Here is a 96,260-nt window from a genome sequence, read left to right as displayed (position 1 = left end):
CAATTATAAATATTTTGTTCTTTGGCATGAACTTTGCATTAATAAATAATTCAAAATAGTAATTAGCTGCAATAGTTATTTTCAATATTATGGACACAGCATGCGACGATATATTACGGCCTGTAATTTTAAGGGAGGTGTAATTTGATGCCCAGTATAGAGGAGCTCATACAGGATTTATATTCTGAAGATGAGAAAACGCGAGCTTTTGCTGCTGAGGATATAGCCTATGATGGTCTTGTTGAGGGAATTGGCCCGATGCTGCAGCGTCTCGAAGTAGAAGAGTCCCGGTATGTACGTGAAGTAATCGTTAATAGTCTTAAGACTATGAGCGGTCCTGAATTAGTAGCTCAGGTAATTCCACACCTAAAAAGCGATGATGCTTTTGTGCGCAACGCCGGAATTGATATCCTGGCTTTACAGGGGGAAGAAACCCTTAAGGCACTGAGTAAAATTCTGCACGACAATGACAAGGATATAAGAAAATTCGCCCTGGATATATTACTGCAAATAGCCAGCGAGCAAAGCGGTGATTTAATTGCCGAAGGATTAAAGGACAGCGACATTAATAATGTAATAACGGCGGTCGAATATCTAGGACGACTTGAGAACAGAAACCATATAGCTGAAATCAATTCACTCTTTATGCGTACTGACAATGTTTTGTTAAGATGCACCTGTCTGGAATCCCTGGCGGTAATTGGTGATGATACCTCGGTTGAATACATTAACAAACGTTATCCTAATTACCAGGCAATTAGTTTCCTGGAACAGTATTCATTCCTGAAGTTTGTGGCTAAAAAGGGTTCTGACCTGCATATCCCGTTAATTATTGCTCTGATGCAGGAAAAGGGACAGGTAATGCACAAAGAAATAATTAATGCTATCGAAGGGATTCTCAAACGTAATGCCCGCGACTATCTTCCCGATGAATTATCTTCAATTTTGCCTGATTACCTTGAATCTGATATCAAAGACATCAATAAATACGAACTGCTGTTACTAATGGGGCGGTTTAAAAACAGTGATATTTTCCCGGTTTTAATCAAATATGCCCGCTCAGACAATCACCTGCTTTGTCTGGCTGCAGTAGAGGCTTTAGGTATGTATAAGAACAAAGAGGCTCTCCCGGTTCTTGAGAAACTGCAGCAGGAAACTACTGATGAGGAGATGCTGGAAGTAATCGGGAAAGCCATAAATCAGCTTTAGCAAATGAGGTGATTGTGAATTGGATCTGCCTCTGGAGTATTTTATTAAACTACGGAACCTTATTTATGAACGTACAGGAATCAATTATGAAGAGAACAAGATTTACTACATAAAAAAACGCTTGCAGCAAAGAATGCAGGCTTGCGAAATCGATGATGTCGAACAGTACATAAAACATTTAAAGCTCTTTGACCGCGGCGGCAAAGAGTTTCAAGAACTGATCAACCTGCTTACGGTTAATGAAACTTATTTTTTCCGGGAGTTTTCTCAGCTGCAGGTTTTTGCCGAATCCTGCCTGGATGAGGTGGTTAATGCCAAAAAATCCGGTGGAGCCAATACTCTTAAAGTATTATGCGCCGGATGTTCTACCGGCGAGGAAGCCTATACCCTGGCTATTATTCTCCGGGAAATGATCGATGACTATAAACGGTGGAATTTACTAGTAAAAGCCATTGATATTGATGAAAATGTTCTGGCTCGTGCCCGCCGGGGCATTTATGATAAAAGATCCGTAAAGGATGTGCCGGAGAGTTATCTTAATCGCTATTTTAAGAAACCTGTGCCGGGAGAGTATCATGTAGTTCCTGAGATAAAAGAAATGGTGCTCTTTGAACATGTGAACCTTATGGACCGCCGGGCGCTGCGCGCGGAAGATGGCTATGATTTCGTATTCTGCCGAAATGTCTTAATCTATTTTGATGATGTTTCACGTAAACAGGTGGTTGATAAATTTTACGGGGTATTAAACCGGGGTGGCTTTATATTTTTGGGACATGCCGAATCGCTTAGCCGTATGAGCACATCATTCAAAATTAAAAGGATTCAGGATCATATAGTCTATCAAAAGTAGAGCTATCAGTGCTTTTGGGGAGAAAGGAGGTAACCTATGGGAGGAAAAGTCCTTATTGTTGATGATTCGGAAATGATTCGCAATTTTCACAGCTACATCATTAAGAGTCTTGGTCTGGAGATTATTTCTGCTGTAGATGGGGCTGACGCGTTAGAGAAAATATATGGCTCGGACCAGGAACTCTTAATCTGTATAACCGATATCAATATGCCCAATATGGACGGATATACTTTAATCGAAAGGCTGCGGGAGGACCCTGTCTATGAAGACATCCCCATAATTATTGTCTCAACCGAGGATGAACTTAAAGACAAGCAGCGGGGCTTTGAAGCCGGGGCCAATATGTATTTAGTCAAACCCACTGACCCTGAGGACCTGCTGATGAACATCCGTATGCTGCTAGGCAGATAACGAAAGGTGGCCTGAAAGAATTGATTTTCAATTTCCAGGCGGACGATCTCGACATATTACAGGGGATCGTAGAAGAATCAAGCGAACACCTGAATGGAATTGAAGAAGGCATTTTAAGGCTGGAAAACGACTTTAATCCAGAACTGCTTGATTCGATATTTCGAGCCATGCATTCAGTTAAAGGTGTGGCCAGTTTTGTGGATTTTATACCTATAAAAGACACGGCCCATGTATTAGAGTCTTTTATGACTGATATGAAGAAGGGGCTCTACGCCTGTAACACAGAATTGACTGATATACTGCTGCGTGGAGTGGACATACTGAATGTTTTGATCGGGCAGCTGGCATTAAGCATTCAGAACCTGGATCTGGGACCAGGCCAGGAGAATTTCGAAATTGTCGTCGATGAAGGTGGTTTTCAAAGCTTTATAAATGAAGCTGAAACCCTGCGGCATTTAATGGAACAGGGAGAACCGCCCCTGGCTGCGTCTGCAGATGAACCGGAAATTGGAACAGGTCAAGAGGCCGAAGCTGCAAAAACTGTCAGTAATCTTATGAAGATGGAATTATCACCTTTATATGAACAAATGATAGGTGATTTTATAGAAGAAAGCAGTGAACACCTGGAAACGATTGAACAAAAGTGCGTTGAACTGGAAAAAAACTCCTCCGATCCTGAAATACTCAACTCCATTCTGCGTGGTTTCCATAGTATTAAAGGCGGGGCCGGTGTTATTGCCAGCATGCAGGAATCAGATCAAGCGGCTGAACCTATATTGGCGGTTAAAAAATTGACCCATGCAGTAGAATCCCTTCTGCAATCATACCGTAACGAGTCTATTGCTCCTCCGACCAATGTTATCGATTTAATCCTTAATGTAGTTGATAAAGTGGCGTACATCGTTAAAAGCCTTGACACTATGGAGGAAATCGATTTATCAATCGATCAGTTAATGGAGCGCGTGAATGCCATGTCTATTCGCAGCCAGGAGGAAATAAACCAGCAACAGGCACAAACTGCGGATAAACAGGTTCCGCAGCAATTTACCGCCTTTATCAATATCAGCACTCAAGCCCTGGAATCAATGGCGCATATCGTGGAAACGGTTCGTCAAAACAAACCGGGTTAACCGTAAAAGGGTTAAACAATACAGCCGTGCCCTAAAAAGCATCATATCCACGGCCAGTTATCTGAATTATGATGAACTGGTAGCGGAAGCACAAGAGGTTATGAACCATTTGGATAAACTGAGTCCTGAACAGGACCTGGTCAGTGAGGAACTTATTGATATTCTTAAAAGAAATTTTCAGCGTGTTAAAGAAATGCTTGATTTAAAAATCAGCACTATTCATTCATTGCTGGAAGAGGTACCGCCCAGTTATGCTGACAAAAAGCTGGGAGAAATTCTAGTTGAGGAGAAAAAGGTAACTCCCGATCAATTAAATTGGGCCTTAAACCAGCAAAAGAAAATCGGGGACATACTTGTTGACGGCGGAGTCATAAAACCGGCTGAATTGGATATGGTTTTAGCCAAACAGGCAGTAGCCCGGGAGAAAACCAGGGAGACCGATCAAACCAAAGCACCAGCCGATACGGGCGGTCAGTCTATCCGAGTCAGTCAGGAGAAACTGGATCGCTTAATGAACATGATAGGCGAACTTCTGATATCAAAAAACCGCATATTCCACCTGGCCAATACCATCAATATAACCTATGACATGCCCCCCCTGGCCAGAGAGGTCAAATCTGTCGCGGCTGAACTGGCCAGAATATCAGATGAATTACAGAACTCTATAATGTCGGCACGGATGGTTCCCCTAAAGGTACTTTTTCAGCGTTTTCCCAGAACCATACGCGATACGGCTAGAAAAGCCGGTAAACAAGTGGATCTGATTATTGAAGGGGAAGATACTGAATTAGATAAAACGGTTATAGAAGCCATTAACGACCCCCTGGTACATATGCTGCGCAATGCGGTTGACCACGGGTTGGAGTCGCCTGCTGACAGAAGGGCTGCAGGCAAAGATGAAACCGGGCAAGTTCGCTTAAGAGCTTATTATCAGGGTATCCACGCTATTATTGAGATTAGTGATGACGGCCGGGGCATGAATCCTGATGAAATCAAATATAAGGCGGTTAAAAAGGGTTTGATTAAAACCGAACAAATTGAAAATATGAGCAATGAAGATGCTTATCAATTGATTTTCGCTCCTGGCTTTAGTACCAGAGACGAGGTAAGCGAACTATCCGGCCGGGGAGTAGGGATGGATGTGGTGAAAACCAATGTCGAAAAAATCGGCGGTTCGGTTAATATGAACAGCCGATTGGGGCAAGGCACTACCTTTACTCTGAAAATACCGCTTTCTATGTCTATTATTCGCGGACTTATGGTTGAAACTGCCGGCCAACGTTTTGTTATCCCCCTGGATGCTATAGAAGAAACGGTTAAATTGCCGCGTAAGGCCATCAGAAAATATAAGCATAAAATGGTAGCTGATATTAGGGAGGAGATTCTTCCTATTGTTGATCTAAAAGATATCTTGGGACTTGACGCCGCAGGTGCGTTTAACAACCATAAAAAACTTTCCGCCAATGATCTCATTTCTATAGTGGTACTTAATATTGACGGCCTAAAAATGGGATTAATTATTGACGCTTTTCAAAAAGAACAGGAATTTGTAGTAAAGGCTCTGGGAGAGGACCTGGCCAACCTGAAGATATATACCGGTGCCAGCATTTTAGGTGATGGCAGCGTGGTGTTAATCCTAAACTGCGCCCAGTTGTTATAGGAATTTGCCACAGATGAAAACAGATAATTTATCTATGAATAATTAGCAATGTATTTCCGATATGACAAGTTTGTTTTAGGTCAAAAATAGGGCTGTTTACACTAATCCTAAAATCTATATGTATATAAATCTGTGTTAATCTGTGGCTGAAAATTCTGTATTTTATCCTGGTTTGGGGGTTCGGTGGTGGCGACGATCATTGTAGTGGCCAATAGAAAAGGCGGCAGCGGAAAAACCACCAGCAGCATCAATATTGCTGATGGTCTGGCCCGTGATGGAAAAAGAGTTCTGTTGGTAGATGCTGATTCCCAGGCCCAAGCCACAATAGGCTGCGGTATTATTCCATATCAATTGGAATCAAGCATATATGAACTTCTGCACCTCATAGCCGCAGGGCTTTCGGTCAAGGAAGAACTCAAATCGACTATTATAAAAGGCCAAAAACATTTTGATCTTTTACCTGCCCGAGCCGACCTGTCAGCTTTGGAAATAGAAGTTGCAGAGATCGACAATCGACATGTTTTAATGAAAGACCTTTTGATGGAACTAGATTATCTCTATGATTATATCCTCATAGATCTGCCGCCTGCTTTAGGTTTGATAAGCGTAAACAGTTTGGTAGCGGCGCGCTGGTTGATTATTCCTGTGGAACCTACCTTTCTTTCCATGGATGGACTGGCGCAAATGGTACAGATATTGTACCGTGTTAATGCCGAACTGAACCCCGATTTAAGACTGCTCGGCATACTGCCTGTAAAATGTGATCTCAGGACCAACCTGGCCAAAAGTGTACTGGATGAAATAAAGCAGAATTTTGGAGAGGATAAGTTATTGCCGCCTATAAGAAACGATATTAAGCTGGCCGAAGCTCCCAGCTTTGGTCAGAGTATTTTTGAATATTCCGCCGGGTGCCGCGGAGCTATGGATTACGGGACGCTGGTAACATCGATATTAACCAGGAGTGGTGAATAAATTGGCAGCAAAAAAAAACCTGGGTATGGGACTTGACCTATTATTATCAGCAGCTGAAACCAAGAAGCAGCTAGAAAGCATAGAAGAGGCTCAGCGGTTGTTTGCCATGGCTATTGATTTCGATGAAGAAGGCAACTGCCTGGAAGCATATTACTATTATCGCAAGATGATTGATGATTTTAGTCATCTTGAAAACCAGGCGAAATAGCCATGATGCTTTCCCAGCCTTCAATAACGCGGCAATCATCCTCTATGATAATGGCTGTACCAAAATGGCTATGGAGTACCTGCAGCAGGCGTTAGCCATTTCACCGCACAATCCGGTGGCAGAGGAAAATCTGGAACTGATACGCCAAGAAAATATTTAGCCAAATCGCGTAAACATTACAGGGTGGTGAGAATCTGCATGATTATTGGTATCGATCTGGGTACAACAAACTCACTGGCAGCCTTCATCAACCGCGAAGGCAAACCGGAGATTATTATCAATGAACGGGGCAGCCGCCTTACACCATCTGTAGTTCATTTCAAAAATGACATAGAAGTAATAGTTGGTGAAATGGCAAGGTCTCAGCTTATACTTAAGAGCGACCAAAGCGTGAGCTGCATTAAACGATATATGGGAACGGATTATCAGGTTAATATCATGGGAAGGAACTATAACCCCACCGAAATTTCAGGTTTGATTTTACGAAAGCTTCTTAAATACGCCCGCGAATACCTGGGACAGGATATAGAAGGAGCCGTTGTGACAGTTCCAGCCTACTTTAACGACAACCAGCGGCAGGCTACTTTGATGGCGGGAGAAATAGCCGGGGTAAAAATCCTTAAACTTTTAAATGAACCTACGGCAGCCGCTCTGGCATACGGTATTAATCTTGACACCAGACAGCATGTATTGGTCCTGGATATCGGCGGCGGAACCTTTGATATAACCTTAATGGAATATGAAGAGGGTTCCTGCCGGGTAATTGGCAGCGGCGGCTCAACCAGCTGGGAGGAATTGATTTTGATCAGAGGATAATTCAATCAATTTTGGAAACATTCAAGGAAACCCATGGCATAGATCTGAGCCATGATCCTATCGCCCTGCAGCAGGTGCAGATAAACGCGGAAAAGGCTAAGATTGACCTGTCCAGTGTTAATGAGTGTTCAATACTGATTCCATACATAACTATGGGCAAGACTGGTCCAATACACTTAAACCAGCTTATAAGACGAGAGGAATTTAACTTTCTCTGCCAGGATCTCTTCTCAGAAATACGAACCTTGATAGAACAGACCATAAACAGAGCCGGGGTAAATCGTTCCTGGGTGGATGTGGTGGTTCTGGCAGGGGGATCGTCACGTATGAGTGGTTTTCGAGAAATGGTGAATGAGTTATTCCCCGAAGTAGAAATAAAAACCGATATCAACCCTGATGAAGTAGTAGCCCTGGGGGCTGCCCTTGAAGGAGGGATGTTTTCAGGCGATATTCTCAGCGTTGAGCTGCATGATATAACCAGCCATACGCTGGGTATTCAGGATGACCAGGGTGAATTTATAACCCTGCTGCCAGCCGGTACTCCTTACCCGGCAGTGCAATCGTTATTATTTACGACCGTAGAGGATGACCAGGAGGAGGTGATAATACATATCCTGCAGCGGGATGAGATGGATGAATCCAGTCTTAACAACTACGTATCACTGGGCAAGTTTCACCTCGAAGGCATTCGTAAAGGACGAGCCGGAGAACCCAGCATTGATGTTACTTTTGAAATTGACAGCAACGGCATATTGAACGTATCGGCTCTCGATATAGATACGGGCACGCAAAACCAGGTTCAGATTACAGAACTTGGCTATGCGGGAGCCAATATGCTCCTGGCCCGCAGGGGCAGAGAACTAACGGTGATATAGATAAATAAATGTTTTATGAGGGGAATCAAAATCTAATCAATATATAAAGAAAAAAAAAGAGGGAGTGATTTTATGGCCAGGAAACTCGAAAGGCCCAGCAGCATGGAAGCTGCAGAAAAAACCGGGATTACGGTAAAAAAGGAAAATGATGAAGATATTGCGCGTAAAAGAGAAATGGCGAGAAAAATGGCTCAAGAAAAGGCACGCGCCCGTACCATGGCCAAGCAGCAGGCCATGGCTGAACGTATTGCCTCTGCCTCGGAGGAGTTATTAGCCGGCATCGAGGAATCAAATGCGGCCGCGCAGGAGTTTTCAAAACTTATGGACCGTCTGGCCTCAAACGGTCAGCAGGTAGGCAGCAGCAGCGAGGAAATGCGGGCTGCCGCTGTTCAGGTCAACCGTTCTGCTATTGAGCTGGAAAAAAGCTTTAGTCTATTAGTTAAATACGCCCAAAATGGTACTGGAACCAGTCAGGATTCCATCGAAGCCATGAACCTCATGATGGGACAGTTGAAAGAAGCCGCAGACAAAAATAGGCAGTCTGGAGCACGCATTGAAGAGTTAGAGGTTCAATCCAGAAAAATAGGAGATATAGTGCAGGCGGTGGTTATGATAGCTGATCAGACTAACCTGCTGGCATTAAATGCTGCTATTGAGGCTGCCCGCGCCGGGGAACATGGCCGCGGTTTTGCGGTAGTGGCTGATGAAGTCCGCAACCTGGCAGAGATATCAGAAAGGTCAGCGCGTGATATCAGAGGCGTGGTTGATGAAATCAGAACCGGGGTTGAAGAAGTAGTAAAAGACATTAACCGTGATGTTGAGATATTTACAACCATGCAGTCTGATTTAGAACATACCAACCAGGACTTTGGAAGAATGGGCGAAATGTTCAAGCATTATTCTGAAGTGGTTACACAATGTGCTGCCTTGTCCAGCGAACTGCAAAAACTGTCGGATGAGTTTTTAGGTATAAGCGAATCCATTGCTTCTGCTTCCGAACAGATATTATCGGGAACTGAGGAATCATCCAAAGCCGTTACCGAACAAGGCAAAGCCCTGTCTGAGGTAAATGTCGCGGCCCAGGAACTGAGTGAAATGGCCGAGGAACTTAAAACCTCCACCAATATTAATAAATCAGCGGAAGAAGTAGCAGCTACTGCTGAAGAACTATCAGCCAATATCGAAGAATTGAGCACTTCGGCTGCGCAGGTGGCCAGCGCCCTGGTACAGATGGCCGAGGGGGCCAAACTGGTGTTGAATGAATCGGAGAAGGCAGCTTCAATTGCCGAATCTTGTGCTTCTAAATGTGAACAGATGGTGGAGATTGCCGGCGGGGCTGCTGAAACTAAGAAAAAACTGGACGAATTGCTGGTGGAGTGCAGGAGCAGTGCTCGTGATGTATGGCAGAGGCTGCAGGATTGTATTAAATCCTACGAACATACCAACAATTCAGTTGAAGCCCTGCAGGACAAGATCCGCAGGATTGAAAAAATCGTTGATACTATTGAAAATGTATCCATCCAGACCAATATGCTGGCCGTAAACGGTTTTGTGGAAGCGGCTACCGCCGGCGAACATGGGCGCGGTTTCTCGGTTGTTGCAGGAGACATTCGCAACCTGGCCACTGAATCGGCTGAAAACGCAGATAAGATCAAAGATCTTGTAAGAGATATTCAATTACAAATGTCCAAGGTTGCGGTAGAGATATCGCAGTCCGAAGTTGTTTCCCGCAAAGCAGATGAACAGGCCGTGACGGCAGCGCAGAAGAATGCGGCGGTACAACGTGAACTGGAGGCTATTCAAAAGGTCCGCGAGGAAATCTGGAAACACATTCAAGAAAGTCAAAAAGCCATCACGGAAGACGAAAAGGAAGCCAAACGGGTTCTGGAAATAGTAAATGCTGCCGAACAGCAAGTAGAAGAGGCTTCACGGGTTGCCCAGGAACAGGCCAAAGCCATAGAGGAATTGGCCAATTCTATTGAGGAAATCGCTTCCATAGCAGATGAGATGCAGATCAACTAATCAGGAGGAAGAACGCAAGGACAAAGGGAGGGATTTGAATGAGTGCTGAAAGCATGTTCTCCTCTGATGAGATGCAGCTCGTAACCTTTGTGCTCGGTGACGAACATTTTGGTATAGATATCATGAACGTACAGGAAATCATCCGTACACCCTCAATAACTATTATTCCCCAGGCGCTTCATTTGTCGAAGGGGTAACCAACCTGCGGGGTGAAATTCTGCCGGTGGTTGATACGCGCATGCGGTTTGCCATGAACAAAGTGGAAAGGGATATTTCCAGCCGGGTAATAGTTGTTGATGTCAGAGGGACAAAAATTGGCTTGAGTGTTGATGCCGTTTCAGAAGTTTTGAGGGTTGAAAGTGAACGCATTGAAGCTGCTCCGGCCTTAGTATCGGGAATGGATGCAAGTTCTCTGGCCGGGGTGGTCAAAGTTAACGAAGGTAAAAAACTGGTCATGATTCTCGATGCTTCGAGCCTGTGCAGTATCGGTTCAGGCAAAGCCGGCGGCGAATCTGCTTTGCAGCGTGGGGCCAGGGAACAAAATACCCGGGATAATGACAGAAAAATTGAAGAGGTGCAGCTGGTTTCTTTCCTGTTGGGCAATGAAGAATTTGCATTGGAAATAGAAAATGTAAGAGAGATAATCCGTTATCCTGAGGTGGTAAAGGTTCCCAACATGCCTCACTATGTAAAAGGGGTTATCTCCCTGCGCGATAATCTTATGCCCATAATAGATATGCGTTTGAAGCTTAATACCGGTTCGGATGAAATAACGGACAGCACCCGCGTAATAGTCATCGATGTTGATAATACCCGGATAGGTTTAGTGGTGGACCGGGTCTATGAGGTGGCTCGCATACCGAAAGACACTATCTTTCCCCCGCCTCAAGCTTTAAACGTTGATACCAGCGAGCGTTTACAGGGCATTGCCCGGGTAGATGGCGGCAAACGTATAATCATGTTGATTGATCCCATGAGCATTATGACCAGGGAAGAATTACAGGATATAGGAAGCCTTGATAGTGCAGACAGTTCTGTCATTGATGAAGAAAATGATTATACAGATCAAATCGATGAAGAACAAATGGTAGTATTTAAACTGGCCGGAGAACAATTCGGAGTTCGGATTATCCAAGTGCAGGAAATCAATCGCCTGTCAAAAATAACCAAAGTTCCGCGCGCGCCTCGTTTTGTTGAAGGGGTTATAAATCTTAGAGGAGACGTTATTCCTTTAATTGACCTCAGAAAACGATTTGAAATAGAATCAAAGGAGCATAACGAGTTTACCCGCGTAATTGTCAGTGATATTAATAATAAAAAGATTGGTATAATTGTGGATGAAGTTCTGGAAGTATTGAGGATACCTGCCAATTTGCTTGAGCAAGCCCCCGATATTGTTCAGGAAAACGAGATGCAGAGCTTTATGGATGGCATTGCCAAACTTGAAAAACGTATGATCATGCTTCTAAATCTGGAGAACGTACTGGTAGAAAAAGAATGGCAAAAACTAGAATCGCTCAGCATGGGTCAGACCAGCCAGGATGAAACGCCTAAAAACCAGGTTAAGTCCAAAGAGGAAAAACCCAAATTAAAAAAACAGGGTAGGAGCGAACGAGTTTGATAAGAGTATTGATTGCTGATGATTCGGCACTCATGCGGAAAATGCTGAAACGAATACTGGAGACGGACCCGGATATCGAGATAGCGGGGATTGCCCGCGATGGGATAGATGTGGTGGAAAAAGCACGGGAAATTCGTCCTGATGTTATTACTATGGATGTCAATATGCCTGGTATGGACGGGATTACCGCTCTCCAGTACATAGTTAATGAAAAAATCTGCCCGGTTATCATGGTATCCTCTCTGACTCAGGAGGGCGCCATGACCACATTCGAATCCCTGGAACTGGGGGCGTTCGATTATGTAGGTAAACCGGGGGGAACTGTCTCCAGTAATATGGATGTCATTACTGATGAGTTGATAAGCAAAGTAAAAGCAGCTGCCGGTTTGAAAAAAAGACGGGGGATTGAAAAGCTGACCCGCTCGCCAGGGGAAAAACGGCAGGTGGTTAAAAATCCGCCCGTTTCTAATAAACCGGTTAAAGCAGTAGCCATGGGGATTTCTACCGGTGGCCCCAAGATGATATACGAAGTTCTTCCATTAATTCCCGCCAACATAAACGCCATTTTGTTTTTAGTTCAGCATATGCCGCCTAATTTTACATCAACTTATGTAAAACGTTTAAATGATTCATGCCAGTTAGAAGTTGTCGAAGCCCAGGCGGGAATGAAAGTAAGACCGGGCGTTGTCTATGTCGGCAGCGGAGGGCGGCATCTAAACCTGGTGAAGAATGCGTCTGGCGAAGTGATGATGCGGCTGCCCAGCAAACCGGACCATCTTTTTATCCCTTCAGTGGGTGTAATGATGGAATCGGTATTGAGTGTATATGGCAGCAAAACTATCGGAGTAATGATGACGGGGATGGGTAACGATGGTGCTGACGCTATGGTTAAGATTAAGAACGCCGGGGGCATTACTATTGCTGAAGCTGAAGAGAGCGCTATTGTGTGGGGCATGCCCGGCGAAGTGGTAAAAAAGGGCGGAGCCAGCATAGTAACTCCTATCTGGAATATTGCCAGCGAAATCATGAAAGCGGTCAATAAGTAGAGTATAGGGGAACAATAGAAGAACGATGCAGCACAGATTCACGCAGAGTAACATTTGGGTTCATCTGTGGTTAATACAGTGTTTTGGGGGGATTGTTGATGAAGGGCTTGAAAGCTGATGGAACTCCGATCAGGGTTATGGCGGTGGATGATTCGCCTATAACCAGAAAGATGATACGCAAGGCTTTGGAGCCGGAGGGCTTTGAAATAGTTGCTGAAGCCGGGAATGGCAAAGAAGCCCTGGAGGTATATTCCAAAGTGCAGCCGGATGTTATCACTATGGATGTAACTATGCCGATAATGGACGGGTTGGATGCTGCCGGGGCAATAAAAAAGCTGAATCCGTCTCAACGCATTGTAATGTTAAGCGCGATGGGGGATGCCGATATCATTGCCGATGCCCAGTCGCGCGGGATTACTGATTTTTGTACCAAACCGTTTAAACCGCAGGAAATGGTAGATAAGGTTCTGGAGCTAATGAGCAGGTGAGGTGTAATTAAATGGACAGCAGTACGCAAATAGCCCCTTTTATAGTGGCCGCTGCCGGGGTTTTCAAAGATTTGTTTGATATGGAAATTCGCAATGGCCAGCCCCAACAGGAAGGAGACTCATTTATCTCGCAAGGTTTTACTGTTATGGTAGGTTTAACGGATGGCTGGGAGGGATGGTTTCTGCTTGATATGAGCCAGGAAACCACCATGAATTTGGCCGGTATTATGACTGGTGAAACGTATTCGTCTCTGGAAGATGAAGAGGTGTTACTGGCGGGAGCAGAAATTGGCAATATCATCAGCGGCAATGCTATTACGGAAATAAACAACAAGCAGAAAGGTCTGAATATAAGATTGGCTCCGCCCAGCGTTTTTGCCGGAGACGGGTTAAATATGTTCAATGTTAGACTGAATTCCTGGTCGGTACTTTTGGACAGTGACGCCGGACCTATAAAAATCAATGTCGTGGCCAGGGAGGGAAAATAATATGGATGTTAAATACGTCAATTCATTTATAACTGGTCTCATGGACATTTTTGGCATGCTGGGCATGAACAGCGTCCAAAGGACAGGGCTTGCCAAACGGGCAAAGCTTCGCACCGATAATGATGTGAATGTAATTATTGGCCTGGTAGGCAGCATTAAAGGCAATGTGGTTTTGTCCATGCCTGAATCTACGGCAAAAAACATTGCTTCCACCATGATGGGGGGCATGGCGGTAGAACAATTTGATATGATGCCGAAAAGTGCCATCTGTGAGCTAACCAATATGGTTGCGGGTTCCAGCATGAGCAAATTGGAACAGATGGGTACTGTGGTGAACATTACCCCGCCTATGCTTATTAACGGTAAAAATATGATATCCATGATCAGCCAGGTTGAGACCCTGGTTATCAGTTTTAATACCAATGAGGGGCCTTTGGAAATGAATGTGGCTACAGAAGATTAGTGAGAAAATGGCCACAGATTATGGCTGCGGTTATGTTAGGTCAGCAAGATAATATCGTGTTTTAAGTATGGACGCCCATAACTACTTAATCGTTATAGTCCATGTTTCTTAAACGGTAATAGAGGGCACTGCGGGATATACCCAGGTTTCTGGCGGTGGCGGCTTTGTTGCCGTTATTTATTTTTAGAGCCCTTAAAATAACGGAATTCGAGATCTGATCCAGAGGTATTCCGTCAATGGCGATTGCTCCTTCATCCATAGGGCTGGCAGGGTTAGACTTAATTGGACTGCATATGGCAGACAGATGCTCAGCTCTCAGCATATTGTCATCTTCGGTTAATACTATCCATTCGATAATATTTCTTAATTCGCGGATATTGCCGGGCCAGTCATATTGCATCAGAATCCGGGCCGCCTGCGGGCTGATTTCTTTGAAATGCTTATTATGATTTTTGGAATATGTTTGCATCAGGTATTTAACCAGATTCAGCAGCCCGTCTTTTCGCAGGCGCAGAGGAGGAAGATAAATATGACCGACTTTTAAACGGTAGTAGAGGTCCTGGCGAAATTCTCCCCTTAATACCGCTTCCTTGAGATTACGGTTGCTGGCCCCAATAATTCTGGTATTGCTTTTGATCAGCTGCAGACCACCCACACGGTAAAACTCACGTTCTTGAATCAAACGCAGCAATTTGGCCTGTAAATCCAGAGGAATCTCGGAGATTTCATCCAGAAACAGACTTCCTCCCTGTGCCAGGTCAAGCTTACCCTCCTTGCCTTTGGTCAGGCCGCCGGAAAAACTTCCGCTTTCATAACCAAAAAGCTCGCTTTCAAAGAGTGAGGCCGAAATAGCCGCACAGTTGATAGCGATAAATGGACTTGATGAACCTTCATTGCCGAAGTGGACAAAACGGGCAATTAATTCTTTGCCTGTGCCGGTTTCACCTTCTATTAACACAGGAATAGATGGATTCTGATGAAGCTTTATAGCTACATTCATAATTTCTCGCATCGATTTTGAACAAACCGCTATTTCTTCGTCAGGACCCATAGTAAGCGGCGCAGGTGTCGCTTCCATAGGCAAAGGCTCATTAAGGGCATCGGGTTGCTTATTAGCAGGATTGGTTTTGAGTTCGGCTGCTTTATCGATAACTTTAATAAGTTCTTCTATGTTTAGAGGTTTTAGCAGGTAATCCATGGCTCCCGCCCGCATAGCTTCAATACTGCTCTCCATATCCCCATAGGCGGTAAACAGCACCATGGGCAGAGCCTGCCGGTTTGGCATATGCCGAACCTGGTGCATCAGATCCACACCCGAATTTCCCGGCATGCGCAAATCGGTAAGCAGTAAATCAACATTCTGCCGGGCCAGTGTCTCCAGGGCTTCGCTGGTGCTATGTTTATCCAGTACCTGGTGACCCAATTTACGTAAGAAATCAGCCAAATGTATACGGCTTCTTTCTTCGTCATCCACCAGCATGATTTTCACAGCAATCACCTCATATTCTTTCGCTAACGACTATTGGCAGCTGCAATACGAATGTGGCTCCTCCGGTTTGATTATTAAATACCTGAATATTGCCGTTTAAACGGTTCATAATGGAGTGAACCACGGATAAACCCAGCCCCATACCCTGGGGACTCGGTTTGGTGGTTACAAAAGGCTCAAATATTTTATCTATTAATTCCAGCGGAATTCCGCCAGCATTATCGCTTATTTCTAATATGCTGTGTTTGTCAGACCAGCGGGTACGGCACAGTATTTCTTTATGGTCTCCTTTAGACAAATCCAGGGCCTGCATGGAGTTCACCAGCAGGTTGATAATAACCTCGTCAAGACGGTTGGAATTTCCCCACATCATGGGGAGTTCTTGCTCAAATTCCAGTTTTATCTCAATGCCGTGAGCGGCCAGCTGCCGTCCCAGAATCCGCAGCGAATTGCATATAATATCATTCCAACTACAAGGTTCAATGACCAGTTCGTCATTAAGGTTGGCAAAAGAACGCATATGACGAATTATTTCTTCTATCCTTCCGAGTTCAAATGAAATGTCATTAATATGCGCAAAAATCTCTTCAAGTGTAAGGGGATAATTATTATTACGGCAGTACAGCATACCTTCAACCATTACTTTTATAGAGTTTAGCGGTTGGGCGATTTCATGCACCAGTCCTGCCGACATGGCACTGAGTGAACTGAGACGCTGCAGGGTCATGGTCTGTTCTTTCAGACGTTCTTTTTCCTGGTTAAGCTGCATTTGTTCACTAATATCGGCAAAAACCACGCAGTACCTGTTTATATTATGGTTATTGCTGATACTGCTGACCAGAACCAAAGAAGGGAAGGTCGCTTTATCCTTTCGGGTAACTTCAATTATTCCCTGCCAGGAACCATGTTTTCTCAAGCTTTGACGTATTTCTGTCCTTAAAGCCTGACTGATGGTTTTTACAACGGTTTCAGACGGCTTTTTACCCATCACATCGTTTAATTCATATAATGTTAGGAATGTAAAAGCTCGATTAGCCCAGGAAACAACTCCTTCTTCAATAACCACCAAGCCTTCAGAGATATTGTTAATCAGTTTCATAGCTACCCGTAAATCATAACGAGCTGCTTGATTGTCCAGGCTGTGATATATTATTTCCGCTACGGTAATCAATATGGTTATTTCATAAGGAGACCAGACACGTTCGTATCTAACCTGGTCAAATCCCACAAAACCTTGCAGTTTATTATGTTGAGATAAAGGCACTATAAGCAAAGATTTTATATCCTCGGCAAGCAGTTGTGCCTTTTCATACGCAGCTTCCAAAGGCATATCATTTACGCAGGGAATGTAGATATAGTCATTATTAACTAATTGAGTCAAACCCCACTGGTATTCATTAACGGGCACATTATTCAAGTTGTGTTTTTGTGGTCTGATGCCTTCTCTGCACCATTCATGGGTATTGGTTGCGGTTTGTTCCAAAGGGTCAATTTTAAAAACGTAGGCTCGGTCCGCATCAACAAATTCACCTATTATTTTAAGCGCTGATTCTATTTCTTCATCAATTTCAAGAGAATTCACATTTGCAAAACGTGCAGATATGGCGTTTAAAATCTGCTGTAATTCGAGCTGATATTTTAGAGTCTGTTCAAACAACTTGCGATCAGAAATGTCACTGATGAAAGCAATCCAGATAGGAAGCTCTTCGCCGGGGAATTGCATAGACTGAAGCCGCATATTTATTGGTACCCGCGTGCCGTCTTTGCAAATTATCTCGGTTTCCTTTAAACGGTGTAATGTACTGGCTTCCTCGGCGCTGGAAGGATATAGAAGATCGTTTTGTCTCTCGCGGTGGGTGAGAAAATGAATATTCAAATTCAATAACTCGTGTTGAGCAAAACCAGTCAGCCTTTCAAAGGCCTGGTTAAATGCTATAATACTGCCATCCATCCGCCCGGCTACAAATGGATTAAAAGAATTTTCCACGACATCGGCTAAAAAACCCAGGATTTCAAGGTTCTGTTTATCAAACAAGCGATTGAAAAACATATATTCTATCTCCTGGTAAAATAAATAAAATAACCCCAGCAAAAGGCGAAGTTTTATTTCTCTAAAAAAATTCTCTCATTCGACATGCTTTTCCTGCTTTTCTTAAAATTTTCCTAGGAGTTAAGCAAGGCGTTAAAGTTGGACTATGGCAAATGGTTAACATTAGAGGATTGAGAAAGGTAAATCAGGCCTGTCTCCAGTATTTGCGATCCAGACTACGGTATTGCAGGGCTTCGGCCAGGTGATGCACTTTAATATTTTCACAGCCTTCGAGGTCGGCAATGGTGCGAGACACTTTCAATATCCGGTCATAAGCCCGGGCGCTCATTTTTAATTTGTCAAAGGCATTCTTTAACAGAAATTCCGATTCTTCATCCAGACGGCAGTATTTTTTCACATCAGCCGGGCGCATTTGGGAGTTAAGTCTTATCTTATGCCTGGAAAACCGCTTTTTCTGAATATCTCTGGCTCTGATCACTTTCTCACGTATAGCCGCGGAACTCTCGCCATTTCCGCGGTCCCTTAACTGCTCATAATTTACCCTGGGCACCTCCACATGCAAATCCATCCTATCTAAGAGAGGACCGCTGATGCGGCTCAAGTATTTTTGAATCTGCAGGGGTGTACAGGCGCATTCCAGGTCGGATCCGAAGAAGCCGCACGGGCATGGGTTCATTGAACCGATGAGCGCGAAGTCTGCCGGGTAGGTATGGGTTGCCTGGGCGCGCGCTACTGTTACTACTTTATCTTCCAGGGGCTGACGCAGCGCTTCCAGTACATCGCGGCTAAACTCAGGGAATTCATCTAAAAAGAGCACTCCGTTTTGAGCCAGGGTTATTTCGCCGGGACGAGGGATGCGTCCTCCGCCGATAATACTGGCAGCTGAAGCATTTTTATGAGGAGCGCGGAAAGGACGGTTTTCTATGAGTGGGTGATCAGGATTGAGCAAACCGGCTACTGAATAAATGCGGGTAGTTTCCAGTACTTCTTCCCGAGTCATATCCGGCATGATGCCAGGCATTCGTCTGGCTAACATGGTTTTACCTCCCCCGGGCGGACCAATCAAGAGTATATTATGAGAACCGGCTGCGGCTATCTGCATACCCCGTTTGGCAGTTTCCTGGCCTTTTACATCGGCAAAATCAGGCAGGTTATTAGGAGATATTATATCATTATCTTTTTTGCTTACCTTAAGAAGTTCGGCGTTATTTTCAAGGTATCTGCAGACCTCCTGCAGATTGTTGGCAGCCATTGATTGAATTTCGCTTACCAGGCAGCTTCCTGACTGTTGCCGGGGGGAATGATAAAAATACTGTCTGGTTTTGATTGAAGTAATTCCAAACACATGGGCAGAATTCCGGGGACAGTACGCAGGCTGCCATCCAGGGATAGTTCCCCAGCCCAAAACATATCAGGGTTAGGAGTGTTAGGCAGTTGTTCAGAGGCCAGCAAAATACCCAGGGCAATGGCCAGGTCGAAATGACTGCCTTCTTTTTTTAGATCAGCCGGGGCCAGGTTGACTATGATCTTCCGGTTGGGAAATTCATAGCCCGAGTTCTTAATGGCTGATTTAACACGTTCGCGAGCCTCTTTTAAGGCTGCTTGCGCCAGGCCGACTAATTCAAAGGCTGGCAACCCTGTCTGCAGGTCGACTTCAACCTTAACGGGCTGGGCATATATTCCGTTAATTACCAGAGTATTCAAAGAAGCCAGCATGAAATCATCACCAAAAAAGTAATATAGCAAAGTAATTCTACAATAAAAAACAAAATCCTTTGTGTATGGTTATCAGAGTAAAAATCAACTTAAATGCTATTAGAAAACAAAATTGGGACTGGTCTAAAGGCGGGAAAAGATAGAAAATATAATATAGGTCTTTTTTTCTAAATTGTAACCATTCCTTGTCATGGGAGGGTATTTCATGTATGAAACTGCGCCATGGATTGCATTAATTCATGGTTTTGCCACGGGTTTTATCTGTACCTGGCTGGGACTTATTCTCGTTAATATTAGACCTAGCCTGATAAAAATTGGATTATTAGCGGTATGTTTTGCTATCGTAAATACCCTGGTTAGAAGTTTAAATATGCCTTTTGGTATAGATTTCTTTATTATGACTGCTTTTCAAGTTATTCTGGTCATGTTTTACTGGAATTTAAATCTGCTCCGATCTTTTGTAAGCGTTGTATTAGGGGTTCTGATCCTGCTTGTAGGTGAAGCCTTAAATCTTTCTTTAATGTTTAATGTGTTTGATATAAACATGCAAGCCTTAACCTATAATCGTTTAATCCTTCTTATCTTTCCGTTGCCACAGATTGCGGCCGCATTGATAATTATAGCCATAATTTACAAGTATGATTTTCACCTGTTTGATTTTCACGACCAGGTTTTGCATGAATCCTTTTATTCCAATGAAAAACGGGTTAAAAACATTATGGTACTGGCAGCGGTTATGTTTTTCTTAATAATTGTGCAAATCGTATTTAATGTAAGCATATTTAATTTATATCCCCATCCCTTCCTAAAAAATCTTCCTGCCAGGGATATCGGACTCATAACCAGTACGGCTATGGCTACAGCCTTTATTGTGCTGGTGATCATTATCGAGCAATTATTTGTTCTGCTTCAAACCGAATCAGATTATATTAATCAGTCAGCCTATATGCAAACCCTGGATGAACTATATACGGCCAGCCGAGCCGAAGCCCACGACCGCATTAATCACCTCCAGACATTATACGGTTTTGTACAATTGGGATACCTGGACGAGACCCGCAGCTATTTGGAGGAATTAATGGGCGACATGGTAATTTCCCAAAATTATTATGCAACCGGGCATCAGGCTTTGTCAGCATTGTTTTACATTAAATCCGGTCTGGCGATATCCAAAGGCATCCAACTGGAAATATCTACTGACACCAGGATTGAACATATGGATATTCCGGCTCATGAAATTAACCGTATAATCGGCAATCTTATTAATAATGCTCTGGATTTCGTGTCATCTCTCGAAAAAAACCTAAGAAAAGTCATAATTTATATAACCGCTGATGACAGATTTTTTATCTTTAAAATCAGCAATCATGGTAATCTTGATGCAAATATGTTCCAAAAAATTTTTGAAAAGAACTTTACTACCAAGTCTGGTCAGCATCAGGGATTAGGACTGTATATCGTTAAGAAGTTAGTAGACAAGCATAATGGAACTATACAGGTAAACAACCAGGATAATATGGTGGTTTTTACGGTTCAGATTCCTAAATCGTCTGGCGGAGGCGATAACTATGAATACCATAGCCAGGACTATAGCGCACCGCTTGGCGGCAGGTGCGACAGGGCGAATTGATGAAGAATATATCCGTTACGGCCTAGAAGTGTTCTTAGGTGCTTTTTTTCAGATATCTATCATTCTGTTACTCGCCTGGCCATTAGGAATCTTTAGACAAACACTGGCCATTGTTTGTGCCGCAGCGTTATATCGCCGCTTTGCGGGAGGGGCTCACTGCGGCGCTTATTATCGCTGTACCATCATGGGCTGGTTTAGTTTCCTAGGCCTTTCTTATATCTGCCGTTTTATAGATTTAACTTATTATCCGTATTATTTTAGTATTACATTATTATCATGTTTTCTAGTTATTTATCTTAAGGCGCCTGTAGATACAGAAGAAAAACCGGTAAGTAATCCGCGGCACCGAAGTCAGCTGAGAATTAAATCTTTTCTTATTGTGACGGCTTTTTTGCTCTTATCGCTTCTTGCTAAAGCAAATGGCTTAGATCTGCTGGCAGTCGGTTTTTTATTAGGTTTGTTGTGGCAGACATTCACTATGACTCCCTGGGGCGCTTTATATATGCACCTTTGGGATAGATTATTAGGTGGTTTTACCAATCAATATGTGGGGAAGGAGGGAGTATGATGTTAACAAAAGTTAAAAATCTTATTTGTACTTCTCTGGCTCTGGTATTCGCTGTAGTGGCTGCAGGTAATATGCAGGCTTGCTGTCCGTTGGTGGGTTATCAGCCTGAAATACCCCAAAAAAATAACTAAAAAAATCAAAGATATAATAAGGTATAAATTTAAACAGGCACATGAGGCCTGTTTTTTTGTTTTAAATTTGTATAGATTTTAACCTGACAAGGCATGATAAGGGTGAAAACGTCTTCTTAAGAAAGGAGTTAATAGTATGATTGGTACCATTGTACGTTTTGTTGTATCTGCCCTGGTTCTAATGCTGGTTGGTTACCTGCTTCCTGGAATTACCGTATCCGGTTTTGTAGGTGCTCTTATTGCGGCAGTTGTTATCGCCATTCTGGGTTATGTGGTAGAATTAATCCTTGGCAATCGTATTTCACCACGGTCAAGGGGTATAGTAGGCTTTGTTGTCGCCGCTATTGTAATCTATCTGGCCCAGTTTATTGTTCCCACCTACCTGTCAGTCTCAATACTGGGCAGCCTCTTGGCGGCTTTTGTAATTGGCCTGGTAGACGCTTTTGTACCGACTGAACTCCGCTAGAGATATCCTGATACGTAAGATTAGGAAACGATATTAGACCAGTTTTAGGACTGGTCTATAGTTTTTTGTTCAAATGAAAGCGAACCGGGGAAAATCATTGCCATTCTCAACAAAGAAAAGTAAAATGTAACGTGATGGTCTAATGTTAAATGTTCCGGAAGGGAGGAACACGATGTTTGGAAATATCGGTCCCTGGGAACTGGTTTTTATTCTGGCTATTGCTTTGATGGTGGTTGGACCGGGCAAACTTCCCGAAGTAGCTCGTTCAATCGGCAAGGCTACCAATGAATTCAAAAAAGTTACTACCGGTATGAAAAGAGAATTTGAGACTGCTATTCGGGATGCTGAAGAAACCCCGCATAGGAAGCCTTCTTCAATATCTGACAAAGAAGTTAATTCTAGCGAGACTAACGATGATGTCCCGGTAAATAACAGCGAACCAGCCCAGCCCGAAAAGGTGACGGAGGCTGGAAACCCGGAAGAAACATGCCCGGATAATGAACCCCAAAATTTAAACTAAATTTAATGATACTCTTATCGCGAGTGGTGGAGGGACTGGCCCGATGAAACCCGGCAACCGCCTGTTTCAGGTAAGGTGCCAATTCCTGCAGGAGCATCCTGGCAGATGAGAGGGATAGGTATAAAGCCCTTCTCATTTGAGAGGGGTTTTTCTTAATTCCATTCATGCTAATATATTCTTGGGCAGAGGAGTGATAATAAGATGACAGTTGACATTGTGAACTTATTAAAGGAAAGGGTACTCATTCTTGACGGGGCTATGGGCACTATGCTGCAGCAAAAAGGCATGACCGCCGGTGAGTGTCCTGAACTTTTTGGAATAAACCATCCCGGCGTGCTGGAGGACATTCACCGTCAATATATAGAAGCCGGAGCGGATATTATTGAAACCAATACATTTGGGGCTAACGCATTTAAGCTGGCCGAATACGGTCTGCAAAACAGAACAGCGGAAATTAATGCTGAAACGGTACGTATAGCCAAAAAAACAGCGGGAAATAAGGCGCTGGTAGCCGCTTCTATCGGGCCTACCGGAAAGCTGCTTAAACCGATGGGTGAAATGGTTTTTGATGATCTCTACCAGGCTTTTCAGGAACAGGTGATTGCCTGTGAAAAGGCCGGCGCCGATCTTATTTCTATTGAAACTATGATTGATATCGGGGAAATGAGGATTGCTTTGATTGCTGCCCGGGACAACACCCGTTTGCCGGTAATAGCCCATATGACATTTGAAAACGGCCGCACTATGACTGGTACGGATCCCTTTACTGCAGCGCTTATTTTAGAGGCCCTGCGGCCTCTGGCTATTGGTGCTAATTGTTCAGGCGGAGCCAGGGAACTAATACCGGTTATAGAAATGATGAGCCGTGCTACCGGGACCTATATCTCGGTTGAACCTAATGCCGGTCTTCCTAAACTGGTGAATGGGGAGACAGTGTTTCCGGACAGCCCCGAAGAAATGGCGGAATATGCCCTGCGTCTCCGGGAAGCGGGAGCGAATATAATTGGGGGCTGTTGCGGTTCTACCCCATCACATATTGCAGCCATGGCATCGGTGCTGAAAGGGATATCTCCTCGGCGCAGAAGCGTTAAGGCTTACCGGGCATTGGCGGCCCGCAGCCGCCATGTTCTTATCGGCCCGGAATATCCGCTGGCTTTTATTGGAGAAAGGATCAACCCCACCGCACGTAAAAAACTGGCGCAGGATATCAGAGATGGCAGAATGCAGATGGTGGTTGAGGAAGCACGCCAGCAGGCCCAGGCTTTGGCCCCGATATTAGATGTCAACATGGGGGTGCCGGGCATTGATGAAGCCGCGGCTATGGGCAGTGCCATCCTTGAGATTCAGACGGCGGTAGATTTACCGCTTTCTATAGATTCCACTAACCCGGCGGCGGTTGAGGAAGGGTTGAAGTCCTTTGTAGGGCGTGCGCTAATAAACTCAACCACCGGTGAAGAAAAACAAATGCAGCTTATCATGCCTCTGGCGAAAAAGTACGGGGCCGCGGTCCTGGGACTTTGCTTGATGAAAAAGGGATTCCTGAACGGGCTGTAGACCGCCTGGAAGTGGCCCGTAAGATATACCGTCAGGCCCGCGAATTTGGTTTGCGCAGTGAAGATCTATATATTGACTGCCTGGTTAAAACGGCCAGTGCCGAGCAGGCCCAGGTAATGGAAACCATAAAAGCCCTGCAGATGATAAAGACTGAAATGGGTTTGGGAACGGTCCTGGGGGTCAGCAACGTTTCGCATGGCCTGCCAGCCCGAGAAATACTTAATTCCACATTTTTAGCCATGGCCTGGTCAGCAGGGCTGGATTTACCAATTATGAACCCGTTTGACGAACGCATGATGGAAGTTTTGCGAGCGTCTGCGGTTCTGATGAACCGGGATCCTGATTGTTCCGGCTTTATAGAACGCTATAAGGGCTACAAACCTGGCACCCCAGGCAACACAAGTTCAACCCGTCATAAAATATGTATGCAATGTAACATACCTGATCTGGTTGGAGGAGCTTTAATTGAATCAAGCCAAGAAACAGTCAGATCTACAAAAGAAACAAAAACAGTTGAGGACTCACTATTTATTATGCTGCAGAACATGGTCCTGGAAGGAAAGAGAGACGAAATAGAAAACCATATAATGGAAGCTCTGGACCAAAAGCATATTGATCCCTTGGAAATTATCAACCGGGGTTTAATTCCCGGTATCGAAAAAGCGGGGGAATTATATGACCGCAAAGAATACTTCCTGCCCCAGCTGATGCGGTCGGCTGAGACTATGAAAAATGCCTTCGCTGTAGTTAAACCGCGCCTGGGGGATAACAGCAGCGCAAACCGGGGAGTAATCATTATGGCCACGGTTGCGGGAGATATTCATGATATTGGCAAAAATATCGTTGCAGTGATGTTGGAGAACTATGGTTTCAAGGTAATTGATTTAGGTAAGGATGTTAAAACTGAAGTAATCATTGAGGCAGCGGTAAAGGAAAAGGCAGACATTATCGGCCTGAGTGCTCTGATGACCACTACCATGCCAGTAATGAAAGAGGTTATTAATTGCGCTAAAGAACGGGGGTTGGCCTGCAAAATAATGGTGGGAGGGGCCGTGTTGACGCCCGAATATGCAGAGAGCATAGGCGCGGACGCATATTCTCGCGATGCACGCGAAGCGGTAGTGGTAGCACAAGGATTATTGAATTAATGGACGAGTTTCACAGCTTTGGAAAGGGGAAGAAAAATGGCATCATTAAAAACCTACGAGGAAATTAACGAAAAGATTCGTAAAGGACAGGCAGTGGTTGTAACAGCTGAAGAGGTTATAGGCATTGTTGAGAAAAAGGGTTTTGAAGCCGCAGCCCGTGAAATAGATGTAGTTACCACCGGTACTTTTGGCCCCATGTGTTCATCAGGCGCATTCATCAATTTTGGACATTCTAACCCGCGCATAAAAATGAGCAAGGTATGGTTAAACGGGGTTGAGGCATATGCCGGGGTGGCTGCGGTGGACGCCTATATCGGAGCGGCGCAGCTGCCGGAAAACGATCCCGAGAATAAAGTTCATCCCGGCCGCTTTTCTTACGGCGGCGGTCATGTGATTCATGATCTGGTGGCAGGCCGTGAGATAAGATTAGAGGCCATAGCGTATGGTACCGATTGCTATCCTAATAAGAAGGTCGATACCATAATCACAATTAATGATGTAAACGAAGCTTTTATGTTTAATCCCCGCAACGCTTATCAGAACTATAATTGCGCGGTAAATCTAAGTGACCGGACTTTATACACTTATATGGGTATATTAAAGCCCAGGCTTGGTAATGCCAGCTATTCAACTTCGGGTCAGTTAAGTCCTTTGCTTAATGATCCTCATTATAAGACTATCGGCATAGGTACCAGGATATTTCTGGGCGGTGGGGTCGGTTATGTGGCCTGGAACGGAACCCAGCATCATCCTAATGTAGTGCGAGGCGATAACGGGGTGCCTATGGTGCCTTCCGGAACCTGGCCGTGGTGGGGGATTTGAAACAGATGGATCCTAATTGGCTGGTGGGTTTAAGTTATATTGGTTACGGTGCGACTATGGCAGTGGGGATAGGTATACCGATTCCTATTTTAGATGAAGAAATTTTGCGCTTTACTCTGGTAAAGGACGAGGATATTTACTGCCCTATAGTTGATTACGCGGAAGGTTATCCTTACAAGAAGGATATAGATCTGGGATATGCAAATTTCAAAGAATTAAAGAGCGGCAAAATTGTTATTAATGGTAGGGAAGTAGTTACGACTCCGCAGTCCAGTTATCCCCGCGCGCGGCAGATCGCGAATATCATGAAAGAATGGATTCAAGCGGGGCGGTTTGAAATCACCAGGCCGGTAGCGCAGCTGCCTGCGGCGGATTGTGAAATTGAATTTAAAGCCATTCCTGAACGTAATGTTAATGGGGCTGTATTAAACGGCAGGAACAGGAGGGGTTAGTAATGAAAAACCGTGTGGTTTGTTATTTCTCGGCATCACAATCGGAACAGCCCATAGTATACCAGCTTATAAAAAACTATGACCTGGTGGTTAATATCTTAAAGGCTAATATTAATCCGCAAAAAGAAGGTTACCTGGTGGTAGAACTCGAAGGAAGCAAAAAGAACTACGAAGACGGAATCGGGTATTTGAAAAACTTGGGGATAGAGCTGGAGCCATTGAGCGAAACGGTCGTATGGGAGGAAGATATTTGTATTCAATGCGGTGCCTGTGCTTCATTTTGCCCTACTCAGGCTTTATCCATCGAACGTGAGAGCATGATGGTCAGTTTTGATAATTGCAAGTGCGTGGTTTGCGGTATGTGCTTGGATTGCTGTCCCACCCGGGCAATAAAACTATATTTTGAAGTTCCCGAAGCGGTTTAAGCTCAGAGAGTGATGAGCACAGAATAACTCAGATTGTACGCTGATATTTGTGCTTTACTAATCCCGATGGGGGCGAAGATGAATATTAACAATTACGTTGACCGTGATTACCGGCTTTTACACGGATCTAAAGACCTCAAATATTTTAACATTAAGGTTAAAGAGAGCGACCTGGCTATCGGGGTGGATGCTGACGCCTGTAACGATAGCCTGGTTTCTTTATGCCTCCGTGAACTTAAGCGCTTGCGCAGTGAATTGGAATATTATATCGAAATGCATCCGGAGTTCAAGACATCTTTTGTTCCGATTGAATTATTTCCCACTGCTCCGGAAATCGCACGTATAATGGGCACGGCCGCCCTGCTTGCAGGAGTAGGTCCAATGGCTGCTGTTGCGGGAGCCATTGCTCAACAAATCGGCCAGATGCTTACTCAGTATTCTCGGGAAGTAATTGTAGAAAACGGCGGAGATATCTACCTGCGTTCATATCATGAACGAGTGATTGCTGTTTTTGCCGGGCAATCAAAATTCTCCAACCATATCGGCATTAAGGTAAACCCTGGGGGACAGGCTCTGGGCATTTGCACTTCCTCAGGTACGGTAGGACCCAGTATCAGCTTGGGCACGGCTGATGCTGTTTTGATTAAAGCCGGTTCAGCGGCTCTGGCCGATGCTGCAGCCTCCAGGGCCGGAAATCAGGTAAAAACCGGAAAAGATTTACTCAAGGCAATTGAAGCTGCGCAAGAAATAGCTGGTATCATGGGAATACTAGTTATCAAAGATGAACAAATGGCGGCCTGGGGAGATATTGAGATCGTTCCCATCGTAGTTAAATAAAAGCAAACTTTCTGGTCATTTAACCCACAACCAATGAAAAAGCATTAGACCGTTTTTGTTTTCTTAGTAGACAAGAGAAAAGGGGATTGGGTTTGCCGCTTTCGGAATTTAGCAGAATTGATAAGAATATAACACAAAATTCCGCTAACCGGGCAGGATTTATGTCATTCTTGTTGAATATTAAATTGGTTAATCTTAATCATCAGGTGCTACATTTTTAACAAATCACCTGCCGATTCCATAAAATCCCCCCATTTCAATAAGGCAGGCTGTTTCTGACTCAAAAATGACCAGGGTATATAAAGAGAAATCCTGGCCTAATGCTGAAGGGTAAAATATAAAAGCCTTTATTTATTTTTTTCATGCAAGGAAGTATTCTTACCGGCTTATAAGTAAGGAGGAGGACCCATAAGTGAATTCAGAGGCAGTAGTTCAGCACCTTGTCGCGTGGCTGCAGGAAAGGGTGGCTGAAGCCGGAGCTTCAGGCTTGGTTTTAGGCGTAAGCGGAGGAATTGATTCCGCAGTAACAGCAGCCCTTGTCAAAAGAGCTTTTCCAGATAATTGCCTGGCGTTAATCCTTCCTTGCGAAAGTCATCTCAACGACCTTATTCATGCCCAGTTAGTTCTGGACAGGCTTGGGATATCTTATCGCATTGTTGAACTGGATAATGCCTACCATCTTTTATTGACAAAATATGAATCTTATCTCAAACTTGACGGCAAAAAAGGTCAGCTGCTTCGCGCTAATTTAAAGCCCAGGCTTAGGATGATGACCCTGTATTATTCTGCTCAAGCCCGCAACTACCTGGTGGCAGGGACCAGTAATAAGAGTGAAATCAGTGTGGGTTATGCCACAAAATACGGAGATACCGGGGTTGATCTTCAACCCTGGGAGATTTATTAAAAAAAGAGGTTTATGAACTGGCTCGGTATCTTAATATTCCTTCAGTAATAATTAATAAAGCACCCTCGGGCGGACTCTGGGAAGGACAAACTGATGAAGCGGAAATGGGTATAAGTTATGAGGATTTGGACAATTATCTGGATAAAGGCAAGGCAGTACCCGAAGTAGAAGATAGAATAAAACACTTGCAGGCCGTCAGCCAGCACAAACGGGTCATGCCTCCGGTGGCTTATATTCCTGGGGAATTAAAATAGTCCATATAATTCGGAGGTGATGATTTGGAACCGAGATTACGCAATGTACTAATCAGAATGTTTATTTCCGTGGCAGTGTTTATATATATTGGTTACCTGGCCTGGCAAAGGCTGTCGCCTTTTGACTTTTGGGTAATCATGGCCTTTTTTGGGGTGTATTTAACCTGGTCTATCATTGAGACTATAATCTATAAATCCCCCGATACCCTTGCTAAAGAAGATGATGATAGAAAATCATATATTTACTTGCAGTTTTCTTCCATGGCGGCTTTATTTTATGCTCTGGTAGATTTTATTGAGTATCATTTCACCCGCAATCCGGCTTTTGAACCTGCGGTAACAGTTATTGGCTTTGTGGTATTTTTAGTTTCGTGCGTTATACGTTACCAGGCCATTATTACCCTGGGTAAATATTATAATCCCCGTGTATCCGTTTATGAGGAACATAGTTTGATAACCCGTGGTATTTACCGGAATATCCGCCATCCCATTTATGTGTCCGCCATATTGAATGTAGCTGCTATAGCTATGATATTTAATTCTTGGGGAGCATTGATTTTAGCCGCCGCCGCAGTGGTACCGGCAGTTATCTACCGGATAAATGTTGAAGAAGAATTCCTGTTAAAGCATTTTGACAACGATTATAAATGTTATATGGAGCAAAGCAAAAAACTCATACCAAAAATATGGTAATAATCATGAGGAGGGTTAAACTGTGTCCGGTCATTCCAAATGGGCTAATATCAAGCACAAGAAAGCTCGCACAGATGAAAAAAAAGGCAAAGAGTTTACCAAAATCGCCAAAGATATAGTTATTGCTGTCAGAACCGGCGGGGGCAGCGATCCGGAGGCTAATTCCCGTTTGAAGCTGGCTATACAAAAAGCCCGGGCAATTAATATGCCCAATGAAAATATTAACCGGGCTATAAAAAAGGGCAGTGGTGATATAGAAGGTGACACTTTTGAAGAGATAGTATATGAAGGCTATGCGCCGGGAGGGGTAGCGGTAATGCTGGAGATTGCCACCGACAACCGCAATCGTACCGCTTCCGAAATCAGACACCTGTTTTCCAAGTACGGCGGAAATTTAGGTGAGAACGGCTGTGTGGCGTGGATGTTTAAACGATGCGGAGTCATTATTATTAATAAAGAGAAATTGAAAATGGATGAAGAGGAATTCCTTTTACAGGCTCTGGATTGCGGAAGTGAGGACGTCAAGGATGAAGGTGATTATTATGAACTGATCACTTTACCGGAAAACCTTATGGAAGTTAAAGAAAACCTGGAAAAAGAGGGCTTTATATTGGAAGAAGCCGATATTGTATTGCTGCCCGAAAACATGGTGGAAATAACTGATGAGGAAATGGCTCTTAAAGTTATAAAACTTGTCGATCTTCTGGAAGACCACGATGACGTGCAAAAAGCCTATACCAATATGTCAATCAACGATAGTGTTCTGGAAAAGCTTTCATAGAAAAAACAGCGGGGCATGCCCCGCTATTTTTTATTGAGCTTTTTTATGATTGCCGGGAACTACTAAACGCAGCTCCTGGTCTTCCAAACTGGCGTGAAAGTGTTTGCCTTTAATAGAACGGGGCAGCTTGGCTATGGTTTTAGAAAAAGCCCGAGACGACCGAAGTTTATGCGGGTCGCTGATGCCCACTGAAGCTAAATCTAAACGAAATACCATATCGCCATGTTCAAAAGTCAAACGCAAAGGAATTTCATATTCCATTTTAGCAGATGATGTTTCATAGGCCTCATTAAACGCAAAAATATCAAAATTATCCGGCTGCTTATCCAGCTTATTAAATACTGTTTTCAGATTAACATCCGGGTTTTTGCCTTTAACCAGGCTTACACCATTGCGTAACAGGTTGTCTTTTGCTGTCGGCTGAATATCCGCTGCATTATCTTCAAATATATTATGTGAAGCGTGCAGCTCAATTTCGTCAATAATTTTATTCCACCCTGTCTTGGTATTATCAACTATAACTACATCCTGGATTGGAAAACTAACGTTATCAAAAGAATCAATATCCTCAGGATTGGTTAATTGATTCATAAACTGACGTTTAATTATACCGGCAGGCAGATATTCGGCACCCCAGAAATCAACAGGGTTAATATCTTTATACCACAGTTCATTAAATTCTAATGCTGGAATAAATACATTGGACAATAAACTGATATTGTCGAAAGCATCAATATCTCTGTGATTCTGCGATTCAGCATAATAAGATTTGAACGGTGTTTGGTTGGTCATAACCAATCTGGATACATCTAGAAAATCATCAATACTGTCCGCGATACGTTCACATTCAAAAACAAAACCAGATAAATCCGCCTGGGGAAATTTGATACTCACAGTGTCAAAGGCTTCTACATCGACAGGTAATCCCATGGGTGGAATTTTCATTTCCAAAACCATTTCATTAACCTCTTGAAAGCTCAATTCGATGTCCAATAGATTTTGACTTGCCCACATTTTCTCTTCAATTTTAAACACATTGATCGCCCCCATTTAATTTTTTCCCTTTTCAGCCGCTGTTTTAAAGCAAAATTATAGGTTTATAAAGGCTGTAAAGGGGTAATATCAGTTTTGAATTTTATTTTATCTGAAAATTCAAAATCAATTTGACTTTAACTTGACTATTGTTTTCTTATTATATACCGCAGCAATAAAAAAAATGCAAGTATTTCTTAAATAATTTGTATAGCTTAAGGACAAATAATCAAAAATTCTTATTGTACCATTAATAAGCACAATTAAACCCCGTATAAAAGGGCGTATATTAGGGAAAAATTAACAACAGAGGTGAAGATCTTATGAAAAAAAGTGGTATAACACTGGGGTTGTTAATTGTTGCCGGCTTGGCTTTAGGTTACTATTTCCACAATGGAGCAGGACAAAACGGGTTCATGGAGAAAACACAGAAGCCGGTTTTGGAACAAAGTTATGAAGCGGAATGTGTAAAGCCCTCAACCCAGATAATATGCGAAAAAGAATATACCAAATGTAATCACACCATTATAAGCAAATATGATTATGAAAGGCTGCTGCGTGGTAAAAACCTGGCTGAGCTGAGAAAGATGTATCCGTCAAATGAAGGCTATTCGTTATCGCTGCTAAATGATACCTTGCTGATTCACCAGGTCATAAACGATTTTTGTCCTAAAGACCAAAAAGTTTTTAGATTAAAGGAATATAAGGGCTTTATTGCTGTGTACTCTGGGCCGGTTGATGATGAAGCTCTTATCAGAGTAACGGCTATACGTATTGAGACCTTGCCACAAGAAGTACAACAGGCTTTACAACATGGCAAATATGAATTTAGATCAGAAGCAGCCTTAAATGATACCTTGGAAAACCTGGATGAATACCTGTAAAAACGGGAAGCAGGAGATTGCTTCCCGTTTTTATAATAGCGGATGCCCTTCAGAAAGCCCCTCATACCCCAAGCTATAAAACAACCCATACTGTGATTTGTTTTTATTCGTCGCTGCCCTGTCATTTTGCGAACGCAGCGAGGCAGTCAAAAAGCCAAAGTGATTGCCCGAACGGCGAATATTTTTTTGCTTATATCGTAAGTGTTCTTATGTTGTTGCTTTAACATGGCAAGAGATGAAATAATGCAGTAATATAAATGATGAAGATTGAGCCGGAAGGACGAATTACAGATGAAGGTTCTGGGTATTGACCCCGGTACGGCTACCACCGGTTATGGCGTCCTGGAACAGGTTGCGGGAAAAGCTCAATTATTAGAATATGGAACTATAAACACCAGTGCCAAAACCAGTATGCCGCAGAGGCTGTGGCATATACATCAAGAAGTGAATGGCCTTCTGACAGTACATAAGCCGGATGTGGTAGTGGTAGAGGAAATCTTCTACTTTAAAAATGCCAAAACTATTGTCACCGTGGCTCAGGGCAGAGGAGTAATATTATTAGCAGCCGCCGCGGCCGGGGTGGCTGTGGCTGAATATACACCGTTGCAGGTGAAACAAGCGGTGGTTGGTTATGGACAGGCTGATAAACGCCAGGTGCAGTTAATGGTGCAGAAATTGCTGAATATGAAAGAGATGCCGCGGCCGGATGATGCCGCTGACGCGCTGGCCATAGCGATTTGTCATTTACACTTCTATCGCATGCAAAGCTATAGCAATTAAAAGAAAGCGTATTATGCAACCACTTTTATGGAAATGGCTGCGGATTTATCTATAATGGTGGGGAATCTATTTTGTCTTGCCCCCAAAAAGTGTATAAATTGAGGTGATTTGATGATAGCCTATATACGGGGTATTTTGCTAGAAAAGCAGGAATCTAGGGTTATTATAGATGTCCAGGGCCTAGGTTATGAAGTTGTGGTTCACAGTCGCAACGCCGCATCTTTACCGCAGCTAGGTTCCATTGTAGTTTTACATACCCACTTTCAAGTTCTGGAAAACGAATGTAAAATATACGGTTTCAGCAAACGTGAAGAACTGTCCCTGTTTAAAACCCTGTTAGGAGTCAGCGGCATGGGAGCCAAAGGGGCTATGAATATTTTGGATTTTATGGACCCGGATCAGTTCTTCCAGGCTGTTGCCAGCCAGGATCTCAAACTGCTCACCAAGATTCCGGGGATTGGGAAAAAAAGCGCGGAACGTTTGCTTTTTGAATTAAAGGATAAAGTAGAGGCATTGCTTCCCGGAGTTCAGGAGAGTGGTAACGAAGTCTGGTTGAATGATGTTTTGGAAGCCCTGGAATCCCTGGGCTACCAGCGGGCTGAGGTTTTCCCGCTGGTCTTGCATCTCAAGTCTGAGGGGTGTTTGACTGATAATGCCGCTGATAATATCAAGCTGGTCTTACAGGCTCGCGCTCAGCAGATTAAGAAATAGGAAGGAGGCAGTCCTATGCAGGATGAGCGGTTGCTTTCTCCTCACCTAACAGGCGAGGACGACAGTAATGAATCGTCTCTTCGCCCCTTACGCCTTCAGGATTACATAGGTCAGGGCAAAGTAAAGGAAAACATAGCAATTTCGATTGAGGCTGCCCGGGAAAGAGCAGAAAGCCTGGACCATGTGCTTTTGAGCGGTCCGCCCGGATTGGGTAAAACCACCCTGGCGACGATTATTGCGGGTGAAACCGGACGCCCCATTCGCAAAACGTCGGGGCCGGCTATAGAGAGACCTGGCGATCTGGCTGCTATATTGACTAACCTGGAGCCGGGAGAAGTCTTGTTTATTGATGAAATTCATCGTTTGAACCGAAGCGTTGAGGAAATAATGTACCCGGCCATGGAGGACTTTGTTATAGATATTATAATCGGCAAAGGCCCAGGCGCGCGCACCCTGCGTATTGATCTGCCCCCCTTTACCCTAATTGGAGCTACTACCCGTCCAGGCTTGTTAAGTTCTCCCTTGCGGGACCGTTTTGGCATTAACTGCCGCCTTGATTTTTATGAAGTGGAAGATTTGGAAAGAATAATATTAAGAGCATCACGGATATTAAAACTTGACATAAATAACGATGGAGCTTATGAAATAGCCCGGCGTTCCCGCGGCACCCCGCGGGTAGCCAATAGACTTCTAAAACGGGTGCGCGATTTTGCTCTGGTAAAGGGTGAGGGAAATATCGACCGTGATATGGCCCGGCGGGCCCTTGATATGCTGGAAATTGATGAGCAGGGTCTGGATAACGTAGACCGCATGATCCTGGAAGCTATTATCAATAAATTTAATGGAGGCCCGGTAGGGTTGGAGACTTTATCTGCGTGTGTTTCCGAGGAAAGTGATACGGTAACCGACGTATACGAGCCTTTCCTATTAAAACTGGGTTTCATCCAAAAGACCCCGCGGGGACGAATCGCTACCGAACTGGCCTATCGTCACCTGGGAATAAAGTTTAAAGGTAGTTTTCAAGAACCACAGTTATTCGAGGATGAAAGTAACGATTAACCACAGATGAACACAGATGATTTCTTGTCATTGCTAGTGCAGCGAAGCAATCTTTCCCTTCGCCTTAACCTTTTAGATCGCCGCATCGCTAACGCTCCTTCTAATGACAAGAACGTTAGTATTCATAACAATGACAATTAAATTGTGTCGCAGTAAATATCAACTGCGAAAGGTGGGCTATTAATAAACAATCTGTGTTAGTCTGATGAAACATCAGTGTGTATCTGTGTTAAATTGTTCTCTATTATCCAGGAGGTATTATGAGCAAAATTCTTCTGCATATTTGCTGCGGTCCTTGCGCAACATATCCCGTGCCGGAATTGCGCCAACAGGGCTATGAAATTATGGGATATTTCTATAATCCCAATATTCACCCCTACAGTGAATATATAAAACGACGCGAAGCCCTGCAGCAATACGCCGGCCAGGTGGATTTGAAGGTAATTTATGACGAGGATTACAATCCTGTCGAGTATTTCCAGGGGATTACTTACCGGGAAAACCGGCGTTGTCTGTTCTGTTACCGGATGCGTTTGGAGAAAGCCGCGCACATAGCCAAGGAAGGCAAATTTGATGCCTTCAGCAGTACTTTGCTGGTCAGCAAATATCAGAAGCACGATTTAATAAAAGAAATAGGACATGATATCGGAGAAAAACACGGGGTGCCGTTTTTATACCAGGATTTTAGGCCAGGTTTTAAAACTACGGGGGAACGTTCCCGGGCGATCGGGCTTTATCGCCAGCAATACTGCGGTTGTTTGTACAGTGAAATGGAACGCTATGCTCCCAAAGAGCTGACCAGAAACATTTTTAAAATGGGAGGAGCACAATGAATCTGGCGGGTCTGGCTAAAATAATAATGGGGGTTGGGATTTCGCTGCTTTTGGCAGGCTTTTTGATGCTGGTAATAACCCGCATTAGTCCGCAGGGTATGCATATACCAGGGGATATATATATTAAACGCGAGAATTTCAGCTTTTATTTCCCGTTAGGCGCCTGTATTATTATAAGTTTGATATTAACGCTGGTTTTTTCATTACTGGGGAGAAGATGAGGAACCAGATCATGAATGAATTTATAAAACAAGAATTATATAAGCTGGAGAGTTACAACTTTGAACTGCCACCAGATTTAATTGCCCAATATCCGGCTCGGGATCGTGACAGATCGCGTCTATTGGTGGTTGAACGCCAGACCGGATCTATGCATGACAGGGTGTTTCGGGATATTACTGAGTATTTGCGGCCCGGAGACACACTGGTACTGAACGAAACTAAAGTTATACCGGCCAGGCTTTTTGCCTTTAAAGACACCGGCGCCAGAGTAGAAATCCTTTTGCTGAAGAAGCATACCGATGCATGGGAGGCTCTAGTCCGTCCGGCAAAAAGGTTAACCCCTGGAACTATCGTTAATTTTCCGGCTCCTTATGATGAAAAGATTGAGATTTTGGGTTTTAGCGAGACTCCTGGCGGAAGGATGATTGCCTTTCGTAATTGCATTGATGAAATAGCATTTATAGAGGAGATGGGGAAAATGCCCCTGCCTCCTTATATAAAAAGAGAAGCCAATGATGATGACCGGGAAAGATATCAAACAGTTTATGCTTCCAAGGCCGGTTCGGCGGCTGCGCCTACAGCGGGTCTGCATTTTACCAGGCCTTTGCTGGACGAGATTGCCCAAATGGGTGTTAATATTACCCGGGTTTTACTGCATGTTGGTTTGGGAACCTTTAGACCCGTTGATAGCTCTGATATCAGGCAGCACCAGATGCACCTTGAATACTGCCGTCTGGACAGCGATACGGCTCAGCTTTTAAATGATACTAGAAAAGAAGGCTATCGCATAATCGCGGTCGGAACCACATCGGTTAGAACCCTGGAGTCCTTTTTCGATGCGAAGCGACAAGGTTTTACCAGTGGTGAAAAGGAAACAGGCTGTTTCATTTATCCGGGCTATAAATTTAGGGCTATTGATGGGCTGGTAACTAATTTTCACCTGCCGCAGTCATCGCTCTTGATGCTGGTAGCTGCTTTTGCCGGCTATAATAATACCATGAATGCTTATCACCACGCTATTAGGGAAGGATACCGCTTTTTCAGCTACGGTGACGCCATGCTGGTGGTGTAGAAGAAGTATCAGCCACGTATGAACACAGATTAAACACTTATCTACACAGATGATTATTTGTAATTGTCCCGGAAGTTATCGTATCAATAACTCAACTTACGTAGTCGACTTATTATGCGCAGCAAACGGCATATTATTGCTATCGCAGCGCGGCATGCGTCTCTTTCCATAATATTTTAGAATGCTTCGCTGCGCTCGCAAAAAAATAATATGTTAATTTAATAAGGATTTATTTAGAGGGATAGAATGTTTAAGTTTGAGATACTGCGAAAAGATAATCAGAGCAAAGCCCGGTTGGGGCGAATAGAGACCGCGCACGGGGTAATAAACACCCCGGTTTTTATGCCGGTAGGAACCCAGGCTACGGTTAAGACCCTGGCTCCGGAAGAGTTATACGAGATGGGTGTCGAAATTATTCTATCCAATACCTATCACCTGTATTTGCGTCCGGGAGATGATTTGGTAGAAGAAGCCGGGGGATTACACCGTTTTATGAACTGGAAACGCAATATACTAACCGACAGCGGAGGATTCCAGGTATTCAGTTTAAGCAAGCTGCGCAAGATAAGTGATGAAGGGGTCTATTTTAATTCACATATTGACGGTTCCACCCATTTCTTAACTCCCGAGAGGGTAATGGAAATAGAACAGCACTTGGGGGCGGATATAGCTATGTGTTTTGATGAATGCGCGCCCTATCCGTGCACATTTGCTGAAGCCGAAAAAGCGGTTGCCCGTACTACAATGTGGGCTAAAAGGTGTAAAGCCGTTCACAGCCGGGAAGACCAAGTTCTTTTCGGCATAATTCAAGGCAGCGTTTACCCTGAATTAAGGCATAGAAGTGCCTGTGAACTGTTGGAGTTGGATTTTCCTGGTTATGCTATAGGGGGGGTAAGCGTGGGCGAACCCAAACAGGAAATGTATGAGGTCCTGGCTCAAACCAGCCCGCTGCTGCCAGAGGAAAAACCCCGTTATCTGATGGGAGTGGGAGAACCCGAGGACTTAATCGAAGGGGTGCGTCAGGGAATAGATATGTTTGACTGTGTTGTCCCCACCCGGCTGGCCAGGCACGGGACCGCTTATACGAGGAATGGCAAAATTACGGTGCGCAACGCAGTTTTTGCCCGTGATTTTACCCCGCTGGATCCTGATTGTGACTGCGCGGTGTGCCGCAGCTATAGCCGCGCCTATATACGTCATCTTATAAAAGCCGAAGAAATCCTGGCTTTAAGACTTTTAAGTTATCATAACGTTTACTTTCTGGTTAAATTAATGGAGAATATAAGGGATGCTGTTCGCCAAGGGGAATTTTTGAGATTTTCCCATAATTTTTTTGGTCATTATTCGGTTAAATAGCAGGATTTGACCAAGTTATGGCGAATTGATTTAAAGTTTGCGTGAGGTGATTTGGTTTGGAGAAGTACCAGGGATGGATAACCATTGCCATCTATTTTCTGCTTTTTGTGGGGATTTTTTATTTCTTCGCGGTGAGACCTCGCAAGAGCCAGGAAAAACAACACAAGGCACTGCTGGAAAGCCTTAAAAAGGGCGACAAAGCAGTAACTATCGGTGGAATTAAAGGAACCATCACACGTATTAAAGAAGATACGGTTGTGATGAAGGTGGCCGACAACACTGAAATTGAGTTTTTAAAACGAGCCATAGCCTACAAAACCGAGGACGAATAAATGCTCAGTCTGCAGGATCTGGCCAGTAATTCTTTAATTAACGCTTTTATTAAGAAAGGCAATGAGCACCTCGGGGTTATGGGCTATACTGATCATGGGCCGCTGCATATTGCCATCGTAAGCCGCGTAAGCCGCGAAATCCTGCTTAGATTGGGCTATGATGAACGGCGCGCGGAATTAGCTGGAATGGCGGCTTATCTGCATGATTTGGGTAATGTGGTAAACCGTAACGGTCACAGTCAAAGCGGAGCTTTGATGGCTTTCAGGATTTTGCATGATTTGAACATGGATCCCGAAGAAATTGCGGTTATTACAGCGGCCATTGGTAACCATGATGAGGGCAGCGGCCATCCTGTCAGCGAAGTGGCAGCAGCATTAATACTGGCCGACAAATCGCATGTGCATCGTAATCGGGTTAGAAATCCTGATATAGCTAATTTTGATATTCATGACCGGGTTAATTACGCGGTAAATCACTCAATTATAAATATTGACGAGCAGGCCCGCATAATCAGCATGGAATTGTCTATCGACACCAAAGTATGCCCGGTAATGGAGTATTTTGAGATATTTCTCAGCCGCATGCTGTTATGTCGGCGGGCGGCGGGTTTCTTAGGGTGTGAATTCGAACTGCTTATAAACGAAGTTCGCCTGTTGTAGATTAATAAACAAGGATAAAACAATGCAAAGCGCCATGGGAAAGGTTTTATTATTCATTATATAGTGATTCCCAACAGAAACGGAACTCACATTATATAGATGAAGTTTGTTGGAAGGAGGAAAAGTAGTGCAGAAGAACACCAGTATTTTTATCATTTCTCTTATTGTTTTAGCTCTGGCAGCCCTTACTTATTTTACTTATCAACCCATTGCCAATGCCATTAACCTTGGACTTGACTTGCGCGGCGGCTTGAGGGTAGTATTACAGGCTCAGGAAAAACCGGGACAAAAGGTTACTGCAGATACGATTCAAAAAGCGGTAGGTATCCTGCGCGACCGCGTAGATAAACTGGGAGTTAAAGAAACCGCTCTCTATCCTCAGGGAAATGACCGGGTGGTAATAGAAATCGCCGGAGAAAAAGATCCGGAGGCAGCGGTCGATATTTTGAAGAACACGGCCCAGTTGGAATTCTGGGATGAAAAGGGCAATGTTCTCCTTACCGGAAAACACCTGAAAGATGCTCAGGCCAGAAAAGCCAGTAACAGTACCGACTTCGAAGTCGTGCTGGAGTTTGATAAACAAGGCGCTAAATTGTTCGGAGAGGCTACTGCAGCTAATGTGGGTAAACCTCTGGTTATTGTAATTGATAACAAACCAATTAGTTCACCTACGGTAAAACAGGCCATTACTGAGGGGAGTGCTGTTATTGAAGGCACATTTACCGCCAAAGAAGCTAACGACCTGGCAGTGCTCTTGCGTTCAGGCGCCCTGCCTGTCAGCTTCAAGGTAATCGAAAAACGTTCCATTGGCCCTACCTTGGGTGCGGATTCACTGCAAAAGAGTATTCAGGGCGGGTTGGTTGCCATGATTGCTATTTTGGTGTTCATGTTGGGTTATTACCGTTTGCCGGGATTAGTGGCAGACATTTCGCTGGCTTTATATGCGGTAGTGGTTTTGGGGGTGATGGCTTTACTGGGATCGGTCTTGACCTTGCCCGGTATAGCCGGTTTTGTCCTGTCGGTTGGAATGGCGGTGGATGCTAATGTTATTATCTATGAACGGCTTAAGGAAGAACTGCGCCTGGGCAAAACACTGCAGGCCGCTATTGATGCGGGCTATAAACGGGCTTTCTGGACTATTTTCGACTCCAATGTTACCACCCTTATTACGGCACTGATTTTAATGTACCTGGGAACAGGTCCGGTTAAGGGCTTTGCAGTGACCTTGACCATCGGTATTATAGCCAGTGTGCTTATAGCTATCTACTTTACCAAGTGGATGCTGATGCTGATTGCCAACTTTGCTCGTAACAACCGGCTGTATGGAATATAGGGAGGAGGGATAAACATGAAGTTTTTGCAAATGAGAAAGTATTTCTATATTTTATCCCTGATAATCATTATTCCCGGCCTTGTTTCCCTTTTCTCTCAGGGTTTGAATCTGGGTATAGATTTTAAGGGAGGTTCGATTTTACAGGTTAAAATGGATTCAGACGTTACGGCTGGTGAAGTGCGCAGCGCACTAAAAGAACTTAAACTTGAGAAAGCTGAAGTAACCAGGAGCGGTGATGAATTTTTCATTCGCACGGTTGAACTGGACCAGGCCCAGACTCGCGAACTGTTAAACACTTTAAAAACCAAATTTAAAAATGTGGAGTTTTTAAGTGCGGAGAGCGTAGGAGCAACCATCGGGCGTGAATTGACCAATAAGGCTTTATTAGCTGTACTGGCGGCGGCGATTGCCATGCTGATCTATATTACTATTCGTTTTGAATGGACTTTCGGGGTGGCGGCAGTAATAGCAGAACTGCACGATATTCTGTTTGTGTTGGGTTTATTCTCCTTATTCCAGTGGGAAGTCAATACCCCGTTTATTGCGGCGATGTTGACCATTGTTGGTTATTCTATCAACGATACGATCGTTATTTTTGACCGTATCAGGGAAAACCTGCGCATGAAGAAAAAGGAAGACTATATGAGTCTGGTTAACCGCAGCATAACCCAATCCTTAAACCGGTCCATAAACACCGTCCTGACCTGCGTATTTGCCTTGGTTGCCCTGCTGGTCTTCGGAGGAACAACCATTAAAATCTTTGTTTTAACCATGTTGATCGGTTTTATTATAGGCTGTTATTCATCGATTTTTGTAGCCAGCCCTTTATGGTACGATATTAAAAATAAAGCCTAATATATAATGACAATATACTATTTCTGTGCTATATTAATGTTTAATCTAATTTTATATTGCCTAATGGTCAGGCTATAATCGCCGGGCTCTAAGAGCAGCGGAAGAATCCGTGGGACTTCATGACAAATGAAGTCCCTTTTTTAACCTAAAAGGGGAGTGAATGATGGACTTAAACAATAAAGCCGCTTGGTTTTCAGTATTGAGTAATGTTCTTTTAACCCTGTTAAAACTGATCATAGGTCTGGTAATTGGGTCAGTAAGTGTTATTTCTGAAGCTATTCATTCCGGAGTGGACCTGCTTGCGTCTATCATTGCTCTTTTTGCGGTTAAATCATCTTCCAAACCCCCGGATCACAGACATCCTTACGGACATGGCAAAATTGAAAATGTTTCCGGTACCGTAGAGGCATTATTGATTTTCCTTGCGGCGGTAATGATTATTAAGGAAGCCGTGGATAAAATCAGACACGGATCGGAAATGATGGATTTAAGCTGGGGTATAGCGGTTATGGGTTTTTCTGCTCTGGTAAATCTGATAGTGGCAGTTTATGAACTGCGCATAGGCAGAAAAATGATTCGATTGCCCTGGAAGCTGACGGGATGCACCACCTGACGGATGTCTATACATCCCTGGGTGTGTTTGCCGGATTAATTCTTATAAAAGTTACCGGTTATCAAATAATTGACCCCATTGCGGCGATAATGGTTGCCCTGCTGATATTTAAGGCAGCCTGGGATTTAACCGTTAAGGCCTTTGGACCTTTATTGGATGCATCGCTGGATTCTGATAGTGTCAAGTTAATTGCATCCATTTTGGATGAATACCAGGATGTATTCTTAGAGTATCATGAACTGCGCACCAGGAAAGCCGGCCGGGAGTGTTATATAGATTTGCATATGGTTTTGCATCCTCAGGTTTCTATTCAGGAGGCTCATGACCTTTGTGATGCCATTGAAGCGAGAATTGAAAGTGCGATTTCGTTTTCACACGTTTTAATACATGTAGAACCGGCAGATATCTCATATGAAACTGAAGGGCAGGAAGCTTGATTTTGAAAAAACTGTCTTGAAAGGATTTGACATCCCGGCTAGAATATATTTGCATAAATATATGGGGGTGTAGATCTTGCAGGCATACTTAATAATTGCCCTATTGTTTTTTCTTGGTATAGCGGCTTTTGTATTTCAAAATCCTACCCTGGTGGAAGTAAAGTTTTTAAACTGGACCTCGCCCGAGGTGTCACTGGCGGTGGTAGCGCTCATTGCGGCCTGTGCCGGAGCCTTGGTAATTTTTATGGTTGATAGTTTCCGTTATTTTAAATTGGCTAAACAGGTTAAGGATTATAAAACCGATAATAAAAAACTGCAAAAGGAATTAAAAATCCTCCAGTCTGAAAAAGAAAAACGAAACAGCCGTGAAAACAAGAAATCAAGCCAATCATCCGAATCTGTTGTTAATCCCGAACCAGCCGCAAACAGCAACGGTAATGACTCCAGCGATGCTTAGCTGTAGTATTTATCCGATATAGTAATCATAAAGTCTACCGGGTCGTCACAGGCCCGGTTTTATTTTTGTATCATGTATATTAAAATAGGCATAATTGAATTTCTTCAGCGCAAAATGATAAAATAGCCCTAATTTACGTGTCTTTAATAGGGAGAGTGAAATTTTGCAGCTAACAGGAACCTTGAAAATCAATAATTCAGGACATTTGGAAATTGGGGGAGTAGACTGCATCGATCTGGTTAAAGATTTTGGAACTCCTCTCTGGGTACTGGATGAAGAAGGTTTCCGTCAAAATTGCAGAGGGTTCAGCCAGGCATTTAAAGCTTTGGGTGATTCATTGGTGATATATGCCAGCAAAACCCTGTGTAATTTGGCTGTTTACCGTATGGTAGATGAAGAAGGCCTGGGCCTGGATGTGGTTTCAGGCGGAGAATTATATTCGGCGCTGCAGGCTGGTTTTCCGTTTAGTAAAATATATTTTCACGGTAATAATAAAAGCCGTGAAGAACTGCTGCTGGGCATTCAAAACGGAGTTGGGCGTATTGTTGTAGATAATTATTATGAACTGGAGCTATTGAATCAAATATGTGCCCAAAACCATAAAACCCAGGATATTATGCTGCGCATTACACCGGGTGTTGAAGCACATACCCATGATTATATCAAAACCGGACAAATAGATTCCAAGTTTGGGTTCTCCCTTCCGGACGGGCAGGCCATAGGTGGCGTCAAGGCCGCTTTGGATGCGGAAAACCTGCGGTTAGTCGGTCTGCATTGTCACATTGGTTCGCAAATCTTTGCTATGGACTCGTATGCTGATGCTGCAGGCTTGATGATGGATTTTATGAGCAGGGTCAAAACGGAATTAGGATATGAATTTGATGAACTCGATATGGGAGGCGGTTTCGGTATTTATTATTATTATGGTGATGAACCGCGCAGCCCTGAGGATTGGGCCGAAGCGGTTATGCTGACCGTACAAGCCTGCGAACTGAATTTAAAGGTACCCCGGGTAATTGTTGAACCGGGCCGGTCTATTGCCGGACCTGCTGGGATCACCCTCTACACCATAGGTTCAACCAAAGAAGTAAAAGGCATCCGCAAATATGTGGCGGTTGACGGAGGTATGGGGGATAATCCCCGGCCCGCTTTATATGGTTCCAAGTACCTGGCACTCCTGGCTAACAGGGCAGGAGAAGAGGGCATTGAAAAAGTAACTATTGCCGGTAAGTGCTGTGAATCCGGGGATATCGTTGTTAGAGACGCTGTACTGCCAAAGGTGAAATCAGGGGATATCCTGGCGGTGTTTGCTACCGGAGCTTATAACTACACCATGTCCAGTAATTATAATCGTCTGCCCCGCCCAGCTATGGTTCTGGTCAACAAAGGTTCAGCGGATTTAATCTTAAAACGAGAAACTTATGATGATTTGAAAAGAAACGACATCATTCCAGAAAGACTAAAACCATAGTTGAATTAACAGCCACGGCTTAACACTGATTTCATCAATGCTAAACATAGGTTATTAATATTGAGGTGAAGACTTGGACAAACTGGCTGCTATTGTAGGGCCTACCGCTGTTGGCAAAAGCAATATAGCTATCCGGGTTGCCCAAAGAATAAGGGGCGAAATTATTTCCTGCGATTCTATGCAGATTTACCGGGACATGGATATTGGCACCGCTAAAGTAAATCCAGAGGAAAGGAAAGCGGTTCCTCATCATATGATAGATATCATTGATCCTGGAGAAGACTACAGCGTAGCCCGTTTCCAGGAGGAGTGCAAAAAAATCATTCGAGATATCAACCATCGGGGAAAAATACCTATCCTGGTGGGAGGAACAGGGCTATATTATCAGGCGGTAGTGGATGACTATACATTTATTCCTATGGAATCACGTTTTGCGGTCCGAGCTAAATGGGAAGAAATTATCAGTAAAAAAGGATTAGCTTTTGCATATAATTACCTGCAAACCATTGATCCAGATTATGCAGCCATTATAGCTTCTGAAGACCAAAAACGGATCATTAGAGCTTTAGAAGTCTACGAGTTGAGTGGTCAACCTTTTTCGTTAACCCAAAACAAGCGAGCCGGTCTCTACAAATTATGTGTGGTGGGTCTATATCTTGACCGCAGTGAACTATACCGGCGAATTAACATCCGCGTTGATGAAATGATAGCCGGAGGGCTGGTTGATGAGGTTTTAGCTTTATATAAACGAGGTCATGATCTCTCGCTGAATTCCATGCAAGCCCTGGGTTATCGACAGGTTATTCATTACCTGGATGGCTTAAGCACCTGGGGCGAAATGGTAGATTCAATAAAGAAAGAGAGCCGCAACTATGCTAAAAGACAGCTTACCTGGTTCAGACGCGATCAACGTATTAAATGGTTTGATACGGGTGATTATAGCAGTGAAATAGAATTGAGTGAAAAAATTTCGAAGCTAATTGAAGTGGACCTGTGCGTAGTGTAAAATCTAATTTAACGGTCTATATATTTTTTGAAATGGGGGTCACCACAAGATGAGCAAGAGTCAGCTGAATTTATAAGATGCGTTTTTAAATCAATGCAGAAAAGAAAAGACACCCGTTACGGTATTCCTGGTAAACGGTTTTCAAATAAAAGGTATGGTCAGAGGTTTCGATAACTTTACCGTTATCATAGAACAGGATCAAAAACAACAATTGATTTATAAACACGCCATTTCTACTGTAGCACCCCTCAAGCCCATCGGAATGTTGGCCCTGGAACCCAAAACAGAAGACGAATAACCCTTTTCACAGAATATCTAACATAAGTATCACCACTTTTGTCTGCTGTTCATATGCTAGAGCAGAGCAGATAGGAGTGGTGATATTCTGTGCAGATTTCTATGAAATTTAGCGAGCCCGAACCATCAGCGCCTGTTGTCGGCAGCCAGTCTATTCCCCAGGATTTTGCGCAAAAGACTCTTTCCGTGAATTGGAAAAGCTGATTGGACTTCAGGAAGTTAAACGCGTTTTGGCGGAAGTAAGCGCCTTCGCTCTAATACAAACTAAACGCAAACAGCAGCAATTAAAAGCAGATAATACAGCCCTGCATATGGTTTTCAAAGGCAATCCCGGTACGGGCAAAACTACGGTGGCCCGAATCCTGGGCCGTATCCTTAACGATATCGGCATCCTCAGCAAGGGTCACCTGATTGAAGTTGAGAGGGCCGATATTGTAGGCGAATATATCGGTCATACCGCTCAGAAGACACGGGAAATGATTAAAAAGGCTATGGGCGGCATATTGTTTGTGGATGAGGCCTACAGCCTGGCTCAGGGCGGGGAAAAGGATTTCGGCAGGGAAAGTATCGGAACCATTGTGAAGGCTATGGAAGACTATCGCGACAATCTCATCATAATTCTGGCCGGTTATTCTGATGAAATGGAACGTTTCCTACGTAGCAACCCGGGACTCAGATCGCGTTTTCCCATTCACATTAATTTTAATGATTACGATACTGACGAGTTGTTTCAGATTGCCCTGCAGATGTATTCAGAACGTGATTATGAATTAACCAGCCGCTGCCGCTGGAAATTGAAACAACATCTGAGCGATTTTACACGCACCCGCCATCCGCACAGCGGTAATGCCCGCTATGTCCGCAATTTAACAGAAAAATCCATACGTCTCCAAGCCTTGCGCATAGTTGACCGGCAGGTTTTAAATCGTAAAGAACTTATGACCATTGAGGATGTCGATTTGCCTGAGATAGGGACGATACAGGCTTAGACGGTCTATGTAAAGTCTTGCGCTTAATGACTGAAATTTAGCGTTGATTTTTAGTAATGGCAAAGAAGATTATGTCATTGCTCAACGAGTGAAGCAATCCAGGATATAAATTTTACCAGGCTTAATTAAAACCATCTGATTTTATATAATAGCTGCATATAGAAAATCAAATTGCTGCGCTGCGTTAGCAATGATATTATAACTGCCGTATGTAGCGTATCATAAATCAGCTGCGAAAGTTGAGTTTATAGTTCTTCAGATTAATTTTATTATCACCGTGCGGGTGCGCGGACCATCGAATTCAGCCAGGAAAATGCCCTGCCAGGTACCCAGGACCAGCTGACTGTTTTCAAGTGGAACCATGACTGAGGAACCAAGCAGGCTGGCCTTGATATGCGCGTCAGAATTGCCTTCACTATGGCGGAAATCCTGATCCATCGGAATCATACGATTCAGTCCGCTAATAATGTCAGCTTTTACATCCGGGTCAGCGTTTTCATTAATTGTCACCCCGGCTGTAGTATGGGGTATAAAAACCATACAGGCTGAGGCTTCTGATTTATCTGAACGCAGCGCTTCTCTTACTATACCGGTAATATCCACCAACTCTTCACGAGTATGTGTTTTAACCTGCCGTTTAAACATCCATACTTCCTCCTAGCTATCTTTTTTATAAAACTTATGTAGGGATAAAAATTTTCCAAAAGCTGATAACCGGCTTCGCTTAATATAGATTCAGGATGAAACTGAACACCATGCAATGGATATTGACGATGGCTTATGCCCATAATTTCACCTTCTTCAGTTCGCGCCGTGACTATAAGCGAAGTAGGCAAGCTATCTTCGTTAACGACCAGTGAATGATATCGGACTACACTCAGAGGGTTGGGGAGAGAGCGAAAAACCCCTTCGTAATTATGATTAACCAGTGATGTTTTGCCGTGCATTTGACGCCAGTTAACAACAATTTCCGCTCCAAATGCCCGGGCAATGGCTTGGTGTCCCAGACATACGCCAAGAATGGGAAGTATGCCGGAAAATTGTTTGATGAGATCGAGGCAAATGCCTGCTTGATCTGGAGTGCCGGGTCCAGGTGAAATACAGATATATTGGGGATCAAGGACCTGAATATCTGTGAGAGAAATCTCATCATTTCGATATACTACTACTTCTTGACCTAATTGCTGAAAGTACTGAACCAGGTTATAGGTGAAGGAGTCATAATTATCAATTACCAACAGCATTAAATATCCTCCGGGCTTCCCATATTTTATGGATATGTTTATAATAATAACATATATTAACAAGATATTGCCCAATAGACGCTACAGGCTGGGATGCGGACCAGCACATACTCTGGTATGTGCTGGTTTTTATTTGAGGAGAAAAATGTATTGTATTTTGATTAACAGAAATATGGATTTGTGGACAGTATTTCGCCAGTTGAACAAAATCGAGGGCCCCAAGTTCTTCCTGGATAGCAGTCTTAACAATCCGGATACCGGGCGTTATTCATATATTGGAATCAGGCCAAACGCATTGCTCCGAAGCAGAGGAGAGATTATTGAATATCAGGAAGGTGGTCGATGGAGCAGTTGGAAAGGAGATCCCTTAGCAGCTCTGCAAAAGGTATTAAATAAAGGCAAATCCCGACGGTTACAGACTAAAATACCCGCTCCTTTTTGTGGCGGACTGGTCGGATATATGGGCTATGATATGGGAAGAAACTTGGAAAAAATACCGCATATTGCAACAAATGACCTGATGATGTATGAACAATACTGGGGAATTTATGATTGCATCCTGGTGATGGATCATTTTCAAAGGCAATTATGGATAACAGCAAATGACTTACAAAAGGCTAAAGAACTGCAGCAGACGATTGAGGCAAGTATTAATGCATGCCATGATAAAGAAGATGAAGATACCTGGATTGGTGAACTATCATCAAATTTCTCACGTGAAACATATACCCAAACTGTTAAAAATATAAAAGAAAGGATTCGCCAGGGTGATGTTTACCAGGTGAATTTAAGCCAGCGTTTCACTTTTCCTTTAGAGGGTTCATCTCTTGGGATATATAAAATATTAAGAAGAATAAATCCTGCTCCATTTGCAGCCGTTCTCTCTTTTGATGAATATGAGATACTATCAATGTCTCCTGAACGGTTTTTACGCATTGAAGACAGAAAAATTGAAACCCGGCCTATCAAGGTACCAGACCCCGAGGAATAAATAAAAGACAAGACCGCATAATGATCGAGGAATTATTGCGCAGTGAAAAAGAACGAGCTGAATTACTGATGATTGTAGATCTGCAGCGCAATGATCTTGGGCGTTTGTGTAACCCAGGAAGCATAATGGTTAGTAAATTATTTGCTATCAAGAAATACGCCACGGTCATACACCAGGAAGCCAATGTTTGTGGCATACTTAGAGAAAATACAAGTATGGATGAAATACTGCGTTGCACTTTTCCTGGTGGTTCAATAACTGGAGCGCCTAAGATTATGGCCATGAAAATAATAGAAGAATCAGAACCGCATAGGCGCGGAGTTTATACCGGGTCTATAGGTTATATAGATTTTACAGGTAATTGTGACCTGAACATAGCTATACGGACTATAGTAGTTAAGGATAAAAACGCTTATTACCATGCTGGCGGGGGGATAGTGGCAGATTCTGATCCAGCATTAGAATACCAGGAAACTCTCGATAAAACTAAAGTTCTATTCCTGGCCCGGGAGGAGTTGTTGCGTTATAAAAGTTTATTATGATTCTTATGGTAACCAAGATGTCTTTAGCCTTATGAACAGTAATGCCTTTAAATATGGAGAAGGATTTTTTACTACTACACGTGTACAGGAATCGATCGCTTTGTGGCTGGAAGACCACATTAATAGGCTGGCCAATAGCTTGCAAGTTTTTAATCTTGGACAATTGGATACAGCAGAATTACAAGAGGCGGTTTATGAATTAATTGATGCTAAGGCTATTTCCTCAGGATATTTAAGACTTCAGGTATGGTGTGAAAAGAATGAGGTAACAGTTTATATCAAAGGCGAAAATCAGGATTTTAACACCGAAAAGCCCTTCTCACTTGCGAAATCCCCTTACTTCCGGCTAAGCAGTGATCCTCTGGTATCACATAAAAGCTGTAATTACCTGAGTAATATACTTGCTTATCGTCAGGCCAGGCAGCGCGGATGTGATGAAACTCTCTTTTTAAATGAGAGAGGCGAAATATGTGAAGGCAGTCGCAGTAATATTTTTTGGTTTCGTGAAGGGTCTTTGTATACCCCTGCTTTGGAATGCGGTTTATTGCCTGGCCTTTGCCGATCCCGGGTGTTAACAATTGCATATGAGATGGGGATGGATATTAGACAAGGAAAATATGATGAAGAAGATTTGTATAAAGCGGATGAAATATTTCTCACTAATAGTTTAAAAGGGATCATACCGGTAAAATCTTATGAAGACCATAGATGTTATATAAATTCTAATGGTCTTTGTTATAAAATATTTCGCTTATATAATGAGGAGGTCTCTAATTATATTAGAAAAAATTTATAGCGACAAACCCTAATGCCGGGTAATGCCCAGTTTATGCCTAATCGGTTATTTGAAAAATCTTTAACTCTCCTGAAACAATTCTGTTGACAGGTATCTCTCTCCAGAGTCTGGCAGCAAGACTACTATAATCTTATTTTTATTTTCAGGTCTTTTAGCTATTTGTGTTGCTGCAAAGGTAGCTGCTCCGGAAGAAATGCCCACCAGCAATCCCTCATACTGAACCAGCAAACGTGAAGTTAAAAAGGCGTCTTCGTTTTTAACCGTGTATATTTCATCAATTAAATTTGGGTCATACACATCTGGGATAAAGCCGGCGCCTATACCCTGCAGCTTATGAGCGCCGGGACTGCCTCCGGAAAGAACCGGGGAACTATAAGGCTCTACTGCCACAATCTGAACAGATGCTTTTTTGGTCTTCAGACCCTGGGCTGTACCGGTTATGGTTCCACCAGTTCCAACACCGGCCACAAAAATATCGACATTGCCATCAGTATCGCGCCAAATCTCTTCTGCGGTAGTTTGGCGATGTATGGCTGTGTTGGCGGGGTTTTTAAACTGCTGGGGCATATAAGCGTTTGGTATGGCAGCAGCTAATTCTTCCGCACGTCGAATCGCACCGGGTATACCTTCAGTTCCCGGTGTCAGAACCAGTTCGGCACCCAAAGCCTTTAGAAGCTGACGACGTTCGATGCTGAAGGAATCTGGCATAGTTATTACTAGACGGTAACCCAGAGCAGCGGCGACAAAGGCTAAACCAATGCCGGTATTACCGCTGGTAGGCTCTATAATAACACTTTGTTTGTTAATCAAGCCTTTTTCTTCAGCATCTTTAATCATGGCATAACCCAGGCGGTCTTTTACACTGCCTGCGGGATTAAAATACTCCAGCTTCGCGACCAGCCGGGCTTCTAATCGAGAAGCACGATTATAATTTGCTAGCTCCAGCAATGGAGTGTTGCCTATCAATTCCGTAAGATTCCCTGCGATCTTCTGCAAATAAAATCTCCTCCTATTTTGAGAATAATAACCATTGATACAGAATCTTTGTTGTATAATACCAGACCAGGTAATCTTATATGAGTAATCATAAATCATCGTATTCTGAGCATCAATATTTTCCCAATAATACGCAATTGTCATTCAAAAAGCAAAATAAATTCTGCCGTCTGAACATACGTCTCAAAAGAACAAAAAAACCAATTATGAACTATAAACATAAGTTATTTTTAATATAATAAAAAATTGAAGACAAACACATTTATATCTTGAATATTGTCTCTATCCCTAAAAAGGACTGGAAATATCGGAGCACCTGATAATGCTTCGTTACCACATGACTTTATTTTAAAGGTCAACCAGGACACGATCCTGTTGACCTTTAAAATATAAATTACCGATCCAATAAATCTCTAACCACTTTACCAGCCATGAGCAGTCCCGCTACAGAAGGTACGAATGATATACTGCCTGGCAGTTGTCGGCGGGGAGTGTTGATACCGATGGAATCCGGCGTACAGACGCAGCCGGAATTACAGTCAGAGTCCCTGCTGGTAGGCATCACCAGGGGTTCTTCCCGGGAATAGACTACCGTTAGTGCTCCAACCCCTCTTTTTTTTAACTCGCGGCGCATTACTCTGGCCAGAGGGCATACTGAAGTCTCGTAGATATCAGCTATCTCCAGACGGGAAGGGTCTAGTTTATTACCAGTACCCATACTGCTGACAATAGGAATGTTTTTATTCTGTGCATGTATAATTAATTCTATTTTGGAACTGACGGTATCTATAGCGTCAATTATATAATTATAATCGGTACGGATAAGTTCATCCGCACATTCGCGGGAAAAAAAGGTTTGAAATACTTCGACCTGTGCTTGTGGATTTATTTCAGCTATCCTGGCTTGCATTACGGTTACTTTTGGTTGTCCTACAGTTTTATGGGTTGCGTGAATCTGCCGGTTAATATTGGTCAAACAAATAGAATCATGGTCAACCAGGACAAGATGCCCCACCCCGGTACGGGCCAGGGCTTCCGCGGCATAGCTGCCTACCCCGCCCAGACCAAAAACTGCTACCCGGCTGTCAGCCAACACCTGCATATTTTTTTGCCCCAGAAGTGATTCCGTTCTGGAAAATTCGATTGTCATTGAAACCCTCTATTAAATCTTTTGCTTCTAATCAGTTTAGGGTAATTATCTGTCATATTCAAGTTTCAAGCCTTTATTAGTTGTATAATCACGTTGTTTTTCTAATGAATAATATAAAGCAGGCGTTAAAACGGCAGACTTAATACGAATAAGCTGGCTGGTTACAATAGTTAGTGGGTTCATCTTTTGCTTCCTGGCTGATGATAGGTTATGATATTTGCATAAATGTGCAAAAATTATGGGAGGCAGAACAAATGCTGCAAGGTGAAGTTTTAGCAGTAAATATTTCTGAAAAACGCGGGATTAAGAAGCATGATATAGGCGAAGCTTTTCTTAAGGCTGACTACGGCATAGATTTGGACGCCCACAGCGGCTCGTGGCATCGCCAGGTTAGCCTTTTATCATTATCCAGCTTTGAAAAAATGCGCAATATGGGCGCTGATGTGAACTATGGCGATTTTGCCGAAAATATAGCCGTAGGGGGCATGGATGTAGTAAATTTACCCGTAGGCACAAAACTCAGGTTGGGCGAAGCACTGCTGGAGGTAACACAAATTGGCAAGGAGTGTCATAACCATGCCTGCGCCATTAAAAAACAAGTAGGTTCATGTGTTATGCCAGTTGAAGGCATCTTTGCCCGGGTTCTGGAGTCAGGCCGGGTTAAAACCGGCGACGCGGTAATAATTGAGGAATAGATTATTAATAACAAAGTTGCGTTTTCTGCCACAGATACACATTGATTGTTACCGATTGACACAGATTTTATTTTATAAAACTACATAGATAATCCAGTACCATAATTTGACAGTTATCTGTGCAACACCATTCTAAAATATGTGTTCATTTGGGGTTAATTCTGTTTTGAAAGTGGTGCTTATATTTGAATGCTGTGGATGTTATACGCTGGGCTGAGGAAAAGTTGGCCGGGCGTTTTCGTGAATTGGAGGAAATCGCCTATAACAATCAGGTTAGAATCCTGCAGGCTTTTCAGGCGGAGAAGATCCGAGACACTCATTTTGCTCCTTCTACCGGATACGGTTATGGAGATCAGGGGCGCGAGGCCCTGGAATCAGTGTATGCCCGGGTATTCGGCAGTGAGGATGCTATGGTCAGAGGTCAGATCGCTTCAGGGACCCATGCCATTTCTGCCTGTTTGTTCGCCTTACTGAGGCCTGGCGATCGTTTGGTATCTGTCACTGGCAGTCCTTATGATACCTTGAGAAGAGTAATAGGACAGAATAATAATATAGGGGGAACCCTGGTCGAAAGGGGAATAATATATGATGAGATCCCCTTTGCTGAAAATGGAGAACTCGATTGGCAAGCTATAGCCCGAGAAGCTGTGCTCGGAACCAGGATGATGCTTATCCAAAGGTCAAGAGGATACAGCCTCAGACCGCCGCTGAATATGAGAGCGATTAAGGAAGCTGTACGCGTAATAAAGCAGAACAATCCGAAAACCCTGATAATGCTTGACAACTGTTACGGTGAATTTGTGGAAGATGAGGAACCGGGCAATTATGTCGATATAATGGCCGGTTCATTGATAAAAAACCCTGGCGGGGGTCTGGCGCCTGCGGGCGGTTACATATGCGGCCAAAAGGAATTGGTGGAACAGGTCTCATACCAACTCACTGCTCCCGGACTGGGTAAAGAACTGGGAGCTTCTTTGATAAGCAATCGTCCTCTTTTCCAGGGGCTATTTTTGGCGCCGCATGTTGTGCTGCAGGCTTTAAAAGGAGCCGTTCTGCTGGCATACGTCTTTTCCGAAGCTGGCTATCAAGTTCATCCTGACTGGGATGAACACAGGGCCGACATAGTCCAGGCGATTGAACTGAAAAATGAAGATGAGGTGTTAAAATTCTGCCAATTAGTGCAGTCCAGTTCGCCGGTAGACAGCGACCTGCGCCTGGAATATGCTCCAATGGCTGGCTATCAAGATAAGATTGTGATGGCGGCAGGAACCTTTGTACAGGGCTCGTCAATAGAATTATCATGTGATGCCCCCATGAGGAAACCCTATTGCGCTTACCTTCAAGGCGGGCTCAGTTATGAGCACTGTCGCTATGTTGTCAGCAGGCTGATCGAAGAACTAATCTAAATAAATGTGGGGGGAATAATATGAATGTTGATACACTGGTTTTGGTACTTGCAATCATATTAATGCTGGTCGGGGTAGCAGGTACGGTTCTGCCTGCTTTGCCCGGAGTGGTCCTGGTATTTTTAACCGCGGCGGCTTACGGCTGGTACGAGGGTTTTCACCAGATCAAAGCCAATTACTTAATGATCCTGGCCGGCTTAACCCTGTTATCCGTGCTGGTATCTTACGCTTCAGCCGTATGGGGAGCCAAGTATTTCGGTTCCAGCAAGGCAGGTACATGGGGAGCGGTAATTGGCGTGATTGCAGGTATTTTCTTCTTTCCCCCCCTGTATATTTATTGGTTCCTTTTTAGGGGCAGTGATAGGTGAGTATTTAGAATTACGTAACCTGGAAAAGGCCGTAAAAGCAGGGCTGGGCACCATCTTAGGGTTGTTCTCCGGTATGGTATTCAACCTTATACTGGCCCTGGGTATATTGATTTCATTTTTGGTGGTGGTTTTTTAATTGCCAATATATCAGGAATATGATAAATTTATTAGGTTAAATTTACACGTCTAACGGAGGGGTATGTATAATGAATAAAGAATACATTATGCAAAAGGTTAAAGAGGAAAACGTAAAATTTATACGCCTGCAGTTTACAGATATTATGGGCGTGTTGAAGGCAATATCAATTACCGATGACCAGCTTGAAAAGGCATTGGATGGAGAGCTGATGTTTGACGGCTCATCAATAGAAGGTTTTGTGCGTATCGAAGAATCGGATATGTACCTGAAACCTGACCCGTCCACATTTCTGATCCTACCCTGGATTTCTCCCGGTTCATCTGCCCGTACCGCCCGTATTATCTGTGATATTTTTGATGATAAAGGACAGCCTTTTATGGGATGTCCTCGTTACTGCCTGAAGCGTGCGTGTGAGGAAGCCGCGTCAATGGGCTACAGCATGCAAGTTGGGCCGGAACCCGAGTTCTTCTTGTTTGAGTTGGATGAAAACGGGATGCCAACCCTGAAAACACAGGATAAAGCCAGCTATTTTGATCTGCCCCCGGTGGATAAAGGCGAGGAAGCCCGCCGCGATATGGTGGAAGTCCTGCAGACTTTGGGATTTGAAATTGAAGCCGCTCATCATGAGGTAGCTCCAGGACAGCATGAAATTGATTTTAAATACAATGATGCCTTGCGTACTGCCGATAGCATTGTAACCTTCCGTATTGCCGTGCGGATTGTGGCGCAGAGGCATGGCCTGCATGCTACATTCATGCCCAAGCCGGTTTTCGGTATTAACGGTTCGGGGATGCATATGCATGTATCACTATTTTCCAAAGGGGAAAACGTATTTTATGACCCCAGTACGCCTGATGGCCTTAGTGAAACCTGTAAGTATTTCATCGGCGGGGTGATGAAACATGCCCGTGCCAATGCAGCCATAACCAATCCCTCAGTTAATTCATACAAGCGTTTGGTGCCTGGTTATGAGGCACCGGTCTATATAGCCTGGTCGTACCGCAACCGCAGTCCGTTGATAAGGATACCAGCCAAGCGTGGCATCAGCACCAGAATCGAAGTGCGTAACCCTGATCCCAGCTGCAACCCGTATTTGGGATTAGCGGTAATACTGAAGGCGGGTTTGGATGGTATAAAAAATAAGATTATGCCTCCGGAACCAGTTGATCAAAACATCTTTGAAATGGATTTGCCGGAACGCAAAAAACAGGGTATTGAGTCCTTGCCGGAAAATCTGTACGAAGCTGTTGATGAATTACGCCAGGATAAATTGATCCAGGAGGCTTTAGGACCTCATATATTTGACCGTTTTGTACTGGCCAAAATGAAAGAATGGGAAAACTACAGCTCACGTGTTTACGACTGGGAGATCCAAGAATACCTGGAGAAGTTTTAACCAAGATGCTGAATATGCAGATTAAGTAAGAAAAACGCTGAATGTTTTGGAAGGAAAATAAAACATTCAGCGTTTTTATATATTAAAGAAGTTTTAACTACTTGCTCTTAAGTTGATTATAAATCTGCGTTAGTCCGCGTTTAATGCTAACATGATTACATCCTGCGCAGGAGGCCGGTTACGCGGCCCAGGACCTGAACGTGGTCGCTGATTATGGGCTGCATGGCAGAATTTTCAGGTACTAGTTCCACATATTTATCGCGGCGATAGAAGCGTTTGACGGTGGCCTCTTCATCATCCACCAGGGCTACAACAATTTCTCCATTACTGGCTACCGCCTGTTCACGGACGATCAGATAATCACCGTCCATTATACCGGCTTCAATCATACTCTCACCCTGCACCCTGAGCATAAAGTGGGTTCCGCTGCCTACAAAACTGGCCGGAACAGGAATATAATCATCTATGTTTTGATGGGCGGTAATGGGGGTACCGGCGGCTACACGGCCAACAACGGGAAGGGTTATGGTTTCATTAAGTATTTCCGGGGCGGACATTTCCACAGGAATAATCGCGCGGGGTTTGGCAGGATCGCGGCGCAGGAACCCTTTTTCTTCTAAATGCAAAAGGTGAGCATGTACGGTAGAACTTGATTTCAACCCTACGGCATCACCGATTTCCCGTACTGAAGGGGGATAACCGCTGCTTTTTATTTTCTGCCTTATATATTCGATTATCATCTCTTGTCTATTTGTGAGAGACTGGTTTTTGGACACAAACATACCTCCCACTTTTGTTTTTCATTATAACATAGGTGGGGAAGAATAAAACAGGTGTTCGTTAATAATTCCAAAAAGAACCAGGATCTATATTTTCCATACTCGCAATTATTTTTCGCCTGGCGCCAGGATGGGTTTTCTCCATTTGATCTATTAAATCGGCTACTTCGCTTCTTTTACTAATGCCGTCAGCCGGACAGTTGTTCTTGACAGGAATAATGCCAATGCTTTCACAGTAACGGACTATATCCCTTTCTTCAACATAAACCAAAGGACGTATAACGGTTATATCGCTGCGATCCATATAGGTAGAAGGTTTAAAAAGATGTAAACGTCTTTCGTAAAGCATAGAAAGAAATAAAGTATTAACCGCATCATCCAGGTGGTGGCCCAGAGCCAGCTTATTGCAGTTTAGTTCTTTGGAGACACGTACCAAAGCTCCGCGCCGAAGGTTTGCGCAAAGCGCGCAGGGGTTTTTTTCCTGGCGGGTATCAAAAACAACCTTCCCAATATTGCTGAACTCGACCCTCAATTCCAGATTTATATCACGGCAGAAACCCTGAATAGGCGTTATATCATTATTCCAGCCAGATCCAAATACACCGGCAGCAGTTCAAAACGCAGCGGGGTATGTTTTATTAAGAGCTGTAGAAAATGCAGCATGGTGTAACTGTCTTTGCCTCCGGACATGGCAACGGCAATACGATCGCCGTCTTCCGCCATATGGTAACGGAGGTTAGCGTCTCTGACCTGACGAAATATCTTTTTTACTAACCGGCTGCTCATTTGGGCTATCCTCTCAATTTGACCTGATATCAACATAGCCATTTTATCACGAAATTATAAGTTTCCTGCCCATATACATTATGTAGAACGCACTTTTATAAGGCACAATGAAAACTATCATAAAAAAGCGTCCTTCATAAACCGAAGGTTCTCTGAAGGACGCCTTAGAGTGATTTTATTGTCCATACTAAGGTGTCAGCGCAAATGGCAGTACCGCAGCTCTGTCGTTGATAAGAAAACGGGAAAAGATTGCTTTGCTGTGTTGCCAATGGCATAACAAAGGCTTACCTTCCGAAACAACCGTGCTGTCATTACGAGGAGGTCAGCGACGCGGCTATCTAAATGTATAACGCTTGTGGTCCGCCGGACGTTTTGTTTATATCCTGGCCCGGGTTTTGTAATTCCAAAGAGGTCATTCATCATTATTTGCCGATGAAGAATCTGCGGCAGGTTTTTCTTCCTGCAGTTCAATCTGGCTGGCCAGTTTTATTAGTTCATTGACGTCAACACTAGATTTTATGGTTAACTGATAAAGGGTATTGTTAAATGACAAATTACGGATAACTGTATTTTCTGCTGCCCCGGTGGCGGTTTGTACATGCGCCTTTGCGCCTCCATCTTCTAAAATCTGTTCCGACTTAAGCGCCCGGCTGGTACTGTGAGAAATTGCGGACTCACTGGCAAGAGCCAGGCTGATACGCATGGTTTCTTTACTTCCGGCAATTGAATAAACCAAAATCCGGGCTCCGTTTTCCCATGTACTCTCGAGCAATTGATAAGAGTCTGGCAAATTACCCACATCAGGTAGCACAAATTGCTTTTTGCTGTCATATACCGGATTATTCTCATCAGACGAACTGGCCGTCATAACACCATCTTCGCTTGGTTTAGCGGCAGGCGCTGCGTATTTAGTACCTTCCGGTATACTAAGTTGAGGTTTGGGCTCTTCTTGGCGGGCAGCTTTTAAAACCGTACTGTCAGATGATATAGACTTATTTAAATTTACTTCCGGACCGGCAAAATTGTCAGCGAGTCCACCAACCTAGTTTGCTTTTGTCAGGAGTCTGTTTTGCAGATTTACTGGCAGCCGCATCTGGTTTTATTACTTGCTTACCAGGTCTATTTTCTGTGATGTTATCCATAGCAATCTGATTGTGCTGTAAATCAGGCCAGAAGCTAAAACACATCAGCAGCAATGCGGCTATGGCGCCAATCAAGGAGAAAGGTCCGAAGGCAAATTTACGGCGACTACTTGACACAGAAAACGGATATACCGCTGCCTGGCTACCGGGTGAAGCGATAGTCAACATGAGCTGAGAGGTAAAATTATCACTTACAACCATATCGGGCAGGGTTTTAATAGCTTCATTTTCCAGGCTGGTTAACCTGGTTAGTTCGTTGCAGGCATTACATTCATTCAGATGGGTTTCAAATTCGGCTCTGGATTCAGGAGAAAGCAAACCATCGCAATAATCCCAGATAAGATTATTTACTTGCTGGCAGTTCATAAGGCATCCCCCTTTCATTCCAGCGCTGAACCAAAACCTTGCGCAGGGCCTTGCGAGCCCGGTGAACTTTGACTTCTACGTTTTCTTTACTAATGCCTAACACATCAGCTATTTCCTGGTTGTTTAAATCAAGTTGAAAACGCATGATAATAACAGATCGGTAAGCTTCAGGTAATTCCATTATAGCGGCATCTATTTCCCTTCTCAGTTCCTCGTGTTCATAGTGTGATAAGATCATAGTCGGCAGCGATATTTTGATTATCGTAAGCGGTTGAATGTACATCATCCAGTTCCAACCAGACGATACGTTTCTTTTTACGTAGTTCGGTGATACTGGTATTGCAGGCAATGCGATAAACCCATGGACTAAATTTCTTATCACGATCAAACTGGTACAGCTTTTGGTAGAGATGGATAAAAACTTCCTGAGTAATATCTTCGGCTTCCTGGTACTGACCCACCATTCTATAAACAACAGAAAAAATACGGTTTTTATAGCGGTCAACCAATTCCTCAAAAGCCGCCAAATCACCCTCAAGAGCCTGAACTGCCAGGGATTCGTCGCTGGTCAAGTCTATCAGCTCCTTGATTCTTAATAAATATACGTTAGAGTCCTGTGATTTCTTACAATATGACTGCTAAAGACAATATACCAGATTTCTTTAGCAGCGTGTAGAGTGCATGGCGTTGTTTTATTACAGGTGACAAATATGGTTGCGAGCGGGATGCGAATTTGTATGAACCTCGAAACTTGTGTGATAGACTAAAAAAATAAATTTCAGGAGGCTGAAAGGTGATATACCGTTCTGGAACCATAGGGAGAATATTCAACGCTAAAATGGAACACGGCGATGACCTTATGGCATGTTTAAAAAACCTTATTGAAACTGAAAAACTTGAAGCTGCGGTTTTCTTTTTACTTGGAGCCATCAAACAAGGCCAGGTGGTGGTGGGACCCAGGGAAGCCGTAATCCCTCCCGACCCGGTGATCCGCGTCTTTAATGATGGCCGAGAAATAATAGCTTTGGGAACATCATTTCGTGATGAAAACGGTGAAGCAATACTGCACATACATGGTTCTCTAGGGCGCGCAGATACAGTTATAACCGGCTGTCTGCGTGAAAAAAACCAGGTTTACCTGGTAGTAGAGGCTGTAATTATGGAGATCTGCGGCAGCGGCAGTCAAAGAATACTTGATGAAAAGCTGGGGATTAAAACTCTTTCCTTTAAACAAACTAATGAATAGTATCCCTCAAGGGCACGGACCACAAACATACATAAAGGAAAATAGTGCATAAGCAATTAGCTGCAAAAAACACCTCCAAATCTGTGATGATCTGTCGCTGTTTTCTGGTTAAAATCGTATAGAATCTGTTACTTGGCGAAATGTCGAGGTATAATGTTGACTAGATTAATGACCTCAAAGGGCAAAAAATGGAAAGGAGACTTAATATGTCGGATAATTGTAATAGCTGTCCATCACAGGGAAGTTGTTCAACTGATCCAAGTCAGTGCGGAACTGAAATAGAAAAGGCTTTGCATGGGGCTTTGAATGATGTTAAAAACGTAATCGTTATAATGAGCGGTAAGGGCGGAGTCGGCAAATCTTCAGTAACGGGACTCCTGGCGGCTAACCTGGCGAAAAAAGGTTTGAAAGTAGGCGTATTGGATGCTGATATAACCGGTCCCAGCCAACCTAAAGCATTTGGCATCAGCCAGCCCCATATGCAGGCCAGTGAGTTCGGAATTATGCCGCCGACAACTAAATTGGGAATAAAATTAATATCCATAAATTTCTTCCTGCCCAATGAGGATGATCCGGTAATATGGCGCGGTCCGTTACTAGCAGGGGCGGTAAAACAGTTTTGGGATGAAACCGACTGGAGAGAACTAGATTACCTGGTGGTTGATTTACCGCCTGGAACGGGGGATGTTCCTCTTACCGTAATGCAGAGTCTGCCGGTTAATGGATCATAATTGTTTCGTCACCGCAGGACTTGTCTTTTATGGTGGTCAAAAAGACCATTAAAATGACGCAAAAAATGAAGATTCCTATACTGGGTATGATCGAGAATATGAGTTATGCGGTTTGCCCGCATTGCAACGAGAAGCTGGAAATATTCGGCAAGTCGCAGGGTGAAAAGGTCGCTGCCGAAACTAAAATAGACTTTTTAGGCAGTTTGCCTTGGGATTCCAGATTAAATTCCATGCTGGATGCAGGGCAGATTGAAGATTACGAATCAAAAGAAATGAGTTCCATAGCTGATAAGCTATTAAGCAAAATGGCCAGCGGGGAAAATTAAATTTAGAATATTCATAAAAATTGGTAATATAATGAGACGTGAAACTTAGGGTTTATGTCTCATTATTTTTTATTGGCGCATTTCAGTCTTTAATGTAAAAAATTCGGAACTCTATTTTGTCTAAATGTTGTATAATAAGGGCAGCTATCATCATAAATATTTTTAAGTTGCGTTGTGAATCCTGGCTCAAAGATGGAGGTAGGATAATTGGTAACCAAACTATTTATGGAACTTAAAAACCTTTTTGCTGATTTGGCAGCAACCTTGATTTTAGGCAAAAACAAGGATGCTGCCCATCTTGCCTTGATATTATCGGAAAAGAGCAAAGCCCTGGCAGACGAACTGGGAAAATAACCTGCAAATATGATTTTACTTGGCCGGATAACAGTTGTATTTGCTGGTTATTGTTAAATTAAGTATATAGATATTGAATACGGTTATAAAGGGAAATAGGTGAGGGAATGATATCAGACCGTATTATTAACAGCAGTTTAATAGGTGCTTATCAGCAAGGCCCGGATAAGGAGCTGGATAAAATTGAACGGGTTCAGTCCGGTGTTTTCAAAGATAATGTAGAATCATCTGAATATAGAAAAAGCAAGCCAAGTGAAAATAAAACGTCCGGGGATAATCTCAACCCGAAAGACAAACTTGAACTATCCGGTACTACCCAGGATGAGAGAGAACTTCGGATTATTCAGCAATTAAAGACTATTGAGCGGAAAGTGCAGTCACATGAACAGGCGCATAAGGCTGCTGGAGGTCGTTTTACCGGGCCGATTAGTTATGAATATACAACAGGCCCAGATGGGAAAAGATATATTAACGGAGGCGAAGTACCGATACATGCACCCCGGGGAAACAGTCCCCGCGAAACCGTGCAGATTATGGATCAAGTGCAGAGAGCTGCCCTGGCGCCTATGGACCCATCAGCTCAGGATATGGCTGTGGCAGCCCAGGCTGGACAGGAGAAAATGCAGGCCAGCCAGGAATTAAGCAAAGAAATTATGGAGAAAGCCCAACAGTTAACGCAAACTAAATCATCAACCGGCAACGCGAATGAAGATGTGACAGCTGCGAAATCAAATGACCTCAAACCTAAAGCCGATAAGCCTAATATGGACTACAGCCATCGGTTGAGTTCGACACTTAAAATGACACGTGAATCTGAAAATACCTCTGGAGACAACACTACAAAGACCAATGCTTTTGTGGAACAGATTAGGAAAATGGTGGAGAAGGTTCGCCCCGGAGCCGGAACTATATCACGAATATTAGATATAGTGGCCTAATAAAAATACACGTACATTCAAAAAACTTAAAGCCTCCGAATACCGGAGGCTTCTTTATTCTTTAATGGTGGGCCATGCAGGAATCGAACCTGCAACCTTGTGATTAAGAGTCACCTGCTCTGCCTAGTTGAGCTAATGGCCCGTGGTTTATTCGCAATTAGTATTATATATGGTCGATTATAAGAAATCAAGGGCCTAAAATAGAAGCTGTTGTTAGTCAGGTATAGTGTGTCAAAAAATGATCGTCCCCTAACCCACAAGCTGAGAGGCAATGGAGACAGAACCTTCTGATTAAGAGTTAAATGGTCAATCTTTTGTAAAAAGCTGCTGAGCCATTTTTAGGAATAAAAATCCTCCGTTAGGTACACGATAGAAAACAGTTAAATTATGTGTTATGCTAAAGCCGGTACCAGAAATCAAGACCAGGAGGGATGATATGCGTATGTTCAGAGATGCCTTTTATTTTGGTTTAGGTGCTCTGGGAATGACCAGAGAACGGGTGGAAAAGTACTATAATGAAATGATTGAAAAGGGCGAAGTCACCAAAGAGGAAGCCCGGCAGTTTATTGAAGATGCCATCAAACGCGGTGAAGAGGAACGTAAAGAGATGCGCAACATGGTGCGTGAAGAGATGGATGACCTGCACAAGGAATTCTTCCTGGTAAGGAGAAAAGAATTTGAAGCCCTGGAAGCCCGCGTAAAAGAACTGGAGGACAAAATGCGTCAGCAGGGATAAAACAAGTAATGCCGGGGGGCGCCCCGGCATTTGTTTTCTGAAGGACATTAATGAATACGGGGGGGTAAACGTGCAGTGGCAGTCCACGAGCAGCCGTATCCGCAGGCTGCCCCGCTACCGTGAAGTAGCCAACATTTTTATTAAACACGGCTTCGGGTTTATCTTTGAACGTTTCAGCTTCGGAAAAAAGGACGCAGAGATTGCAGGACAGACCGGACAGGTTTCTATTCCTATCAGGCTGCGCCAGGCCTTTGAGGAACTAGGGCCGACTTATGTAAAACTAGGTCAGCTGCTTAGTACCAGGCCTGATTTACTGCCCCCTGCCTATATCAAAGAATTTGAAAAGCTGCAGGATGACGTGGCTCCCCTTCCGCTGCCGGTATTATTAAACGTATTACAAAAAGAAGGCATAGATCCTGAAAAAGAATTTAAGTCATTCAATCCCGAACCCATAGCCGCAGCTTCTATTGCTCAGGTACATGAGGCGGTTCTGCCATCGGGTCAGCGAGTTGTAATCAAGGTCCAGCGTCCCGGCGTGGATAAGACAGTAGAGAGCGACCTGGGCATTATGATGGAACTGGCCAAACTTTTGGAGAAACGCAGCAGTTGGGGGCGTCTTTACCGGGTAAGCGAAGTGGTGCAGGAATTAGGCGAGGCTTTATTAAATGAACTGGATTTTCAAAAAGAAGCTAAAAACGCCGATATATTTTATCATAACTTTAAACATGAACGTAATGTACTGGTTCCGCGTGTTTTTTGGGAGCTTTCCAGCCGCAGAATTCTTACTCTGGAATATCTCGATGGCATAAAAATATCGGATTTCATATCTTTAAGACAAGCCGGTTACAACAATGAAAGAATTGCGGCCCATCTGGTTGAAGCCCTGTTTAAGCAGGTCTATGAATTTGGTTTTTTTCACGCCGATCCTCATCCTGGTAATATAGCGGTAGCTCCTGGTGAAAAGATTGTATTTTACGATTTCGGCCAGGTCGGTGTAATTGACCAGTTCACCCGCGAGAAGGCGATAAATATGGTTATCGGCATGATGAGATATGATGTCAATACGGTTACCAGGAGCCTGATGTCCATCGCCTTAAGTTCTCAGCATGTCAATTATGAGGAAATCAGACATGACGTAGCCCGTTTACAACAAAAATATTATGGTTTGCCATTGTCAGAAATCAACGTGGCCGAAGCGCTCTCTGAACTGATGGAACTGTCAGTTAAATATCAGATGCGGCTGCCGGCTGAGCTATCGCTGATGGTAAAAATGCTTATGACTATTGAAGGCATAACTGCGCAATTAGATCCGCGTTTAAGCATCCTTGATGTGGCTGAACCGTACGGGAAGAAACTTTTATGGAAAAAATATTCTCCCGAACGTTTGAAAAAAGAGATGCTGGAGGTAATGATTGATTACGCGGAAGTCAGCCGTAAGCTGCCCCGCGATTTGCATAATGTCCTGCGCAGTATGGATGAAGGTGAATTCCGTATTAAAATGGAACACCATAACCTGAAAAGGTTGACCAGCCGTATAGACGTTTCTTCTAATCGCCTATCTCTGGCTATAATTCTGGCCAGCATAATCATCGGTACTGCTCTGGTAGTAAACCAAAGCGGCAGCCAAATACTAACCCGCATTCCCTTGGTGCAGGGCGGATTTGTAGTGGGTATAATTCTGGGCTTGTTCCTGACCTATTCTATTCTGCGCAGCGGCAGGTATTAGTCTAAAGTCAGGATTCAGTTGGACTTTATACATCAAACTATCAAGAATGCCCTTGAATTCCAGTATCCTGCGTCTTTCTTCTTCATTGCCGAAGTACTGCGCTTCAAGTTCATGCTGGGCGATTAACCGGGCATTAAATATCTTATCCTGAAAGGTCATATTATCAGATTTAAAATAGCGCTCAATTCTATGGGCTACTTGAAACTCTTCACGGCTTAATTGCAGGTTGGGATACAAGGACAACACCTCCGGATAGAATCTAGATTATTTGTATGCAAAAATTTTTTAAATAGTTCAGAAATAATTGCCCTCACTGGTTTTATGTGGGGAATGGTTTAAAATAATTGCGGTTGGCTGCGTAAATAAAGCCTTGACGGGGCTTGATCATGGTGATAGAATTTTTTTAAACCAATTAAAAACTAATGCGATGATCAGGAGAGTAATCGTTTCATAAGTTGACAGAGAGCCGGGGGAGATGGAAACCGGTAACAAATGGTACGATGAAAGCCACCTGGGAGTTCCGGTGAACGCTTACAGGCAGAAAGCCGGACGGGTATTCCGCCGTTAATGGAAACGAAGTTGGGCACAGGCCAATTAGGGTGGTACCGCGGGAAATGACTCTCGTCCCTTTAGGGACGGGGGTTTTTATATTTCTGAAGCATATAAATATTTTAAGGAGGAGTGCAAATGGATCTGGAAAAAAGAATTCTTGCCCTGATGGAAAATGATGCCAGGATGAATCCTCGTACTATGGCCGTGATGCTGGATGAAGAGGAAAGCCTGGTGGCAGCAGCGATAGAAAAGATGGAAAAAGAAAAGGTTATTCTGGGATACAACACGATTATAAATTGGGAGAAAATGGGCGATGATGGAGTGACCGCCATGATCGATGTTAAAGTTCTGCCGGAAAGAGAAGTGGGGTTTCACAAGGTTGCCGAAAGGATATGCCGTTTCCCCGAAGTACGCTGTGTGTACCTTATGAGTGGTACCTACGATCTCTCAGTAGTTGTATCCGGTGAAAATATGAAAGAAATAGCCGATTTCATTTCCAGCAAGCTTTCCACCCTGGATCAGGTTCAGAGCACGGTAACCCACTTTATACTAAAACGCTACAAACAGGATAATTTTATTTTTGAAGAACCTGAACAGGATAAGAGATTGGTGGTGAGTCCGTGAGCACGATGGATAAATACATTTCCAATGTAATCAGAGATATACCGCCTTCAGGGATTCGCAAATTTTTTGATCTGGTGGTGCAGACCCAAGGGGTTATTTCTTTAGGTGTGGGTGAACCGGATTTCGTTACTCCCTGGCATGTGCGCGAGGCATGCTTTTATTCCCTGGAACGCGGCTATACGATGTATACGTCCAATCACGGTCTTCCTGAGCTGCGTGAAGAGATTGCCGCATATGAAAAAAGGAAGATCGGGGTGGAGTATTCACCCGTTGATGAGATTTTAGTTACCGTAGGTGTAAGTGAAGCTGTGGATTTAGCCTTCCGGGCTTTGCTTGAACCCGGTGATGAAGTGCTCGTGCCTGAACCATGTTATGTCTGTTATGGACCTGGGACCACCATGGCTTTTGGTACAGCTGTGCCGGTTCCGACATATGATGAGGATGAATATCGCCTGCGGCCTGACGTTTTAGAAAAATACATTACTCCCAAGAGCAAAATATTAATTCTGGCTTATCCTAACAATCCCACCGGGGGCATAATGCATAAAGAAGACCTGCAGGCCCTGGTGGATATTATCAAGAAGAACGATCTTATCGTCATTTCTGATGAAATATATTCCGAACTGACTTATAACGGCAGGCATGTTTCCATAGCTTCATTTCCGGGGATGCGCGACCGCACTCTGGTAATGGACGGTTTGTCCAAGGCTTTTGCCATGACCGGATGGCGGGTAGGTTATGCCTGCGGGCATCCTGATATTATAGGGGCTATGACTAAGATTCACCAGTATACCATCATGTGTGCTCCTATTATGGGACAGATGGCGGCCGTAGAGGCACTCAGACACGGCGAAGCGGAAATGCGCAAAATGGTCGATGATTACAACCACCGCCGCAAAATAATACTATCAGGTTTACGGGAAATCGGTCTAAGCTGTTTCGAACCCCGGGGTGCTTTTTACTGCTTTCCTTCCATTGCCAATAGCGGCATGAATAGTGAAGATTTTTGCGAAAAATTGTTATTTGAGGAGAAGTTGCAGTGGTACCGGGAAACGCTTTCGGAACCAGCGGGGAAGGCTTCATCAGGTGCTGCTACGCCGCCAGTGTAGCCAATATTGAGGAAGCTATAGAGAGGATGGGTAATTTTCTGGCTCGACACAGAAAAGGTTAAAACACCATAATTATTCACAACCCTTTGCGGAATAATATCGAATGAGTTTGAAATAACCCTGAATAATACGAGATATTTTTAAAGGATTCCAGCGGGTTCAGGTTGAAACCCTCCTGTAAGAGTTTTATAAGGAGGGTTTTGCTTTGACAGGAGAAATCGGCATTCAAGAAATTGAATTGTTAAACGCTTATCAAGTTTTGATGCCCAATGTCCGAAAAGAGTTAAACGATTACCTGCGTTATCTTCTGTGCAAACAGTATAAAAGGGATGCCATGATTGCGGTTTTCCATAATAAACTCCTGCATAATATGATGCATAGTCTTTTGCACCTGGTGGAAAGGGAAGAAATCGACCGGGAACAGGTAGATCGCCGCATCATGCAAATTAAAGAGCTGTATTATGGGCTTTTTGAACAGGTGCATACTAAATACTGCCAGTATGTGGATGAACTGGACAGCAACGAAGTGGTTACAGGATTTGCCCGGCACAGCTTTGCAAATCTTGAGAGAGCGCTGCAGGCAGCCAATTTGGATATGTTAAGGTATGAGATTGTGAATTTCTATCAAGAATTTCATAAATTATCCCAAAGAAAAGACGCACGCAATATCGTTGCGGTATAATTACAACATTATAAGTAATGCATCTGCTGCAAGAAAGTGGTGAAAAACTGATGAAACTCAGATTTTTAGGTGCGGCTAAAACCGTAACCGGGTCATTCTATGTATTGGAAACAGGTCAGACCCGGTTTGCTGTTGATTGCGGGCTGTTTCAAGGGCCGAAAGAACTGCAGGAACGAAATTATCAAGATTTTCCGGTAAACCCTGCCAGCATTGACTTTTTAATAATCACCCATGCACATATTGACCACACCGGTTTGATCCCCAAGCTATGCAAGCAAGGATTCAAAGGCACCATTTATTGTACTCATGCCACTGAAGAACTATGTGCTATCTTACTGCCGGATTCTGCCCACATTCAGGAAATGGAAGTGGAGAGGAAAAACCGCAAATTAGCCCGTTCAGGCCAGCCGCCTATCGAACCAATCTATAATGTTCAAGATGCCATGGAGTGTATGTCTCAGTTTCGTTCACTGAATATGGATGAAATTATTGATCTCAGCGCCAGTATCAAAATACGCTTGCGCGATGCCGGGCATATACTGGGCTCAGCCATGGCTGAATTGTGGATAACTGAAGGCGAACAGAAAATCAAGATTGTATTTACGGGTGACATGGGTAACCTCAACCAACCTATAGTTAAAGACCCGTCCATTATTGAGAATTGCGACTATCTGGTCATGGAATCTACCTATGGCAACCGTTTGCATGGGCCTTCTCTTTCTCGTTCTGACGAACTGCAAAAGGTTATAGAGGATACCATGAAAAAGGGCGGCAACCTCATTATCCCGGCATTTGCCGTAGAAAGAACCCAGGATCTGCTTTATGATCTGGTTAACCTGTCACGGACAGGCAAACTTGATCCCGATATCGAGATATATATAGACAGCCCCCTGGCTATCTCAGCTACCGAAATATTTATGAAGAATTATGAGTGTTTTGATGATGAAACCCGCGCTCTGATGGATGGGCATCCAAATTTTCTGGATGGGCTGAACATTAAATATTCTCGAACTAAAGAAGATTCAATCAAGCTGAATAATAAAACCGGTAATGCTATTATCATTTCCGCCAGCGGTATGTGTGAAGCCGGACGTATTAAACATCACTTGAAACACAATCTGTGGAGGCCGGAGTCAACCGTGTTATTCGTGGGTTATCAAGCTGCTGGAACTCTGGGGCGGCGGATACTCGACGGGGAAAAAGTGGTTACAATACATGGAGAGAAAATCGCTATTAAAGCGGATATTAAGCTGATTGATGCTTATTCCGCCCATGCTGACCGCAACGGGCTTATTAAATGGCTGGATCATTTTGTGGAGCCCCCACGGCGGGTTTTTATAGTTCACGGCGAACCGGAGGCACAGACATCTCTGGCTGAATATTTGGAAAAGGATAAGAAATATTCTGTATTCATTCCTGATTGGCTGGAAGAAGTAGAATTGACACCGGCTCAAGAAGTTATTACCAGGGTATTGCCCAGCAGCGTTTCCGTTAATCAGGCCATGGAAGCTGAACGTAAGTACCTGGAGGTCAGCGCCAGATTACATGATATATTCAACCAGAATTGGTCCCAGGGCCAGTATGAACGCATCATACAGGATATGGAAAAGATTGCGTCTATAATTTAGGGAAAAGCAATATAAATTGCCGGGATTTTGTGCCCGGCTTTTTATTTTCTTTAAATCCTACTGCAGTGGAACTTTGCACCAGTCAAGTTTCATTTTGGGCATCCCTGGCTGTCTCATAGCCATATAAGACTTTGTCTTAATGTTTTTGATGTCATGCTTGTTTTTCTTGCCCGCATTAAAAATTTTCATTCCTTGTTAGCAGTTAAAACCAAGTGCTATAATTCATTTACTCACTTAGCTGGAGGCAAATTGTTTATGCAACAGGAAAACGTTATACTCGAATTCTACCGCTGGAGTTTTGCCGCAGTTCCGGGTATTATTTTTCATTATGCCAAAGAAATCGATCTCGACATAGAAGATATAGGCCTCCTGGCATCTCTTTTTTATACCCTCGAAACTACCCGCCCTCTGATTCAATCAGGTATTACGGTCGGCCAAGTCCTGCAGGTTTGTCCTTTCCTAACCAAACAAAAACTGGCCAGCCGTCTTAATCGGCTTAAACGACTGGAGGTTGTTGTTTTAAAGGATGAAGGCCGCAGCTTTAATGATAAGCGCATTTGCATTGAACCTTTAATGGACAAGCTGGCTCTTTTAGTGACCCGTGACCATCCCTATTTCGCCAGGGCTGATAAACATAGTGAAGCAGGGGATAATTCTCAGGGTTTGCTGAATGAATACCGGGAGCGCATTGTTCAGCTCGAACTGCAATTGGAAGAAGAAAAACGTGAAAGGGTAGTAAATGATCTGGCCTACCATGCAAACGGTAATTATAAAAAAGTAGCCGATTTCATTTCTAAAAAGACCGGCAATCTCTTAAGTGTCAAAATGGCTTCGGAGCTTAAAAAATGGCTGGAGGAAATGGGATATACACCTGAGTTTTTACTCTGCATGCTGGAACTGTGTTTTGAACGCAATATATTTAATCCCCGTCATATTACAGAAATAGCCCAGGATATTAAAAATTATTCTATTAATACTGTAGAAGGTTTGGAGATTTATTTTAAGAAATATGTTGATGCGGAAAAGAACCTCACATTGCGCACCAAGCGATTTGACCCCGATATTATCCAGTTTGGAACATTTACTGGCATCGATATGAATGCCGATGCCCGCCGCAAGATGTATCATAAATGGCGTTACGATTGGGGGTTCACCCATGCCATGATTATGAAGGCTGGTGAATTGATGTGCCAGCGCACTAAAAACGGGGGGCTAGAATACATAGATAGTGTCCTGCATGATTGGATGAGCCGGGAAATCCGTTCCTTGGACGATGTGGAAAGAGAGCTGCGGGAAATGAAAAACCGCAGCAGACGCGATGGGTCCAGCGGTTTGAGTAAAAAAACAGCAAATAAGCCTGCCAGTGCGGAATATGAGACCTACATACCACCTCTTGGCTTGGAAGAAATAAAAACTAAGGTATAATATAAACGGGGAATAAACTTCCCCGTTTTATTGTAGGGAGGGATGCAGGTGAATATGCGAGTCCGCGATAAGGCAGCGGAGGAATTACTGCAAGACCTGGAGAGCGAGCGCCGGGTCTTATCTTCCATGCTGCATTCTGAAGATGCCTGCATAGAAGCTTATGATCAACTTACTGTAAGCGATTTCTATTCTCCCCGCTATGGCGTACTCTTTACTTTACTATGCAATCTTTATGAAAGAGAAGTACGTCCCACTTATGTGGAATTATTAAAAGAGGGCCGCAGCCTGGGTTTATTGAATAGTCCTGCAGATATAGAGGAACTTAAGTACATAGCCGAACACTATATTGATGATGAGAATATAAAGTATTGGATAGGAAGGGTTAAGGGTAAATCGCGGCTGCGCCGTTTTGAGGATTTTTTACGCACCAGCTACCAAAACCTTATGGAACAAAAAGACCCCGATGTGGAACAGGTATTGATGCAGGCGGAAGAACAGTTGACCAACCTCACTGCTTTGGAAATCGATGACCATGTAGACACCCCGGCGGAAATGGCGGCGTTAGGTTATGATGAGGTGGAACGCCGGTTTCTGCGTTATAAAGAAATCAAAGAATTACATAAAGGCGTATTGCCTCTGGACGGACTGACTACCGGTTTTAATACACTGGACCATATTACTTTGGGTTATAAACCTGGCGACCTGATTATTTTAGGCGCGCAGACTGGTCATGGCAAGACCGCTTTTGCCTTACACACCGCTCGGGCAGTGGCCGTGGAAAGCAATAAAAACATACTATATCTTAATACCGAAATGAGCCGCCAGCAGATAGCTTTGCGCTGGGGTTCCATATTATCATCCATCGAACATGAAAGGATTCGTAAAGGTGAAATTAATGAAAGCGAACTATCTTTAATCCTTAATGCCTATTCACGTTTAAGTGACAGCGGTTTTTATTCCTATCCCTGTCCCAACCTGACTCCGGAAAAGACGGTTTCTATAGCCAGAAAATTCAAGGTGCAGAAAAACATCGAAATGATGATCATAGACTATGTGGGTCGTATGGAGAAGATAGACCCTCGTCTTCCTGAATGGCAGATGCTGGAGAATATAGTGAAGACCCAGAAAATGCTGGCGCAAAACCTGCAAATAGCGGTGATGGTATTGGTGCAGTTAAATGCGGATGGGACATTGCAGGGGGCGCGGCGCATGAAAAATGAATGTGATTTGATGTTGAAAATGACTCCTATACCACGTGAAGATCATGAAGAAGATCCGGAATTGAAGAAATACCGTAATGCCAATTATTATCTTATGATCGAGAAAAACCGCGATGGCATCAGCGGGGTAAGAATACCGATCGTCTTTGACCTGCAGAGACAAAGCATGAAAGATGCTGAAAGGGTAGAATAACATTGGCGGGCAGCGAGGATAAAAAAAGGCTTTATGATGAAACTGCCAGCCTGGTGGCTGATTTGGGCTTAAGGGGCAGAATCACTGAGGATGAGATGTTATTTCTGCTAAGTTTGCTGGATCAGGTCATGATAAAGGAGAACTACCCTCAGTTAATACAGCTTCTTCATAAATGGACAGCAAACCAAGCTGGTTCTGAAATGAACGAAATTATTAAAGCTACCGTGTTGAATTTGGAATTCAGCAATCCTCAGACTATGCAAGACGATTTGGAACTTTTGCAGGAATTGCTGGCAACGATGGAATAATAAGCAATCCCGGGGGAGGGAAATAGCAGTTGCATGAGTTATGGTTCAATGAACAAAACAGTGAAAACTACCAGGTAAAGTGGAGAGTTAAAAAGGTATTGCACCATGAAACGACCCCCTACCAGGAGTTGGTTATACTGGAGACCGAAGAATGGGGAAAGGTGCTTGTGTTGGACGGGGCATTTCAGGTTACGGAAAAAGACGAATTTATTTATCATGAAATGATCGTGCATGTGGTTATGAATTCCCACCCTAACCCGGCAAAAGTACTTATAATCGGCGGAGGAGATGGAGGTACTTTGAGAGAACTCTGCCGCCACCAGAGACTTAAATCTGTTGATATGGTGGAAATAGATGAAAGGGTAGTGGCAAACTGTCGTCAATACCTGCCTTCCATCGCCTCCGCTTTTGCAGATTCCAGGTTAAAGCTCTATTTTGCGGATGGGATAGAGTTCGTTAAAAATACAGCTGAAAAATATGATGTCGTTATAGTTGATTCATCAGACCCGGTCGGTCCTGCGGTAGAGCTGTTCGGCACTGCTTTTTACAACAATCTGGACGCAATTTTACATGATGACGGTATGGTAGTTGTTCAATCTGAATCGCCCTTGTATTATACAGAAGCATTTAAAAACACCTATAACAATCTCAAGTCGGTTTTTCCGTTGGTCAAGGTTTACCTGGCCGACATCCCCACTTACGTAAGCGGTCCCTGGTCTTTTACCGTGGGCAGTAAAAAACATGATCCCACTGAGATATGCGCTGAAGCGGAAAAACAATATGGATTAAAATATTATAATGATAATGTTCACCGGGGGGCATTTTGCTTGCCTTCATACATAGAAGCTATCTTACGGGGAAATGAATAGAATTAACCGATGGTTAAAGGCGAGTTGACATCAGACCGGAGAGGTCCAATGTCAGCTCGGTTTGTTTATATATAGGGTTATTGTATTCATTGGTGATGTTATGCAGTTAATAGCAAAACACTATAATGAACCAGATGCTGAAACTGCCTTGCTGCAGGTTTTGACCAAGGTGATTTCTGAAGCTCATATAGAACCGGTTTTTTTATGTATCGGTTCCGACCGGCATATTCTGGATTGTTTTGGCCCTTTAACCGGCAGCATGATATTGGAACAGGTTCCCGAGGCGCGTATATTTGGCAGCTTGAGACATCCTTTACATGCCCGCAATCTTAACCAGCGCCTGTTTGAAATAAGGAGAGAATATCCGGGTGGATATGAAATAGCCATAGATGCGTCACTGGGTAGGATTGAAGAGATGGGTATGATAAAACTGCGGGAAGGACCATTACATCCGGGTTTGGCTGTAGCCCGGCAGCTGCCGTCTGCCGGGCGTCTATCCATAACCGCTGTGGTGGGAACCACCCGTGATAAACGCAAAATCACGCAGCAATATGGCAGCATCGAACCGGTTTATTACCTGGCCTGTCTGTTAAGTTCAGTTATAGTATCCTGGTATCGGCAAAGAGGTGTTTTTGATGCCGATAATCCGAAAATATTGGATTATCGCGAGCCTTAATCTGCGTTGCATGTATTTGTCAGCGTTTATCGTTTACTATGTGGCTGGCTTATGCTATTATCAGGCTGAAAAAGTCTATACCGTGTAAGTTAGCTTGAAATGTCAAGCCTCGCTTCCTTTTTCGGATGAGAGGTTTTTTGTTGGCAAATGCGGGTGAAGGAGGAAAGGATTTTTGTGAAAAAACTGATGATAGGAAATGAAGCTATCGCCCGGGGAGCCTATGAAGCTGGCGTCAGTGTGGCTGCTGCTTATCCCGGCACACCGAGTACGGAAATCGTTAGTAATTTTGCGCGTTTCCCAGGGGTTTACGCTGAATGGTCCCCGAACGAAAAGGTTGCCATGGAAGTAGGCGCTGGAGCTTCCATAGGAGGGGCACGCACACTGGTTGCCATGAAGCATGTCGGAGTAAATGTAGCGGCAGACCCTCTCTATACCTTTGCTTATACCGGCGTAAACGGGGGGCTGGTTCTGGTCTCCGCCGATGACCCTGGTATGCATTCGTCTCAGAATGAGCAGGATAACCGGGGTTACGGACGTTTTGCCAAACTGCCCGTGCTGGAACCTGCTGACAGCCAGGAAGCCAAGGATTTTACAAGGATGGCTTTTGATATCAGTGAAGAGTATGACACCCCGGTGATGCTGCGCGTAACCACCCGTTTATCACATTCTCAGGGATTGGTGGAAGAGGGAGAACCACAGGCTGCCGTATTGAAAGAATATAAGAAAGATGCGCCCAAATACGTAATGCTGCCAGGTTTCGCCCGGGGCCGCCATGTAGAAGTTGAAAAACGCATGCAGAAATTAAAAGAATACAGTGAGAAAACCCCGTTGAACCGCATTGAATGGGGTGATCTCAGCCTGGGCATTATAACCAGCGGGGTGGTTTACCAGTATGTGAAGGAAGCCCTGCCGGAAGCATCCGTACTCAAGCTTGGTTTTACCAATCCACTGCCTGAACAATTGATTCGCACTTTTGCTGCTCATGTGGACAGGCTGGTGATCGTGGAAGAACTGGAACCGGTTATTGAGGAACAGGTAAAATCCTGGGGTATCAAAGCCGAAGGCAAGGAGATATTTACGCTGCTGGGTGAGTATAGCCCGGAAATGATCGCGGATAAACTGGGAGGCAAACCTATGCCTGTTGGATATGGATTGGAGCGGGAAATACCTGCCCGGCCTCCCCTTATGTGTCCAGGCTGCCCCCACCGCGGCGTATTCTATATGCTCAAAAAAAAGAAAATTATCGCTATGGGTGATATCGGCTGCTACACCCTGGGAGCGCTCAGCCCGCTAGACGGCATGGATGCATGCATTTGCATGGGCGCCAGCATCGGTACGGCGCTGGGCATGGAAAAAGCCCGGGGAGCTGAATTCGCCAGTCAAGTAGTAGCCGTTATCGGTGATTCTACCTTTGTTCACTCCGGAATAACCCCATTGATTGATGTGGTATATAATCAGGGTACTTCAACCGTGCTCATATTGGATAATGACACTACTGCCATGACCGGCCACCAGGATCATCCGGCCACCGGGTACACCATAACCCAGCAGCCGACTGCCAAACTGGACATTGAGGCCCTGGTAAAAGCCATCGGGATTAAGAATGTCAGAGTGGTTGACCCGCTTAATATGGCTGAGTTCGAAAAAGTCCTGGATGAAGAGCTTAACCGGCGTGAACCTTCGGTAATTATCAGTAAACGTCCCTGTGCTTTGATTGATAAACGGAAATCCGAAAAGCGTTATTACGTCGACACCGAGATGTGTAAAGGCTGCAAACTATGCCTGCGCATCGGATGCACGGGTATCTACTTTGTTGAAGATGAAAAGATGGCGTATATAAACCCCAACGTATGTGTTGACTGCGGCTTCTGTGCTCAGGTATGCAATCTGGACGCCATAAAGGTTGTTTAACCTAAATTTAGTAACCAGGCAATATTAATAAAACGCGGCCATCCGGCTGCGTTTTTTGTTCGGTGCGCGCGGTGCAGGCATAAATTTATTGTACTCCCGCCAAAGGTTTTGCTGGAATAAAAACTTTCCAACTTCATAATCTCTGCCTATTATAAATATTGTAAAAAACGTTTTCATCATAGTATATATAGCTGTTAGGAGAGGATAACAATGTTGTCTCAGGATTTTAGAAGCAGTCTTCCCCAACTTGTTAAGTCTATATCTGTCGCCACTAAATTGATCAGCCCGGCTATAGGACGTCATCATGATCAGGCGGCTTATATCGCCTTCAGGCTGGCAGAACATCTCGGTTATAGCGAAGATGAGATAATTAAGATTACCTTGGCCGCGTTTCTTCACGATATAGGCGCGGTATCTCTAGGAGAAAACCTGGATCAATTGCGTTTCGAAAAGGATTATGTTCATGTTCATGCTGAGTTGGGAGCACAGTTCCTGGGAGCGTTTACACCATTTCGTTCATTGGCGCCCATAATTAAACACCACCACCGGAGATGGAATCATGGAGAAGGGGCCTGCATCATGGATGAACCGGTGCCGCCTGAAAGCCATTTAATACATCTGGCCGACCGGGCTGCTGTACTGATAAACAATCAAACTAACATACTAATACATAAAAAAAACCTGCGCGAAAGGATAAGCCGGCAAAAAGGCACGCTGTTCCGTCCAGAACACGTAGCCGCATTTATGGATATATCAGCCAAAGATTATTTCTGGCTGGATTGTGCATCAAACGGTGTCGATGAGGTGCTGCAAGGGTTGTTCAAATGGGAGACTATTTTAGTGGGCGCAGAAGCCCTGATAGATTTTAGCCGATTCTTGTCCCGATTGGTAGATTTCCGCAGCCCGCTCAATGCCAACCATTCTAGCGGAGTTGCCGCCTCCAGTGCCGCCTTGGCCCGTTTAGCAGGTTTTAATCCTGAGGAATGTACCATGATGTTGATGGGTGGATACCTGCATGATATTGGTAAATTGGTTGTACCGGTTGGTATTTTGGAAAAGGATGACGTATTGGATAAGAATGAACGCTCCATAATAAAAGCCCATGCGTATTATACACATCATATACTGGCTGTAATCCCTGAATTCCGGCAAATAAACCAATGGGCATCTCATCATCATGAGCGCCTTGATGGGAAAGGATATCCCTTTGGTCTCAAAGAAAAAGAGATAAGCCCGGGCGCCCAATTAATGGCTGTAGCCGATATTTATACAGCTTTAAATGAAGACCGGCCTTACCGTAAGGCTATGTCACGCCAGCAGAGCACGTCAGTACTTAACCAAATGGTGAAGGAAAGAGCCCTAAATCGTGAATACGTAGAATTGCTGGAACAGAATTTTGATGAAATTGACTGTTTCCGCTGTGAAGCTCAAAGGATATCAAATCAAGAATATCACATTATAAACCCGCTGTTTGCAAAAAAATATCAAAGGGGAGTAAAGACGCCTGACCTTTGCTCCCCTGATGCTTAAGATGTTTGTTTATGTATTTATTGACTTCGGGTTATATTTTTGTCCTGAACCAAGATATGTTCACTTATCCAATCAACTATGAAATTTAAAATATCCATAAGATGTTTATCCTGATCCTCATCAATCTGTTTGAGGTCAATGTTTTTTACCTTTTCAACGAAATCTTCGTGGATTACTTTATGGGATAAGAACTTCTTATAACCTATACTGGTCATGTACTTTTCCTCAAAACTAAAGTGGTATTCCGTGTAATCGAGAAGCTCTGCAAAAATAGCCGTAATTTGGTCATACTTATCAGTTATCAGTTCATTTTTTAGGAGAATGTAGGCGCGGTTTGCGATCTCGAACAACTTCTTATGCTGCTCATCGATTTCATCTACACCGATACTATAATCGGTTTTCCATTCAATCATGCATATCCCCCCTATTTACAAGTTGATAAAAATATACTAAATCAGGGATATCTGCGTCAATCAGCAAACTTGAATCGTTTTGCTATTGACATTTTCTTTTGAAATTGACGCACAGCTATGGTTAAATAATAAACAGAGTTTGAGACGCAGTAAAAAACCGATAGGATATGAATGACAATGGAGGATAATGATGAGTAAAAATACTACCAGCATTATGATTGTAGGCGTGGGAGGACAGGGGACTCTCCTGACCAGTCGTGTTCTGGCCCAGGTCGCAGTGCAGATGGGTTATGATGTTAAGGTTTCTGAGGTTCACGGCATGGCCCAGCGCGGCGGCAGTGTGGTTTCACAGGTGAGATACGGTGAAAAGATATACTCTCCTATTATTTCCAAGGGTGATGCCGATATCATTCTGGCTTTTGAAAAACTCGAAGCAGCCCGCTGGCTGGATTATTTAAAACCGGGCGGACTGGTGATAATAAATGATGATCGGGTGGACCCACTGCCGGTTATGAGCGGCAAAGCCAAATACCCGGTCGAGATTGCGGACCGCATTAAAGAAATGATGCCTGAAACCATTATTGTTAATGCGACTGATATCGCTGTAGAATGTGGGAATGTGCGTGCAGCAAACGTTGTGCTGTTAGGGGTTCTCACCGGGGCTATCGGGTTGCCTGCTGAAGAGGTAGAAAAAGCGATTGAGGCTATAGTTCCTGCCAAAGCGTTGGAGGTAAATTTGAAGGCCTTTCAGAAAGGCAGCCAGGTATTTGTAGGCACAAATTAGTAACCAGGGGAACGATTCAAAACCCGATTGCTTATAATTTTTTTATTTGATAAACGTCTAATAATAGCGGGGAGAATAGACTCTCCGCTTTTTGCTGGGGGTATATGATTGCAGTGTACAATAGCAGGTATTAATCATGCGGGTGAAGGGGTTGCCAGAAACGAAGGCAAGGTAGTTTTTGTGCCTTATGCTTTACCAGGAGAACAGGTGGAAGTTGAGATAGTGGAAGATAAAGCCCGTTTTGCCCGAGCTGAGCTGATGGAGATCCTGCAAGCCTCGCCTCACCGGGTTGAGCCTCCCTGTCCTTACTATTATGATTGTGGGGGCTGTGATTACCAGCATGTAGATTATGAAGAACAACTCAAACTCAAACGAACCGTAGTCCAAGATGCCCTGCGGCGGATTGGCGGAATCGATATTGAGGTTAAACCTGTAATAGGGGCCTCCCATGTTTTTAGGTACCGCAATAAGGTAAACTGGCAGGTAAAAGACAACCGCCTGGGATTCTACAAATCGGAAAGCCATGATTTTATAGAAATAAAAGACTGTCTGTTAGTTAGTGAAACCATGCGAAAGTTAGGGCAAAATGCGTTGCCATTATTGAATTCAGTAGGTTTTTCTGAACATGGTCAAGTTATCATCAGGGAAGCTGCTCACGGTCAGTTAATGATGGTTTTAACCGGACTGAAAAAGGAACCTGCCAGGTCGATATTTTCTAGTCTTTGTGAACTTGAAAGCTCCGTATTTGTTGAATACGGTTCCGGAATCAAACATATTTGCGGACCTGCATACCTTGAGGAAAATAGTCAGGGCCTGATATTTCACATAGGTCCGCAAGACTTTCAACAGGTAAATTACGAGCAAAACCAAAAACTTATTAAACTCGTTGAATCTTACTTGGACTTAAGAGGGGATGAAATCCTCCTGGACGGTTATTGTGGGTTAGGTAATATCGCTTTGCACCTGGCTAAACAAGTCCGTTTGGTTTTGGGAATAGATATTTTCCGTCCAGCAATAGATCATGCCAAGGATAATGCTGAAAGAAACCGCATAACCAACTGCGAATTTATGGCTGGAAAATGTGAGGAAATACTGCCCCGCCTAACACGAAAATTAGGGTCTCCAAGCGGGTTTTTACTTGTTGCGGGTAAGAATGATAAAGCCGAATCTGAATCAGACGTTCATTTCGACGGTGTAGTTCTGGACCCGCCCCGTGCCGGTTGTCAAAAAGCAGTTATTGACGCTGTAGCAGCAATGCAGCCATCACGCATAATCTATGTCTCCTGCAATCCGGCTACCCTGGCCCGCGACCTGGCTATATTCAAATCCCACGATTATCAAACTTCCATAGTTCAACCCCTGGACATGTTCCCTCAGACAAGCCATGTGGAGTGTGTAGTATTGATTTCAAGAGTTGAGTAATAAAAAACTAAAAAGCTTGTATGTGTTTTCGGCTGAAATCAGAGATCGGAAAATGTGATTCTTTTCACTTCACGGGAACATGGCCAATAGTTAGATTGTATAAGTTACAGAGCGATTTAGAGTGCTTGGCGAGTGGTTATCTAGATATAATTCAGATACAATAAAATGCGATTTTACTAAAATATCTTAATTATTCTTCATTTTCGCTATATAATTATATTCATGGATACAATTGATAATTCAGTTCAGGTAGGTGAACAACTTAAAGATAATACCCTAAACAGTACTCCAATAATCAAGGCAGAAATGCCTAACCCCTTATTACCAGGCAGTCTGGCTTCTTCATCAATGCTGGCTTATTGGATTAAGAAAGGCGTAATCCCGTACCATCGAGTAGGCAAGCAGTTCACATTTAGAATTTCCGAGGTAGACGCTTGGGTCGAAAGTGGCAAGAGCGTTGAGATTAAATGAGCCGCCGCTAGCAATTTGAGGCCGGAGGAGTGTGAAAAGGTGATACACCACATGGATACATCTAGGCCGGGTGATCAAGAGAACAATCGGTCTACTAAGCCTAAAAGCTGAAAATCAATAATTCCTTTTATGACGAATTGTGGAAAAACGTTAATGGAAGCTGATATAATTTAGCAAGCAGATTAGATTGCAGGGGTTAGTAACCATGAAAACCTTGCAAAAGAGGGAAAACATATGCAAATTCTCGACAACGTGACTAATACCGTAAAAGATGACTTGGCGGCGACGGTATCAAAAGGTGATAAATTATCGATAGCCGCCGCTTGCTTTTCAATATATGCTTACCAAGCGCTCAAAGAACAGCTTGATGGGATTGATGAGCTGCGCTTTGTATTTACCTCACCGACTTTCTTGAAAGAATCAGCACCTAAGGAGAAGCGTGAGTTCTATATACCTAGGCTTAACCGCGAACGATCTTTGTATGGCACGGAATTTGAAGTTAAACTCCGCAATGAACTGACTCAGAAAGCAATTGCCCGCGAGTGCGCCGATTGGATTCGGAAAAAGGTACGCTTCCGCTCTAACGTAACTGGCGGAGCGATGAATGGATTTCTCAGTGTCGTCAAACCCAATGAAGCAATAGCCTATTCGCCATTGAACTCTTTCACGACTTCGGACTTGGGGTGCGAGCGAGGCAACAACATAATGAACCTTGTCAACCGCATTGACGCTCCGCTGGCTGGAGAGTATGTCAAGATATTTGAGCAGATATGGAATGACAAGAACCTACTTCAGGATGTAACCGAACAGGTTATTGATGGCATCACGGCCGCCTACAACGAGAACTCGCCTGAATTCATTTACTTTGTAGCCATTTACAATATTTTTAACGAGTTTCTTGAGGACATCAGCGAGGACGTAATGCCGAACGAGGCGACAGGGTTCAAGGAAACTAAAATATGGAGTAAACTATACAGTTTTCAAAAAGACGCGGCTCTTGCCATTATCAACAAACTCGAAAAATACAACGGGTGTATCCTTGCGGACAGTGTCGGCTTAGGTAAGACATTTACGGCCCTGGCCGTGATAAAATACTACGAACTCCGCAATCGTAACGTGCTGGTGCTATGCCCTAAGAAACTGGGTGACAACTGGCTAACATTCAAGGAAAACTATCTTAACAATCCTATAGCTTCAGATCGCTTGCGATATGACGCATTATATCACACCGATTTATCTCGAGAGCGTGGTTTTTCAGGGAACATAGACCTATCGAAACTAAACTGGAGCAACTACGACCTTGTAGTAATAGACGAATCGCATAATTTCCGCAACGGCGGCATGTATTCGGGGCGTGGTGACGCCAAACGCGAGAACCGTTATCTGACCCTGTTGAACAAGGTCATCCGTAAAGGCGTGAAGACGAAAGTATTGATGCTCTCTGCGACGCCAGTCAACAATGGGTTCTCCGACCTGCGGCATCAGCTTGAACTTGCTTATGAGGGCAACGCTGCACTCATAAATGACAAACTCGACACTGTAAAGCCGGTTGATGTAATCTTTCGCAACGCCCAAACTGCTTTTAATAAATGGAGCAAACTAGACTCAGAAGAACGCACGACCGAGAACCTTCTTCGGTCGCTCGACTTTGATTTCTTTACATTACTTGACAGCGTGACGATTGCCCGTTCCCGAAAGCATATTGAGAAATACTATAACATTGAAGAAATTGGCAAGTTCCCAGAACGGATGAAACCGCTCGCCCTTCGCCCGAAACTGACCGATCTGCCATCGGCGATTGACTACGATGAGATTTACGATCTGTTAATGAAGCTCAACCTCGCTGTATATGTACCAACAGATTTCCTGCTCGACAGCAGACGGGCTAAATATATTGATCCGAGTGTTAACATAGACCGTGCCGGGCGCGAAAATGGTATCCGCCGTTTAATGTGCATCAACCTCTTAAAGCGTCTCGAGAGTTCCGTTTATTCCTTCCGCATTACACTTGAACGTGTCAAGAGATTGATTGACGGCACCATCGATACGATTGACGCTTATGAAAGCGGAAGCAGAAAAATTATAAATACACAGGAAATTTCCGAGAGTGATTTTGACGGAGACGACCGCAACACGGATTTCTTTGAGAATATTGGCAAGAAGGTAGATATTGATCTTGCTGATATGGACTATGTTTCATGGCGTGAAAAATTATCCGAGGATTCGGATATTCTGGATCTTTTGTCAACGATGGTCCAGGACATCACGCCCAAACATGATACAAAGCTACAGACGCTGCTTGACCTGATAACTGAGAAAGTTCAAAACCCGTTTAATGCAGACAATAAAAAGCTGCTGATCTTCTCGGCGTTTTCTGACACTGTAGATTACCTCTATCGTGAAGTTGCGCCGTTCGTTAAAGAAAAGTTTGGGCTTGATGTGGCTATGGTAACCGGCACAACCGAAGGCAGGACAACAGCAAAGCTGAAGCACATTGATATGAACACGATATTGACACTCTTTTCACCAGTATCAAAGGATAAAGCTTTACTGATGCCCAACAACCACACGGAAATTGATATCCTTTTCGCTACGGACTGTATATCAGAGGGGCAAAACCTTCAGGACTGCGACTTCTGCGTAAACTACGATATCCATTGGAACCCCGTTCGCATTATTCAGAGGTTCGGGCGCATTGACCGTATCGGCAGCCACAACGGCAGGATTCAGCTGGTGAACTTTTGGCCTAATATTGACTTGGACAAGTATCTGGAATTAAAAGGCCGCGTTGAAACCCGTATGAAAGCCTCTGTTATGACGTCAACGGGTGACGACAACCCGATTGACCCCGAGGAGCAGGGCGATCTGGAATACCGAAAGGCGCAGCTTGAACGCCTGCAGAACGAGGTCGTAGACATCGAAGAAATGCAATCCGGCGTTTCGATTATGGACTTGGGTCTGAATGAGTTCAGGCTCGACCTGCTTGAATACATCAAGAACCACGATAACCTCGATAAAGTCCCATTTGGTCTTCATGCAGTTGTGAGAGGAAACGACGATGCGCCGGATGGTACAATATACATATTAAAAAATCGCAATGCGGGCATCAACCCGCAGAACAAGAACCAGCTTCACCCGTTTTATATGGTTTACGTACGCGATGGTTCGGTTATCCATATCGACCACCTGCAGCCGAAGAAACTGCTCGACGCTTTCAGACGGCTATGTAAGGGTAAATCAGTGCCGGACCAGGAGCTTTGCAGCCAGTTCAACGCTGAAACGAAAGACGGCCGGAATATGCGGCACTACTCCGACTTGCTGTACTTTGCCGTGAAGTCCATTGTGGATTTGAATGAGGACAACTCCATCGAAAGTTTTCTCTCCGGCAAACAGATATCCCTGGCTGCAAATACGATTGACGGTCTGGACGACTTTGAGCTGGTCTGCTTCCTGACCGTGAAGTGAGGTGGCATAATTGTTTGGACTGCCGCGATCAACAGAGATAAAAAAACCTCTGCCGAAAAAAGCGATTTTCGATAGATTCAAGCCGAGGCCCGACGAGCGCAAACTGTTTGACGAACAGATTAACCGCTTGGTAATCGTAGCGGAGATTTCCCCACAGACCCTGGCGGTTGCTGCAAGCCCGGATGTTTCGGCGATATACTTGATATTGGTGTCGCTGAAAACTCCGGAATGTGACAAGAAGAACATTGCCCTTCTGTCAAGGTTTATAGACCAGCGTATGCTATTTGTCTTGCAATATGAGGACACAGTGCGTCTTGCCGTTTACCGTACTGAGCGCGTTCTTGTGTCAGAGAGCAAACCGCTTCATGAATGGAAACTAAACTTACGCGGACTCGACCTCGGAGCAATATGGAAGAACATTATCGCTGAAATCGGCGGCATTGACCTCACAGAGGGAAAAAGCTTAGATGAAACCATCATAGCTAATGAACGCCGCGAAAGACTGGCCAAGCAAATTGCCGCGCTTGAGAAAATAGCGATGAACGAAAAACAGCCCCGCCGCAAGTGGGAGCTGGTTGAAGAAGTGAAAAGGCTTAAAAACGAAATGGAGGAAATCACCAATGGATAAACTAAAGATGTGTACCCCTAACCTCGCTGATGAAAAATTTACTGCCCTAGCCTCTATGTTCCCCAATGCCGTCACGGAAACAATTGATGAAAATGGGGTGGTTGTCCGGGCGATTGATGCGGATGTACTCGTCCAGGAAATAAATACACACGTGGTATCAAGCAAAGAAGAACGTTATCAGTTTACCTGGCCGGACAAGAAAAAGTCAGTGCTTTTAGCCAACGGTCCCATTGCGGCGGCGTTACGTCCATGCCGAGAGGAAAGCGTTGACTTTGACAACACCGAGAATCTTTACATAGAAGGTGACAATCTTGACGTCTTAAAACTACTCCGCGAGACGTACCTGAACCGTGTAAAGATGATCTACATTGACCCGCCGTATAATACGGGGAAAGATTTTATTTACGAGGATGATTTTACTGAAGAAACAGGTGAGTTCTTGCGCCGCGACGGGCAGTATGACGAGCAGGGCAATCGTCTTACGCCTAATCTTGATAGCAACGGACGGTTTCATACCGATTGGCTGAATATGATCTATCCTCGCTTACGTGTGGCAAGAGACTTATTAACCGACGACGGCGTGATTTTTATCAGCATTGATGACAATGAAGTAGAGAATTTGAAGAAAGTTTGCAATGAGGTATTTGGAGAAGCCAATTTTGAAGCGACAATAATTCCAATTGTCAATCCAGGTGGACGAGATTACAAACAGATAGCTATAACAAACGAATACTTACTTATGTACTCGAAAAATTCTAATTTGGAACTAAATGAATTGTCCAAAGATGTTAATTTTACTCAAAGCGATTCATTAGGTGGTTTTGAATATCGTGAATTGAGAAACAGGAATCCTAAATTCCATAGTGGAAATCGTCCTAATTTGTTCTATGCATTTTACGTAAATCCGAATATTTCTACTGCCGATGGTTATTGTGCTGTGAGTTTAGACAAAAGTGATGAATATTCGGTCGAAGTGCGTCCATACAACAGTCAAGGTGCTGAAAGTGTTTGGCGTTGGGGAAAGCTCAAGGCAAATGAAAACATCAAACTGGGCGACCTAGACAATAGTCAGATATTGGCAAAAATGAAAAGCGATGGCAGATGGAATGTATATGAAAAGGCAAGGATAACAACACAAAAAGCTAAATCAATTTGGGCAGAAACAGAAATGCGTACAGAAAACGGTACGCGTGAGATAAGGGCGCTATTTGGAAGCACCTATTTTGACCACCCCAAGCCTCTCGCCCTACTTAAAAGATGCGTGTATTTGGCAACGAAGAACGACAGCATCATCCTCGATTTCTTCTCTGGCTCAGCAACTACCGCTCACGCGGTTATGCAACTCAACGCGGAGGATGGCGGCAAACGTAAATTTATTATGGTACAACTACCAGAAGTCTGCCCCGAAGGAAGCGAAGCATCCAAAGCCGGATACAAAACTATTTGTGAAATAGGCAAAGAACGCATCCGTCGTGCTGGAAAGAAGATTAAGGAAGAAAACAAGGACAAGTCCGGCATTGAGAACCTGGATATCGGGTTCCGAGTCCTCAAACTCGACAGCAGCAATATGAAAGACGTTTACTACACACCCGAAGAATATGCACAAATGAACTTTAACCTGGAGGGCTTCATGGACAACATCAAGCCTGACCGAACTGAGGAGGATCTGCTCTTCCAGGTTATGCTAGACCTCGGCATCCCGCTTTCGGCTAAAATCAGGCAGGACGGCGAGACCTTCTATGTCAACGACAACTACCTGATTGCCTGCTTCGGCAGGGTTGATACTGATCTGATTACGGAAATTGCAAAGAAAAAGCCGTACTACGCCGTGTTCCGTGACAGCAGTTTCATTAATGACAGCGCAATGGTGAACTTCGAGCAAGTGTTCTCCACCTACAGCCCGAACACGATAAGGAGGGTGCTGTAGATGAAATTTCAGTTTAAAATACAGCCTTTCCAGACAGAGGCTGCGGAAAGTGTAGTCAAGGTATTTGCCGGACAGCCGAATTACGGTGTATCCAAATATCGCCGCGACGTGGGCACGACCAAGCCCAAGCCGAGACCAGCACAGGAATCGATGTTTGAAGATAAAACAGAGCAAACCATGGAAGAGTTTGAGACTGCTTACCGCAATACAGAGGTGGAGTTAACCAGGGAACAGCTTCTCAAAAATATCCGTGATGTTCAGATGGCAAATAATATTAAGCTTTCCAGTGAGCTTGTTCAAGGGCTCGGTGCTGTTTCGCTTGACGTGGAAATGGAAACCGGCACAGGCAAAACCTACGTCTACATAAAAACAATGTTTGAACTTCACAAGGCATATGGGTGGAGCAAATTCATTGTGGTCGTACCGAGCATTGCCATCCGCGAGGGCGTCAAAAAAACCTTTGAGATTACACAGGAACACTTTATGGAGTTGTACGGCCTTAAGGCTCGGTTCTTCGTATATAATTCCTCGAATCTCCACCAGCTTGATGAGTTTTCGCAGAACTCGGGTATTAATGTCATGATAATCAACACCCAGGCATTCAATACGACAATGAATGAGACTAAGAATGCCCCGGGCCGAAGCGGCAATGAGGCCGCCCGCATTATCTACACCAAGCGTGACGAGTTCGGTTCCCGTCGTCCCATTGATGTTATCAAGGCTAACCGACCAATTATTATTCTGGATGAGCCGCAGAAAATGGGCGGTTCGGCAACCCAGAATGCGTTGAAGAAAAACTTTAATCCCCTGTTTTCGCTGAATTACTCAGCTACACATAAGACCTCACACAACCTTGTTTATGTACTTGATGCACTTGACGCTTTCAGAAAGAAACTCGTCAAGAAAATTGAGGTCAAGGGTTTTGAGCTTAAGAACCTGAGCGGTACAAACAGGTATATGTACCTTGCGGATATCGTTATTGACCGCAAGAAACCGCCACGTGTCCGCTTGGAGTTCGAAGTAAAACGTAATAGTGGGATTAAACGTGAAATTCAAATCCTAGGCGTGGGTGACAGCCTTTATGCAGCATCAAAGGGCTTAGAGGAATACAAAGGAATCTCTGTTGCAGAGGTAGACCCGATAAGATCTGTAGTTACATTCTCCAACGGCGATAGCTTGGCAGCAGGTGAAGCCAGCGGCAATGTCAACGAGGATGATATCCGGCGCATCCAAATCCGCGAAACCATATCTTCGCATTTTGACAAAGAAGAGAAGCTGTTCGAGCAAGGTATAAAGTGCCTGTCTCTCTTTTTCATTGACGAGGTGGCTAAATACCGACACTATGGCGAAGATGGGGAGGAAATCCTCGGTGAATATGGGCGCATTTTTGAAGAGGAGTATACCGCTGCGCTTAATGAACGGATGACGTTGTTTCCTACAGCGTATCAAGCCTACTTGCGAGGAATCGATACCTCTGAAACCCATCGCGGTTACTTTTCGATAGACAAAAAAGGACGAGCTGTGAACAGCACCGTCAAGCGCGGAAGCGAGTTTTCGGATGATATTTCTGCCTATGAGCTTATCCTCAAAAACAAGGAACGTTTGCTCTCTTTTGAAGAACCAACCAGGTTCATATTCTCGCACTCAGCGCTGCGTGAGGGTTGGGACAACCCCAACGTATTCCAAATTTGCACCTTGAAGCACTCTGACAACACCACGGCAAAACGGCAGGAGGTTGGCCGCGGTCTGCGCCTGTGTGTAAACATCAACGGCGAACGGCAGGATATTGATACCTGCGGTGAAAGCTATGTCCACGGCGTAAATGTTCTGACAGTAGTCGCCAGTGAAAGCTATACAGGATTCATCGCCGATTTGCAAAGTGAGATCAAGTCCGACCTTTACGAACGTCCGACGAAGGCAAGTGTTGAATATTTCACTGGAAAGATCATTCAAGTTGGCGAAAATATGCATACGATTACGGAATCAGAGGCAACGGCAGTGTACAACTACCTTGTCCGTAACGATTATGTTGACGATAACGGAGTGGTCACAGATACCTATCGTGCCGCCGTCGAAGCTGGCAGCTTGGCACCGCTAAAAACAGAACTGGCTCCGCTTGCAGATAATATTCACAAGCTTGTTCAAGCTATATTTGATCCGAGCATCCTCAAACAAATGGCAGGGAACGGTCACGAAACCAAGGTCAGGGACAATCCGCTAAATGAAAACTGGAAGGACTTCAAAGATTTGTGGGAACGCATCAACAAGAAGTATGCTTACACTGTAGAATTTGATAGCGCAGAACTCATTGAAAAGTCCATTGCCGCCATAAATAGCGAACTGCGGGTTGTCCGCTTGTCATACACCTTGACCAAAGGCGAACAGATCGGCACAGATTTCAATGTGGAGCATACCGAAACCAAAAAACTTGATCGTGCGCAGGGCAGCTTTGCTGAGTATGACCTTATAGCAAAATTGCCGAAGGTACACACTTACGCGCCGGACAGTTACAGCGATTCTGAGCGGTATTTTACGTGAAAAACTATGGCTGTTTCGAGAAAACCCAGAGGAGTTTATTACCAAAGTTGCAGGAATCATCAACCGTCAAAAAGCATCGGTTGTGGTGGAGCATATTACTTATACACCCAGCGCTGAGGAGCCATACTCGCAGGACATCTTTAATATGAGCCGTGCCTCCGACGAGTATGCCAAGCGTTTAAGGCCAAACACGCTATACAGGATTACGTTTTCACAGACGGAACGGCAGCTGACAGCGTCGAGCGAAAGTTTGCCCAAGACCTGGATACCGCCGACGAAGTAATTGTCTATGCCAAACTGCCCAGGGGGCCTCGTGGGTTCTACATTCCAACGCCCGTGGGAAATTACTCCCCGGACTGGGCGATTTCATTTAAGAAGGGTTCGGTGAAGCATATCTTCTTTATTGCTGAAACAAAAGGAAGTATGCAATCCACAAAATTCGGTCAAATGAGTCGTACCGATGAAATTGAAAAAGCTAAAATTTCATGCGCCAAGAAGCTGTTCAATGAGATCTCCACGAGCGGCGTGAAATACCATGATGTGGACAGCTACCAGACCTTGCTTCAGGTGATGGAGACGCTTTAGTTTTTAAAAGCACACAAAAAGCGTGCGGAATTCATTGGGGGGACGAAAATGGCACAGCACATTTCGGTACGTATACCATGGAAGGACAACGGTTATAACGGCTTAGTCTGTGACAAGCCGTGTTATAACAACTCATGTTTGCGGCTTGCAAACATTGCTGAAAACAGAGACGATGAGATCGAATCCAAGCTTGCCGGATGCCCGATGAGCGGACACGAGGCTGAGCTTCCTTGTATTTCCGAGGGAGGGGCATTTATGTCCTCCATAAGCTATAAAAAAACAACTATTCACCCATATAAGAAGAACAACCCGCAGACGCATGGACATTTTCTTGAAACGGAGCTTATATATCCACCGTTCTCATTGCCTGCCCGCCCATTCGGGTGGACAATGCTTCATAAAGGGAACAATGCCGATAACATAATCCGGTTGTCGGAAATGTATAACATTGCATATGACCATAATCGTGAGCCCAATTTAGGTTTCCAAACTAACTGGGTACAAGACGCGATGAACCAGCGTGCCATATTTGATACATTCTATAAGAATGTTACGCCGCGAAAGTCACTTGTTATTCTTTATGCAAAACAAGTACCATTTATTGAGGATGCAAAGCGCGTTGTAATGGGCATTGGCTTCGTTGAGAGTATCACCCCGCCTCCAGAACACAGGCATACCAATGAGGGTAAGCTGCGTTCCATACTTTGGGAAACAATGATTGGGCATAGTATACGCGACGAGCGCAAGGACGGGTTTCTGCTGCCTTACAGGGAAATGATGGCATATGCTGAACAAAATCCTGACTTTGATATGCGTTCTGTAACTGTATTTGCAGAGGACGATTACTTCGATGAATTTTCCTATGCTACGGAACATCTGTCCTATGACGCGGTGATAAGCGTTTTATTGCAGACCATTAAGGTGTTGGGGATTGTCAAGCAGTGTATACCGGGAAATTGGGACGAGTGCATAGCCTGGGCAAACGCCAGACTTGCAGAGGTATGGAAAGATCGTGGAGCCTTCCCTGGTGCGGGCATTATGCTCTACGCCATGGGCTTCAAGTATGGGATATTGATTGCGGAGGAAGTTAAAAGCACGTTGTCCGAAGGAGAAAGCTTTATAGCAATGCTTGAACAGGCAATCGCCAAGCCGAAGAAATATCTTTCCACTGAGGTTGCCGAGTCTATCAATAAAACAGAGCAAAACACCTTTATTGGTCTAAAAGGAGAGCGTAAAGCTTTATTTTGGCTTTTGTCGCGCTTTTCCTTAACATTAGAACAGGCGCTTGTCCTTTTTAATAGAGGTTATTATTACACGGATTATAAGGGACGTGAACGTTACAGGGAGGTTGCAATTGACTGCTCCGATGCTGAAATGCTTGAAAACCCTTACATTATTTATGAAAAAACCAGGCTTCTTGAGCCAGAGTTTCAAATACCCCTCCGTAATGTGGATATGGCTGTATTTCCTCCGCAGGAAATTCAGATTATAGACCCGCTTCCTGAACCATCCTATATCCATGCAAAAAATGATGAACGCAGAATTCGCGCTATTGCTGTGAGCATATTGGAGCGTCAGACAGATAACGGCCATACAGTTTATCCTCAAAACAAATTGATAGTTGATATAAATGAACTGCCGCTTGATCCATATTGTTCGGTCAGCGGGGATATTATGAACAGTTTAACAAATTTCTTTAATGCAGAATTCGTACCTATTGAAATGAAAAACGGCGGTATAGCCTATCAACTCGTCAGAATGCAGGAGTTTGACGATGTGATTCGCCAAGCAGTAAACAAACGAGTAAATACACCGAATAGGCATCAGATTTCAGAGAATTGGGATAAAATAGTCAACGATGCCTTTAAAGATTCTAAACTCACTGATTCCGAAAAACGGGCACGGCAGGAAAAGGCGGCTGTCCTGAAAGAGCTTGCCGAAGCACGGCTTTCTGTCCTTATAGGCGGTGCAGGAACGGGTAAAACAACGTTGCTGGCATTATTGTGCAAATCGCCGCAGATTCAAAACGGTGGTGTATTGTTGCTTGCCCCGACAGGGAAGGCCAGAGTGAGAATGAGCCAAGCGATGCAGCAGCAGGGCGTGAACTTTGAAGCAAAAACTGTAGCACAGTTTCTCATTCAGAATGGACGGTTTGACTTCAATACGATGCGATATCGGCTATCTGAAATTGATGCAAAAGATGTTCCCAATACAGTTATTATCGATGAGTGTTCAATGCTGACCGAGGACATGTTTGGTGCACTTTTACAGGCATTGAGGAAAGCACAGCGAATTATCTTCGTCGGTGACCCAAATCAATTACCGCCGATTGGGGCAGGGCGACCATTCGTTGATCTTGTGAACCATTTAAAGAAAAACATACCCGTTTTCCCCCGTGTGGGCAAGAGCTATGGTGAGCTTACCGTTACCCGCAGGCAACAGAATGATGACGGTTCACCTAGGTTTGATACGATTCTCGCTGAATGGTATTCGAACTCAGATGCCGAGTTGGATAGTGAGATATTTTCTAAGTTACAGGCGAACCTCTGCAGTGAAAATATTAAATTTAAACCATGGAAAACGCCAGATGAACTGCAACAACTCATTCTCGAAATGGTCGCTGAGGAAACTGAAATGAAGAATATTGATGATATTGATGGATTTGACTTATCATTAGGCGGCGTAATAAACGGCGAGTGGATGAATTTTGGCAGCAAGCCACAGATGATTGAAAAATGGCAAATTCTTTCAGCATATCGAAATGACCCTAAGATTGGTACATCTACAATTAATCGATATATCCAACATCGGTACGTACGGGAAATAATTTAAAAAGCGCTTATAGAAAGCAAAGTACAAAACATATGCTCGGCACCGATGGAATTGTTTTTGGGGATAAAGTAATCAACGTTCGTAATCAGAACAAAGACGGCTACCCCAAAGAAGGCTGTCAAAATTATGTTGCAAATGGCGAAGTCGGTATAGTTGAGCGGATTTGGCAGAAACCCAAAGCTAAGGCTAACACGCATCAAGTGCGTTTTAGTTCACAACCTGATTACTGTTACAACTGGGCTTCACGTGTAAGTGATGAAGGAATATCTGACTTGGAACTCGCCTATGCGCTGACAGTTCATAAAGCACAAGGAAGTGAATTTGACAAGGTTATACTTGTAATAAGTGAGCCGAGCGCTCTGCTCTCAAAGGAACTGCTGTATACTGCCATAACACGGCAAAAAACGCGGCTTATAATTTTCTACAATAGTGAGGCATATCATCTTCGAAATTATTCGTCAATGGCATTCTCGGATGTTGCACGGAGGTTTACAAATCTCTTTGAGAAGCCTGAAATTGTAGAGTATAAGAAAAATTATTATGAAGCAGGGCTTATTCACAAGACTGCTCGTGGCGAGCTTGTCCGTTCAAAATCAGAAGTTATCATTGCAGATGCGTTGTTTGACAGCAAAATTGACTATGCCTATGAAAAAGAACTCTCTCTAGGCGATGATGGTATAAAAATCCCTGACTTCACCATTGAAGATGCGGAAAGCGGTACAGTGTTCTATTGGGAACACTGCGGTATGATGAACGATGATAATTACCGTAGTCGCTGGGAAGCAAAGCGTGCTCTTTATGAGAAGCATGGCATTGTTGAGGGTAAAAATCTGATTGTGTCCTATGATAATGAAAACGGCAGTATTGATTCCCAGGCAATTAGGAATCTGATAAAACAGTATTTGCTTTAGCAGGGAGCAGACTATGAAACTATGAGTTTTTAAACTTTATTTTCTGGAATTGTTGCCTACACGACTTATCATAAGATGGCTAAATCGACCCATTCCCGAGAATGGAAAATTAACAAATTACAGACCAGACATCAAGATGAAACTATCGTTCTATTTTATACCATAAAAAACATCTAAATTGACCACTCAGGATATTGTATGAATTATTTCCTTGAACGGCCAGATTTAGTGGACGTGTTTCCTTAGACGGAAATATGTAAAAATACACTCAAGACATCAATACGAACGGTTTGAGCCATTCCATAAAATGTAAAATATCCAAATTGACCTCTCAACCTTATCCCGTGGACATATTCCCTTGAACGAGCAAAATCAAAAAAACGGTGTTAACGTATTTCCTGATACGAGAAAATGCAAAAATACACTCTAGACATCGAAACGAGGCTATCGTTCCACGTTGAAACGGTGGTGTTGATGTCAAGGGTGAAATAATGTTAATTCCTGGAGGATTTGTTTTTCTTCTTGTTCATCAAAGGTATCCAGGCATATATCTACGGAGGGTTTCCATGGGTTACTCAATAATCTCTTGGTGTATGCGGATAATTGCTTCTTCAACTTAATTTTCGATTTGGAACTGCCGCGGTAATAAATTGATATGTGTAATACCGGTTTGTTGCTATTCATGGCGATACCTCCTTTGGTAGTACCACATATTAGCTCTACAAACCAGTAACATCAAGTTTAAGTGGAGACAATCCCAATTTTACAAAGATATATAATTACAGAGGTGTTATCGTGGCTGATTACTGGAGGGAAATGGATGTGAATAAGAAAATCCAAGGATATGCAATGTTTATTATTGGTTTCACATTATTGTCTTTAAATGCGCTTAGTTATCTGCTGGATTGGCAAAGTAAAAATTCTGCCTTTACGATATTGGGAATAATTTTTGTTCTTCTAGGATTAAAACAGGCTCGATCGCTTTAATTCGCCCTTTTCCCATAAAACGAATTAAAAGAAGACAAAGTGGCGATAAACTGAAATAGCCTAATCGAAAATCAATTATTGAGAAGTCAGAATTGACATCAAACCAGTATAAATGAAGGGTTTATGCTGTTTTTCAGCGAGATGACATATTGCCACAGAAACGCACGTTGAGACGGTAGTATTGATGTCAAGGGTGAAATAATGAGTGTGTGAAAAGCCTAGTAATACTGGGCTTTTTGAGGCATGAAGGAAATAATTCGATGAACAAAATCGTGAAAATATTGCTTCGTGGAAACAAGTCGAATGGCATGATTTTGACCCGTACAGAGCGATTTAGATGTCGGCACTTGGCGAGTGGTCAGGTTAGATATCAGAGGTTTCCGAGTGGTCGATTTAGATGTTTTTAAGAGTTGCCAGGGTTGTGTGGTCAGGTTGGATGTTACTATATATAAAGATTAGAGGACACTTTAATGAAGATATCACGGATTTATATTGAAAATTATCGTAGTATTAAGAAACTTGATTTTTTACCGGGTAATTACTGTGTCCTTGTAGGCGAAAATAACGCAGGCAAGAGTAATATTCTTAAAGCTGTAAACCTTGTTTTAGGCGAAACATC

At 43.8% G+C, this 96,260-nt stretch carries 91 protein-coding genes, 1 tRNA gene, 9 pseudogenes, 1 riboswitch and 1 other annotated feature; of the genes and pseudogenes, 81 read left to right on the top strand and 20 right to left on the bottom strand.

Translation table 11 applies throughout. The features are described 5' to 3' along the window. Window positions 1-147 precede the first annotated feature (147 nt). From JCM14374_RS08385 to JCM14374_RS08320, 16 genes and pseudogenes are all read left to right on the top strand, one after another. Window positions 148-1,209 (top strand): HEAT repeat domain-containing protein, encoded by a 1,062-nt coding sequence (locus JCM14374_RS08385; RefSeq protein WP_054695994.1) that lies wholly within the window; start codon window positions 148-150, stop codon window positions 1,207-1,209. 19 nt (window positions 1,210-1,228) lie between these two features. After that, window positions 1,229-2,059 carry a CheR family methyltransferase gene (locus JCM14374_RS08380; protein ID WP_054695991.1) on the top strand — a complete coding sequence of 277 codons (831 nt, stop codon included), beginning with the start codon at window positions 1,229-1,231 and terminating at the stop codon, window positions 2,057-2,059. Window positions 2,060-2,095: 36 nt separating this feature from the next. Beyond that, window positions 2,096-2,470, top strand: coding sequence for a response regulator (locus tag JCM14374_RS08375; RefSeq protein WP_054695988.1), 375 nt, complete (start codon window positions 2,096-2,098; stop codon window positions 2,468-2,470). 20 nt (window positions 2,471-2,490) lie between these two features. Then, window positions 2,491-3,600: an Hpt domain-containing protein gene (locus JCM14374_RS14660; protein ID WP_242848902.1), complete on the top strand. Its 1,110-nt coding sequence runs from the start codon at window positions 2,491-2,493 to the stop codon at window positions 3,598-3,600. 109 nt (window positions 3,601-3,709) lie between these two features. Continuing rightward, entirely contained in the window at window positions 3,710-5,260 is a 1,551-nt protein-coding gene (locus tag JCM14374_RS14655) for a chemotaxis protein CheA (RefSeq protein ID WP_242848901.1), read from the top strand. A 186-nt stretch (window positions 5,261-5,446) separates the two neighbouring features. Next, a complete protein-coding gene (locus tag JCM14374_RS08365) occupies window positions 5,447-6,232 on the top strand; it encodes a ParA family protein (protein WP_054695985.1) in 786 nt (261 codons plus the stop codon). A gap of 1 nt (window position 6,233) precedes the next feature. After that, window positions 6,234-6,440, top strand: coding sequence for a hypothetical protein (locus tag JCM14374_RS08360; RefSeq protein WP_054695982.1), 207 nt, complete (start codon window positions 6,234-6,236; stop codon window positions 6,438-6,440). After that, complete coding sequence (locus tag JCM14374_RS08355) at window positions 6,421-6,600, top strand: tetratricopeptide repeat protein (RefSeq protein ID WP_054695979.1); 180 nt, start codon at window positions 6,421-6,423, stop codon at window positions 6,598-6,600. Before JCM14374_RS08360 ends, JCM14374_RS08355 begins: the two co-directional genes overlap by 20 nt. 38 nt (window positions 6,601-6,638) lie before the next feature. Then, a pseudogene (locus JCM14374_RS15770) lies at window positions 6,639-8,131 on the top strand (Hsp70 family protein). 72 nt (window positions 8,132-8,203) lie between these two features. Then, window positions 8,204-10,153 (top strand): methyl-accepting chemotaxis protein, encoded by a 1,950-nt coding sequence (locus JCM14374_RS08345; RefSeq protein ID WP_054695976.1) that lies wholly within the window; start codon window positions 8,204-8,206, stop codon window positions 10,151-10,153. Window positions 10,154-10,191: 38 nt separating this feature from the next. Continuing rightward, entirely contained in the window at window positions 10,192-10,350 is a 159-nt protein-coding gene (locus tag JCM14374_RS15765; RefSeq protein ID WP_369397322.1) for a chemotaxis protein CheW, read from the top strand. Between the two features lie 26 nt (window positions 10,351-10,376). Then, window positions 10,377-11,774: a chemotaxis protein CheW gene (locus tag JCM14374_RS15760; protein ID WP_369397321.1), complete on the top strand. Its 1,398-nt coding sequence runs from the start codon at window positions 10,377-10,379 to the stop codon at window positions 11,772-11,774. Beyond that, a complete protein-coding gene (locus JCM14374_RS08335; protein WP_054695973.1) occupies window positions 11,771-12,820 on the top strand; it encodes a protein-glutamate methylesterase/protein-glutamine glutaminase in 1,050 nt (349 codons plus the stop codon). Before JCM14374_RS15760 ends, JCM14374_RS08335 begins: the two co-directional genes overlap by 4 nt. Before the next feature lie 98 nt (window positions 12,821-12,918). Then, window positions 12,919-13,308, top strand: coding sequence for a response regulator (locus JCM14374_RS08330; RefSeq protein WP_054695970.1), 390 nt, complete (start codon window positions 12,919-12,921; stop codon window positions 13,306-13,308). An 11-nt stretch (window positions 13,309-13,319) separates the two neighbouring features. Then, the gene (locus tag JCM14374_RS08325) at window positions 13,320-13,796 is read left to right on the top strand and encodes a chemotaxis protein CheX (RefSeq protein WP_054695967.1); all 477 of its coding nucleotides are present in this window, start codon (window positions 13,320-13,322) and stop codon (window positions 13,794-13,796) included. A 1-nt stretch (window position 13,797) separates the two neighbouring features. Beyond that, entirely contained in the window at window positions 13,798-14,259 is a 462-nt protein-coding gene (locus JCM14374_RS08320) for a chemotaxis protein CheX (RefSeq protein WP_054695964.1), read from the top strand. Between the two features lie 85 nt (window positions 14,260-14,344). On the opposite strand, the gene JCM14374_RS08315 is transcribed toward JCM14374_RS08320, so the two are convergent. From JCM14374_RS08315 to JCM14374_RS15755, 4 genes are all read right to left on the bottom strand, one after another. Next, window positions 14,345-15,739 (bottom strand): sigma-54-dependent transcriptional regulator, encoded by a 1,395-nt coding sequence (locus tag JCM14374_RS08315; protein ID WP_242848906.1) that lies wholly within the window; start codon window positions 15,737-15,739, stop codon window positions 14,345-14,347. A 19-nt stretch (window positions 15,740-15,758) separates the two neighbouring features. Further along, window positions 15,759-17,798: a PAS domain S-box protein gene (locus tag JCM14374_RS08310; RefSeq protein ID WP_054695958.1), complete on the bottom strand. Its 2,040-nt coding sequence runs from the start codon at window positions 17,796-17,798 to the stop codon at window positions 15,759-15,761. 184 nt (window positions 17,799-17,982) lie between these two features. Further along, entirely contained in the window at window positions 17,983-19,050 is a 1,068-nt protein-coding gene (locus JCM14374_RS08305) for a YifB family Mg chelatase-like AAA ATPase (protein ID WP_369397320.1), read from the bottom strand. Window positions 19,051-19,064: 14 nt separating this feature from the next. Next, the gene (locus tag JCM14374_RS15755) at window positions 19,065-19,514 is read right to left on the bottom strand and encodes a magnesium chelatase domain-containing protein (protein ID WP_369397319.1); all 450 of its coding nucleotides are present in this window, start codon (window positions 19,512-19,514) and stop codon (window positions 19,065-19,067) included. 205 nt (window positions 19,515-19,719) lie between these two features. On the opposite strand from JCM14374_RS15755, the gene JCM14374_RS08300 reads away from it, so the two are divergent. The 13 genes and pseudogenes from JCM14374_RS08300 to JCM14374_RS08245 all read left to right on the top strand — a co-directional run bounded on the left by JCM14374_RS08300 (window position 19,720) and on the right by JCM14374_RS08245 (window position 30,699). After that, window positions 19,720-21,144, top strand: a complete 1,425-nt coding sequence (locus tag JCM14374_RS08300; RefSeq protein ID WP_054695954.1) for a sensor histidine kinase — start codon at window positions 19,720-19,722, stop codon at window positions 21,142-21,144. Further along, the gene (locus JCM14374_RS08295; RefSeq protein ID WP_054695951.1) at window positions 21,083-21,712 is read left to right on the top strand and encodes an accessory gene regulator ArgB-like protein; all 630 of its coding nucleotides are present in this window, start codon (window positions 21,083-21,085) and stop codon (window positions 21,710-21,712) included. The genes JCM14374_RS08300 and JCM14374_RS08295 overlap by 62 nt, the downstream gene beginning before the upstream one ends. Then, a complete protein-coding gene (locus JCM14374_RS13135; RefSeq protein ID WP_172674192.1) occupies window positions 21,712-21,843 on the top strand; it encodes a cyclic lactone autoinducer peptide in 132 nt (43 codons plus the stop codon). The genes JCM14374_RS08295 and JCM14374_RS13135 overlap by 1 nt, the downstream gene beginning before the upstream one ends. Before the next feature lie 136 nt (window positions 21,844-21,979). After that, entirely contained in the window at window positions 21,980-22,309 is a 330-nt protein-coding gene (locus JCM14374_RS08290; RefSeq protein ID WP_054695948.1) for a phage holin family protein, read from the top strand. Between the two features lie 172 nt (window positions 22,310-22,481). Next, on the top strand, window positions 22,482-22,829 hold the full coding sequence (locus JCM14374_RS13130; protein WP_083453973.1) for a Sec-independent protein translocase subunit TatA/TatB: 348 nt from the start codon (window positions 22,482-22,484) through the stop codon (window positions 22,827-22,829). 11 nt (window positions 22,830-22,840) lie between these two features. Continuing rightward, window positions 22,841-22,941, top strand: a riboswitch (SAM riboswitch). An 89-nt stretch (window positions 22,942-23,030) separates the two neighbouring features. After that, window positions 23,031-24,383 (top strand): homocysteine S-methyltransferase family protein, encoded by a 1,353-nt coding sequence (locus JCM14374_RS15270; protein ID WP_054695945.1) that lies wholly within the window; start codon window positions 23,031-23,033, stop codon window positions 24,381-24,383. Then, window positions 24,347-25,531 (top strand): cobalamin-dependent protein, encoded by a 1,185-nt coding sequence (locus tag JCM14374_RS15265; RefSeq protein ID WP_054695942.1) that lies wholly within the window; start codon window positions 24,347-24,349, stop codon window positions 25,529-25,531. Before JCM14374_RS15270 ends, JCM14374_RS15265 begins: the two co-directional genes overlap by 37 nt. A 36-nt stretch (window positions 25,532-25,567) precedes the next feature. Further along, window positions 25,568-26,805, top strand: a pseudogene (locus tag JCM14374_RS08270) (homocysteine biosynthesis protein). Window positions 26,806-26,807: 2 nt separating this feature from the next. Then, window positions 26,808-27,230: an NIL domain-containing protein gene (locus tag JCM14374_RS08265; protein WP_054695940.1), complete on the top strand. Its 423-nt coding sequence runs from the start codon at window positions 26,808-26,810 to the stop codon at window positions 27,228-27,230. Between the two features lie 78 nt (window positions 27,231-27,308). Continuing rightward, complete coding sequence (locus JCM14374_RS08260) at window positions 27,309-28,067, top strand: UPF0280 family protein (protein ID WP_054695938.1); 759 nt, start codon at window positions 27,309-27,311, stop codon at window positions 28,065-28,067. A 412-nt stretch (window positions 28,068-28,479) separates the two neighbouring features. Beyond that, window positions 28,480-29,225: pseudogene (nadE, locus tag JCM14374_RS08255) on the top strand (NAD(+) synthase). 24 nt (window positions 29,226-29,249) lie between these two features. After that, window positions 29,250-29,918 (top strand): methyltransferase family protein, encoded by a 669-nt coding sequence (locus JCM14374_RS08250; protein WP_054695935.1) that lies wholly within the window; start codon window positions 29,250-29,252, stop codon window positions 29,916-29,918. Between the two features lie 22 nt (window positions 29,919-29,940). Beyond that, the gene (locus JCM14374_RS08245; RefSeq protein ID WP_054695933.1) at window positions 29,941-30,699 is read left to right on the top strand and encodes a YebC/PmpR family DNA-binding transcriptional regulator; all 759 of its coding nucleotides are present in this window, start codon (window positions 29,941-29,943) and stop codon (window positions 30,697-30,699) included. 30 nt (window positions 30,700-30,729) lie between these two features. Here the strand turns inward: JCM14374_RS08245 and JCM14374_RS08240 are convergent, their stop codons facing one another. Beyond that, window positions 30,730-31,734, bottom strand: coding sequence for a hypothetical protein (locus JCM14374_RS08240; protein WP_054695930.1), 1,005 nt, complete (start codon window positions 31,732-31,734; stop codon window positions 30,730-30,732). 320 nt (window positions 31,735-32,054) lie between these two features. Between JCM14374_RS08240 and JCM14374_RS08235 the strand changes: the two genes are divergently transcribed. The 18 genes and pseudogenes from JCM14374_RS08235 (at window position 32,055) to JCM14374_RS08150 (ending at window position 47,098) form a co-directional block, all read left to right on the top strand. Beyond that, window positions 32,055-32,615, top strand: a complete 561-nt coding sequence (locus JCM14374_RS08235) for a hypothetical protein (RefSeq protein ID WP_054695927.1) — start codon at window positions 32,055-32,057, stop codon at window positions 32,613-32,615. A gap of 291 nt (window positions 32,616-32,906) precedes the next feature. Beyond that, window positions 32,907-33,395 (top strand): crossover junction endodeoxyribonuclease RuvC, encoded by a 489-nt coding sequence (ruvC, locus tag JCM14374_RS08230; RefSeq protein WP_054695923.1) that lies wholly within the window; start codon window positions 32,907-32,909, stop codon window positions 33,393-33,395. Between the two features lie 111 nt (window positions 33,396-33,506). Further along, window positions 33,507-34,106, top strand: coding sequence for a Holliday junction branch migration protein RuvA (ruvA, locus tag JCM14374_RS08225; RefSeq protein WP_054695920.1), 600 nt, complete (start codon window positions 33,507-33,509; stop codon window positions 34,104-34,106). A 15-nt stretch (window positions 34,107-34,121) separates the two neighbouring features. Continuing rightward, on the top strand, window positions 34,122-35,165 hold the full coding sequence (ruvB, locus tag JCM14374_RS08220; protein ID WP_054695917.1) for a Holliday junction branch migration DNA helicase RuvB: 1,044 nt from the start codon (window positions 34,122-34,124) through the stop codon (window positions 35,163-35,165). A gap of 260 nt (window positions 35,166-35,425) precedes the next feature. Next, a complete protein-coding gene (locus JCM14374_RS08215) occupies window positions 35,426-35,998 on the top strand; it encodes an epoxyqueuosine reductase QueH (protein WP_054695914.1) in 573 nt (190 codons plus the stop codon). Next, the gene (locus JCM14374_RS08210) at window positions 35,995-36,219 is read left to right on the top strand and encodes a DUF2905 domain-containing protein (RefSeq protein ID WP_054695911.1); all 225 of its coding nucleotides are present in this window, start codon (window positions 35,995-35,997) and stop codon (window positions 36,217-36,219) included. The genes JCM14374_RS08215 and JCM14374_RS08210 overlap by 4 nt, the downstream gene beginning before the upstream one ends. A gap of 11 nt (window positions 36,220-36,230) precedes the next feature. Then, the gene (gene queA / locus JCM14374_RS08205) at window positions 36,231-37,292 is read left to right on the top strand and encodes a tRNA preQ1(34) S-adenosylmethionine ribosyltransferase-isomerase QueA (RefSeq protein ID WP_054696009.1); all 1,062 of its coding nucleotides are present in this window, start codon (window positions 36,231-36,233) and stop codon (window positions 37,290-37,292) included. A 246-nt stretch (window positions 37,293-37,538) separates the two neighbouring features. Next, the gene (tgt, locus tag JCM14374_RS08200) at window positions 37,539-38,648 is read left to right on the top strand and encodes a tRNA guanosine(34) transglycosylase Tgt (protein WP_054695908.1); all 1,110 of its coding nucleotides are present in this window, start codon (window positions 37,539-37,541) and stop codon (window positions 38,646-38,648) included. Between the two features lie 56 nt (window positions 38,649-38,704). After that, window positions 38,705-38,980 carry a preprotein translocase subunit YajC gene (gene yajC / locus JCM14374_RS08195; protein ID WP_242848897.1) on the top strand — a complete coding sequence of 92 codons (276 nt, stop codon included), beginning with the start codon at window positions 38,705-38,707 and terminating at the stop codon, window positions 38,978-38,980. Beyond that, window positions 38,981-39,640: an HD domain-containing protein gene (locus JCM14374_RS08190; RefSeq protein WP_054695905.1), complete on the top strand. Its 660-nt coding sequence runs from the start codon at window positions 38,981-38,983 to the stop codon at window positions 39,638-39,640. It abuts the gene before it with no gap. Window positions 39,641-39,767: 127 nt separating this feature from the next. Further along, on the top strand, window positions 39,768-40,973 hold the full coding sequence (secD, locus tag JCM14374_RS08185) for a protein translocase subunit SecD (RefSeq protein ID WP_054695902.1): 1,206 nt from the start codon (window positions 39,768-39,770) through the stop codon (window positions 40,971-40,973). A 15-nt stretch (window positions 40,974-40,988) separates the two neighbouring features. Next, window positions 40,989-41,828, top strand: coding sequence for a protein translocase subunit SecF (gene secF / locus JCM14374_RS08180; RefSeq protein ID WP_054695899.1), 840 nt, complete (start codon window positions 40,989-40,991; stop codon window positions 41,826-41,828). 160 nt (window positions 41,829-41,988) lie between these two features. Further along, window positions 41,989-42,878 (top strand): annotated as a pseudogene (locus JCM14374_RS15750) (cation diffusion facilitator family transporter). 76 nt (window positions 42,879-42,954) lie between these two features. Then, window positions 42,955-43,335: a LapA family protein gene (locus JCM14374_RS08170; protein ID WP_054695896.1), complete on the top strand. Its 381-nt coding sequence runs from the start codon at window positions 42,955-42,957 to the stop codon at window positions 43,333-43,335. 163 nt (window positions 43,336-43,498) lie between these two features. After that, a complete protein-coding gene (gene lysA, locus JCM14374_RS08165; protein WP_054695893.1) occupies window positions 43,499-44,806 on the top strand; it encodes a diaminopimelate decarboxylase in 1,308 nt (435 codons plus the stop codon). Between the two features lie 73 nt (window positions 44,807-44,879). Beyond that, the gene (gene miaA / locus JCM14374_RS08160) at window positions 44,880-45,812 is read left to right on the top strand and encodes a tRNA (adenosine(37)-N6)-dimethylallyltransferase MiaA (RefSeq protein ID WP_054695890.1); all 933 of its coding nucleotides are present in this window, start codon (window positions 44,880-44,882) and stop codon (window positions 45,810-45,812) included. Window positions 45,813-45,861: 49 nt separating this feature from the next. Beyond that, window positions 45,862-46,110: pseudogene (gene hfq, locus JCM14374_RS08155) on the top strand (RNA chaperone Hfq). 190 nt (window positions 46,111-46,300) lie between these two features. Beyond that, window positions 46,301-47,098, top strand: a complete 798-nt coding sequence (locus JCM14374_RS08150) for an AAA family ATPase (protein WP_369397318.1) — start codon at window positions 46,301-46,303, stop codon at window positions 47,096-47,098. A gap of 255 nt (window positions 47,099-47,353) precedes the next feature. Here JCM14374_RS08150 and JCM14374_RS08145 read toward each other — a convergent pair whose 3' ends face one another. Both JCM14374_RS08145 and JCM14374_RS08140 read right to left on the bottom strand, forming a co-directional pair. Further along, window positions 47,354-47,743, bottom strand: a complete 390-nt coding sequence (locus JCM14374_RS08145) for a secondary thiamine-phosphate synthase enzyme YjbQ (RefSeq protein ID WP_054695884.1) — start codon at window positions 47,741-47,743, stop codon at window positions 47,354-47,356. Then, window positions 47,683-48,342 (bottom strand): anthranilate synthase component II, encoded by a 660-nt coding sequence (locus JCM14374_RS08140; RefSeq protein ID WP_083453970.1) that lies wholly within the window; start codon window positions 48,340-48,342, stop codon window positions 47,683-47,685. The genes JCM14374_RS08145 and JCM14374_RS08140 overlap by 61 nt, the downstream gene beginning before the upstream one ends. A 28-nt stretch (window positions 48,343-48,370) precedes the next feature. Between JCM14374_RS08140 and pabB the strand changes: the two are divergent. Continuing rightward, a pseudogene (gene pabB / locus JCM14374_RS15745) lies at window positions 48,371-49,875 on the top strand (aminodeoxychorismate synthase component I). Window positions 49,876-49,906: 31 nt separating this feature from the next. Further along, window positions 49,907-50,671, top strand: a complete 765-nt coding sequence (locus JCM14374_RS08125) for an aminotransferase class IV (protein ID WP_083453967.1) — start codon at window positions 49,907-49,909, stop codon at window positions 50,669-50,671. A 60-nt stretch (window positions 50,672-50,731) separates the two neighbouring features. Here the strand turns inward: JCM14374_RS08125 and cysK are convergent, their stop codons facing one another. Both cysK and JCM14374_RS08115 read right to left on the bottom strand, forming a co-directional pair. Then, window positions 50,732-51,667: a cysteine synthase A gene (gene cysK / locus JCM14374_RS08120; RefSeq protein ID WP_054695871.1), complete on the bottom strand. Its 936-nt coding sequence runs from the start codon at window positions 51,665-51,667 to the stop codon at window positions 50,732-50,734. 394 nt (window positions 51,668-52,061) lie between these two features. After that, window positions 52,062-52,817 carry a tRNA threonylcarbamoyladenosine dehydratase gene (locus JCM14374_RS08115; RefSeq protein WP_054695868.1) on the bottom strand — a complete coding sequence of 252 codons (756 nt, stop codon included), beginning with the start codon at window positions 52,815-52,817 and terminating at the stop codon, window positions 52,062-52,064. A gap of 254 nt (window positions 52,818-53,071) precedes the next feature. Between JCM14374_RS08115 and JCM14374_RS08110 the strand changes: the two genes are divergently transcribed. The 4 genes and pseudogenes from JCM14374_RS08110 to glnA all read left to right on the top strand — a co-directional run bounded on the left by JCM14374_RS08110 (window position 53,072) and on the right by glnA (window position 56,821). Continuing rightward, window positions 53,072-53,512 (top strand): MOSC domain-containing protein, encoded by a 441-nt coding sequence (locus tag JCM14374_RS08110; protein WP_054696003.1) that lies wholly within the window; start codon window positions 53,072-53,074, stop codon window positions 53,510-53,512. 194 nt (window positions 53,513-53,706) lie between these two features. Then, entirely contained in the window at window positions 53,707-54,918 is a 1,212-nt protein-coding gene (locus tag JCM14374_RS08105) for a methionine gamma-lyase family protein (protein WP_369397323.1), read from the top strand. A 20-nt stretch (window positions 54,919-54,938) separates the two neighbouring features. Then, window positions 54,939-55,422: pseudogene (locus tag JCM14374_RS08100) on the top strand (DUF456 domain-containing protein). Window positions 55,423-55,492: 70 nt separating this feature from the next. Beyond that, entirely contained in the window at window positions 55,493-56,821 is a 1,329-nt protein-coding gene (gene glnA, locus JCM14374_RS08095; RefSeq protein ID WP_054695860.1) for a type I glutamate--ammonia ligase, read from the top strand. Window positions 56,822-56,976: 155 nt separating this feature from the next. Here the strand turns inward: glnA and lexA are convergent, their stop codons facing one another. From lexA to JCM14374_RS15255, 7 genes are all read right to left on the bottom strand, one after another. Next, the gene (lexA, locus tag JCM14374_RS08090) at window positions 56,977-57,603 is read right to left on the bottom strand and encodes a transcriptional repressor LexA (protein ID WP_054695857.1); all 627 of its coding nucleotides are present in this window, start codon (window positions 57,601-57,603) and stop codon (window positions 56,977-56,979) included. Between the two features lie 58 nt (window positions 57,604-57,661). Next, entirely contained in the window at window positions 57,662-58,132 is a 471-nt protein-coding gene (locus tag JCM14374_RS08085) for a PP-loop family protein (protein WP_242848893.1), read from the bottom strand. Window positions 58,133-58,170: 38 nt separating this feature from the next. Beyond that, window positions 58,171-58,422, bottom strand: a complete 252-nt coding sequence (locus JCM14374_RS13120; RefSeq protein ID WP_172674190.1) for a tRNA 2-thiocytidine biosynthesis protein TtcA — start codon at window positions 58,420-58,422, stop codon at window positions 58,171-58,173. Between the two features lie 376 nt (window positions 58,423-58,798). Continuing rightward, entirely contained in the window at window positions 58,799-59,254 is a 456-nt protein-coding gene (locus JCM14374_RS08080) for a hypothetical protein (RefSeq protein WP_054695855.1), read from the bottom strand. Window positions 59,255-59,411: 157 nt separating this feature from the next. Continuing rightward, the gene (locus JCM14374_RS08075; RefSeq protein ID WP_054695852.1) at window positions 59,412-59,894 is read right to left on the bottom strand and encodes an anti-sigma factor family protein; all 483 of its coding nucleotides are present in this window, start codon (window positions 59,892-59,894) and stop codon (window positions 59,412-59,414) included. Next, the gene (locus tag JCM14374_RS15260; protein ID WP_054695849.1) at window positions 59,872-60,132 is read right to left on the bottom strand and encodes an RNA polymerase sigma factor; all 261 of its coding nucleotides are present in this window, start codon (window positions 60,130-60,132) and stop codon (window positions 59,872-59,874) included. Before JCM14374_RS15260 ends, JCM14374_RS08075 begins: the two co-directional genes overlap by 23 nt. Further along, a complete protein-coding gene (locus JCM14374_RS15255; protein WP_054695846.1) occupies window positions 60,113-60,466 on the bottom strand; it encodes an RNA polymerase sigma factor in 354 nt (117 codons plus the stop codon). Before JCM14374_RS15255 ends, JCM14374_RS15260 begins: the two co-directional genes overlap by 20 nt. Before the next feature lie 221 nt (window positions 60,467-60,687). Here JCM14374_RS15255 and JCM14374_RS08060 point away from each other — a divergent pair, with 221 nt between their 5' ends. The 4 genes and pseudogenes from JCM14374_RS08060 (at window position 60,688) to JCM14374_RS13115 (ending at window position 63,489) form a co-directional block, all read left to right on the top strand. Next, window positions 60,688-61,140 (top strand): PPC domain-containing DNA-binding protein, encoded by a 453-nt coding sequence (locus JCM14374_RS08060; protein WP_054695843.1) that lies wholly within the window; start codon window positions 60,688-60,690, stop codon window positions 61,138-61,140. A 206-nt stretch (window positions 61,141-61,346) separates the two neighbouring features. After that, window positions 61,347-62,197, top strand: a pseudogene (locus JCM14374_RS14600) (Mrp/NBP35 family ATP-binding protein). A gap of 207 nt (window positions 62,198-62,404) precedes the next feature. Next, window positions 62,405-62,551: a hypothetical protein gene (locus JCM14374_RS13520; RefSeq protein ID WP_157049038.1), complete on the top strand. Its 147-nt coding sequence runs from the start codon at window positions 62,405-62,407 to the stop codon at window positions 62,549-62,551. Window positions 62,552-62,658: 107 nt separating this feature from the next. Then, window positions 62,659-63,489 carry a putative metalloprotease CJM1_0395 family protein gene (locus JCM14374_RS13115; protein ID WP_083453961.1) on the top strand — a complete coding sequence of 277 codons (831 nt, stop codon included), beginning with the start codon at window positions 62,659-62,661 and terminating at the stop codon, window positions 63,487-63,489. A 65-nt stretch (window positions 63,490-63,554) separates the two neighbouring features. Here JCM14374_RS13115 and JCM14374_RS08045 read toward each other — a convergent pair. Beyond that, window positions 63,555-63,631: transfer RNA gene (locus JCM14374_RS08045), tRNA-Lys, on the bottom strand. Between the two features lie 294 nt (window positions 63,632-63,925). Here JCM14374_RS08045 and JCM14374_RS08040 point away from each other — a divergent pair. Both JCM14374_RS08040 and JCM14374_RS08035 read left to right on the top strand, forming a co-directional pair. Continuing rightward, window positions 63,926-64,225 carry a phasin family protein gene (locus JCM14374_RS08040; protein WP_054695840.1) on the top strand — a complete coding sequence of 100 codons (300 nt, stop codon included), beginning with the start codon at window positions 63,926-63,928 and terminating at the stop codon, window positions 64,223-64,225. A gap of 70 nt (window positions 64,226-64,295) precedes the next feature. Further along, window positions 64,296-65,951, top strand: coding sequence for an ABC1 kinase family protein (locus tag JCM14374_RS08035; protein WP_054695837.1), 1,656 nt, complete (start codon window positions 64,296-64,298; stop codon window positions 65,949-65,951). On the opposite strand, the gene JCM14374_RS13515 is transcribed toward JCM14374_RS08035, so the two are convergent. Then, window positions 65,856-66,188: a hypothetical protein gene (locus JCM14374_RS13515; protein ID WP_157049037.1), complete on the bottom strand. Its 333-nt coding sequence runs from the start codon at window positions 66,186-66,188 to the stop codon at window positions 65,856-65,858. The two genes, JCM14374_RS08035 and JCM14374_RS13515, sit on opposite strands and share 96 nt — an antisense overlap. A gap of 181 nt (window positions 66,189-66,369) precedes the next feature. After that, window positions 66,370-66,583: a binding site (T-box leader), on the top strand. Window positions 66,584-66,638: 55 nt separating this feature from the next. On the opposite strand from JCM14374_RS13515, the gene JCM14374_RS08030 reads away from it, so the two are divergent. The 11 genes and pseudogenes from JCM14374_RS08030 (at window position 66,639) to JCM14374_RS07980 (ending at window position 78,678) form a co-directional block, all read left to right on the top strand. Further along, the gene (locus JCM14374_RS08030) at window positions 66,639-67,127 is read left to right on the top strand and encodes an Lrp/AsnC family transcriptional regulator (protein WP_054695834.1); all 489 of its coding nucleotides are present in this window, start codon (window positions 66,639-66,641) and stop codon (window positions 67,125-67,127) included. A gap of 5 nt (window positions 67,128-67,132) precedes the next feature. Continuing rightward, window positions 67,133-68,298: pseudogene (locus JCM14374_RS08025) on the top strand (aminotransferase class I/II-fold pyridoxal phosphate-dependent enzyme). 143 nt (window positions 68,299-68,441) lie between these two features. Beyond that, complete coding sequence (locus tag JCM14374_RS08020; protein WP_054695831.1) at window positions 68,442-68,918, top strand: hypothetical protein; 477 nt, start codon at window positions 68,442-68,444, stop codon at window positions 68,916-68,918. 17 nt (window positions 68,919-68,935) lie between these two features. Continuing rightward, window positions 68,936-70,546: an MBL fold metallo-hydrolase RNA specificity domain-containing protein gene (locus JCM14374_RS08015; protein WP_242848892.1), complete on the top strand. Its 1,611-nt coding sequence runs from the start codon at window positions 68,936-68,938 to the stop codon at window positions 70,544-70,546. Window positions 70,547-70,801: 255 nt separating this feature from the next. Next, on the top strand, window positions 70,802-71,971 hold the full coding sequence (locus JCM14374_RS08010; RefSeq protein ID WP_054695828.1) for a DnaD domain-containing protein: 1,170 nt from the start codon (window positions 70,802-70,804) through the stop codon (window positions 71,969-71,971). Window positions 71,972-72,025: 54 nt separating this feature from the next. Then, entirely contained in the window at window positions 72,026-73,384 is a 1,359-nt protein-coding gene (locus JCM14374_RS08005; RefSeq protein WP_054695998.1) for a replicative DNA helicase, read from the top strand. 2 nt (window positions 73,385-73,386) lie between these two features. Beyond that, the gene (locus JCM14374_RS08000) at window positions 73,387-73,692 is read left to right on the top strand and encodes a hypothetical protein (protein WP_054695825.1); all 306 of its coding nucleotides are present in this window, start codon (window positions 73,387-73,389) and stop codon (window positions 73,690-73,692) included. Window positions 73,693-73,721: 29 nt separating this feature from the next. Then, the gene (gene speE, locus JCM14374_RS07995; RefSeq protein WP_054695822.1) at window positions 73,722-74,561 is read left to right on the top strand and encodes a polyamine aminopropyltransferase; all 840 of its coding nucleotides are present in this window, start codon (window positions 73,722-73,724) and stop codon (window positions 74,559-74,561) included. A 100-nt stretch (window positions 74,562-74,661) separates the two neighbouring features. Next, window positions 74,662-75,237 carry a spore protease YyaC gene (gene yyaC / locus JCM14374_RS07990; RefSeq protein ID WP_157049035.1) on the top strand — a complete coding sequence of 192 codons (576 nt, stop codon included), beginning with the start codon at window positions 74,662-74,664 and terminating at the stop codon, window positions 75,235-75,237. 174 nt (window positions 75,238-75,411) lie between these two features. Beyond that, on the top strand, window positions 75,412-77,148 hold the full coding sequence (gene iorA / locus JCM14374_RS07985) for an indolepyruvate ferredoxin oxidoreductase subunit alpha (protein ID WP_054695816.1): 1,737 nt from the start codon (window positions 75,412-75,414) through the stop codon (window positions 77,146-77,148). A gap of 210 nt (window positions 77,149-77,358) precedes the next feature. After that, window positions 77,359-78,678, top strand: coding sequence for an HD-GYP domain-containing protein (locus JCM14374_RS07980; RefSeq protein ID WP_054695813.1), 1,320 nt, complete (start codon window positions 77,359-77,361; stop codon window positions 78,676-78,678). Window positions 78,679-78,695: 17 nt separating this feature from the next. Here JCM14374_RS07980 and JCM14374_RS07975 read toward each other — a convergent pair whose 3' ends face one another. Continuing rightward, window positions 78,696-79,091 carry a bacteriohemerythrin gene (locus JCM14374_RS07975; protein ID WP_054695810.1) on the bottom strand — a complete coding sequence of 132 codons (396 nt, stop codon included), beginning with the start codon at window positions 79,089-79,091 and terminating at the stop codon, window positions 78,696-78,698. A 190-nt stretch (window positions 79,092-79,281) separates the two neighbouring features. Here JCM14374_RS07975 and JCM14374_RS07970 point away from each other — a divergent pair, with 190 nt between their 5' ends. The 9 genes from JCM14374_RS07970 (at window position 79,282) to JCM14374_RS07935 (ending at window position 94,654) form a co-directional block, all read left to right on the top strand. Next, window positions 79,282-79,875, top strand: coding sequence for an indolepyruvate oxidoreductase subunit beta (locus JCM14374_RS07970; RefSeq protein ID WP_054695808.1), 594 nt, complete (start codon window positions 79,282-79,284; stop codon window positions 79,873-79,875). A gap of 108 nt (window positions 79,876-79,983) precedes the next feature. Beyond that, complete coding sequence (locus JCM14374_RS07965) at window positions 79,984-81,297, top strand: class I SAM-dependent RNA methyltransferase (RefSeq protein WP_054695805.1); 1,314 nt, start codon at window positions 79,984-79,986, stop codon at window positions 81,295-81,297. Window positions 81,298-82,002: 705 nt separating this feature from the next. Continuing rightward, entirely contained in the window at window positions 82,003-85,233 is a 3,231-nt protein-coding gene (locus tag JCM14374_RS07960; RefSeq protein WP_054695802.1) for a helicase-related protein, read from the top strand. Between the two features lie 10 nt (window positions 85,234-85,243). Next, complete coding sequence (locus JCM14374_RS07955) at window positions 85,244-85,861, top strand: DUF4391 domain-containing protein (RefSeq protein ID WP_054695800.1); 618 nt, start codon at window positions 85,244-85,246, stop codon at window positions 85,859-85,861. After that, complete coding sequence (locus JCM14374_RS07950; protein ID WP_054695797.1) at window positions 85,854-87,788, top strand: site-specific DNA-methyltransferase; 1,935 nt, start codon at window positions 85,854-85,856, stop codon at window positions 87,786-87,788. Before JCM14374_RS07955 ends, JCM14374_RS07950 begins: the two co-directional genes overlap by 8 nt. Then, the gene (locus tag JCM14374_RS07945; protein ID WP_242848890.1) at window positions 87,789-90,326 is read left to right on the top strand and encodes a DEAD/DEAH box helicase family protein; all 2,538 of its coding nucleotides are present in this window, start codon (window positions 87,789-87,791) and stop codon (window positions 90,324-90,326) included. Between the two features lie 195 nt (window positions 90,327-90,521). Continuing rightward, window positions 90,522-90,911 carry a restriction endonuclease gene (locus tag JCM14374_RS14595; RefSeq protein ID WP_278279257.1) on the top strand — a complete coding sequence of 130 codons (390 nt, stop codon included), beginning with the start codon at window positions 90,522-90,524 and terminating at the stop codon, window positions 90,909-90,911. A 48-nt stretch (window positions 90,912-90,959) separates the two neighbouring features. Next, window positions 90,960-93,743, top strand: coding sequence for an ATP-dependent DNA helicase (locus JCM14374_RS07940; RefSeq protein WP_054695794.1), 2,784 nt, complete (start codon window positions 90,960-90,962; stop codon window positions 93,741-93,743). A 32-nt stretch (window positions 93,744-93,775) separates the two neighbouring features. Further along, window positions 93,776-94,654, top strand: a complete 879-nt coding sequence (locus JCM14374_RS07935) for an ATP-dependent DNA helicase (protein ID WP_054695790.1) — start codon at window positions 93,776-93,778, stop codon at window positions 94,652-94,654. A 477-nt stretch (window positions 94,655-95,131) separates the two neighbouring features. On the opposite strand, the gene JCM14374_RS07930 is transcribed toward JCM14374_RS07935, so the two are convergent. Continuing rightward, complete coding sequence (locus tag JCM14374_RS07930) at window positions 95,132-95,338, bottom strand: hypothetical protein (protein ID WP_054695787.1); 207 nt, start codon at window positions 95,336-95,338, stop codon at window positions 95,132-95,134. A gap of 138 nt (window positions 95,339-95,476) precedes the next feature. Between JCM14374_RS07930 and JCM14374_RS13510 the strand changes: the two genes are divergently transcribed. Both JCM14374_RS13510 and JCM14374_RS13105 read left to right on the top strand, forming a co-directional pair. Beyond that, entirely contained in the window at window positions 95,477-95,641 is a 165-nt protein-coding gene (locus JCM14374_RS13510; protein ID WP_172674189.1) for a hypothetical protein, read from the top strand. Between the two features lie 470 nt (window positions 95,642-96,111). Then, a partial coding sequence (locus JCM14374_RS13105; protein WP_157049033.1) for an AAA family ATPase occupies window positions 96,112-96,260 on the top strand: 149 nt, incomplete at its 3' end.

The organism is Syntrophomonas palmitatica JCM 14374 (assembly GCF_001311885.1).
Classification (GTDB): domain Bacteria; phylum Bacillota; class Syntrophomonadia; order Syntrophomonadales; family Syntrophomonadaceae; genus Syntrophomonas_A; species Syntrophomonas_A palmitatica.
The sequence above is the reverse complement of the archived record's forward strand: the minus strand, read 5'-3'. Positions and strand labels throughout refer to the sequence as shown.

Coding starts and splice junctions, on each gene's coding strand:
- JCM14374_RS08385 (WP_054695994.1), top strand. CDS start 148: ATGCCCAGTATAGAGGAGCTCATACAGGATTTATATTCTGAAGATGAG.
- JCM14374_RS08375 (WP_054695988.1), top strand. CDS start 2,096: ATGGGAGGAAAAGTCCTTATTGTTGATGATTCGGAAATGATTCGCAAT.
- JCM14374_RS08345 (WP_054695976.1), top strand. CDS start 8,204: ATGGCCAGGAAACTCGAAAGGCCCAGCAGCATGGAAGCTGCAGAAAAA.
- JCM14374_RS15765 (WP_369397322.1), top strand. CDS start 10,192: ATGAGTGCTGAAAGCATGTTCTCCTCTGATGAGATGCAGCTCGTAACC.
- JCM14374_RS08330 (WP_054695970.1), top strand. CDS start 12,919: ATGAAGGGCTTGAAAGCTGATGGAACTCCGATCAGGGTTATGGCGGTG.
- JCM14374_RS08325 (WP_054695967.1), top strand. CDS start 13,320: ATGGACAGCAGTACGCAAATAGCCCCTTTTATAGTGGCCGCTGCCGGG.
- JCM14374_RS08320 (WP_054695964.1), top strand. CDS start 13,798: ATGGATGTTAAATACGTCAATTCATTTATAACTGGTCTCATGGACATT.
- JCM14374_RS08315 (WP_242848906.1), bottom strand. CDS start 15,739: ATGCTGGTGGATGACGAAGAAAGAAGCCGTATACATTTGGCTGATTTC.
- JCM14374_RS08310 (WP_054695958.1), bottom strand. CDS start 17,798: ATGTTTTTCAATCGCTTGTTTGATAAACAGAACCTTGAAATCCTGGGT.
- JCM14374_RS08305 (WP_369397320.1), bottom strand. CDS start 19,050: ATGGCTGCCAACAATCTGCAGGAGGTCTGCAGATACCTTGAAAATAAC.
- JCM14374_RS15755 (WP_369397319.1), bottom strand. CDS start 19,514: ATGCTGGCTTCTTTGAATACTCTGGTAATTAACGGAATATATGCCCAG.
- JCM14374_RS08300 (WP_054695954.1), top strand. CDS start 19,720: ATGTATGAAACTGCGCCATGGATTGCATTAATTCATGGTTTTGCCACG.
- JCM14374_RS08295 (WP_054695951.1), top strand. CDS start 21,083: ATGAATACCATAGCCAGGACTATAGCGCACCGCTTGGCGGCAGGTGCG.
- JCM14374_RS13135 (WP_172674192.1), top strand. CDS start 21,712: ATGTTAACAAAAGTTAAAAATCTTATTTGTACTTCTCTGGCTCTGGTA.
- JCM14374_RS08290 (WP_054695948.1), top strand. CDS start 21,980: ATGATTGGTACCATTGTACGTTTTGTTGTATCTGCCCTGGTTCTAATG.
- JCM14374_RS13130 (WP_083453973.1), top strand. CDS start 22,482: ATGTTTGGAAATATCGGTCCCTGGGAACTGGTTTTTATTCTGGCTATT.
- JCM14374_RS15270 (WP_054695945.1), top strand. CDS start 23,031: ATGACAGTTGACATTGTGAACTTATTAAAGGAAAGGGTACTCATTCTT.
- JCM14374_RS08265 (WP_054695940.1), top strand. CDS start 26,808: ATGAAAAACCGTGTGGTTTGTTATTTCTCGGCATCACAATCGGAACAG.
- JCM14374_RS08260 (WP_054695938.1), top strand. CDS start 27,309: ATGAATATTAACAATTACGTTGACCGTGATTACCGGCTTTTACACGGA.
- JCM14374_RS08235 (WP_054695927.1), top strand. CDS start 32,055: ATGAAAAAAAGTGGTATAACACTGGGGTTGTTAATTGTTGCCGGCTTG.
- ruvC (WP_054695923.1), top strand. CDS start 32,907: ATGAAGGTTCTGGGTATTGACCCCGGTACGGCTACCACCGGTTATGGC.
- ruvA (WP_054695920.1), top strand. CDS start 33,507: ATGATAGCCTATATACGGGGTATTTTGCTAGAAAAGCAGGAATCTAGG.
- ruvB (WP_054695917.1), top strand. CDS start 34,122: ATGCAGGATGAGCGGTTGCTTTCTCCTCACCTAACAGGCGAGGACGAC.
- JCM14374_RS08215 (WP_054695914.1), top strand. CDS start 35,426: ATGAGCAAAATTCTTCTGCATATTTGCTGCGGTCCTTGCGCAACATAT.
- JCM14374_RS08210 (WP_054695911.1), top strand. CDS start 35,995: ATGAATCTGGCGGGTCTGGCTAAAATAATAATGGGGGTTGGGATTTCG.
- queA (WP_054696009.1), top strand. CDS start 36,231: ATGAATGAATTTATAAAACAAGAATTATATAAGCTGGAGAGTTACAAC.
- tgt (WP_054695908.1), top strand. CDS start 37,539: ATGTTTAAGTTTGAGATACTGCGAAAAGATAATCAGAGCAAAGCCCGG.
- JCM14374_RS08190 (WP_054695905.1), top strand. CDS start 38,981: ATGCTCAGTCTGCAGGATCTGGCCAGTAATTCTTTAATTAACGCTTTT.
- secF (WP_054695899.1), top strand. CDS start 40,989: ATGAAGTTTTTGCAAATGAGAAAGTATTTCTATATTTTATCCCTGATA.
- JCM14374_RS08145 (WP_054695884.1), bottom strand. CDS start 47,743: ATGTTTAAACGGCAGGTTAAAACACATACTCGTGAAGAGTTGGTGGAT.
- JCM14374_RS08140 (WP_083453970.1), bottom strand. CDS start 48,342: ATGCTGTTGGTAATTGATAATTATGACTCCTTCACCTATAACCTGGTT.
- JCM14374_RS08125 (WP_083453967.1), top strand. CDS start 49,907: ATGAACAGTAATGCCTTTAAATATGGAGAAGGATTTTTTACTACTACA.
- JCM14374_RS08115 (WP_054695868.1), bottom strand. CDS start 52,817: ATGACAATCGAATTTTCCAGAACGGAATCACTTCTGGGGCAAAAAAAT.
- JCM14374_RS08110 (WP_054696003.1), top strand. CDS start 53,072: ATGCTGCAAGGTGAAGTTTTAGCAGTAAATATTTCTGAAAAACGCGGG.
- glnA (WP_054695860.1), top strand. CDS start 55,493: ATGAATAAAGAATACATTATGCAAAAGGTTAAAGAGGAAAACGTAAAA.
- lexA (WP_054695857.1), bottom strand. CDS start 57,603: ATGTTTGTGTCCAAAAACCAGTCTCTCACAAATAGACAAGAGATGATA.
- JCM14374_RS13120 (WP_172674190.1), bottom strand. CDS start 58,422: ATGTTGATATCAGGTCAAATTGAGAGGATAGCCCAAATGAGCAGCCGG.
- JCM14374_RS08080 (WP_054695855.1), bottom strand. CDS start 59,254: ATGACGGCCAGTTCGTCTGATGAGAATAATCCGGTATATGACAGCAAA.
- JCM14374_RS08075 (WP_054695852.1), bottom strand. CDS start 59,894: ATGAACTGCCAGCAAGTAAATAATCTTATCTGGGATTATTGCGATGGT.
- JCM14374_RS15260 (WP_054695849.1), bottom strand. CDS start 60,132: ATGATCTTATCACACTATGAACACGAGGAACTGAGAAGGGAAATAGAT.
- JCM14374_RS13115 (WP_083453961.1), top strand. CDS start 62,659: ATGATATCAGACCGTATTATTAACAGCAGTTTAATAGGTGCTTATCAG.
- JCM14374_RS08040 (WP_054695840.1), top strand. CDS start 63,926: ATGCGTATGTTCAGAGATGCCTTTTATTTTGGTTTAGGTGCTCTGGGA.
- JCM14374_RS08030 (WP_054695834.1), top strand. CDS start 66,639: ATGGATCTGGAAAAAAGAATTCTTGCCCTGATGGAAAATGATGCCAGG.
- JCM14374_RS08015 (WP_242848892.1), top strand. CDS start 68,936: ATGCATCTGCTGCAAGAAAGTGGTGAAAAACTGATGAAACTCAGATTT.
- JCM14374_RS08010 (WP_054695828.1), top strand. CDS start 70,802: ATGCAACAGGAAAACGTTATACTCGAATTCTACCGCTGGAGTTTTGCC.
- JCM14374_RS08005 (WP_054695998.1), top strand. CDS start 72,026: ATGCGAGTCCGCGATAAGGCAGCGGAGGAATTACTGCAAGACCTGGAG.
- yyaC (WP_157049035.1), top strand. CDS start 74,662: ATGCAGTTAATAGCAAAACACTATAATGAACCAGATGCTGAAACTGCC.
- JCM14374_RS07980 (WP_054695813.1), top strand. CDS start 77,359: ATGTTGTCTCAGGATTTTAGAAGCAGTCTTCCCCAACTTGTTAAGTCT.
- JCM14374_RS07975 (WP_054695810.1), bottom strand. CDS start 79,091: ATGATTGAATGGAAAACCGATTATAGTATCGGTGTAGATGAAATCGAT.
- JCM14374_RS07970 (WP_054695808.1), top strand. CDS start 79,282: ATGAGTAAAAATACTACCAGCATTATGATTGTAGGCGTGGGAGGACAG.
- JCM14374_RS07960 (WP_054695802.1), top strand. CDS start 82,003: ATGCAAATTCTCGACAACGTGACTAATACCGTAAAAGATGACTTGGCG.
- JCM14374_RS07950 (WP_054695797.1), top strand. CDS start 85,854: ATGGATAAACTAAAGATGTGTACCCCTAACCTCGCTGATGAAAAATTT.
- JCM14374_RS07945 (WP_242848890.1), top strand. CDS start 87,789: ATGAAATTTCAGTTTAAAATACAGCCTTTCCAGACAGAGGCTGCGGAA.
- JCM14374_RS07940 (WP_054695794.1), top strand. CDS start 90,960: ATGGCACAGCACATTTCGGTACGTATACCATGGAAGGACAACGGTTAT.
- JCM14374_RS07935 (WP_054695790.1), top strand. CDS start 93,776: ATGCTCGGCACCGATGGAATTGTTTTTGGGGATAAAGTAATCAACGTT.
- JCM14374_RS07930 (WP_054695787.1), bottom strand. CDS start 95,338: ATGAATAGCAACAAACCGGTATTACACATATCAATTTATTACCGCGGC.